Genomic DNA, 115,343 nt, shown 5'->3' with positions numbered 1-115,343 from the left:
AAAACACGGCGTTTACGTCCACCTGAAAGATCTGCCAAATCCGCATTTGGATCGAGTCCCATTTTACTTAACAGGGCATTGACCTTATTTTCGAGTGCCCAGCCGTCGAGTTGGTCGAGCTTATGCTGTAGGTTCCCCATACGGTCACACGCTTCCATATCTCCCAGCATACAAGCATCAGTTGCTTCATGATAAGCTCTGAGTACTTCGGCAGCTTCTCCTGCACCATCAGCCACAATGTCAGCAACTTTGCCAGAATCCATTGGAACGTCTTGGGCTAACATGGAAACTGTTAAACCATTTTGAATGGAAACTTCACCAGAATCTGGTAATAGGCTTCCCTCGATCAGTTTAAGTAAAGTAGACTTACCTTCACCATTACGACCAATTAAACAGACTCGTTCGCCACGTTCTAGATTAAAGTTCGCGCCATCGAGCAGGGCAGGTCCGCCAAAAGCAAGTTGGACATCCCTTAGGGTAATATAGGCCATAATGTTTTCCAGAATCTCAAATGAGGATTTAAATGACTAAACCACCATATCATGATGATCAAGCGTCATTTTCCGCACCCATTGAAGATTTGCAAGTGCGAATTACATTTTTGGATGATTTAGTTGAACAATTAAATCAACAACTCGCTATTCAGACTCAGGAAATAGCTGATTTGAAAAAACAAATGCAATTTCTTTATCAACGTGTGGAATCTTCGGATTTATCAGAAGGTATTGCACCTTTTGATCCATTAACGAATAAACCTCCTCACTATTAATAAAAAGGCAAGTTCTATACTTGCCTTTTTATTTGGGAATATTATCAATTTTGCTTAAAAACCTTGTAAGACAATTTTCCCTTTTGTTGTGCCACTTTCAATTTGTTGATGAACTCGTTTTAAATTTTCAGCATTAATCGGGCTTAAAACCTCCGTCACGGTCGTCTTAATTTTTCCTTCATCAACCAGCTTGCTGACCTCATTTAATAGTTCACTTTGTTTTGCCATATCCTCGGTCTGAAACATTGAACGCGTGAACATAAATTCCCAATGTACTGATACGGACTTTGATTTAAACGGTTTAATATCTAACTGTTCTGGATCATCAATAAGTCCGAAACGGCCTTGTGGTGCAATCAACTCTACTATATCTGTTAAATGTCGGTCTGTTTGAGTAGTCGAGAACACATATAAAGGTGCCGTTAAATCTAATTGCTTGATTTGGGCTGCTAAAGACTGACTATGATCTAATACATAATCTGCTCCAAGTTGCTTAACCCATTCTTGAGTTTCTGCTCGTGAAGCTGTTGCAATAATCGTTAAGTTAGTTAATTGTTTAAGAAGCTGAATAGTGATTGAACCTACACCGCCAGCTCCACCAATCACTAATATTGTTGTGTTTTCTGGCGCATTCTTTGGAACTTGCAGGCGATCAAATAGCATTTCCCACGTTGTGATTGCAGTTAAAGGGAGAGCTGCCGCCTCGGTTGCTTCTAAAGTTTTTGGTTTATGACCCACAATACGTTCATCAACAAGCTGCAGTTCACTATTACTGCCTTGGCGATTAAGAGCACCTGCATACCAAACAACATCGCCAATCTTAAATTGAGTAACTTTGTCTCCAATCGCTTCAACGATACCTACTGCGTCCCAGCCAAGCGTTTTCCACTGATTATTCTCAGGGCTTACATTCTTTCGAATTTTAGTATCTACCGGATTTACTGAAACAGCTTGAACACGAACAAGTAAATCATGGCCTTCTGCAACGGGAGTGTCGAGTTTAATATCCATGAGTGCTTCTGATGATGTAATAGGCCCCGCTTTTTGATATGCCACAGCTTTCATAATGATGATTCCTCTTGTTGAGAGTTTGATCATATCGTAAGCTTAAAATGAGTGACTACAGACAAATAACGCTCATAGTGTCACAAAGGATACTGTAAAATGGCAAAAGCAAGACATTCAAGTTTTGATTGTTCTCCGGGATGTTCCGTTGAGGCGGCGATTAGTTTGATTGATGGAAAATGGAAATGCGTCATTCTTTGGCATTTATTTAATGAAGGCACCTTAAGGTTTAACGAAATTCGAAAACGTGTTCCGAGCATTACCCAAAGAATGCTGACAAATCAGCTACGCGAATTGGAACAAGATGGAATTATTCATAGAGAAGTTTATCCTCAGGTACCGCCTAAAGTGGAATATTGCCTGACTGATTTGGGACAAAGTCTTGAGAAAATTCTGTTTGCTTTAAAACAGTGGGGGGATGCTCACATTGATCAATTTGGAAAACTGACACTTGTTGATAGTCATCCGAATTCTTAATGATATTTGAGTCAGCTCATCGTAATTTGCACTGTGAAATCTCAATATTTTAGGCCTTGCGATCTTATCGGGCATTATTTTTATGATGAAACTTGCGTTTTCTGGTCAGCTTATGCAACTCTAATAAAAGAGATTAATAGGTTTTGCTATGGACAATATGGGAATTTGGGTTACCGTTATCATTGTTCTTTTCGTACTAGGCTCCATTTTTGGTTTAAGAGTGAGCCCACGTGAAAAGGCACTTGGTATTATGCGTGATAAAGCTCGTAAAATGGGTTTACACCCACGTGTAATCGTTGCACCTGAATGGACACATGTCCCAATGGCGACTGAAAAGCGTGCCAGCATGGTTGCTTATTATAGTGTATTGATTCCCGATGCTCGTTTATCTTTAATGCGTGCTCGCGTTGTAGACGGCAAATTAAAAGTGGTTCAGGGCGATGAGAAATTTAATGATTCTCCCATTGCATTAAAAGGGATTTATGCTATTGATATGCAGGCAAACTGTGTAGGGCTTTATTGGGATGAGGAATCAGACCTGAGAGCAACACAATTAGATGAGATGAAGGCTTATCTGTTGAACTTGGCTAAAGCCTGATTTTTAAATTTATTGGTATAGGAATAACATTTTATATGGCGAATACCTCGCGCTCTGCATCTCAAAGCACAGCATCTACTGCACCTGCTGCACATAAACGTGCCTTAGTGATTGTGGAGTCGCCTGCCAAAGCGAAAACCATCAATAAATATCTGGGTTCGCAATACATTGTAAAGTCTTCTGTAGGTCACGTGCGTGATTTGCCAACAGGTGGCAGTAAATCAACTGAGAAAAAGCCGGCTGCCCGGACGAAACTCACTGAAGCAGAAAAAGAACAAAAAGCCAGTCAGGCTTTAGTTAATCGTATGGGGGTTGATCCTGAGCATGGTTGGGAAGCTCATTACGAAGTTCTGCCAGGTAAGGAAAATGTTGTTGCTGAACTAAAAAAACTCGCCAAAGATGCTGATGCAATCTATCTCGCAACGGACTTGGATAGAGAAGGGGAAGCCATTGCTTGGCACCTAAGAGAAGTTATTGGTGGTGATGACAGTCGTTATCATCGCGTGGTATTTAACGAAATTACTAAAAATGCCATTCAAGAAGCATTTAAACAACCTACGCGCCTAGATTTAAATCGAGTTAATGCTCAGCAAGCACGCCGTTTCTTAGACCGTGTTGTTGGTTTTATGGTTTCTCCATTGCTTTGGGAAAAGATTGCCCGTGGTTTATCGGCAGGTCGTGTACAGTCTGTAGCGGTGAAACTGGTTGTAGAGCGTGAAAGAGAAATTCGTGCTTTTATTCCGGAAGAATACTGGCAAGTTTTTGCAGACACGCAAGCTAAGAAAGATGACATTCGTCTTGAAGCAGTTAAGCAAGCTGGTAAAACCCTTAAACTGAAAAATAAAGCTGAAACCGATGCTCTATTAGATGTTTTAAAAGGTGCTGAATATAAAGTTGCACAGCGTGAAGATAAACCGACTAAGGTGAATCCAAGTGCTCCTTATATCACTTCAACGTTGCAACAGGCTGCAAGTACTCGTTTAGGTTTTTCTGTAAAGAAAACCATGATGCTGGCGCAGCGTTTATATGAAGCAGGTTTTATTACCTATATGCGTACTGACTCAACGTTCTTGAGTGATGACGCAGTAAGCATGGTACGTGCTCATATTGAAAGCCAATTTGGTGAGAAGTATTTACCTGCAAAGCCAAATCGCTATGGTAACAAAGCGGGTGCTCAAGAAGCCCATGAAGCCATTCGTCCGTCAAATGTTGCGCTTACAGGTGACCAACTTGCAGGTGTAGAGCGTGATGCTCAACGTTTGTATGATTTGATTTGGCGTCAGTTTGTTGCATGTCAAATGACTCCAGCAGAATATTTATCTTCAACTTTAACGGTTGAAGCTGCAAATGTTGAATTAAAAGCAAAAGGCCGTACGCTTGTATTTGATGGGTTTACACGAGTTCGTGGTGCCAACAAGTCTGATGACGATATTATTTTGCCTGCAATTAAAGTAGGTGAAATCTTAAAATTAGAAAAGTTAGACCCAAGTCAGCACTTTACTAAGCCACCTGCACGTTTTACAGAAGCTTCTTTGGTTAAAGAACTCGAAAAACGTAGTATTGGTCGTCCTTCGACTTATGCAGCGATTATTTCTACGATTCAAGAACGTGGTTACGTTAAATTAGAAAACCGTCGTCTTTTCGCCGAAAAAATGGGTGAAATTGTCACGGATCGTCTTGATGAAAGCTTCAATAACTTGATGAACTATGCATTTACAGCAGACCTAGAAGGGCAGCTCGATAAAGTTGCAACAGGCGAGCGTAACTGGAAAGAGTTACTAGATACCTTCTATGGCGACTTCAAAAAGCGTCTTACCAATGCTCAAGGCGAGCACGGAATGCGCCGTAATCAACCGGTTGAAGTGCCAGCGGTACATTGTCCTGAATGTTCACGTCCAATGCAGATTCGCACAGGTACAACAGGCGTATTCTTAGGGTGTTCTGGCTACAATCTGCCACCTAAAGAACGCTGTAAAGGAACCTTGAACTTAACGCCTGTTGAGTCCTTAGCGGCCCTTTCTGATGATGATGGCGCTGAAACTGCAGACTTGATGTCAAAACATCGTTGTGCGAAATGTGGCACAGCCATGGACAGCTATGTCATTGATGGTGGTCGTAAACTACACGTATGTGGTAACAACCCTGACTGCGACGGTTTTGAGCTTGAAGAAGGTGAGTTCAAGATTAAAGGTTATGATGGACCAACCATTCCGTGTGATAAATGTGATGGTGAGATGCAGCTTAAGACTGGTCGTTTTGGCCCGTATTTCGCTTGTACAAGCTGTGACAACACTCGTAAAGTCTTGAAAAGTGGTCAACCTGCGCCTCCACGTGTAGAACCAATTAAAATGGAACACTTACGTTCAACGAAGCATGATGATTATTTTGTATTGCGTGATGGTGCTGCTGGTCTGTTTTTGGCCGCAAGTAAATTCCCGAAAATTCGTGAAACACGTGCGCCAAAAGTTGCAGAATTACGTAGCGTTGCCGCTCAGCTTGATCCTAAATATCAATTTATTTTACAAGCACCAGATGTAGATCCTGAAGGTAATCCGACAGTTGTGAAATTCAGCCGTAAGAATCAATCACAATATGTAGGCTCGGAAACTCCAGAAGGCAAACAAACCAAATGGAGCTTAGTTTACCAAGATGGTAAATGGGTTGAAGGCTAATTAAGTCCACAATAAAGAATGCTAGCTCAGCTAGCATTTTTTATATCTAAAACAATAAAAGAAAATTTTAGTTTTATGGGGAAAAAGAATGTGGAAAAACATTCGGGTTTTATGTTTGTTAATTATTTTATTGATTGTTGCTGTTCAGGCATGGCGAGATCAAAACCAAGATTGGAATCAACCTATTGTTGTCGTTTTACATCCTATTAATGCCGATGGTTTACAGACAACACAGAGCTATATTTATCAGTTGCAATACTCTGATTTTGAGAAAATAAAAAACTATTTAGAGGAGTGGTCACAACATTATCGTGGTCAATCAGGAAACTTTGTAATTCGTTTAGGGCAACCGTTACAGCAACGACCTCCTGAGGTTCCTCAGAATGCCAATATCTTTCATGTAATGTGGTGGAGTTTAAAGTTTCGTTTTTATGCATGGCGACATCAACAACCTGAAGATAAAGGGGCATCACTCAAACTTTACTTAAACTACTATGATCCCCATTATCAAAAAGTTTTGATCCATTCGACTGCTTTGGAAAAAGGTCGTATCGGTAGTGTGAATTTATTTGCGACCAAAACACAAGCTTCACAAAATCAGGTCGTAATTGTTCATGAGCTATTACATGGCTTTGGGGCACAAGACAAATATGATTTACAAACCGGACAACCACTTTATCCTTTAGGTTATGCGCAACCTGAAAAAGTGCCTTTATATCCACAAACTGACGCTGAAATCATGGGTGGTCGAACACCGTTATCTGAGCAGAGCAGTAAAATGCCGAATGGTTTACATGAAACAATCATAGGTTTACCTACAGCTCAAGAAATTGGCTGGGTGAAATAAAACTGTGGATAAATACTGCTTTATCCACATCAATTGTTAAGAAACGATGCAGATTTTATACAGACAAAAAATGTGAAGTGCATCACTATTATTGGGTAGATGAAATTCTAATACCTGATAATAAGAGTGGCCATGATGAAAACTGTCGGTAATGATTTGGTACGTAATCAGTTACATGCTGATCGTAAGTGGTATTTGATATTAGGCTTTGTACTTATTGGCTTCGGTCTGATTTTGTTTAGTTCATTACCATTTGCGACCTTTTCAGTGGTTTTTTTATTTGGAATACTGATGATGGTCGGAGGTGTTTTACATCTTGTCGCGGCCATTAGTGTCTTTAAAGGTGCAAGCCGTTGGTTATGGGCACTTTTTGGTGTGCTTTATTTAATGGCTGGTTATTACGCTTTTTCTACTCCCGTAACCACAGCAGTGGTTTTGACGAGCTTATTATCAATAGCACTGATTATTGCTGGGGCTATACGTACAGTAAACGCGATTTTACTTAAACCAATTACGGGATGGGGTTGGACTCTATTTTCAGGGTTATTAACCCTCATTACAGGTATTTTAATTTTAGTTTCCAAAGATTCACCTTTTTGGGTATTAGGTATGTTCTTAGCAATTGATATCTTATTTCAAGGAATTAATTTTCTAGGTCTAGCTTCTGCGATTAAGCATCTACCATCTAGTTCAAAAACAGTATCTTAAATAAGAATATTGAATCGAAGAGCATTTTAGGTGCTCTTTTTGTTTTTAGGATGGGCAGACGCATCTGTGGTTGGGTCTGTTAAACTATGTCTTGGTGTTTTAGCGATATGTGTTATGAGTCTTGCAAAATTAATTAATGAACTAAATGCTCAGCAAAAAAAAGCAGCCACGACGTCTGCTCAGAACTGTTTAGTTTTGGCGGGCGCTGGTTGTGGCAAGACTAAGACAATTGTTGCTCGTGCCGCCTATTTAATTGACCAAGGCTTACCAGCAAACCAAATCCAGATTTTAACGTTTACTCGACGTGCTGCGAGTGAAATTGTTGCAAGAGTAGAGCAGCATGTAGGAGTACAGGCAAAGGGTCTAAGAGCTTCAACTTTTCATACTTTTTGTATGTATTTACTGCGCCGTAATCCACAAGCTTTTGGCTTAAATCAATTTAGTATTATTGATCGTGATGATCAATTACTAATGTTTCGTTTATTAAGAGGTAAAGACAAAGATAATGTTTTACCTAAAGCGGCAGAGCTGTGCGATTTATATTCCTATGCAAGAAATACTCAAACCAAACTTTCTGAAGCATTAATCAAACAGCTTCCAGATGCATATGAGCATAAAACTCAAATTGCTGAGTTGATGAAAACTTATGAGCAACGTAAAAGAGATCGTAACTTTTTAGATTACGACGATATCTTGTCAATTGTGGCTGTTCATTTACAAAACTCAGAAGCGTTGACCAACTGGGTGGCAGGCTTCTGTCAGGCATTGCTAGTTGATGAAATGCAAGATACAAACCCTTTGCAATGGGCCTTGTTACAGCCCTTAATTGGTAAAGTGAAGTTGTTTTGCGTGGGTGATGACGCTCAGTCCATTTATGGCTTTCGCGGCGCCGACTTTGAAAATATCCATTCTTTTAAAGAACGAATACCTGATGCAGAAGTACTTACACTAGCTTTAAATTATCGCTCGACCCAAGAAATCTTAGATTTATCGAACTGGCTGTTGGCACATAGTCCAATTGATTATCAAAAACAGCTACAAGCACATCGTGGCCAAGGACAAAAGCCACAGCTACATTTGTTTGGTAATGAATTTGAAGAAGCAAACTGGATTGCACAAGATTTAATAACGCGCCATCAACAAGGAGCAAACTGGCATGATCATATGGTTTTGGTGCGCTCTGGCTATAGTGCCCGATATCTAGAAGGGGCTTTTATTGCGGCTGAAATACCTTATCGTTTTATTGGTGGGGTAAAGCTTCTTGAGTCAGCCCATGTAAAAGATGTACTGAGCCTGCTACGTATTGTGAGTAACCCTCACGATGATTTGGCTTGGATGCGCTTTTTAACGTTGTGGGACGGTATTGGCGATGTTGGAGCGAGTAAGTTAGCCCAAGAGCTAATGGGAATCGCTGATGTTGAAGAACGCTGTCAACGACTTGAACGCCATGGTAAGGTCCCTTTACAAGCGATTTTAATTTTAAAACAGCTAGATGTATTACAGCAGCATGTTGAAGCAAGTATTGGCTTGGCTCTCGATGCTTTAGGTGAACAGCTAGAGCAAAATTATAAAACTAAAGATTGGTCGCGCCGTTTAAAAGACTTTGATTTGGTTAAGCAACTTGCACGCAAACATGCGTCATTAGGTGAATTCCTTGAAGAATATGTGCTTGAACCGATTTCTGTTTCTGAAATTGAAAAAGCTGCTGATCAAGATTTGGTAACTTTAATTACGATTCATTCAGCTAAGGGTGCTGAACAGAAAGTTTGTTATGTGCCTCATGTATCGCCAAATCAATATCCTTATGCAAGAGCACAGGGTGATTTTGATGATGTTGAGGAAGAACGCCGTGTACTGTATGTAGCCTTAACGCGTGCTGAAAATGAATTAATCTTGACGAAGCAAAATCTTAATACGTGGTCACAAGACACTTATGATGAGCAAGGTCGTAAAGTCGAGAGTTATTTCTTAAATGATCTGCCTGCACATTTGGTTCAAGCAAAGATCCATAGGCAAGTACCTCAGCAATTTGCTAAAAAACAATGGAACAGATCTCCTGCAGTAAATTTAGGTTTTGGTATCGATCTGGACTAAACTACTGTATAAGACGCTGTGATTACTTAAATGTATATTGGCCCTCCCTTTTATTGCCAATTAAGGTTAGAAAATGAAGATATTAGTTCGTAATTTAGATCGTGCTGTAAGTGAAGCTGAAGTTTTAGAGTTGTTTAAGGCATATGGTAAAGTTGATACATGTGTTCTTGTCGCTGATAAAGACACAGGTAAATCGAAAGGCTTTGGTTTTGTTGAAATGCCTAATCCACGTGAAGCGATTAAGGCAATTAAAGGCTTAAATACGCTTAAAGTTAAAGGCCACGGAATTCGGGTTAAAGCAGCTGAAGAATAAGTTGTTCTTATGAAAAGACAATTTTTAGCTCTCTCGATTGTAACGCCAAATGGTACTCGTATTGCTGAAGGTGTAAAAATACTTGAAGTGCGTTCATGGATGCCTACACAGTTACCAGTGAAAGATCTATTAATTGTCGAAAACCAGAACTTTCTGGTCAAAGATACTGATGAAGAAGAAGGAGTTGCTGTCGCTTTAGTTGATGTCGACTCTGTTCATGCTTGGCGAAATGATGAAGTCAAATTAGCCTGTGCATCTGCTTGGAGTGAAGGGTACTTTGCTTGGGTCTTAAGTAATGTGCGCCCTATAAAACAGCCAGTAAAAATTTTAGCTAAACGTAAAATTTATCAAGTTGAGCTGGATTTACCATAAATAACGTTGATTTTATCAATGGAGTCGTTAAGCTAAGAATAGCTGTTGCAATGGCGATTTTAAAACAGGAAAGTTTATTTATGTCACGTGTTGCTCGTTATCATGCCGATCGTACCAATCAGAAGCTCTATTTTGCACGTCTAGCGTGTCAACAGGCAGAGCAGACCGATCATGTGCAACAGGTACAAGCTTACCGTGAAGCAGCTGTATTTCATTTACATGGCGCAATGTTAGCCTTCTTACAAGAATTGGTACGTTATTACCGTTTAAATGATTTGCAACCCACTTTAAAATCTATTGAGGAACATATGGCGGCAAAAGGACAGGTTTCTCCTGAAGTGTCCGTTTTGCAGCAATTGGCAAAAGATGGTTTTGTTGCGGAGTTAAAACGAGCTTATCGTATGTGCCAATACGCCCCAGAACCAAAAGAACCGACTCCAGAAGAAGAAACTTCTTCTAATCTCATTATTAAAGTGACACAAGGGCCTCAGTCTTGGCTGCCAGATGTTAAAATCTTGCGTGAATGGCACCGAGAATTAAGTCATTTAATTGATGGTTTTCGTAACGAAATGGTCGAGTTCTAAAATTAAACTGCCTAGATGCTTGAAATTTAGACTAGGTGTGCCTATATAAATAAGACAAGAGATGCAAAGTGCAAGGGTGCTTTGCCACCATGTTGAAACATGGAGGAAGTATATGTCTATACAGCAATTGAAAGAGTTATTTGGAAATCAAGAAGCAGTGTTGGAATTAGTTCAACTCGAAGGTGGTGAACTCGCCTTGCGTAATGCAGGTTCTGAGAATGAACCCTTGGTTAAAATTCAATTTAGCGATGAAGTCAAAGCAATCTTGGGTGAGCAGACTCCAGTTGTTGCTCAGCATATGATTCAGGCTGCATTATTTGGACTGCTGGAAAAGCAGGTAAACGAGTGGCAGGCTGAGGTATTAGACGAACAGCCTAAATTCTTGAGTTAAAAAAAGCGTACTCTTGAGTACGCTTTTTATATGGGTCAATGAATTGTTGACTGATGAGCCAACTCGATCTGATTTAATATGTGGTGGCTCATATTCTTTGCCATTTCTTCTTTTGCATAGAACACTTCACCAATATTTTCGTCACGGATAACAGCAGCTTCTTCTTTGCTTTCCGCGCAAATTAATACCTGAATTTGAGGGTTTAATTGCTTGGCAATCGCCACAATACGGTGAATATCTAAAATATCCATTGGTGAGATCACCAAGAGTCGTGCATGCATAATATGTGCTTGAATTAAAACACTTGGTTCGGTAGCAACACCGCTCACCGCAGCAATATTTGCCTGACGCAGTTTTTCTACGATTTCACGATTCTCTTCTGCAATAACGACCTTAATATTCTCATTAATTAAATTTTCAGTAATACGTCGTCCTACACCGCCATATCCCACAATCACAACCTGATCACGTAAGTAAGCTTGATCAACTTCATCGGGTAACATTGCTAATGGGTCACCACTACGTTCAAGAAGTCGGGCTAAGTGAGAACGCTCACGAATCCAGCGTTGTACAGGCTCAATGGCTGAGAAGATGAATGAGTTAAGCGTAATTGAAAATAAAGCACCTGCTAGAATCAGATTTTGAGCTTCTAAACTTAATAGGCCTAAAGAAACACCAAGGGTTGCCAAAATAAATGAGAACTCGCCAATTTGTGCAAGGCTGGCCCCAACTGTTAAAGCCGTATTGATTGGATAGCGGAAGAATAAAACCAATGCCATTGCTGCAAGAGTCTTACCCACCATAATAATTGCAATAACAGCTAAAATATGTAGTGGGCTCTCCACAAGAATATGTGGATCAAACAGCATACCTACAGAAACGAAAAATAAAATCGAGAAAATTTCACGTAGTGGGAGAGTCTCTTCTTCTGCACGATGGCTAAAGTCTGATTCTTTAACGACCATGCCTGCAAAGAATGCTCCTAAAGCCATTGAAACCCCAAAGATAGCATATGAACCGTAAGCAATCGAAACGGCAGCAGCGACGACAGTCAGCGTAAATAGCTCTCTTGACCCTAAACGAGCAACAAACTGCATGATAATCGGCACAACGCGCTTGCCTACAATGAGCATAAAGGCAATAAAGCCAATCACCTTTAATAAGGTTATCCCAAGTGTTAACCAGATATTACCATCTGCACCTGCTGGTGCTTTGCCACCGAGTAAAACAGCTGTAGCTGGAAGAAGTACTAAAACGAGTACCATCACCAAATCTTCGACTAACAGCCAACCCACAGCAATTTTGCCGTTAACTGAATCTAAAAGACCTCGGTCTCCTAAGGCTTTTAATAATACTACCGTACTCGCACACGACAGACTTAAGCCAAAAACGAGTGCAGAGCCAAAACTCCAGCCCCATAGCATTGAAACGCCAATACCCAGTAAGGTTGCAACAGCGATTTGTAAAATGGCACCTGGTAAGGCAATACGACGAACTAATAATAAGTCTTTTAATGAAAAGTGCATCCCTACACCAAACATCAAGAACATTACCCCGAGTTCTGCAAGCTGGTTGGCAAGGTGAATATCTGCTTCTATACCTGGTGTATTTGGGCTAATAATAATTCCGGCAATTAAGTAGCCGATAAGAGGGGGAAGTCGTAATCGGGCTGCAATATAGCCAAAAATGAGGGCAACGCCGAAACCAACAGCAAGTAAAATAATTAAATCTACGTCATGCGGCACTAAAAACTCCTTTTACGTGAGTTAGGCTAAAGACAAGCATAAAAAATGCCAAGGCGGAATGTAGAGAAAGTTTAACAAAAAGGTAGGTATAAAAAAAATGCAAAAAAAAACGACTTCATAAAGAAGTCGTTTTTTTCGAGGCTAAAATTATTTGATTTTAGCTTCTTTGAAAATCACGTGTTGACGGATTTTTGGATCAAATTTTTTGATTTCCATTTTTTCCGGCATAGTACGTTTGTTTTTAGTCGTGGTATAGAAGTAACCTGTACCAGCTGAAGAAACGAGGCGAATCTTATCACGCATTGCTCAGACTCCTTAGATCTTTTGACCTTGAGCACGAAGGTCTGCAACAACCTTTTCGATACCCAATTTGTCAATAATACGCATACCTTTAGTGGTTAAACGAAGACGTACAAAACGTTTTTCGCTTTCTAACCAGAAACGGTGGTGGTGCAGGTTCGGCTCGAACCGGCGCTTGGTTTTGTTGTTGGCGTGTGAGACGTTGTTACCAACGACTGGACGCTTGCCGGTAACTTGGCAAACCTTAGACATGGTGTAACTCCATTGATTCAGCCAACAGCAAATCTGTGGCCAGTCATACTAAATGTAAACGGATGAATTCATTCAAGGGGCGTTTTATACCAAAAATACGATTAAAAGACAAGCGAAATTGGTAAAAACGAGGCATGATTTAGTATAACAGATCATGCCTTGATCAGTTAGCGCAACAAGGTTTTCGAAATGAAACGATGAATAGGCTTATTGAACGGTGGAAGAATGTATTTAAGGCTATAGAGTTTTGGATTTGACATCACCGAACGCTCATGAGAAAGGCTAAAAAAGCCCTCTGGTCCGTGATATTTACCCATACCTGATGCGCCAATTCCGCCAAATGGTAAATCGTCTTGTGCAACATGGGTAATCACCATGTTAATTCCGAAATGCCCTGAATGGGTGTGCTGTGCAATATAATCAGCTCGCGCTTGATCATAGTCAAAATAATACATCGCTAAAGGACGTGGGCGACTATTAATAAACTCGATCACTTCTTCTATTTGGTCATATTCTAAGATCGGTAGAATAGGCCCGAAGATTTCATTTTGCATAATATCCATTGCAGTTGTCACGCCAGTAACTAAAGTCGGCGCAATTTTACGGACATCATCTAAAATTTCATTTTGCGGGTTAATTTCAACAATACGTGCACCTTGATCACGAGCATTTTCGAGATAGCCTTGAATACGGTTGTACTGTTTATCATTAATAATAGAAGTATAGTCTTGGTTATTGCGGAAATGAGGGTACATTCCAGCCACAATCAATTTAAAGTTTTCAATGAACTCGGCAGTTTTGCCTCTTGGTAAGAAAATATGATCCGGTGCAACACAAGTTTGTCCAGCATTCCATAATTTTCCTACCGCAATACGTTGAGCTACATCTTTCATGTCCATTGACGCATGCACAAGGGCAGGAGATTTTCCACCTAACTCAAGAATCACGGGAACAAGGTTTTGAGCTGCGGCTGCCATTACTGTTTTACCAACAGAGGTTGAGCCTGTGAAAATCATTTTGTCAAAAGGCAAATGACTAAAAGCATCTGAAATAACACCACCACCATTCACTACAGCCACTAATTCTTGTGGGAATGCTTCTGCTAGTGCACTTTCAAGGACTCGTCCAAAGTTTGGAGAAGCGCTAGAAATTTTGATCATGGCATGGTTGCCCGCAGCGAGTGCACAGATCAGAGGACCAACCGAAAGTAATAATGGGTAATTCCATGGTGTAATAATACCAATGACACCCATAGGCTGATATTGTACCCAACCTTTTGCAGGCTGATGTAATACACTAATATGGCGTTTTGATGGTTTCATCCACGCAGTTAGGTGTTTACTGTAGTACTTGATCTGCTCCAAACTGGTGAGTAACTCACCAATTTTTGTTTCCATAACTGCACGATTACCATAATCAAGGTTAATTGCTTCGGCAATCTGATCTTGATATTTTACCAAGACTCTTTTAAGACGAGCTAAACGATCAATACGCTCTTTAGCAGTGGGTACCGGATGGCGTAGGTAAGCCAGCTTTTGTTGTTCAAGCAAATCATGTAAATGCTTAACATCATAAGGAAGCTGAGTCTCTGGATTTGTTTTTGTTTGACTGTTCATCGGTACTTACCAAATATATTGATATACTTATTTTTTAGAGTAAATACTCTAAATAGTCAAGTCAGTTTATGTGTTCAAGTCTTAACCATGTGAATTATTAAAGGTTATTAAAATGTCTCAACCTAAAGCTCTGAAGACAAAAGACCGGATTTTACAAATCAGTTTGCAGCTTTTTAATGAGCGAGGTGAACGGTCAGTTACAACCAATCATATTGCTGCGGAGTTGGGGATTAGCCCTGGAAACTTGTACTACCACTTTCGAAACAAGCATGAAATCATTAAGGAATTAATGTACCAATATCAGGTTGAGACTCTAGATATGCTCTCTTTACCTGAAGACAGACCATTAACGACCAATGACAAAATCAACTATTTTCAGGTATTAAGTGGTCAACTTTGGAGTTACCGTTTTATTCATCGTGATGTCTATCATTTAGTTGAAAGTAACGAAGACTTTAAAAAGATTTATCCACGTTTTGCGGGGCAGGTGATGCAGCAAGGGCAAAAGATTTATCAAGCCTTTGTCGATGCTGGTCTTATGAAAATGACGCCATCTGAAATTGAAGCGCTCATTATTAACTTGTGGATTGTATTAACCAACTGGACAAACTTTTTATATATGTCTGGCCATATCAGTGACAATAACCATTTAGAAGAAAAATGGGTTTGGCAGGCTTTACGTCAAATGGTTTTCCTTGAAGGTCCTTATCTTATGGGGGAAAGCCGAGCAACTTACGAGCAGTTGCTTGATTCACTGGGACCTTCTGATCTATTCGCCAGCTTGTCTTCGTTAAAAGATGAATAGTTGTGCTTGCCTATTTAGAGCGCTAGAATACTCGGCTTATTAAAAATTTGACTCAATTAAGTGATATTAACCAAATGAATATGACCACTGCCAATACAGCCCGTTTACTGATTACTTGTGAAGACAAGCCTGGGATCGTACAGGCTGTATCGAGCTTTTTGTACCATCAAGGTGCAAATATTACCGCGCTTGATCAGTATGCGACGGAAGCTCAGGGCGGACGTTATTTCATGCGCGTTGAATTTGAACTTGATCATTTACAATCGCGTAAAGATGCCTTAATTCAAACATTTGCTGCGAACGTTGCTGAGCGTTATGGTATGCAATGGCGTCTTGCTTTCGTAAATGATATTAAAAAGGTGGGTATTTTAGTTTCTAAAGTCGACCATGCCTTACTTGAATTATTATGGCGTCATGCACGTGGGTCATTGCCTTGTGAAATTACACATGTCATTTCTAACCACGAAGATTTACGTGAATCTGTTGAGAACTTCGGTATTCCATTTACTGTAATTAAAGTAACTAAAGACAATAAAGCTGAAGCTTATGCACAAATTGATGAAATGATGCAGGGCAATGATTTATTGGTTCTTGCACGTTATATGCAAATTCTAAGCGAAGATTTTGTTGCGAAATGGGAAATGAAAATCATCAATATCCACCATTCTTTCTTGCCAGCTTTCGTGGGTGCTAACCCATATAAGCAAGCTTATGAAAAAGGTGTGAAGTTGATTGGTGCGACAGCTCACTATGTGACTGCTGACCTAGACCAAGGCCCAATCATTGAGCAAGACGTTGAGCGTGTAAGCCATGACTATAATGTTGAGCAATTACGTGAACTAGGTGAAGACGTAGAGCGTAATGTATTGGCTCGAGCAGTAAAATGGCATTTAGAAGACCGTATTATTGTTGATGGCAATAAGACCGTTGTTTTTTAAATAACGCTTATCTTAAAAAGCACGCTTCTTGCGTGTTTTTTTATATTAAAAATATTATTGAAATGATATAACATAACAATATTGAATGAATTTATGTTAGGATCCGATCTATTCACAGTGAAATTAGCTTAACTATATAAGTTAAAGTAAATACATTGTGAACAAGAGATACCAATTCATGTAACTATCTGGAAAACAAAAGCAAAGACACTCAACTGATACAAAGGAGTGATTTAGAGCAAATGTTTTTCTCAAAAAATAGTTGCAAATGAAAACACTTCTCATTTATTATTGTGGCACTTTATTGTTCTATCCGATGTTTGAAATCGTTTCTATAAATCGAAATCTGAAATCATCATCCATTAGGTAATTAGATTCTTATGAGTCAATCTTCCGCAGCCTTAAACTCTCCCAATCCGATGAAAAAGAAAGTCATCACTGCACTAATTGCGGTTGCAATTGGTCATATCGGGGTCTTATGGGCGGTCAGCCATATTAAGCCTGCTGAATTAAAGCCAATCGAGAAGAAGCCTTTACAGGTACGTTTCGTAAAAATTCAAGAGCAACCAAAACCACTACCTCCTAAGCCAAAGGAACCGCCTAAAAAGCCGGAACCTAAAAAAGAGGTAAAAGAAGTTAAGGTTGTTGAAAAACCTGTGACGCCACCTAAAAAAGTGGAAAAAATTCAACAGGTGAAAAAAGCTGAAACACCAAAAGAAACAGTAAAGACAGAACCTAAAGTTGAAACTAAAGTGGTAACAACAACGACAACTGTTACTGAAAAAGTCGTTGAAAAACCGAAGCCAGTGGTACAAGAAGCGCCTAAAGCTCAACCTGCTCCAGATCCATCACCGAAAAGAGTTTCAATTGGTGGTTCGGGTGTACAGTGGAGCCGTTCACCACGTTTAACAGTTTCTTCAAAAGATTTACAAGGCGAAGCACGCTCTGTCATGGTACTCATTGAAGCCGATGAGAAAGGCAAGATTATTAATGTACGAGTGACGAGAAGTAGTGGTATTTCAAGTCTAGATGATAAAGTTGTCCGTGCTGTTCGCGGTGCGAAATTTAAACCTTATATGGAAAATGGTGTTGCTTATCCAATTAAAGCAGAGCAACCCTTTGATTTAACCCCTTAAATGAATTTGAGTCCCAACGGCTAACCTTAATCAGGAGTTCAATATGAACTTTTCAATCTATTGGCAACATGCAGATGCAGTGAGTAAAACCCTGTATTTCATCTTATTGGCAATGTCGATTGCTACCTGGACAGTTTTCATCTTACGTTTGATGGGGACTCGCCAACTAAAACAACAAGCTTATGCTCAACTTTCTCAGGCTATCACTTCGCTAAAAGCAAAGTTACAACCTTTGAGTTTTGAACAGCGTAAAGCGGTTGCAGAGCAGGCATTACTTCGTCAGATTTCTGCTGAAAAAGCCAATGCTGATAAAGGTATTTCGGTTTTAGGAACGATTGCTTCAATTGCACCATTCGTAGGTTTGTTTGGTACTGTTTGGGGTATTTTCCATGCGCTGGTTGCGGTAGGTAAAAGCGGACAAGCAGGTTTGGCTCAAGTGGCTACACCAGTAGGTGAAGCACTTATTATGACGGGTCTTGGTCTTGCAGTTGCGATTCCTGCGGTATTGGCTTACAACATCTGTGTACGTGCAAACCGTGGTCTTGCTCATGACTTACAAGATCAAGCGCACAGCTTGTTAATTGACACGATGTTGCAGCAAGACTCAACTGTAAAGTCTGACGTTAAAACTGCACAGCAAAGTTACGTTGGAGGTCAAGCTTAATGGCTTTTCAATTGGGTGAAGACCACGATAGTGGCATGAATGAGATGAATCTCATTCCGCTAATCGACATTATGTTGGTGTTAATGATCATCTTTTTGGTCACAGCAACAGTTGCCAACCCATCGATTCCATTAACGCTTCCTAAAACAACTGCTGAAATTATTGATCCACCACCAAAAGCAATTACGATTAGTATCAATGCAAATGGTGAAGTGGCTTGGGATACTCAAGTAATTAGCCTAGATGAGCTTCAAAAACGTTTCCAAGAAGCAGGTCAAGGTGATGTGAAACCAACAGTCCAACTTCGTGCTGATAAAGAGTCGAAGTACGATACTGTTGCTCAGGTAATGTCTCGCGCCAGTGAAGCCGGACTGAGCGATATTGCCTTTGTAAGTGAAAACTAAAATTTAGTTTACTCAATAAAAAAGCAACCAATTTGGTTGCTTTTTTATTGCTCTGATTTATTGATCTTTCATCAGGTGCTGGAATTTACTATATAGCTTGAGCAGCTTAGGTGGAATCGCAAAGTTGCAATAACCTTGTGAAGGATTCTTTGCATAGTAATTCTGATGATATTCTTCTGCCGGATAGAACGTCGGAACAGGAGACAACTCAGTCACAATATCAAGATCATCATCTTTTAGCGTTTGAATCGTATGTTCTGCTGCTTGCTTTTGCTCTTCATTATAATAATAAATAACAGAGCGATATTGCGTGCCGATATCATTACCTTGGCGATTTAAAGTCGTTGGATCATGAGTCGCGAAGAACACATCGAGTAATTGGGAGTAAGTTACTTGCTGTTCATCAAAGTCGATTAAGATCACCTCAGCGTGCTGGGTGTCTCCTTGACATACTTGCTCGTAGGTAGGATTAGTCGTGTGCCCACCTGCATAACCGCTCGTTACTTTTTCTACACCGCGTATTTGTAAAAATACAGCTTCGACGCACCAAAAACAGCCGCCGCCAAATAATGCCTGTTGCATTGTTTTTCCCTCTATTTCCTGCCTATTACAATAGGGTTTATGTATTTAAAATACAAAGTAAAGCATGTATAAAAAAGTAAAGAAAAGTGCATTACTTATTTCATTTAGCTTTAGGTAAACCTTGTCGAACGATTTGAGAGAAGTGTTCACTACTCTGATCTGATAGCTGTTCAAAATTTTCAGTTCTTGGGTTGATATGCGCAATTTGATACCACTGTTTTAAGCTGATATTTTGATTAAGTGCTTTAAGATCATATAAATAATTAGGTAAGTAACCTGAAGCGATTAGACGATAATCTTTAGGAAGTTCATATGGGTTAATCGCTTGAACCATATCAAAAATTAGAGTTGTACAGTTACTGGTAAGCGTGTTGTACCACTTGGGTTCTTCACGTAACTCATCTGCTTTCTTAAGATATTCTAAAAAAAGCGCTTTTTGCTCAGAACGAGGCATATTGACTGGAAAATTATAAACTTGCTCTTTACGGATGTTGCTACGCGTGTAGACAATATCTTTTTCATCAGAAGCAATGAGGCTAAGTTCATATTTCCTAAAAAAGCCTCCAATTGCTGAAAACTCTTCGCTCTTTTCTTTGCGAATCTCGATCGAGAAAACTAAAGGTTGCTGATTCTTAAATTCGAAGCTGACCAGCGTATGAGCAATTTGTGGTCCCATCCAGTAAGAGGCAATGATGTTTATGCCATTTAATTGGTTAAGATCAAAAGTTCGGGTTTCCCAACGCACATCATAAGTACCATCGGGATGCCAGTTGAAGTTACGAACATTATGCAAAGTGATTACATCGCCGTGCTTTTCATAGCTCAGTATATTGGCAACTTCAGGGTTCCATTCGCGATCTTGACGTGCGGTAATGGAAAAATACCAGACGAGAGAGCATGCAAATGCCAGAATATAAATTACGATATCGGTCCGGCGGCTAATAATATGACCTTCGACATATAAACCAACCATACTTAGTGCAAAAGCAACCCAGATACCGATGAGTATGCGGCTACCTAGCCATCCGAAAGGTTGTTGGACCCAGAGCGCTACGCATACCCAAATGCTAGAGAACACAATAAACAACGTGAATAGACTATGTAACAGCCAAAAAACTAGACCGATAATAAATTCACGTGTTCCGATATTGTGCATAAGTATCCATAGAATTATTTTTTATAAGTGGCAAACTCGAATGAAGTTCCTGATTTTTCATCAACTTGCTGTTCACTCGCAGTTTTATGAAATTCACTCGGTAGAGTTGGATAATGTGCATCACCTTGCACATCTAAGTCAACATGAGTAAGTTCAAGACGGTCTGCAATCGACAAAGTTTGCTTGAATATCTCACCGCCACCAATGATGAACAATGCTTGTTTTTCGGTATTTTTTACATCTTCTAAAGCTGCATTTAAAGCATCTTCAATTGAATACGCAACTTTAACACCGTCAAATTGCCAGTTAATGTCACGGGTAATTACCCAGTTTACACGGTTTGGTAGAGCACGCCCCATCGACTCAAGGGTTTTACGGCCCATCACGACCACACCGCCTTGAGTGATTTCTTTAAAATGTTTTAAGTCGGCAGAAATATGCCATGGCAACGCATTGCCTTTACCAATACAGTGATTCTTGTCCATTGCCACAACGTGGACAACTTCTACATTTTGCCATGCCATAATCTTTATTCTCTAAACCGTAATCTAATGAAATTTAAGCCGTCGTTATACTGCAACTGGTGCTTTAATTGCAGGATGTGATTCATAACCTACAATTTCAATATCTTCAAATTTAAAATCAAACAAGTCAGTTATTTCTGGATTTAGTTTCAATTGGCATAGTGGTAATGGTTCACGTGTCAATTGAAGTTTAGCTTGTTCAAAATGGTTAGCATAAAGATGTGTATCGCCACCAGTCCAGACAAAATCACCTACACCTAAACCACATACTTGAGCAATCATATGGGTGAGTAGAGCATAACTCGCAATATTAAAAGGTACGCCTAAGAACACGTCGGCACTACGTTGATAAAGCTGGCATGACAACTTGTTGTCTTGTACAAAAAATTGGAAGAGCGTATGGCAAGGTGGCAATGCAACTTGTCCAGCTTCATTTGGGTTCCAGCCAGAAATAATTAAACGGCGTGAATTTGGGTTGGTTTTAATTTCATTAATTAACCATTTAATCTGGTCAAAGCCATCTTGATTATAAGTACCATCTGCCTTTTTTGTTGCACCGAAATTACGCCATTGATGACCATAAACAGGCCCAAGCTCATGTTCTGGGCGGCCAAAACGAGCAGTTTGTTCTGCTGTTGCCCATTCATCCCAAATTGAAACTTTATTGTCTTTTAGATATTGGACGTTGGTGTCGCCTTTTAAAAACCAAAGTAACTCAATCACGATAGAACGGAAATGAACTTTTTTTGTGGTGAGTAAAGGAAAACCTTTAGAGAGATCAAAACGCATTTGATGACCAAATACAGAACGGGTTCCTGTGCCTGTACGGTCGCCTTTGTCACCGCCATTATCAAGGATATGTTGTAGTAGGTCTAAATATGCACGCATAACACTCTCGAGTTCGGATTAATTCCATCAAATAGAAGGGGGAGATAGCTCAATGATAAATAATTACGCAATAGTGCTGCTTCATCATGAACCACTGAAGATGATACCTGTTGTAGCTCAAGATGAAAATCTAAAAATGGTTCTATAAGATTTCGATGGACGCAATTACTCAAAACGTTTAGCGCGATTTTGATAAATTGAAACAAGAAAAAATCCAACCAGTACAAAGCCTAGAGCTTGTATCGTTGCGATCCAATTGTGTTGAGGTGGCAGCACCCACATCACAATAGCAACAATAATGAGAGGATAAATTTTAACTAGAAACTGAAAGTTAGATTTATGTGAGCTACGATCTGAAATTTTTGTTTTTAAATATTCTATGAAGTGAAGCCCAAAACCTAACACAAGACTAAGAATAGTGTAGATCGGCGATAAGGGCTGAGCTTGATTGGCTGCATAAATTGCAACACAAACCACAATAATAAAGATAAGTTTGATGTGGCGCGGAGCGTTGTACCAATAAGCCAACATATATCAAGCCTATTTATTAAAAAGTGATTGAGGTGAAAAGATAAAAGCTGCAAGTGCCATAAAAGCGATTCCTTGAACACCCCAGACCAGTAAGTTCGGCATTGTTTTAACAAAGATAAGTGCAAATAACAGTGCGATAGGGATCCAAGTCAGCAGGCGGTAAAGTAAGCCAGTCGGATTTTTTTGAGCAAAATGTAATTTAAAATAACGGCAGATTAAAAAGATAACACCCGTTCCAGTAAACATGAGAATCGTATCTAAAGGCAAAGGCTGGTATTGATATAGTCCAATACAAATAGCCAAGGTAATAATTAAAATCACTAATTTTTTAAATGTCGGGACTTGTGTGTCAAACCAGAATTCCAGCATGGCATATCTTCATTTTGGGGAGAGTAAAACTGTAGCATAAAAAAGAAAAGAGGAGCCGAAACTCCTCTGATTTATCATATTAACTGTTCTTTTGTGGACCCCAGTCATAAATTTTCTTTTGATAGGCATACCACATCATCCAAAGGCCAATCAGCAACATTGGAACGGTGAGGATTTGTCCTTTAGTCATCCAACCAAACAAAATAAAACCTTGGTCTGCATCTGGTTGACGGAAGAATTCCATCACAAAGCGTGCAACGCCATAACCCATTAAGAATAGAGCAGAAACGGCCATGCGTGGACGTGGTTTTGAACTAAACCACCACAAGATAATAAATAGAATTAAGCCTTCACAAATCGCTTGATAAATTTGTGATGGATGGCGTACCAGTTGTAATGGATCAGTTGGGAAGATCATACCGAATGGATAATTTGGGTCAGTTACCGCACGACCATATAACTCTCCACCAATGAAGTTACCAAAACGTCCAAACATTAGGCCAGTTGGTACACATGGCGCAATAAAGTCGAGGGTTTGGAACCATGTTTTTTGGTATTTTTTACACCAAAATAACATCGCAATCATGACGCCTAAAAAGCCGCCGTGGAAACTCATACCACCTGTCCAGACTTGAAATAGCCAAATCGGGTTTTCAAGGAATTTATCAAATTCATAGAAAAGGACATAGCCGACACGACCGCCCAGAACGACACCTAAAGCACCGTAAAACACCAGATCGGAAACCATTTCTGATGTCCAGCCATCACGCTGTTTGGCACGGTAGGAAGCAAGCCCCCAAGCACATAAAAATGCCAATAAATACATGAGTCCATACCAATGGACTTGAAGAGGTCCTAGATGTATTGCGACCGGATCGATATTAGGATAGGTCAGCATTGCTGCTCCTTGATCTTACGTTTTGACAGATTGTAGCGGAATGATGTGAAAAATGTTGTACATTCAATGTGTAAAGATAGGGAATAAGAAAAGATGTGTATTGTTGCTTTAGCATGGCATGTTCTGGATGAGATGCCCTTGTGTCTTATGTCAAATCGGGATGAGTTCTATCATCGACCAACCGCATTATTGCATCAATGGGATCATACGCCGATTATTGCAGGGCAAGACTTACAGTCGGGCGGTACTTGGATGGGAATAACACCTCAAGGTCGATGGGCTGTGTTAACCAATTTTCGTGATGGACGAGATCAAAAATCATATGAAACTTCTCGCGGCCATTTAGTTCAGGCTTTTTTAGAATCTGATTTATTGCCGATTCGATTTGCTCAACAATTAGAGCAGCAGCAACAGAATTTTGCTGGCTTTAACTTGTTTATGGGGAATGCGGATCAAGCGGTTTATATGAGTAACCGTGGTGAAGCGCCACAAGTATTGGCGAATGGTGTTTACGTGGTTTCGAATGGCTTGATGTCTGAACATTGGGAAAAAACTAAACATTTACGAACACGTTTTACACAAGAGTTTTTGCCTATGCTTCAGCATCAAACGGAAGAGTTAACTTTACAGCACACGGCGTGGGATATTCTTGAAGATGAGCGTAAAGTTACGACAGCATTACTACCCAATACAGGCATCCAGCCAGAAATGGAAGAGTTATTGTCATCGACTTTTATTCAAAGTCCTGTGTATGGCACACGTTGTTCAAATTTTTTAAGGATGACCAATAACGAATGGCTTTGGCTGGAAAAGACTCAGCAAGGTGAGCACAGTGGTCAAATTGTACAGCAGCAGGTTCTCTTAAATCGATGATTAAAAATGCCGGTCTTAACCGGCATTTTTAATCATCTAAGAATTAACCCGCGATCACACCGCCATCTTTACGGGTAATCACAACAGTTGCTGAACGTGGACGTGCAGTTTTGTTACTTGGATCTTTCTGGGTTGCTGGCCAGCTACTTTCTGGGGTTGCGTAACTTTTCGAGTCTTCGCCAGGGTGTTGAACATTAATGAAAATTGCTTTGTAGTCAGGTGTCATCGCGATACCTGTAATCTCACATTGCTTAGGCCCCACCAAGAAACGGCGCAAAGTTGAGTCTGTAACTTTAGCACCGACTAAAGTTTGTTGACCATTTGACGTAGTTGCAGGAGCACCATCACCAATCTGGCCCGGTAGCGCTGCAAGCATCATACAGTTAGTAACATCAGTGTATGCACCATCATCTGTTTGAATCCAAAGTACACCACGTGGGTCAAACCACATCCCGTCTGGAGATGACAAATCATTGTTGTCGGTTAGGCCAGATAAGTTGATGTTTGAAGCCATTGATGCTTCTGCACCAAACAGATAAATATCCCACTTGAAGGTTTCGGCAGTGGTTTTGTCATCAGTTTCTTTAAAACGAATGATATGACCGTTAACGTTACCCTTTTGCTCTTTAGTGCCGTTGTAGAGGTCTGTGTAGTTACGCGGGTTTGCAGCATCGGTCGCGTAATCTTTACCACGGTTCGAGTTGTTAGTAAGGGTCACATAGACTTCGCCGTTCACTGGGTTAACCGTACACCATTCTGGGCGGTCCATTTTTGTAGCACCGACTGCATCACCCGCTAAACGTGCAAATGTGACAACGTCCGCTTGAGATTTAAATGGGTAAGTTGTGTTGGTTTCATTTAAGCCATTTTTGCCATAAGCAAGTTCAATCCATTGGCCTGTACCATCATTATTAAACTTGGCGACATACAACTTACCTGCATTCATGTATTTATCACCAGCCGCATAGCCGCCTTTTACATCTTTGGCATCCCACACTGCGGTAGAGACAAATTTATAGATGTACTCACCGCGAGAATCATCGCCCATATAAAATGCTAATGGTTGACCTACTACGGCACGACAAGCACTGTCTTCATGTGCAAAACGTCCTAATGAGGTACGTTTAACTGGATTTTGGCGAACATCAAACGGATCAATTTCAACCATCCAGCCAAATGTATTTGGCCCATTGCGATAGTCTTGGATAGCTTGTGCAGCTTTTACATCTGCATTCCAGCGGTCATATAAGTCTTGTGATTCTATTTGACCAATTGCTGTTTCCCAGCCGTAGCGTGAACTTACGCCTAAATAAATTTGTCGCCCTTGTTCATCAACGTTAGGGATTAACTCACCATTATTATCCTTTAAATAAATGATGTTGCCTTCTTTATCTTTTTTAGGAGCACCTTTTTCATCTTTCTCATAAAGATAAAGTTCATCTTTTTTAACGCCTAAACCGTAACGTTTTAATGCAATTTTTTCTGCATCTGTACGTGCATATTCATCGCTACCTGAACGTTGGAAATAACCAATAAAGTTTTCTTCGGTAGTTAAGTATGTACCCCAAGGCGTATGACCATTACCGCAGTTATTATGGGTACCACGGGTTTGACTACCAGCAGGAGAGAAGCGAGTTGCCAGCAGGCTAGAGCCAGCGGCAGCACCTGCAAATTTCATTACGGTAGAAGCTGTAACACGACGGTTAAAAATTGAGTTTTTATCAATTGCTACTTTTTGAGTTGTTGCATCTTTTTTGATGTGAATTACAGAAACGCCATGCGCATTGGTTTCACGAATGACCTCATCTTCAGGACGGCGTCCATTAACTTTTGTTGGACCTTTTGGATGAAGGAAAGTCTGATTAATATATTCGTGATTCATCACCAATAAACCTTCAGCTGAAACACTTTCATCAAAGTTTTTTGTTGACGCATTTAAACCAAAGAAATGCATACCGTCATGGCAGTCACCAGAACGGAACTGGAAGCTTGGACCAGATGGAATATTATTGTCATCCCATTCGCCAAAATTAGGATTTATTGAATCACCTAAAGCAAAAATGACATTTGCTTCATAGCCTTCAGGTACAGTCACAATATCGTTATGGTTTTTCGCAACTGCGGTAAAAGTTAATTTTTCTGGTTTTTTATTTGGATCTACAGGCGTGGTTCCACCGTTGTTTGAACCTGAGTCATCATCACTATCATTACAGCCTGTTAAGGTAGAGGCTAAAGTGAGCGCTACAGCACCACTTGCTGCTTTAGCAATTAAACTACGGCGACTTACATGTTGTTCTAAAATGTCGCGGAAGTGGATATTGTCAGAAGTATTATTGTCCAGTTCTTGGTCTTCATGATATGGCGTCAGCTCTGTCATGGGGAATTCCTAAGTAAATAAAGAGATTGTTCTAAAATTCTTCATGAGCTTAGTTTGTGAATGTGACGAGGCGTTGACGTTTTGATGATAAGTTAATGAAAAGTTCTGTAATTTTTCATTTAATTTTCATAAAAAGTGAAAGTTGAATGTAAAAACATTAAAGCTGACCTTAGCCAGCTTTAATGTTTGGAGTATATAAAAAATTATTTGGTTGTGACTGAAGGGGCAATTGGGTCGGCAGTGATATAGCCTACGTTAGCACTATAACCATTGTTATAATTTTGGTTAATTAATGCTTTTACATCATCAGGTACACTGCTGCTATCGCCAGGGTGCTGGAAGTTGCTCATGATGTAAGTCCAACCGTTGATTGAATCTACAGCATGTAAACCTGTTGACTCTGCACCTGCTGGTGTAGAAAGTAATCGGGTTAACTCTTTAGTATCTACATTGTATGCCCACAAGAAGTTGTTCACGTGGTTACCTGAGTCTTCACCAATGAATAATGTGCGTAAAGTTTCAGAGAACTTCAGATTGTCTGGGCTAGCAATTTTGTCTGGGTTCGCTGTATTACCTAAGCTATCTTTCTCAGGAAGATCTTCACCCATTAACAACATATATGAGTAAAGAGGAACCCATTCGCTATTGATTGCGCTGCCTTCATTATCTGTAAAGCTTTTACCTAATTTGTGTGCAAGCACGCCACCAGCAGTAATCTTTTTAGAGAATCCTACATTATGTTCCGCAACATAACCTTTACCGCCAACAACCATTGAATCTTGAATATTAGCTAAAGCAGAGTACGCAATTTTATCTTTAATATTTACGTTAGTTCCTTCCATCTTGGTGAATGCCATACTTGCACCTTTTAGTGCTGCATAACGATGTGTTTCCAAGAAAGCGGCCGCTTTTTCCATGCCCGGTTTAAGTTTTACCCAAAGCTGTTTTTTTGCCAAAGTGATTTCAGTATAACTAGCATCATTTGGATTGGTTGTTAAACTTTCCATGATGTCAGTTGATTTAATTCCACCGGCAACTAAATCTTCAATTTCTTTACTTGTTGCGTGACCAAGTTTGATCCATTGAATGCTAGCAGTTGAGGTTTCAGTTAACGTATTGATGTATTTAGCAACATAGAGTGTACCTGCTGATAAATCTTTTTCTTTATCAGCAACGAACATGAAGAAACCACCATTTGTGTAGTCATCGCCCATGAGTGCTGTACGGTTGTCTGGCATTACATGAATAAGTTCGTGAGAAATACGACCTAAACAATAGTGCTTTTTAATGCTGCCTGTACCATCAAGGTTAACTGTTACTTCTGGCAAATGACCGTAGTTATATGGATTTGCTTTAGTTTCATCACCAAAGAAATATTTACCAAGATATTTTGGATCTGTACCACCAATGCCTTGATTGAATGCATCTGGTTCATATTCTTCACTCGATAAGTGAGTGTTCCAAGGCGATAAGCTCGCACCGCAAGTAATCCATAAACCATGCACAGGGGCAGTATCAACGTTGAAGTATTTTTTAAGTTCTAAGTGACCTGTTTTTTGATCTTGGTCTAAAGTCAAAATTGCAATTGGAGAAGGTAGTTGACCGTAAGTGTCGCCGCCTGCTTGGTCTTTAGAGTTATATTCAAATTGAACCACATGGAACACTGGGTTTGCTACACCATCAACTTTGGCACCTTCTAAATGAATTAAAGATGAACCATCAGGACAGTCCGAAAAAAATTGGCGTTCTTTACCAGCAACTGACTTATCCATAATTGGATTACCATTAACGTCAAAATAACCACCCGCGATAATAGTTCCACCACCAAGTTTTGGTACGCTGTCACCTGTTTTAAAGAATGATTTATAAGCAAGTTCATATTCAGTACTGGTTGAGTTTTCCCAATCAATTTTTAATTTAGAATTCACTAAAGTTGTTGCGCGATCTGCTGCGGTTGTTGGCGCCGTCATTGCTGTGAATTTTGCGTTTTTTAATTTGCTTGGCTGTGGTGTTGGAGTGACTACAGAACTATCATCACTATCATTACAACCTGCTAACGTTGCTGCCGTAGCCATCGCACCTAATGGTAGAAAAGGGATCCCCGAAAACCATTTTAAAACTTCGCGACGTGTTGGGTGGTTAGAAGCAGTTGTCATAATAAATCCGTAAATTTTGTGGGTATATTTGTTGAGTTGATTTTATGGACTGTAAATGACACTTTTCTTACATTTTTAAGTCACTTTGAAGACAGTTTATTACTTTGTAGATTAAAAAATGTTCTACATAAAAAAAGCCTGAACTTTGGGAGCCAGGCTTTTTCTTAAAAACTATTCTATTCGGCAGAATGAGTTTTTCGTTTCTCAAGAATTTTACCGAAGAGCAAGCCAAGCTCAAAAAGCAACCACATTGGGATTGCTAACATGACCATTGAAATAGCGTCTGGTGGTGTAATAAACATTGCAACGAAAAAGCATCCAACAATAATAAAACGTCTTTTTTCAGCAAGACTTTTTGTATTTACCACACCAATTAAAATAAGCAAAAGAGTCGCGATAGGAATTTCAAAAGTCAGTCCAAACACTAAAAATAGCTTTAAGCAAAAGCTTAGGTAGCTATTAATATCTGTCATAGGTGCAACAGTTTCAGGCGATACACTAATAAAGAAATGCAAAATTGCCGGAAGGGTAATGTAATATGCAAAAGCAACGCCCGCATAAAACAAAACAATACTACCGATGAGTAATGGGAGCGCTAAATGACGTTCTTTTTGATATAGCGCTGGACGAACAAAAGACCATATTTCATAAAGAATAAATGGCATTGCCAACACAAGCGCAACAAATAAATTGAGTTTAAAAGGCGCCATAAATGTTGCAGTTACATCTGTTGCAATCATTGACGAGGAGGTCGGGAGTTGTAACCTTAAGGGTTCGGATAATAATTGGTAAGTATTATTTCTAAAGGGCAATAAGCAAAAAAATAAAAATAAGGTTACGCCAACAATCCTAAATAAATGACGTCTTAAAACGACCAAATGGCTCATGATCGGCATTTGGTCTAAATTTTCCTGATTATTTACAGTGGTTGAAGGCAGTTGGTTCATACGGCAATCTTCAATTTAACAGCTGATGTCTCTGAAATATCAGTTGATGATGCTAAAGGAATAAATTTTCTAATGTACGGGACTTTATAATGACCTGATATAGGAAGACATATCCGAATAGGTTGGGGCACTGATTTGGTTGCCTCAGCCTTATCTATATTTTCAGAAATATTCTGCTTTTGAATTTCTTCAAGTTGTTGTTGTACTTTACGTTCTAGTGCTTCAATGCGGTTGAGTTCTTCTTGCATTTCTTTTCGAAACTCAGAAAGACGCAACTCTTGATCAATCTCATTTTGCAAATTGGTAATATAGCGTTTTAGGCGAACATACCAGCGACCTGCAAAACGAGCAGCCTCTGGTAGCTTATCTGGACCTAAAACTAAAATTGCAATAATTGCAAAACAGAGTAGCTCTGTCATTCCTACATCAAGCATGGTCGAAAACCTTTAGCTTTTTACTGATGTGCTGTCAGGTGTTTTGACTTGGGCATCAATTGTACGTGGAGTATTAAGAGCTGTAGTCTCATCCTCTTCACGAACTGATTTTTTAAAGTCTTTTACTGCACCGCCTACGTCTTTACCAATATTTTTTAATTTAGACGTACCGAATAATAAAATAACAACAATTGCAAAAATAACGACATGCCAAATAGATAAACCGGCCATGATCTTATACCTCTTTTCAGTTTGCTTTATATCAACAGGTTGCCATGACAGGAATGTGACATTTATATGTCATTTTTAAGACAATAAATGACTTTCAAAACCTAAAAAGTTAATTTTATAAACTGCATATCTTCTTTTTTTATTTATACATAGTTTGAAAAGAGTCACTTAAATTACTTGAAATGGAGAGTACATTTCACTTTGAAAAGGTGTAGCATAGCAAGCGGGTTTTGATGAGCAACTGGAGAAAATGTGGCGTTATTACTGCCAATATTGGCGTTTATCACTGGACTTTTACTTGCTCAGACTTCTATTTCAGAAACCATAAAACCTGTTCTCTCAGCTTGGCTTGCCCGTTTACTGATTCCAGTTGTGATTATTTACAACATGGTATTTTATCAGCCAGGTAGTTTGAGTTTAATGCTCTTTAGCTTCGGTTCAGCATTTCTTATTTTCTTCGCTTATTTAGCTCTATTTAAAGACCGCTTACTGGCACTTTGTGTAAGTTATACCAACATGGGCTGGTTAGGCTTTCCTTTTGCCATGGCCTTATTTGGTCCTGATGCTACGGCTCCAATTGTTGCGCTATATATTGGGATGTCTCTTTTTGGAAATGCATGGGCCGTTACGGCAGTCACCACTGAACCACAAAGTAAACTCAACATATTAAAAAAGGTTTTAACTTCTCCACCGTGTATTTCAATTTTTTGTGCGCTTCTGCTCAGGTTGCTAGGTGCTCAGCATATAGAACATCCTGCCATACATTGGATATATGAAATTGCCAAGTTCGCGATGACCTTTGCAGGCATGTGTGTTTTGGGAATGTGGCTACGCCGTACCCGAGTGCATTTAAAAGACTTAATCTACAGTACCAAAGCTCAAGCTTTTAAGGTGGTGTGTGGGTTTATTCTTTGTGGCTTAACTTATAGATTTTTACCGATTCCAAATATAAGTCAGCAAATTGGAGTGATGTTTTTAATGTTCTGTTTGCCGCCAGCAGCCAATATTGTAGCGCTAGAAACACATTATCAAGGGACGGGTAGATCTGCGGCTTATATCGCTTCTGGGACAATTGTGAGTTGTGTGTGTATTGCGATTTATGCTGTGTTTTTACACTTGTACGTCTAATTAATTATTTAATTCTAAGTTTCCTACAGTTACTTATGCGAAGGCGGCATGGATGCCGCCAGTTAGACTGTAGTACAAGGAAGTACCATCAGTCTAACAAAAGATTTTTGCTTACTTTTCATCTTTGAAAAGTAAGAGTTGCCTATACAAAGCCGAATACTCTTTAGCGTGGTATTCAAAGGCTATATGGAAAGAAAATTTATACTAAGCTCTCTCTGAATAACTGCATCGCTTGCCCACGATGACTAATCTTATTCTTATCTTCTTTAGACAGTTCAGCACTAGAAACTTGTAGCTCAGGCAACCAGAACAGTGGGTCATAGCCAAAGCCATTTTCTCCACGTGCAGCTTCTAAAATTTCGCCGTGCCAAATGCCTTGGAAAATCTGTGGTAATGGGTCTTCTGCATGAGTGACTAAAGCAAGTACACATACAAACATACCTTCAATCACTTCACCATTTTTACGGTGGGGTAAAAGATCATTTAATAATTTTGCATTATTCGCTGCATCGTCACCATGCTCTCCAGCATAACGTGCAGAGTAAATGCCAGGTGCACCGCCTAAGACTGGTACACAAATACCAGAATCGTCAGCCATAGCAGGTTTACCTGAAATTTTAGAAGCATGACGCGCTTTAATAATGGCATTTTCAATAAAGCTTAAGCCGTCTTCGATTGCATCAGGAATATTAAGGCGACCTTGAGGAATAATTTCTACTGGTAATTTCAACTGTTCAAAAAGTTTTTCAAACTCAGCGACTTTACCTTTGTTATTGCTGGCAAGAACTAAACTGCCCTGATCAAACCAATGTGGGGTAGACATAATAAAACCAAACTTTATAGCTAATATCGAACATCAGTTATGTTACGTGTTTTTTTGAAGGGGATATAGAGGAAAAAAAATAGAATATAAATGAGAATATCCTAATAAACTAAAACCACCTTGTAGAGCATACAAGGTGGTTTTAGTCGAGTAAGATTTTTTTACGGATGAACCGTTATTATTGTGCTTGAATCCATTTGTCCGCACGGTCACGTGCTGTACGGATTTGTTCTTGAGTCAAGTTCGCTGCAAGAGCGGTTTTCTTACCTTCAGATAGGCTAATCACTTTATTGTCGAGCATGCCATCGCGAGTTGAAAGCTCATACCATTGGTAAGCACCAACGTAGTTTTTCTTTTGCTCTTCCATCATCGCGAGGTTATAGCTTGCACGGTTATCGCCATTGCTTGCTGCTTTTTCAAAGTATTTACGAGCCATAGACTCATCTTTTTTAACACCAATACCGTCGGCATACATACGGCCCACGTTCAGTTGTGCTGGTGATAAACCTTGGTCAGCTGCTGCTTTAAACCATGCGAAAGCTTGCTTTTCGTCTTTTGCCACATCTTTACCATATTGGTAGTGTGTACCAAGGTAAAATTGTGCGCCTGCTTGACCAGCTTTTGCCGCTTTCTGAAGATCGTTAATCCCCATTGTTGAAAAACGTGCAGCCTGACTCGCAACCGATTGTGGCTGGGCGATATAATCTGCATGAGCCTGCATACTTAGCAGTCCTGCAAATAGTGTGCTAAATAATGTCTTTTTCATAGTGCACTCACTCGATAAATAGCGACTTCACCAAACAAATTCGGAACATGTTTGCTTAACAGGCTTCCCTGCTGATTTCCATTGACGGCGAGTCGATTAATAATTTGTATTTGATTTTCCGCACATAGTGCTTCGAAATCTTTAAATGTACATAAATGAATGTTGGGGGTGTTATACCACATATATGGTAGAGCATCCGATACAGGCATCATTCCTTTTAATGCAAGAAAAGAGCGAGTCTTCCAATGCGCAAAGTTTGGAAAAGTAATAATCGCCTGTTTACCCACACGCACCATGTCTCTTAATAAAACATCGGGTGCATCTACGGCCTGCAAAGCTTGTGCCATAACCACATAGTCAAAGGACTGGTCTGCAAAGCGGCTTAAGCCGAGATTCAAATCTTGTTGAATAATATTTAACCCGCGACTGACGGCAATTGCAATCTTTTCTTGATCAATTTCTAATCCATAAGCACGAATTTGATGCTTTTGGCTCATATGAGCGAGTAATTCACCGTCACCACACCCTAAATCGAGTACGCTTGAGCCGGGTTTAATCCACTTTTCTGCCAGTTGTTGATCAATACGCATTAGCTTGCCTCCAGTGATGTCGATTTTAAGTGTTCTTCACCACCTAAGAAAGCGCGCATGGTTTTGACATACAGTGGAATAGGGAATAAGAACGAGTCATGGCCTTGTTCAGCATCAATATCTAAGTAACTTACAGGCTTATGATTAGTAATAAGCGCATCTACAATTTCTTGCGAACGGCTTGGTGCAAAACGCCAGTCAGTCGTAAACGAGACAATCAAGAACTGGCATTTGGTTTTGCCCATCGCTTCAGTTAAAGAATGACCGTACTCACGTGATGGGTCAAAATAATCTAAAGCTTTGGTCATGATGAGATAGGTATTGGCGTCAAAGTTACGGCTGAACTGTTCACCTTGATAACGCAGATAGCTTTCGACCTGAAATTCGACATCAAAACCATACATAAATTTGCCAGATTTTAAATCACGGCCAAATTTTTGTTTCATGGCTTCTTCTGAAAGATAGGTGATATGACCTACCATGCGAGCCAAAATTAGACCACGTTTCGGGTAGCTATCATTTTCCAAATAACGGCCATGATGGAAATCTGGATCAGACAAGATTGACTGACGAGCAACCTCATTAAATGCAATATTCTGTGCTGAAAGCTTTGGTGCGCTGGCAATAATCACACATTTTTGTAGGCGGTCAGGGTAGTCTACGGACCATTGTAGTGCTTGCATGCCTCCTAATGACCCACCAACCACTGCATACCAGACATCTACACCCAAACGGTCAGAAAGCATGGCCTGAGTTTTAACCCAGTCGCGTACCGTTACTAATGGGAAATCAGGTCCATAAGGGCGATTGTCATTTTCAGGATTTGGTGAGGTCGGACCAGTTGAGCCATTACAGCCACCAATATTATTTAGCGAAACTACAAAAAACTTATTTGTATCGATTGCCTTACCTGGGCCAATACAGCTATCCCACCATCCAGCTTTTTTATCATCTTCGTGGTGATAACCGGCCGCATGATGATGTCCGGAAAGAGCATGACAGATTAAAATGGCATTTGATTGATCTGCATTTAAAGTGCCGTAAGTTTCAACCATTAATTCAAAACGAGGCAAAACACGCCCACATTCAAGATGTAATGGTTCTTCAAATTGGAACTTTTGCGGAGTGACTAACCCCACTGAATCAGCTGGAAAAGACACGGGAACATTTCGCCTTTTAAATCTTTCAGGAATAAAAAGAAAGGATACCAAGCTAGGTATCCTTTCCAAAGTCTTTTTTTTAATTAAACAGCAGCGGCAACAACCTGATCTGTACTTAAAACACCTTGATCAATCAAACGGTTGGTACATGCAATAATTGCTTCAATGGATGAGGTGACTGTATTGTCATGAACACCGGCACCAAATGAACCTTTACCTGTACCTTTTACTTGAAGCTCAATTAAGGTTAATGCTTTGGCATTTGCACCAGAACTAATACTACGTTCTTCATAGTTCAATACGTCAATTGGTAATTGAAGCGCATTTAAGAATGCAGAAATCGGTCCATTACCTTCACCACGAAGCTGTTGTGTTTCACCTTCGACATCAACATCAAGTTCGATAATCTGAGTGCCGTTAATATCAGATAACTTGTAGTGTTTAACTGTGTAATGATGGTTTTTCACATCAACATAAGTGTCTTTAAATAATGTCCAGATTTCTTTGGCATTAATTTCAGTACCGTTCTCATCAGCATATTGTTGAACAACTTGGCTGAATTCGATTTGCAAACGACGCGGCAACACAACGTTGTAATTCGATTCTAATAAGTATGCAATACCACCTTTACCAGACTGACTATTTACACGAATAACTGCATCATAGTCGCGGCCCAAATCTTTCGGGTCGATTGGTAAGTAAGGCATATCCCAGACTTCTTCGTTTTTCTGATACTCGAAGCCTTTTTTGATTGCATCCTGATGTGAACCAGAGAATGCAGTAAATACCAAGTCCCCTGCATATGGATGACGAGGGTGTACCGGTAAGCCAGTACATTCTTCAACCGTTGCAATCACTTCATTAATGTTTGAGAAATCCAACTCTGGCGCTACGCCTTGGGTATACATGTTCAATGCAATAGCTGCAACGTCAACGTTACCTGTACGTTCACCATTACCGAACACACAACCTTCAACACGGTCAGCACCCGCCATAATGGCAAGTTCTGATGCAGCAATACCACAGCCGCGGTCATTGTGGCAGTGAACAGAAATGATTACGCCGTCACGACGTGCCAAATTACGATGCATCCATTCAATTTGGTCTGCATAAACATTTGGTGTAGAAACTTCTACAGTCGCAGGTAAGTTTAAAATCACTTTATGGTCAGGACGTGCATCCCAGATTTCTGTGACGGCATCACAGACATCTTTAGCGACTTCTAATTCAGTTGCAGAGAAACATTCTGGACTGTACTGGAAAATCCAGTCAGTTTGAGGATATTGAGCCGCATACTCTTTAACTTTTTGAGCCGCATTAATTGCTAATTGTTTTGCACCATTAACATCTACATTCAACACCTTTTGACGGAAGGTTGGAGAGTTAGAGTTATAAATATGCACAATCGCGCGTTTAGCACCTGCCAAAGATTCAAAAGTACGTTCAATTAAATGGTCACGTGCTTGAACCAAAACTTCAATGTATACATCATCAGGGATATGATTTTCTTCGATCAACATGCGGGTAAAATCGAAGTCAATTTGAGATGCAGAAGGGAAACCGATTTCAATATGTTTAAAACCGATTTTCACAAGCATTTTGAACATTTTGAATTTTTGTTCCATGTTCATCGGTTCAAAAATTGCTTGGTTACCGTCACGTAAATCGGTACTCATCCAGATTGGCGCTTTTGTAATTTCGTTATTTGGCCATTGGCGATCTGGTAAATCCACACGTTGGTACATACGGCGGTATTTTTTGCTAGGGTCAGCCAACATCATGAGAAAACTCCTTGTCTCGTAGCGCGGTTGCTCTGGATATATTTAAAAGGCAACGTCTCTACTTAATATATGGTATCTAATTCAGAAAAATTAAAGGTAATTTTGAAGTGCTGCTTTAAAAAGCAGACAAAATTTTTATACGCGCGCTTGGCGCAGCATCAGGAGTTGCAGATGATGTCTTGCTTGAGTAGGCTGGGCAAACAAGTAATTCGTTTTCATCTCTAGACCGTAGAATAATAAGTTTGATGGTTTGCGGGTAATCTTGATATTTAGATATATCACATCTAAACAATGATTACACCTTGTGCAAAATTCTTATCATAATTTTAGTTAAGTTGTTTAGAAAATAATTTTCTAATTTTGCGCTGTTTTATTTTTTATGGAAAATTATTTTCATGTTTTTGCCTTTTTAAGGTAAAAAAGATTATTAAGTTTTAAAAAGGCAAAAATAAATAGTGTTACAGTTCTGACCACATACGAATTAAATTATGATAAATGTTGGTGAGCTTCATGACTTCTGGGTAGTTGTCACCGTGTGATTTGCGTAGTTCTCGAATGCTCTCATCAAGATTAAATAAAAGATGGCGTTTACTATCGTCTCGAACCAAACTTTGTACCCAGAAAAAAGAAGCAAAACGAGTACCAGACATAATACTGCTGACTTCATGTAGGCTGGTAGAAGGGTAGAGCACCACATCACCTGCCGGTAATTTGACTTCATGATAACCATAAGTATCTTCGATAACGAGGTCACCACCTTCATATTCATCAGGTTCACTTAAAAATAATGTACAAGATAAATCGGTACGGAGCTGTTCAGAGGTTCCACGGATAAGGCGAATTGAATTGTCCACATGGAAACCAAAGCTTTCATGTTCATCATAACGATTAAAAAGCGGTGGAATAATTTTGTGAGGTAGCGCAGCGGCCTGAAATATTGGATTTTGCCAAATTGCTTTGATGACAAGATCACTTAAATGGTGGGTAAGCGGGTCTTGTTCTGAGAGCTGCTGATTTCTTTTCACAGAAGCAGATAAGGTGCCCGCAGTTACTTTTCCACCAACCCAACTCGCTTCTTCCATGAGTTTACGAAACTCGGCAACTTGCTCTTTGCTTAAAACATTAGGAATATGATGAATCACTGCAAACACCTTTTATATAGATACTTCATTTGTAAAAATAGCCTCGTGACGAGGCTATTTTATATGAACTTCAATTAATTCCATAAATAAATTATGGAATTTAACCTTAGTACTTAAAGTTAATTGCTAAGACAGCATTACGACCATTGCCTTCAAATGCGTAATGAGCTGCATGTGCACTAGTGAAGTAACGCTTATCAGAAATATTATTAATATTAAGCTGTAAGTTTACGTTCTTGTTCACGTCATATTTAGCCATCGCGTTGTAAATAGTGTAGGTTGGCAAATATTTAGGTGCGGTTGTGTTTACAAAGACTTGATCACGATATTCAACACCAGCGCCTAAAGTCAATTGAGGCATTACTCTGTAAGTAGACCATAGGGTAGCACTGTTTTTCGCTACAAATGGTAATGGCTTACCTTCTTGAGCAACCGCATTGTATGCGGCATCTGTGATTTCGCTATCTAAATAGCTGTAGCCTGTAGAAACATCCCATTTGTCGGTAATTTTTCCGTTCAAGCTAATTTCAAATCCGTCAACTTTACTTTTACCTGCATTTGCGGAAGTAGTAGGGTCGATTTGGATACGAGTATTTTGCTTTTCTGTACGAAAAACTGCGGCAGTTAAATTCGCGCGGTTATTAAACAGATCCCATTTCGTTCCTACTTCAAAAGTACGAGCTTCTTCTGGTTTAAGTTCATTAATAATATCTGTAGTACCAAGTGCATTGTCACTACTGTCGCCTTCAGCAAGTACACCGACAGGGTTGGCAGAAGTTGCAAAGCTTGCATAGATACTACCGTTCTCAGTTGGTTTAAAAACTAAACCTGCTTGATACGTAAAGAAATCTGAATCACTTTCATATTTTGTTCCTTTCGGAATGCTAATGGTAGAGTTATAAGCTCCAGCAGTTGTGCCGTAGACATCTTTATTATATTTTTTCTCTGTTTCAAATTTATCCCAACGGACACCTAAATTTAAAATCCATTGAGGATTAAACTCAATACTATCTAAAGCATAAAGAGAAACAGTGTGGCTACGAGTTGTAGACTGTCCTTTAATTGTTCCAAGTGTGTCAGTGAAGGAACCGTTTCCTGGATTATTTAAGCTGGTACACCAACCATTTGAAGTTGCCGCAGCTGAATTACAGTTCTTAATATTATCTTGTAAAATTGTAGACGTCGTTTTTCCTTCCGAGTTAGTAAAAGTATACATACCTTGGTCAGTTTCTTGGAAGCTCCATTCAGTACCGACATTAAAGGAATGCTTTAATGAACTAGTATTAAATTTACCTTTTAAAGAAAGTTGATCGCTGTATGCATCTGTGTCCAATATACGACTTAAAGCACGACGAGCGATTGTGCCTCTGTAAATATTACCCTTAGAGTCATCAGCATTCGTATAAACATAATCAGATTTAGATTTGTTGTAGGTTGCTACATTCGACAAGGTAAGATTTTCATTAAAATCATGTTCCAACTTAAATGTACCAATATGGTTTTCACGTTTGTCAAAATCACGTGCTTTCCAGCCATAGTAGGTTCCAGCTTTGACATCAACAGGTTTACCATCACCAGGTGTTACTGTCACTCCTGGAGGAGGAGTTGTTGGATTTGCATTGTTAAATGGAATACCTGCATCTGGTTCATCATTACTACGTAAATAGTAGTAGCTAAGAGTTCCACGAGTTGCTGTATCTAGGCCAAATGCAAGACTTGATGCAATACCAGCACGCGCATATTCAGCACCGTTACTCTGACCAGCTTTTTCATTTTCATGACCCATAATGACCACACGGCCAGCAATACCGTTACCAAAGTCTTTGTTGGCATCAAGCTGGATATGACGATAATTATCAGTTCCGCCTTGAACACTGCCTTGGTATACGTCGCCTTCATGAGCAACTTTAGGAATTAAGTTAATACTTCCACCAACGCTACCACCGCCACCAAGAGCAGAAGAAGAGCCTTTAATCACTTCAACTTGTTCAATGGCAAACATATCGCGGTTTTGAGACGTTGTATTACGTACACCATCGACATAAATAGAAGACTGGCCGCTATAACCACGAATGTAAGGCATGTCGGTAAACGGTGTACCGCCTTCACCTGCCCCTAATGTAATACCTGGTTCATAGCGTAAAGCTTCGAGGAGGGTATTAGAGTTTGTATCTTTAATTAATTTTTGAGAAAGAATAGAGACAGACTTTGGCGTATCTTTAAGAGGAGCCACGAATTTAGCGTTTGCTGACTGATCTACTTTTAGAGACTCTTCTTGAGTCGCTTTAGTATGAATTGTTGGTAATTGTGAAACTGCTTCTTGTGCCATGGCTGTTGTTGCAATCATAGAGAGAGAAGAAGCAATTGCAGATGATACAATTTTCTTGCGAGTTTTAATTAGAGACATAATTTCAGGGCTTTAAATAGTAAAGGTTATGCGAATAATAATAATTCTTATTTATATGTACAGTTTGTGTTAATTGGATTTGCCAATAGAATTGTGAAGGAAAAATGAATAATTAAATGGTTAATTGTGCTTTTTTGTAGTTAATCTACTGATTATTAGTAATTGTTTGTTAAAACGATTAAGTTGAATTTTTTATTGTAATTTTAGATTTATAAAGAATAACTAAAAAATTAGTTCTTCTTAATGAACTGTGAAAAATTTTTAAGAAATCATAAAATTACTGTGAAATTTCTTGGAAAATTAGCATTCACTTACAGGAAGTGATCGGTTAATTTTGTATATCTTGAAAGTTGTCATATAATACAGCACTTTTTTAAAAACTGTTCCTACTAACTAATTTTTATCGAGGAAGCCATGCAAGTAACGACTGAAGCGGTTTCGGGCGTTGCCCGTCGTTTAAATGTGTCTGTACCGACGAGCCGTATTAACGAGCAATTTGAAGCTCGTTTGAAGCGCACTGCCAAAACTGTGAAGATCAACGGCTTCCGTCCAGGTAAAGTACCTGAAAACGTTGTTCGTCGCGAATACGGTGCAAGCATTTATCAAGAAGTTGTAAATGACATCATTCGTGATAGCGTTTTTGAAGCAATTCAACAAGAAAAAATCAATGCGGTAGGTATGCCGAATATTGAGAAAGTTGAACATAAAGAAGATGCTTTAGTTTTTGAAGCAACTGTAGAAGTTTATCCAGAAGTTGAAGTAAAAGCATTTGACGGCTTAGAAGTTGAACGTAAATCAGCTGAAATTAAAGACGCTGACGTTGACGCTATGATCGAAAACTTGCAAAAACAACGTCAAACTTGGGCTGTAACCAAGGGTATGGCGAAGAAAGACATGCAAGTGACTTTTGACTTCGAAGGCACTATCGATGGTGAGAAGTTCGAAGGCGGTTCTGCTGAAGACTTTAAACTTGTGTTAGGTTCAGGTCGTATGATCCCTGGCTTCGAAGACGGCATCATCGGTATGAAAGCTGGTGAAGAGAAAGTAATTGACGTTACTTTCCCAGAAGATTACCAAGCTGAAAACTTGGCTGGTAAAGCAGCTCAGTTCAAAATCACTGTGAAGCAAGTTGAGAAATCAAAACTTCCAGAAATTGATGCTGAATTCTTAAAAATCTTCGGTGTAACTGAAGAAGAAGGCGTTGAGAAGTTAAAAGCTGACGTTCGTAAAAACATGGAACGTGAAGTTCGCAATGGTTTACGGAACCAAGTTAAACAAGCTGCTTTTGATGCACTTGTTGCTGCGAACGAAGTTGAAGTTCCAACTGCAATGGTTGCCCAAGAAATTGACCGTCAACGTCAACAAATGGTTCAACAGTTCACTCAACAATTTGGTGGTGCAGGCGCGCAATCTTTTGATAAGAGCATGCTTCCTGACGAATTGTTCAAAGAACAAGCAGAGCGTTCTGTTAAGCTTGGCGTATTGGTAAGCAAAGTTTTAGCTGACGCTAAACTTGAAGTTGACCAAGCTCGCGTTGATGCTTACATTGACGACATGGCTTCTTCTTACGAAGATCCAACTGAAGTAATTGAATACTTCAAAAATGATGCTCAACAACGTGCTCAAATCGAAGCAGTTGTATTAGAAGATCAAGTTGTTGATCACATCTTAGCTGGTGCTAAAGTGACTGACAAAGCTGTATCTTATGATGACTTATTGAAAGAACAACAAGCTCGCCGTATGGGCTAATTTTTTAAGAAGTCAGAAAAAGGCGCCTTAGGCGCCTTTTTTGCTTTTCTTTATGTGGTCAATTTGAGTGCGACATTAAGTACTTAGGTATAAATAATATAATATTTCAGTGCGAACCTTTTGCAATTTGAGAAATTATCCCGCATATTGTTGCCATAGGTTAAGTCACAAAAAATTTAGGAATAAATAACGTATGTATGTTCCAACAATTGAAAATGCTTTAGTTCCTGTTGTGGTTGAACAATCTTCTCGCGGCGAACGTTCTTTTGATATTTATTCACGACTTTTACGTGAGCGCGTCATTTTTTTGACAGGTGAAGTTGAAGACAACATGGCAAATCTAATTGTTGCCCAAATGTTGTTTTTAGAAGCTGAAAACCCTGATAAAGATATCCACCTTTATATCAACTCTCCAGGTGGATCTGTGACAGCGGGTATGGCTATTTATGACACAATGCAGTTTATTAAACCTGATGTCGTGACATATTGTATGGGCCAAGCTGCTTCAATGGGTGCATTCTTATTAAATGCGGGCGCTAAAGGCAAACGCTATTGTTTAGAAAATGCCCGTGTCATGATTCATCAACCATTGGGTGGTTTCCGTGGTCAAGCATCGGATATTGAAATCCATGCGCGTGAAATTCTCTTTATTAAAGAGCGCTTGAACCGCTTAATGGCAGAGCACAGTGGTCAAGACTATGAAACCGTTGCTCGTGATACTGACCGTGATAACTTTATGACAGCTCAAGCTGCTAAAGAATATGGTCTGGTTGATCAGGTGTTAAGTAAGCGTCCATAAGGACCTTCTTATATAAATAACTTGAGATGTTGAAAAAGATCTCCATTTAGTTATTTATGCAGTGCATCTTGCCCTAATATTTAAGATTCTATTTGTGGAGTGAATATGTCCGAACATCCTCAAGGACAAAAACATTGTTCATTTTGCGGTAAAACGCAGTCTGAAGTCGGGAAACTGATTGCGGGTGAGGACGCATATATTTGTAATGAATGTGTGGATGTCTGCTTAGACCTTGTACAAACCAGCCAACAGGTTGAAGCAGGGGACTGGGCAAGTAAGGCATTGCCAAAGCCACATGAAATACGTGCTGCGCTTGATCAATATGTAATTGGTCAAGATCTTGCCAAAAAGACATTATCTGTTGCGGTTTATAACCATTATAAACGCCTAAAAGTTGGTCATAATGGACATGTGTCTAAAGAAGTAGAAATTGCTAAAAGTAATATTCTACTGATTGGACCTACAGGTTCGGGTAAAACTTTACTTGCGCAAACATTAGCTCGCCTTTTAGATGTTCCATTTGCGATGGCAGATGCTACAACATTAACCGAAGCAGGTTATGTGGGCGAAGATGTTGAAAATATTGTACAAAAGCTTTTGCAAAAAGCAGATTACGATGTAGAGAAAGCTCAGAAGGGTATTATTTATATCGATGAGATTGATAAGATTACTCGTAAATCTGAAAATCCATCAATTACGCGTGATGTGTCTGGTGAAGGTGTACAACAAGCATTATTAAAAATGATTGAAGGTACAGTGGCTTCGATTCCGCCTCAAGGTGGTCGTAAGCATCCACAGCAAGAGTTTATCCAAATTGACACCTCAAATATCTTATTTATTTGTGGTGGTGCATTTTCTGGTTTGGAAAAAATTGTACAACAGCGTCAAGAGAAAGGCGGTATTGGTTTTACAGCTGATGTTAAAAACAAAGATGAAACCAAAAAGCTTGCTGAATTGTTCCGTCAGGTTGAGCCAACTGATTTGGTGAAATTTGGTTTAATTCCAGAATTCATTGGTCGTTTACCAGTAATTGCGACACTTGAAGAGCTAGACGAAGAAGCTTTAATGCAAATTTTGACTGAGCCAAAAAATGCATTAACACGCCAGTATCAATATCTTTTCACTATGGAAAATGTTGATCTGATCTTTGAAGATTCTGCATTACGTGCTGTTGCTAAAAAAGCGCTTGAACGTAATACGGGTGCGCGGGGTCTACGCTCTATTATGGAGAACGTGCTGCTTGAAACTATGTACGATTTACCAAGTCGTACAGATGTTGGAACAGTCATTATTAATGAAGCAGTCATTAATGGTGAGGCAGAACCTGTTTATCAGGCTGAACGCCAACCTAAAGAAGCTACAACGCATGAGAGTGTTGCTAAGGCAGATTTAAAGGTTATTGACTCGAAGTCTGCATAGATTTCATTCATCTAAAAAGCATGAATCGCGCTCGTGATTCATGCTTTTTTTGTTTTCAATTTATATGGGTAGTGTTAATCTTAAAAATACAAAATACGCATAGTTTTGCGGTGTAAAAAATAAATCAAAAACAAAACGCTTTGAGGGATGCCATGCGTTATTTAATCGTATCTTTGTGTTGTGCCGGACTGTTTGTAGGCTGTCAAAGTTCATCTCATTTAGAAAAAAATCCGAGTGAATTGACCGCGACTCTACCTAAAGTTGATGTTGAAAAAGAACCTGGTTTATTAGATCAATATCATTTAGGCGGTTTTACTGTAGGAGGCTGGGTCAACCAAAAATTAGGCCAGACATTTGCTCCAATCAAACCACAAAATGAACAAGCTGCTGTAGTTTATTTATATCGACCAGACACAAAATGGAATCGTCAGGAAATCGCAGCAATTAATCTCTTTGTGAATGGTAAGCGAATTCCGAGTCTATTACATAATCATTATTATTGGATTGAGTTACCAGCAGGAACCTATCGTCTTTCTGCGAGTCGCCCTTTATTGGGTATTCATTTTCAAGTACCAAAATATATTGATATTACTGTTGAGGCAGGCACGTCTTATTATTTGAAATATGATGAAGAAAATAAAATGGATCGTGCTGAACACACTGGCCCATTTATGTTAATGCAAGACAATATTGGTCGTAGAGAGATAGCATTTACCGAGCTTAAATCCTCTAGCTACAATTTTGTGGCTGAAGATGCTTCAGGAAAAATACGCAATAAACCACAAGAATTAAAGCCAGCCAAATATGACGAAAAATCAGATGTACACCTGATTAAACCATTTAAATTATGGAATCCTTTAACTTGGTAATGAGCTGAAAAAGATAAAGAAAAGTTAAGACTTTTCTTTATCTTTCATCAACGGTGCGAGAATTTTAAGCATCTCTTCTTGCATGTGATCTCGTGCTTTAGGATCATTAAATGTTTGCTGTCCCAACTCCATCATATATTCTGAAATTTGCCCCATAATCTGTACATTTTTGCGCGTAATTGATTGGCCTTCTGGGGTTTTTAAAAATTTCAGGTTAGCCTGAATTTCCTCTTCAGTATAAGTCTTTAGGTAAATATCCTGTAAGGCTTGAGCTGTTTTGGGATTGCTAATGAGCTGATTACTCGAATCTTTTAGGAGCAAACCTAACTTCTTCGCGGCCTCTTTTTCTTTTGGTCCTAAAGTTTTGATACCCGTGATATTACTAACGATCTGTTCTGCCTGTTGATCATAGTAAGGCGTTAATTCATTAATTGATTCTTTAAGCAGGTAATCAATTTGGCTCATTTGCATGAGTTCTTTAACTGAACTTAACTTGGCAGGAGAGGCAAACAAGCTTGTGGTAATACAGCTTAGACAAAGGCTGATTGAGAGATTTTTAAGAATAGGGCGAATAGTCATGAAATGACCTATATTCAATATTTGGCGAGAGGGTGCTTTCATTAATAGCACAGATTGACGAAGTAATTGTTACAATTCTTTTCAGATTTTAAAATAAAAAAGAATGCATAAAAAAAGCACCGAATTCGGTGCTTTTCTTGATTAGCCAGCTGCTGCATCGACTACTGGAATTTTTCCAATTTTCGCTTGCCAGATTTTTGGAGCTACTGCGTGAATTGAAGTACCGTTTACATCAACTGCAACTGAAACAGGCATATCTTCAACTACGAATTTGTAGATGGCTTCCATACCTAAGTCTGCAAATGCAACAACTTCAGCTTCACGAACAGCTTTCGATACGAGGTAAGCCGCACCACCAACTGCCATTAAGTAAGTTGCTTTGTTGTCTTTGATTGCTTCAATTGCTGTAGGGCCACGGTCAGCTTTACCGATCATACCGAATAGGCCAGTATGTTCTAATACTTTACGTGTGAATTTATCCATACGTGTTGCAGTTGTAGGGCCAGCGGGACCAACGACTTCATCACCTACTGGATCAACTGGGCCAACGTAGTAAATAAATTTACCTTTAAGATCAACTGGTAATTCTTCACCATTGTCGATCATTTCAACCATGCGTTTGTGAGCAGCATCACGACCTGTGTACATTGTTCCGCTAAGAAGTAATGTATCACCCGGTTTCCAAGAATCCATTTCTTCTTGAGTAATGGTATCAAGGTTTACGCGTTTAGACTGTGAAGAGTCCCAAGTTACAGATGGGTAGTCTTCAAGTTTTGGTGCTTGAATATGAGCTACACCTGTACCATCAAGCTGGAAGTGAGCATGACGAGTAGCAGCACAGTTAGGGATCATACCTACTGGTTTACCAGCAGCATGACATGGGTAATCTTTAATCTTAATATCAAGAACAGTCGTTAAACCGCCTAGGCCTTGAGCACCAATACCAAGAGCGTTTACTTTTTCAAAGATTTCGATACGAAGTTCTTCGATTTTGTTCTCTGGTCCACGGCGAAGTAATTCGTCCATGTTGATTTCTTCCATGAGCGCTTCTTTAGCAAGCATCATGGCTTTTTCAGCAGTACCACCAATACCAATACCGAGCATACCTGGAGGACACCAGCCTGCACCCATTGTTGGAACAGTTTTAAGAACCCAGTCAACAATCGAGTCAGATGGGTTAAGCATCGCAAGTTTAGATTTGTTTTCTGAACCGCCACCTTTAGCAGCAACAGTAATATCTACTTTATTACCCGGAACGAGTTTGTAGTGGATTACAGCAGGGGTATTATCTTTTGTGTTTTTACGACCAAATGCAGGGTCAGCAAGTACAGATGCACGAAGAACGTTGCTGTTTTCAAGGTAACCTTGGCGAACACCTTCATTTACCGCATCGTCTAAGCTCATTGTTAAATCAAATTTAACATCTAAGCCCACTTCAAGGAAAACGTTAACAATACCAGTATCTTGGCAAATTGGACGATGACCTTCCGCACACATGCGAGAGTTAATTAGAATCTGTGCAATTGCATCCTTTGCGGCTTTGTTTTCTTCGCGATCATAAGCACGGCTCATCGCTTGGATAAAGTCTTGCGGGTGATAGTACGAAATAAACTGTAGGGCGTCCTTGATTGATGTAATCAAGTCATCTTGTTTGATAATCGTTGTCATACCAGAAAATCTCTTGAGCGGGCTGTTAGCTAGCGGGCTAAATTATATGACAAAAAGACAGCGTTGTGGGAGATTGGTTGATCTTTTGACCGAAAGTCGCATAAGAAGATTTGAAGCGATTTAAACGTAAGAAATCAGAAAAACTATTTATTTTTGAGTGATTAAAATAAAAAAAGCCATTTGAGCGGACATCAAATGGCGAGAGGTAGTAAAGGTTAATTATATTAATTATTTGGCAGCGGCTTGCTGTTCTGCCTGAATTGCTGTTAATGCAATGGTAAAGACGATGTCATCTACCAATGCTCCACGAGACAAGTCATTGACTGGTTTGTTGAGGCCTTGCAGCATTGGTCCAACGCTCACAACATTTGCAGCACGCTGTACCGCTTTGTAAGTGGTATTACCCGTATTTAAATCTGGGAAAATAAATACATTGGCACGGCCAGCAACACGTGAGTCTGGTGCCTTTTGACGTCCTACACTTTCAACGGAAGCTGCATCGTATTGAAGTGGGCCATCAATCAGTAAATCAGGACGACGTTGTTGAGCAATTTGAGTTGCTTGCTGTACTTTTTCTACATCAGCACCTGTTCCTGACGTCCCAGTTGAGTAGCTGATCATGGCAATACGCGGGTCAATTCCAAATGCTTTCGCTGAGTCAGCAGACTGAATTGCAATTTCAGCTAGTTGTTCTGCGGTAGGGTCAGGATTAATTGCACAGTCGCCATATACATAAACTTCATCTGGCAAAAGCATAAAGAAGATTGATGAAACCAGTGAATAATCAGGGGCTGTTTTGATGAGCTGGAATGCTGGGCGGACCGTATTTGCTGTGGTGTGTACCGCACCTGAAACTAAACCGTCGACTTGATCTAAAGCTAACATCATGGTGCCAAGCACAACCGTATCTTGAAGCTGTTCTTTTGCTTGCAGCTCGTTGAGTTTGCCTTTACGTAGCTCAACCATTGGTACAACGTATTGATCACGAATACTATCAGGGTCAACAATTGCCAATTCGGCAGGTAATTCAATACCGCGTGCTTTTGCAACATCGTACACAGCATCTGGCTTAGCTAATAAAATACAGTCAGCAATACCACGTGCCTGACAAATTGCCGCAGCTTGAATGGTGCGTGGTTCATCACCTTCGGGTAGAACAATTCGTTTTTTCGCTGCAATCGATTTTTGCACCAGTTCATGACGGAAAGCCGATGGCGACAGGCGAGGGGTAGCAGCATTGTTGCTATGCTGCTTAAGCCATTCAACATCAATATGACTTGAAACAAATCGGGTCACTTGCTCAGCGCGTTCGGTATCGTCAGTCGGAATTTCATTACCAAAATTAGACAGGCGCTGTGCGGTTTCAAGTGTATTTAAACGGGTATGTAAAATTGGCAAACCTTGTTTAATTGCACTTTGGCAAAACTCTAAAAGTTCTGGTGCTGGCGCTTCTCGTTCTGTAAGTACTAAACCTGCCAGAGGAATACCATTGCTGGTTGCCAAACTACTTGCCAGTAATACGTCGGTACGCTCAGATGCACTAATGATCAATTCACCTGCAATGAACTTATTCAGTTCATATTCAATGCTTGAGGCAATTAAACTCGAATGCAAAATACGACGTGTTTTAGCTTCACCTTGATGTACCCATTGCCCATCAATGACATTTGCAATATCAAGTGTTCTTGGTACGCTCAGCGTATTGCTAAAAGGAACAAGTCCAATAATCGGTAAGTCGCTTGAGCCAAAATAACGATTATATTTTTGCAGCTCACTTGTAAATTTTGCGATTTCTTCAGTTGGACGTAACGATGGATCAAACGCAACAGGAATTTGTGCTGTTTCTTCGGTTAATCCACGGGTACGCATAAAGAGTACGCCAGCAGTGCGATTTGACGCTGCGCCGCCAAACTGGCGTAAATGAGCATCTACTTTTTCTGCGGCTTTTTTCGGGTTTTGAATATCTGCTGTGCTGACCAACACGACTTCTGCATCAAGCGCTTGAGCAAGACTGGCGTTGAGTTCACTAGCGAAGTGGTCTTGTCCGTTAGGTAATAAGCCTTCCACAATAATGACATCATGGTCTGCTGCAACGCTACGATGCAGGCTAACAGCTTCTTCAAGTAATTCATCTACTTCCCCAGCGGCAATAAGCTGAGTTAATTTTTCATGCGAAATAGATTGAACAGTTTTACTTTGAAATAAATGACCAAATAATGAAGTGGTTCGGTCAAGATGCTCTTGGTCTTCTTGAGAAAATGGTTTTAAAAAGCCTGCTTTAATCCCGTTACAATCAAGTGCGTAAATCATGCCTAAACAGGCAGAGGTTAAGCCAACCCCTTCGCCTGTAGGAATCAATAAAATTGTATTCATATAAACCTATAAATAAATATCGAGTTTTCGCTAAGCTCTAATTAAGCAAGGCTTGCTACAGATGCTGTATTTTCTGCCGCTTCTACAACTTGACGAGTTTCTTTGGCAATACGACCTTCTTCATCTGTTGGAATGACCCAAATTTGAGGTCCTGTACCGTTGTCGATTCGGCCTTCAGTGCCACGTTTTAGGTTGTTGTTTTGATCTTTATCAAGCTGCAAACCAAAATGAGGTAAATAAGCTAAGGTTTTTTCACGAATATAAGCTGAGTTCTCACCAATACCACCTGTGAAAATTAACCCGTCTAAAGTTGGTAAACCACAGCTTAATGCAGCAAGTGATTTTGCAAGGCGATAACTGAATACTTCGATTGCAAGAGTGGCATCTTCATTGCCATTTTCGGCAGCTTCAATCACTGTGCGCATGTCATTAGACAGTTGTGATAAGCCTAGTAAGCCACTTTCGTTATTTAAAACCTTATCAATTTTTGCTAAGTCCCAACCGAGGTTTTTCGCAAGGAAGCTATGTAAGCTTGGATCAACGTCACCACTACGTGTTCCCATCACTACGCCTTCAAGTGGAGTAAGGCCCATAGAGGTATCAACACTTTGTCCATTCCATACTGCGCAAGTTGAACTACCGTTTCCTAGATGTGCTGTTAACCATCCACCTTTTTTCAGGTTACCTGCCAGCTCACTCGCTTTATCAGACACATAAGCATGGCTTGTACCATGGAAGCCATAACGACGAACGTTGTGGTCAGTATATAAAAACTTAGGAATTGCATAACGGTATGCATGCGGTGGCATGGTTTGATGGAATGCAGTGTCGAATACTGCAACTTGCGGTAATTCAGGGAATAGACGTACGGTTGCGTCAATACCAATTAAATGTGCTGGGTTATGAAGTGGGGCTAAAGGTGTCGCAGCACGAATACGTTCAATAATTTCAGGAGTGAGTAATTCTGCTTTGGTTAAACTACCACCGTGTACGACACGGTGACCGATTGCTTGCGGTTTGTAGTTGGCAAGACGTGCAAGTAAAGTTTCTAAAGCTTTGGCATGGTCAGCATAAGGGATTGAAAGTTCAAGTGGTTCACCACCGACTGTAATTCCCTTAATACGAGCGTCAGCTGCCCCCAAGTTTTCTGCTAAACCGTAAATACGGTCTTCACGGCGCTCTGAAACCAGTGCGTATTTAATAGATGAAGAACCGCAATTGATAACTAATACTGATGTAGCCACGTTGAAATACCCAAGTCCTGATTTAAAATAGTTTTCCTAACTTCCTGCTCAACACGTATTATTTTTTGATACAGATTGAACGGGTTGTCATGTTTTAACATGTGCTGTTTTTGTGTCCAAGATAGACTTTAGCCCATTAGACTTAAGCACTATCGACCATCAAATTATTTCTAACTAATATTCGTCCAGTATAAAGCTTAAGCACTGTATTCATGGTTTTTTTGTAGAAGAATTAAACAGTTTTTTGTATATATTTATAAAAAGTAAATTTCTATTTAATGTAATTTTCAAATATTCTCTCTAAATTTTTTTAGGGAAAATATGTGCTGTTATTTTAATCAGTCTTGAGAGGTATATTACAAATAATATACGTAATTTAAATTAAGATTTAATAGGTATTATGTAGGTTAAAAAGAATAAATTATAAACATTTCAAATATAAGAATGAGTGCAATTAAATAGGTATTTATACATTTGCAAAAGCGTTATTATTACTTTGATATTAAGAGAATTTTCTCATACTTTTTAATGCTTAATTAAGTTGTAAATATAGTCCAAAATAAAATTAGTCTTTTGCTTATAACTTAAACATTATTTGTCTTTAATACCAATGCCTAGGCAATTACCACAGCGCTGACAAGGGCTTGCATGTCGCTTTTCGCCTTAATAATATTGTTAATCTCTTTTCTAAATGATCGTCAAATATATCATTTGGTCTATTTTTATTTTCCGGCTTATCCGGTTGTACAGGAGCGTCCAGCATGGACTTGCCGAATCCTATACTGGCAAAAGTGACCGAGCGTGTAATCGCGCGCAGTCAAAAAACTCGTTCTGCATATTTACAACGTATCGAACATGCACAAGGCAAATTTCCTGCTCGTGGGGCACTTTCATGCGCTAATCTGGCTCATGGTTTTGCCAGTATGGACGATAATGAAAAATTAATTATTAAAGTCGGCCGTGAACCCAATATTGGCATTGTATCGTCATATAACGAAATGCTTTCGGCCCATGCACCTTATAAAACATTTCCAGATTTAATTAAAACAGCTGCTCGTGAGAATGGTGGCGTGGCACAGTTTGCAGGTGGTGTTCCTGCGATGTGTGACGGTATTACCCAAGGTAATGCCGGTATGGAGCTCTCACTGTTCTCTCGTGAAACTATTGCGATGAGCACAGCGATCGCGTTGTCTCATAACATGTTTGACGCAGCTTTATGTCTGGGTGTGTGTGACAAGATTGTACCGGGCTTACTGATCGGTGCTTTGCAGTTTGGTTATTTACCTACTATTTTTGTGCCAGCTGGCCCCATGACCAGTGGGTTATCTAACGACGAGAAAGCCAAAATTCGTCAGCAATTTGCAACAGGTCAGGTTGGCCGAGATGCTTTGCTAGAAGCTGAGTCAGCTGCTTATCACGGACAAGGAACTTGTACTTTTTACGGTACGGCTAACAGTAACCAAATGCTGATGGAAGTAATGGGCTTGCATTTGCCAAGCGCTGCATTTGTTCATCCTCACACGCCATTACGTGATGCACTTACCGCAGAAGCGGCGATTCGTGTACTTGATTTAACAGTTGAGCGCGGAAACTACACGCCGATTGGTCATGTTATTGATGAAAAAGCCATTATCAATGGCATCGTAGCATTGCTCGCGACAGGTGGTTCAACCAACCATACTCTGCATCTAATTGCGATTGCTCGTGCAGCTGGCATCTTGATTGACTGGGACGACTTTGATGAGTTGTCTGCTGTTGTTCCATTGCTCGCAAAAATCTATCCAAATGGTAAGGCCGATGTAAACCATTTCCAAGCTGCGGGTGGGGTTGCTTTCCTCATTCGTAACTTACTTGAAGCTGGCTTATTGCATAACGATGTAACGACAGTGGCTGGTAAGGGTTTACAGCATTACACCAAAGAACCGAAATTGATTGACGGTAAGCTCACTTGGGTTGATGGTGTGGTTCAAAGCCTTGATGACAAAGTACTCCGTAGCATTGACGCGCCGTTTCAACCAGATGGTGGCTTGCGTTTAATGCAAGGTCGCCTTGGTCGTGGTGTTATCAAGATTTCTGCTGTTGCGCCTGAGCATCGCAAAGTTAAAGCGCCAGCTATTGTGTTTGATTCTCAAGAAGCAGTGCAAGCAGCATTTGATCGTGGTGAATTACACCGCGACTTTATTGCAGTTGTTCGTTTCCAAGGTGCGCGTGCGAATGGTATGCCTGAGTTGCATCGTTTAACTCCTGTGTTGGGTGTTTTACAAGATCAAGGTTTCCATGTTGCTTTAGTCACTGATGGTCGTATGTCTGGTGCTTCAGGCAAAGTTCCTGCAGTGATTCATTTATCTCCAGAAGCCTTATTAAATGGGCCGATTGCTAAAGTTCAAACAGGGGATATGTTGATCATTGATGCAGAGGCTGGCGTACTCGATGTCGAAATAGATGAACAGACTTGGCAGTCACGACCTGTTGCACAGCCAGAACATCAGGCAGAAAACGAAGTTGGCTTTGGCCGTGAATTATTTGGTGTATTCCGTGCTGCTGCTGCGCCAGCTGAACATGGAGCATCTGTATTTGGTGCATTAGTTGGTGAAACTTCACCAGAGCAGATTTGAATCAAAGGAACTGAAAAATAATGATTAAAATTGAAGATATCGTCAAATTAGGTCCAGTTATTCCCGTATTGGCATTTGATTCTGCCGGGCAAGGTGAAGATGTATCACGTGCGTTGCATGCAGGTGGTGTAAAAGTCCTTGAAATTACATTGCGTACCGCTGCTGGTCTTGCCGCTATTGAGCGTGCAAGCCAGTTGGCAGATGACATTGTGGTAGGTGTAGGTACGATTACCAAGCCAGAACATTGTGCGCGAGCCAAAAAAGCAGGTGCTCAATTTGGCGTGTCTCCCGGTCTGACTAAAGATCTGCATTTGGCTGCACAAGACGCTGGTTTACCTTTATTGCCGGGTGTGATGACACCAAGTGATCTGATTCAAGCGATTGAGTTGGGTTATGACATTGTGAAGTTCTTTCCAGCTCAACAGGCTGGTGGCGTTGAGATGCTAAAAGCATTTTATGGTCCATTTCCAAACTTGCGTTTTTGCCCTACAGGGGGAATTACGGCAGAGTCAGCACCGGATTTCTTAAAGCAACCAAACGTAGTTTGTGTGGGTGGTTCATGGTTAACACCTAAAGCTACTGTAGTTGCACAAGATTGGGCTGAAATTACTCGCTTAGCGCAAATTGCGAGTCAGTTGAGAGCGTTGTAAATGTAGTCGATATTTATAAGAAATGAAGTGCATTCTATGTGCTTTAAAGGCTGTATTGATGTGACCAGTTTGTGCTGGTCACACCTAAATATAAAAATTTAGTGTCTTAACAGTAGGAATTACTGTGGTTGAAGACCTTTGTTTAGGCAATGTGCCTAAATAATTATTCCAAGGAGAAGTGTCCCATGGAGACGGTTCAGGGTGGCATGTTACTGATCTACACTGTAATCGCGATTATTGCTTTAGTGGTCATGATCGCGAAGTTTAGAATTTATCCATTTCTAGTTCTTATTATTGTTTCACTCGGTTTAGCTTTAGCTGTTGGCATGCCAATGGGCGATATTGTTAAGTCATATGAAGCTGGTACTGGTAAAACCCTAGGCCACCTTGCCATTGTAATCGCGCTAGGAACGATGCTCGGCAAAATGATGGCTGAGTCGGGTGGCGCTGAACGAATAGCAATTACCTTAATTAAATGGTTTGGTGAGAAAAACATTCACTGGGCCATGATGTTTATTGCCCTTATTGTTGGTCTTCCCGTATTTTTTGAAGTCGGTTTCGTCCTACTCATTCCAATTGCATTTAACATTGCTAAACGAACAGGAAAATCCCTGCTGGTTGTGGGCTTGCCGATGGTTGCAGGTTTGTCGGTTGTACATGGCTTAATTCCACCGCATCCAGCGGCATTGTTAGCTGTGCAGGCTTATCATGCTGATATTGGTAAAACAATTGCCTACAGTTTGTTGGTTGGTGTACCAACGGCAATTGTTGCAGGGCCATTGTATGCGCTCTGGATCAATAAATATGTCAAATTGCCTGAAAATAACCCGTTAGCAAAGCAATTTATTGAAGCAGATACGACTAGCACCCGTGAGTTACCAAGCTTTGGTATCACCTTATTTACGATCATGCTGCCGGTAGTGTTGATGTTGATCGGAAGTTGGGCAGATCTTTTCTTTGCACCACAGACTTTTGCAAACGATTTGCTACGTTTCATTGGTACCTCTGATATTGCATTGTTGATTGCTGTATTAGTCAGCTTTATCACTTTCGGTACGATGCAGGGCTTTAACCGTGAACAAATTGAGAAATTTTGTGGCGGGTGTTTAGCTTCAATTGCCGGAATCATGTTGATTGTAGGTGCAGGTGGTGGTTTTGGAGGTATTTTGCGTGATAGCGGTATTTCTAATGAGATCGTCTCTACAGCATTGAAGGCAAACTTATCACCGTTATTGTTAGGTTGGTTGGTAGCCGCACTGATTCGTTTAGCAACAGGTTCGGCAACGGTTGCGATGGCTACAGCTTGTAGTATTGTTGCGCCAATTGCAGCTACGGCTGGTGTTGTCGTTAGACCAGAACTTTTAGTACTTGCTACAGGTTCGGGTTCATTGATTTTCTCCCATGTAAATGACGCAGGATTTTGGTTAATCAAAGAATATTTTGGTATGACAGTCGGGCAGACACTCAAAACTTGGTCGGTATTGGAAACGATTATTTCGGTGTTGGGTTTAACTTTCACGCTACTTCTTAGCACTATTTTATAATTAGAGGTAAGTAATCCATGATCGTGATTGCAATGGGTGTCTGTGGAACAGGCAAAACACTAATTGGCGAGTTGCTATCAGAGCAGCTAGCTTGTGAATTTCTCGATGGCGATACACTGCATTCGGCTGCAAATAAAAGCAAGATGAGTCAAGGTATTCCTTTAACTGATGAGGATCGCATGCCTTGGTTGCAAGCTATTCGTAAGGTCATTGAAGAGAAACAACAAGCAGGTGAAACTGCGGTATTTACTTGCTCTTCCCTAAAGCGAGTCTATCGCGATATTTTACGTGGCTCTGACCAAAATGTGCAGTTTGTCTATTTGAAAGGTTCATATGAGCTGTTACAGCAACGTCTTGCTGAGCGGGCAGGCCATTTTTTCGACCCTTCATTATTACAGACTCAACTTGATACTTTAGAAGAACCTGATGCCCATGAGGCAATAACGATTGATATTGCATTAACACCTGAACAAATAGTTGTGCAGGTTATGCAGAAACTGGGGATAACTGACAGTGTATGTCGTGGTTAACCTTATTTAAAAATATTACAAATATCTTGAAGGCTTGTGGCCTGCGGTTTAAGCAAAGTGAATACCGGTAATAGTACTGGTATTCACAGGAAACAGGACTGATCATAGTGGTCTAGTCTCGAATATATAAATGCATAAATATATAAATAATTGGAGATAAGAAGAATGAGTCATTCAAATAATTTGCAGCAGAAATTTCCTATAGTGGACAGTATTCCTGAGAACGTCCGTCTGCCATTCCAGATTCATCAGCGTGTCTCACTAGTGGACGGTGAGTTGAAGTTATGGGCTGGTCCAACTAAGAAAACATTGTCTCCAATCTGGATTCAGCAGTCTGATGGTAGCTTGCAGCAAGTTGAGCTTGGCAGTTATCCAGTCATGGGTGAGAAAGAAAGCGACGAAGCACTAGATGCGGCGGTACGGGCTTACAATAATGGTCGTGGTGAATGGCCAATGATGAAAGTTGCTGAACGCATTGGCTGTATGCAAAATTTCATTCAGCGTATGGTGGAGCAGCGAGACCTGATTGTTAAACTGATCATGTGGGAAATTGGCAAGAGTTTGGCTGACTCTGAGAAAGAGTTTGATCGCACTGTCACCTATATGCGTCAAACTATTGATGCTCTAAAAGATCTAGATAATGCCAACTCCCGCTTTGTGATTGCTGAAGGTACTATTGGTCAAATCCGTCGTACCCCGTTGGGCGTAGTATTGTGTATGGGGCCATATAACTATCCGCTGAACGAAACCTTTGCAACTCTGATTCCAGCTATGTTGATGGGGAACACGATCATCTTCAAACCACCTCAATTTGGTACCTTATTGTTTGAACCATTGCTTGAAGCATTCCGTGAATCATTTCCAAAAGGTGTGATCAATACTATTTATGCGCCAGGCTCTCTGGTAGTACCGCACCTACTAGCATCTGGGCAAATTAATGTATTGGCACTGATTGGTTCTAGTAAAGTGGCTGATCACTTGAAAAAACAGCATCCTAAATCTCATCGTTTACGTGCGATTTTGGGGCTGGATGCGAAGAATGCAGCCATTATTCTGCCGGATGCCGACTTGGATCTAACAGTGAAAGAGTGTCTACTAGGTGCGTTGTCGTTTAATGGTCAGCGTTGTACTGCGCTCAAAATGCTGATGGTACATCGCTCGATAGCCGATGAATTTGTTAAGCGCTTAACGGCTGAACTGGCCAAACTGAAAGTGGGTATGCCTTGGGAAAAAGGTGTGTTTATTACTCCGTTGCCAGGTATGCACCGTACAGCCTACATGACTGAAGTCATTGAAGATGCTGTGGCTAAAGGCGCAAAAGTGGTTAATCCTGAGGGTGGTGAATTCTGTAAAACGATGTTTTATCCAGCTGTAGTTTATCCAGTGACGGAGGGGATGAGACTATATCGCGAAGAACAGTTTGGTCCAGTGATACCAGTCTGTGTTTATGATGACATTGAAACTGTGCTGGAATATGTCACTACTTCTGATCATGGTCAGCAGGTGAGTATTTTTGGTAGCGACCCTGAGCAAATTGGCCACTTGGTTGATCCGCTAGTTCATCAGGTTTGTCGTGTAAACATCAATTGTCAATGTCAGCGTGGCCCTGATGTATTCCCGTTCGGTGGTCGTAAAGATTCTGCGGAAGGTACATTGTCTGTGCATGATGCGCTTCGTGCATTCTCGATCCGTTCAATGATTGCTGCTAAACAGACAGATGATAGCAAAGGCATGTTGGCTTCTATGGTGTCTGAGCACTATTCTAAATTTGTGAATACCGACTTTATTTTTTAATAAATATACGAATGAAAAGCCAGCCTTCGGGCTGGTTTTTTATAGTGACTCATAACTTGAGTAATAAAAAACGCCTGAAATTAATCAGGCGTTTTTTTTAATATTAAATTGATTACTGGCGAATTTGACCGTCACCTAACACAATCCATTTTTGAGAAGTTAAGCCTTCTAAGCCAACAGGACCACGGGCATGAATTTTATCGGTGGAGATACCAATTTCAGCGCCTAAGCCATATTCAAAACCGTCAGCAAAACGAGTTGATGCATTAATCACGACAGAGCTTGAATCTACGCGAGCTAAGAACTGACGAGCCAAAGTATAGTTCTCAGTCACAATTGCATCGGTATGATGTGAACCATATTTGTTGATATGGTCAATTGCTTCATCAATACCGCTAACCACTTTAACAGCAAGAATTGGCCCTAAATATTCGGTATACCAATCTTCTTCTGTCGCAGGTTTTACAGAGGCACCCAAAATGCGGCGTGTTTCTGGACAACCACGTAACTCAACTTGTTTTTCAGCATACAGTTCAGCAATGTGCGGTAAGAAAACGTCTGCAATTTTTTCATCAACAAGCAGTGTTTCCATCGCATTACAAACACCGTAACGATGTGTTTTGGCATTCAATGTAATTGGTAATGCTTTTTGCAAGTCTGCTTGAGCTTCTACAAACACATGACAGTTACCATCAAGATGTTTAATGACCGGAATACGAGCTTCGTTGGTTACACGCTCAATTAAGCTTTTGCCACCACGTGGAACAATGACATCTACATATTCCGCCATGGTAATAAGGTGACCAACAGCTGCACGGTCAGTGGTTTCGATGACTTGTACTGAGTGTTCAGGTAAGCCTGCTACTTTTAAGCCATGCTTAATTGCTTCTGCAATTGCTTTGTTCGACTCGAGTGCTTCTGAACCACCACGTAAAATAATGGCATTGCCTGATTTAATCGCTAAAGATGCAGCTTCAAGTGTTACGTTTGGACGTGATTCGTAAATCATCCCAACAACACCTAAAGGTACACGCATTTTTCCAATTTGAATGCCTGTGGGGCGATATGCAAGATCAGTAATTTCCCCAATAGGATCGACAAGTGCAATCACGTCTTTTAAGCCTTGCAACATGCCTTTAATGCGTGCAGGTGTAAGTTCAAGACGATCAAGCAAGGCGCTGTCGAGCTGGTTGCTACGACCTTTATCCATGTCGATTTGATTCGCTGCCAAAATAGCTGCCTGATTATTTTCTAAAGCAGTATAAATAGCAGAGAGAGCATGATTTTTTAGTGAGGTAGAAGCACTTGTGAGGACACGAGAAGCCTCGCGTGCTTGTTGCCCAACTTTTTGCATATATTGTTCAATTGAATCTTGCATAGCATTTTTTAATCATTTACCAATGACTACGATAGTAGCAGTCAAATGCGGAACAATGAATGGCTTTTTTTCAAAAATGTGACCACCATAAAAAAACATTTAAATATTTTGCAAACTATTAGCGACTTAAACAAGATGAGCGGTCATTTCAGCGATTGCGTATATTTCAGACAATTGTTTAGAATGTTATTGTGCAATACAAACTAATACAAATTTTAAAGATTTGTGCATAAAAGATTACGTGTTCAAGAAGGAACTCTTGCAGCATAAAAAAATTACAGCAAGGAGGAAGCAAGGATATGAATTCCATTATTCAAATGGATTCGGAGATTAACCAAGCTTATGCCGGTTTTGGCTTTTTCGATATCTACCATAGAGATAGTTTTAAACAACCAGCGCGTACAACATGGATCGACGGCTGGAAAATCGAATATATGGCAATTGCCGACCCAAAAACAATTCACAATACGCCAATTGTGATTGTAGGCGGCGCTTTCCAAAATTTTAATTCTTATAAATATTGTGTTGAACAATTGTTTGAAAGTGGTCCGGTTATTTTAATTGATTTACCTTCGATGGGTGCAAATCAGCAAATTACCAATCGCGACACAGGAGTATCTGCCGGTACTTTAGAACTTCCTGATTTATCTGAAATGTTAGGACGTTGGTTGGATATCGTTGGAATACAAAAAGTTTCTGTAATGGGAATGTCGTTGGGCTCAGTCATTGCCTCTTGTTTTGCTTATCACCGTCCTGACCTGATGGATCGTATGATCTTAATGGGGGTTATGCAAAAGACTCGAAAAAGTTGGCGAATGATTTTGGAAGAGTCACTTAAACTCATGCAAGAAAACCGTATGGAAGAGTTTGGGCAAGCTGTAATTTTGTATTTAGTTAATCATGCAAAATTGGATAAAACCCGTATGTCACCTACGGCCAAAAAATTATTTTTTAGGCAAATGGCTGAGTTTACGGGTACTGAGCGAGAACGTTATGAAATTAACTGTAATCGTCTTTTGCGTTTAACGGATGTACCTATTCCAGAATGCAAAACGTTGGTTGCAGCCGGGCAGTACGATAGTTTTACTCTGCCTCATGAAAATGCCAATTTCGCTTTGCAATGTCCTGATATGGAATTTGCACTTATTGCAAATGCAGATCATGTACCTCAATTACAGCGCCGTAAAGAAACCATGAGTTTGTTCACTTCATTTTTGAAAGGTGAATCTATCCAAAATCTGGATGGTATTATTCCAATGAGACGTGAACAAATGCAAAAGATGGAGCGCCGTGGCGAAGAGCGAGTTCCAGTTTTGCAACCGAACACTCAACTGACTCATCGAGAGTCTGATGTAGAGGTGCCTGTAAAAATTGTTGATGTTACTTTCTTCGGTATGTATTTAAAAATGGATGATGTTTCGCAGCTTGATTTTGTGAATGACCATCCACGCGATTTGGCACTGCATTTAGAAGATGAAGAGGGTAGTTTTGCAATTGAGTGCTTAATTTTTGAAAGTACAGAGCAGGGTATTCGAGCTTTATTTAAACATGGTAGTTTTGAACTTGCTGATCGCCTAAGCCGTTTTATTGCTCGTCAAAAACAAGCAGTTTAATCATGATAGTTATAGATGGAAGCTCGTTTACGTCGAGCTTCCATTTTTTATATTTATTATTTTATTTGTGCGTGAATAGTCCAGACTAAATCACCTAAATGCTCTTCACTCATATCTTGAGACGCTTGCCCAAAAAATATTTGAGGTTGTTCAATAGTAACCTGCTCAAACTCTGTATCTTTAAAAAAGTCTTTAACTTCTTGTGGACTTTTGAAATGAAAACTAAACGAGCTTCGAGACATGAGTTTAAGTAATTTACTACTGTTCCAGATAATACTGGCAAGCTTGTTTTTAACTGGTTCAGGATATAAGTCTGTTAAATAGTGAAACTTCTTAAAAGAGGTGCCATAGTGGGCAATCGATTGGATCAATTGTTTTAATAAATCTTTATCAAAATAGTTAATCAAGCCTTCACTGATTACAACCAGCGGGCGGTTCGGGTCAAATACTTCAAATGCTTGTGCAAAAGCTTCTGTAAATAAATCAACTGATAAAACTTCAGGTGCATTTTTTTCAATTTGCTGTAACGCATTTTGTTTGGTTTGTGCCATATCGGGTAAATCAAGCTCCCGATAGGTAATTGCAGGGTAATGCTGTCTAAACCACCAACCACGTGGCGATAACCCACATGCTATTTCTAAAACTTGTAAATTAGGATTTTCTTGAATGAGTTGTTCTAAATGGTGATCAAGCATGGTGTGGCGTTGTTTGAGCGTAGTGCGCATGCTACCACCGACATATTTCTCAGCCCATGATTCTATCGGGTGAACTAAATATGCCAGTGATTTACCTTTGGTTGTGGCAAGTGCTTCATGAGAAATCCCCATTTGATACCAGATATAACCCGTATAGTGGGCAGTAAAAGAGATGTGGCGGTGTTTTGAAAGTTGTTGTGTCATTCGTCCTGAACTCGGTTTATTGTTTTTCTGTAGTTTGACTGACAATTTTTAATTATCAGTCAAATATAGTCTTACATTAGAATTTAGAGTGAATTCTTAAATTCTTCAATGGCTGTTTTGACAGCTTGCCACTCATTTCCTAGCGATAAGGTTTCACTAATCTGAATTTGTGGAATTTGACCGCGCATGCGTTCTAAACGCTCTTGATTTGGTAGCTCTAAGTTTGCAATACCTTCAAGTGCTGTACAGGCTGCACTACGGTCATTACACACCAGCCCCATATCACACCCAGCTGCCAGAGCAGCTTGAATACGTGCATCTGCACCGCCTGCTACACATGCAGCCTGCATGCTTAAGTCATCAGAGAAAAGTACACCATTAAAATTCAAACGTTTGCGTAGAACCTCTTGAATCCAGAAAGGTGAAAAACCAGCTGGATTTGGATCAACCTGATCATAAATTACATGTGCTGGCATGAGCGCATCAAGCTGAGGCATAAGCTTAATGAAGCTTTGCATGTCATGATTATAAATTTCATCATAGCTACGGCTATCGATTGCAGCTGCAACATGAGAGTCGGCTTTCACTGAACCGTGGCCTGGGAAATGTTTGCCTGTGTTTGCCATGCCAGCTTTTTTCATACCTTGCATAAATGCACCAGCAAGCGGGGCAATATCCTCAATATTTTTAGAGAAGCCCCGGTCACCAATCACATCACTAATTGCATTAAGGTCTAAAACTGGTGCAAAACTGAAATCGATACCGACAGCAAGCACTTCAGTTGCCATGAGCCAGCCGCACTGCTCAGCTAATTCAAGAGCCTTTTGTGGTTGAGTTAAATATAACTCTCCGAAACGGCCCATAGCTGGTAATAAGGTAAAACCCGATCTTAGGCGCTGAACTCGACCACCTTCTTGGTCGACAGCAATTAAAATATCTGGACGAATTTGACGCATATGATCCGTTAATGCACGGACTTGTTGTGGAGATTCAATATTTCGTGCAAATAAAATCATGCCACCGACTTGCGGAGCGCGTAATAGTTCAATATCTTCTTGAGTAAGTTCTGTGCCGGCGATATCCAGCATCAATGCGCCAATCATATTGGTTCCATTTGAATTTTGATTGAAAAACAATAAGCGAATTTTGCAATGTTTTGCTACATTTTGTCAGTACAGAATATGATAAAACTACACGGTATAAACAATTTAGTTGGTTAAGATTTTGAATCTGCTTAGTTCATATCGAAAACAGAGCGTGTAAGATAGGAACACCCAAGGAAGTATTAAAAATTTATGAAACTTCAAACTATAGCTTGTGCAGTAGCGATCGCGACTGGCGGTTTATTCTTCTCTCATACGATGAATGAAGCGAGAGCAGCAACCAATACTGCTGCTGTTTCTCAATCGATCCAGCCAACGCAAGAACAAGCTTTGGTGGCTCGTCAGCTGGCAACTTTAGTTGATCGCCAACATTATTTAAATATGCGTTTGGATGCGACCACATCAAATCGTATTCTCGATATGTATTTAGATAATCTTGATCCAGATCACTCACTATTTTTAGATGCTGAAGTTCAAAATTATAAAAAACTCTATGGTTCAAATTTTGGGGCTTCATTAAAAGCAGGCAACTTAACAGGGCCTTTTACTATTCATCAGCAATATCGTGAACGCCTAAAACAATTTTATGAGTTCATGTTGGCTGAATTAAAAAAACCACAAAATTTAAAACAGCCAAACAGCTATATTGAAGTTGATCGTGAAAAAGCACCGTATTTTAAAACGACGGCTGAGCAACAAAATCATTGGCGCAAAATGTTGGTTTCACAGTTAATCAACTTAACCATTAGCCGTGAAGAAGAGCAGGCGAAACAAAAAGCGCTTAAAGAAAATCCTTCACTTGCTAACGGTCAGGACTTAACTGGCCCAGAAGATTTAACGCCAGCTCAAACGTTAACTAAACGTTATACACGTCAGCTTGAAAGAATTAGTCGTGTGAAAAGCGATGATGTGTTGGACAAAACATTAAATGCAATGTTGGCGACCTATGATCCACATAGTAACTATTATCCGCCAATTGATGCGATCGAACTGAATCGCCAAACTACGTTGCAGCTTGAAGGTATTGGTGTGTCGATTCGTCCAGAGCGTGGCAACGAAGATTACACCAAGATTGAAACCATTGTAGAAGGTGGTCCTGCAAGTAAGTCTGGCCAAGTGAAATCAGGAGATCGAATCATTGGTGTCGCTCAAGAGGGCGAGAAAATGGTTGATGTGATTGGTTGGACAAGTTCTGAAATTGTTGGACTCATTCGTGGTAAACGCGGAACAAAAGTCACGTTAAAGCTTCTTGGTGCTGGCGCATCAATGAGTCAAGCACGTAATGTGACTTTAGTGCGTGATGTCATTCAAGAAGAAGATGCTGGTGTTCGTTCACGCACAGTTGAAGTAACACGTGATGGTAAAAAGCATGTGTTAGGCGTAATTGAAATTCCATCATTCTATTTTGACTATCGTTCACGTCGTGCAGGTCAACAATACCGTTCAGTTTCTGAAGATACTGCAAATGCTTTTGAAGCGCTAAAAGCGAAGAAAGTAGAAGGGATTATTATTGACTTACGTAATGACCCAGGTGGTTCATTAGAAGAAGTTGCACGTATGTTGGGTCAGGTGATTAAGTCTGGTCCGGTTGTACAAATTCGTGATGGCAATGGCAATGTAAGCGTTTTTGAAGATAATGATGGCGGCCAGCAAATTTACACAGGTCCACTCGCGGTATTGGTGAACTTGGCTTCGGCATCAGCAAGTGAAATTTACTCTGCTGCAATTCAAGACTATGAGCGCGGTATTATTATTGGTAGTACAACGACTGGTAAGGGTACAGCTCAGGTACAACTTGATACTCTGGCATATGGTCAAGCGACTTTAACTCAGCGTAAGTTCTATCGTATTACGGGTGGTAGTACACAAAATAAAGGTGTAGTGCCAGATATTAAGCTCGTCGATATTTACAACGAAGAGTTCGGTGAGCGTAAATCGAAGAATGCCTTGAAGTGGGATACGATTCCTACTGCACCATTTAAGCGCGAAGGTTCAGTTCAGCCTTATGTGACAAAGTTGTCTCAATTCTCTGAACAACGTGTTGGTAATGATGCTCAGTTTAAATATCTAAATAAACGTACTGCAATCGCCAAGGTAACAAGTGAGCAAAAACAAGTTGTACTTGATATTGATAAGCGCCGTGCTGAATTACTTGGTTTAGAGAAACAAACTTTAGATGCAGAGAATGAACGCCGTGCCGCAACTGGTCAAAAACCTTTTGCAAACTGGGAAAGCTATCAAGCTTCATTAGATGCTCTAGCTGAATCTCGCGCTAAAATGAAAGCATCGCAACGTCCAGCGTTACCAGAAGAAGAAACTTTTGTGACTGAAGCTGCAAATGTACTTATGGACTATGCGAAGTTGCAAAATCGCTAAGTATGATTAGGTTTTAAGAAAAAGCATGCTGTTAACAGTGTGCTTTTTTTATTTTCTATGTCAGTAAACTGTCATGCATTTATCATCAAAATGTCAAAAAAACTGCTTAATCTTTAAGCATGAAAATAAATACATTGATGGATGGCGCTATGCAAAGTTCATACGCGACAGCACTATTAAAACAACAGCAACTTCCTGAAAGCTTCCAATTCTTTTTTAAACAAAAGCAGCTCTCTAACACGCATTCATTGCATGATTTGGTGCGCCCACGTTTAAAAATTGCGATTGTGACGGAAACTTGGCCCCCTGAAATTAATGGGGTCGCACTTTCATTATTACAGTTATGCCAAGGTTTACAAAAACAGGGGCATAAGATTTTACTAATTCGCCCAGAGCAAAAAGCGAAATGTCATGACTTTACACCAGAGCAAGAATGCTTGGTCATGTCACAAGCTATTCCTAAGTATCCGACCTTACAGTTTGGCTGGCCACAATATTTAAAAGTATCGAAAGCTTTTGAAAAGTTTGTACCAGATGTTGTGCACATTGTGACTGAAGGACCGTTAGGTTTAACTGCAATGCAGGCTGCTAAGGCAAAAGCTATTCCGGTTTCGAGTGGCTTTCATTCACCATTTCAAGACTTTAGTCGATTCTTCGATTTGGCTTTTTTAGTCAAACCGATTCAAAAATACCTTTGTTGGTTTCACAATAACACCCAAGTTACTTGTGTGCCGAGTAAAGATACACAAGAAGCATTACGAGGTTTCGGTATTACGTGCCCGCTGGTGGTAGTTGGACGCGGAGTCGATACCACAAGATTTTCACCAAAGCATCGCTCTGAAAATTTACGAAAACAATGGGATGCCGATGAGAATACCCGCGTTATGCTTTATGTAGGGCGTTTGTCTCCCGAAAAAGAAGTGCAAGTGCTCATTGAAAGTTATGCCAACATACACACCATTCAGCCTCATAAAACTAAATTAGTTATTGTTGGAGATGGCCCAGATTTTGCTCGTTTAAAGTTACTACCTGAAGCGAAGGGTGTTATCTTTACTGGAAGTTTGAGAGGTCAAGATTTGGCGGCTGCCTATGCGAGTGCTGATGTATTCGTATTTGCGAGTCAAGTTGAAACGTTTGGTAACGTAGTTTTAGAGGCAATGGCGAGCGGTTTGCCAGTTATCGCGTATGATTATGCATGTGCACATCAATACTTAACACATGGTGTGAATGGCTGGTTAAGCCCACTTGGACAAAAAAACCACTTTATACAACAAATTTATCAGCTTCCTTCAGTACAACAACTTAGAGAAATGGGCGTACAAGCCTGTCATAAAGTACAGCAAAGCGGTTGGCAACTTCCGGTTCAGCAATTGGAGCAGGCATTTTATCAGGTAGTGAAGGAGCCCTCGTTGGACTTCACTTAAGTATCCTAAGATAGGAGAATGACCATGAAATTTAAGAATGCAAAAATAAAAATACTCGATTTAGATTTGAGAGGCTGTTTATATCTTAACAATTTCTCTCACTCACAGCGTGTTGCCCTTTTTTTCAAAATCATTAGTCGTGTGGGTGATGGTCCATTTTGGTATCTAATGTTGGCAATCGTGTGGGGGATGCAAGGCATCACCTATAGTTTGCAAATCATCTACTTATTATTAGGTGGTTCTGTCGGCACAGCAATCTATAAATTTTTAAAACATAAAACAACGCGACCGCGTCCTTATCAGGTGCATCAGGTGATTGTGCTCGGTGAAAGACCGCTTGATCACTTTAGTTTTCCATCGGGTCATACGCTTCATGCGGTCATGGTGACAATTGTGTTGGGTTATATCCAACCTGTTTTACTTGCAGCCATGTTCCCATTTATGGTGCTTGTCGCTTTGTCTCGGATGGTACTGGGCCTGCATTACCCAAGTGATGTGATTGTAGGTGCCCTAATTGGTGCAGCAGTCGCGGCAATGATTATTTTTGTGGCGCCATTATTGAACATCGCTTTATAGGCATCGGTAATTTTTATCAGCTTAAGCTATCGATTAGGTTTGTGGATTTGCTAAAGTACACAGTTCGTGATTTAGCAGATTAAACAGATAGGAGCCGCTATGGGCTTACGTTGGACAGATACGATTGATATTGCCATTGAATTGTCAGAAGCACATCCAGAAGTTGATCCGCAATGGATCCGTTTTACTGATTTACATGCATGGGTGTGCGCATTACCAGACTTCAGTGATGACCCAAATAAATCGACAGAAGGATTGCTAGAAGGGATTCAAATGGCCTGGATAGACGAAGTTCGCTAAAAACAGTAGAAAAAATCGCAACTTTTACACATTCAAAGCTGATTATTGCCTATGACATCGGTATAATGCGGCAAATTTTTTAAAGTTTAAATCTTAAAATAAAGGAGCCACTCATGGCTATTGAACGTACTTTGTCTATCGTAAAACCTGATGCTGTGTCTAAAAACCACATCGGTGATATTTTTGCTCGTTTTGAAAAAGCGGGTTTAAAAATTGTTGCGACTAAAATGAAACACCTTTCTCAAGCTGATGCTGAAGGTTTCTATGCTGAGCATAAAGAACGTGGTTTCTTTGGTGACTTAGTTGCATTCATGACTTCTGGTCCAGTTGTAGTATCTGTTCTTGAAGGCGAAAATGCAGTTCTTGCGCACCGTGAAATCTTAGGTGCTACAAACCCTAAAGAAGCTGCTCCTGGTACTATTCGTGCTGACTTCGCTGTAAGCATCGACGAAAATGCTGCTCACGGTTCTGACTCAGTTGCTTCTGCAGAGCGTGAAATTGCTTACTTCTTTGCTGACAACGAGATCTGCCCACGCACTCGTTAATCGAAAGCATTCAAACCAGATAAGTGGTATACTACTTATCTGGTTTTTTTATTCTCTCAAGAGAATATTGTTTGATTCTTGAACAATATCTTCAGTTTTTTGACATGGTTTAGGTAAATACACATGAGTTCTGCAGTGGTCGTTTCATCTGAAAATCTTGATGGACAGCAGCAATCTTCGTCCACGCCGGTAATCCCTGCTGCCGAAAATAAAGTGAATTTACTCGGCATGTCTCGTCCTGAGTTGGAAAAATTCTTTGAAGATATTGGTGAGAAGAAGTTTCGTGCCGGACAGGTCATGAAATGGATACATCAATACTTTGTTACTGATTTTGCTGAAATGACCAATATTTCTGGCAAATTACGTGCAAAGCTTGAACAGATTTGTGAAATTAAAGCACCTGAAGTGGTTCACCGTCATTATTCAAAAGATGGTACACGTAAGTGGGTATTTCGCGTAGGTGAGGGTGCAGGTTCTTTAGTTGAAACTGTTTTAATTCCTGCCGAAGATAAAACTGGATTACGTAAAACACTTTGTATTTCCTCTCAAGTGGGCTGCGCATTAGACTGCTCATTTTGTTCAACAGGTAAACAAGGTTTCCAACGTGATTTAACGCCAGATGAAATTATTGGGCAACTCTGGATGGCAAACTATTCTTATATGGAAGAAGTGCCAGTTGCCGAGCGTGAGCGTTCAGTGACCAATGTCGTGATGATGGGCATGGGTGAGCCACTGCTCAACTATGATGCCGTATTAAGCTCAATGCAGATCATGCTTGATGACTTTGCTTATGGCATGTCTAAACGTCGTGTGACTTTATCAACGTCAGGTGTTGTGCCAAAAATTGACCAGCTTGCAAAAGATATTGATGTGGCTTTGGCAATTTCCTTGCATGCGCCAAACGATGAGTTACGTAATGAGCTTGTGCCAATTAATAAAAAATACCCATTGGCTCAGTTAATTGCAGCATGTCAGCGTTATATTGCCAAAGATGGCAATGAAAGTACGCGTAAACATGTGACCATCGAATATGTGATGTTAGAGGGCGTAAATGATCAGCCTGAACATGCACAGCAAATGATTAAATTATTAAAAAATTTACCAAGTAAAATTAACTTGATCCCATTTAACCCGTTCCCGCATGCGCCATATGGTCGCTCAAGCCGAAATCGTATTATCTCGTTCCAAAAAACTTTGTCTGATGCCGGATTTGTGTGTACGATTCGTCAAACACGTGGTGATGATATTGATGCTGCATGTGGACAGTTAGTGGGGCAAGTGGCTGATAGAACCCGCCGTGCCGAACAGTGGCAGAAAAAAGTGACACAGCGTCAAGAGATTTTGCGTACACAAGGATAAATTGAGGGCAGGCTTTGAGTATTCCAAAGTTAAAAACGGTCTTATGTATGGGGATTGCAGTTGCATTTCTGGCAAGTGGTTGCCAGACAACGCATACGCAAAAAAAAGACCCGGAAAAAGCAGTAAAAGTGCGTACACAACTTGCTGCTGAACATATCCGTTCTGGTGACTTGGACTCAGCAAAGCGAGCTCTTGATCAAGCTTTAAGTGTAGATAGCCGCGATGCAACAGCAAACATGATGATGGGGATTTTGCTACAGCAAGAAGGTAGCAAAACCAACTTAGAAAAAGCAGAACATTATTTTAAACGAGCAATTTCATCTGAACCGGATAATGCTCAAGCACATAATAATTATGGTACTTATTTATACCAAATGGGGCGTTATAATGATGCGATCGAGCAATTTCGTATTGCTGGTGCAACATTAGGTTATGACCAACGCTATCAGGCATTAGAAAATCTGGGGCGTATTTATTTAAAATTGGGTGATGTTGTGAATGCTGAAAAAACATTCAAACAAGCACTCCTTGCTAACCGTGACTCTTATATTTCAATGTTAGAGTTAGCGGAAATTTTTTATTTGCAGCAGCAGATTCCGGCTGCTACACAAATGTATGAGCAATATGTTCATACAGTGGGGCAGAAAAATCAGGGTGCAAGAGCACTTTGGATTGGTGTAAGAGTGGCTCGAGCCAATGCGGATAAAATGGGAACGCAAGCATTAGTAAACCAATTACGTGCCTTGTTCCCGGAAAGTCCAGAATATCAACGTTATTTGCAATTACAGTATAGTACTGAGGCCGTATGGAAATAAATCCTAATTCACAGCAGCCAACTGGCTCAAGCTTACCGACTTCTGCTTTAGGAAATATTCAACGTCCTGGTGAGTATTTACGTCAAATTCGAGTTGCTCAGAATAAAGAGTTAGGGCAAGTTTCTTCAGATTTAAATATGCCGGTTAAGACCTTGACCGCTTTAGAGCAAGATGATTATAAATCATTGCCGGAAGCGACTTTTATTAAGGGCTATTACCGTTCATATGCGAAATATTTAAATACAGATGCGACGGCAATTATTCAGCGCTTCGATGAGATTTATGCAAATGATACGGGCCTTTTACCAAATCATGCTTTAAATAACTCGCCAATTAAAATCATGGGCAAACTCCCAGGTTCTAATAGCGATCGTAATAAGAAATGGTTAAAGCGAGCACTTCTTGCGGTTGTAGTTGTTGCTGTTGTGTCATTGCTTGTTATGGGTATCCAAAAATGGACTTCAAAGAAAGACGATGCCGATTTACCTAAAGTAAATCAATCGAATGTTGAAGTCCTACCTATGCAAGGAAGTGCCACCTCAACAACAGTGGGTGACCAATTGGTGTTAAACTTTAACCGACCAACTTCTGTTCATATTGTTGATGCAACAGGTAAAGTTTTGGCGACAGGTCGTCAGTCATCAACTTTAAGCTTAAATGGTGAGTCTCCATTCCAGATTCGTCTTGATGATGCAACGGCTGTGTCATTAAGTCTAAACCAAGAACAGATTTCATTGTCTCCATATACGGTAAACGGTAAAGCAGAATTCCGTTTATCCCGCTAATACCATGAGTTGAGCGATACAATGATAGAGAACCCAATTAAACGTCGACCAACACGTAAAATCCGTGTTGGTTCGGTGTATGTCGGTGGCGATGCACCTATTAGTGTGCAAAGTATGACAAATACCGAAACTTGCGATGTCGATGCAACAGTGGCTCAAATTGAGCGTTGTGTTGAGGCAGGTGCTGATATTATGCGTGTTTCGGTCCCATCTATGGAGGCTGCTGAAGCATTTGGTGCAATTCGCAAGCGCGTTTCAGTACCTTTGGTTGCAGATATTCACTTTGACCATAGAATTGCCTTAGCTGTTGCAGATTATGGTGCAGACTGCTTACGTATTAACCCAGGTAATATCGGATCAGATCAGAAAGTTCGTGAAGTTGTTGCAGCGGCACGTCATCATGGCATTTCTATGCGTATTGGGGTCAATGCGGGTTCTCTAGAAAAAGATTTACAAAAGAAATATGGCGAACCTACAGGTGAAGCGCTGCTTGAATCAGCACTACGTCATATTGATATTTTAGACCGTCTTGATTTCCATGAGTTTAAAGTTAGTGTAAAAGCCTCAAATGTGTTTTTAACCATGGACGCTTATCGCTTGCTTTCTCAGCAAATTGATAACCCATTGCATCTTGGTGTGACTGAAGCTGGTATCTACCGCACAGGTACTGTGAAGTCAGCAATTGCCCTTGGTGGATTGTTGATGGAAGGTATTGGCGATACGATGCGTATTTCGCTTGCTGCTGAACCGGAAGATGAAATCAAGATTGGTTTTGATATCTTAAAATCACTTGGACTTCGTTCTAACGGGATTAACTTTATTGCTTGCCCGAGTTGTTCTCGCCAAGAATTTAATGTTATTCAGGTGATGCAAGCATTGGAAGAACGTTTAGAAGATATTCGTACTCCAATGGATGTGTCGGTGATTGGCTGTAAGGTAAACGGTCCGGGTGAAGCAAAAGAAGCTGATATCGGGGTTGTTGGGGCTGCGCCTCGCTCACTGGTTTATCGTAATGGTGAGAAAAGCCATTTAATCGATACCGATCAATTGGTTGATGAAATCGAAACAATGGTTCGTCAACGTGTCCAAGAGCTTGAAGAAGCTAAATCTAAAGAAATTATTCGTAGTTCATCATGAGTTCAATCGTCGCAATCAAAGGTTTTAATGACATCTTGCCAACGCAAACAGTAGCGTGGAGACGTCTCGAGCAACATTTAGCATCTTTAATGGATGCTTATGGATATCAACAAATTCGTTTGCCGATTGTTGAACAAACGGGCTTGTTTAAACGTGCTATTGGTGATGCTACCGATATTGTTGAAAAAGAAATGTATACCTTTTTTGATAAAGGTAATCCACCAGAGTCATTAACCTTACGTCCGGAAGGTACAGCGGGTTGTGTTCGTGCTTTAGTTGAACATAACTTGTTGCGCGGTGCGACACCACGTGTGTGGTATATGGGACCTATGTTCCGTTATGAAAAACCACAAAAAGGACGTTACCGTCAGTTCCACCAGTTTGGTGTGGAAACCTTCGGTGTTGCGACTCCTGACATTGATGCTGAATTGATTATGTTGACTGCACGCTTATGGAAGCGTATGGGCGTTGCAGATAAGGTTCAGCTTGAATTAAATACTTTGGGCGAAACTGATGAGCGTACAGAGTACCGTAATGCTTTAGTTGCGTTTTTAAACGAACATAAAGATGCGTTGGATGAAGACTCACAGCGTCGTTTAACAACAAATCCATTACGTATTTTGGATTCTAAAATTGAATCAACTCAGAAAATTTTAGAAAATGCGCCAAAATTACATGACTTCTTAAAAGAAGAAAGTTTAGATCATTTTAAGCAGTTACAAGATTATTTGACTGCTGCGGGCATCCAATTTGTCATTAATCAGAAATTGGTACGTGGTCTAGATTACTACAATAAAACCGTTTTTGAATGGACAACTACCGCTTTAGGTTCGCAAGGTACTGTATGTGCTGGCGGTCGCTACGACGGTTTAGTTGGTCAGCTAAAAGGTAAGGCTGATCAATCTGTACCAGCTGTTGGTTTTGCAATGGGTATGGAGCGTTTATTGCTTCTACTTGAGCAAGTTGAACAGGCTCAGGTTATTCGTGATTGTGAAGTCTTCTTGGTTGCAGAACCTGCTTATCAAACTAAAGCTTTGATTTTAGCGGAACAATTACGTGACCAGTTAGAAGCTGCAAATAGCAGCATTCGAATCAAAACAGGTTCACAAGGCAGCATGAAGAGTCAGATGAAAAAAGCTGATCAGGCTGGGGCTGTTTACGCCATGATTTTGGGTGAGCGTGAATGGGAAGCGCAGCAACTTGCTATCAAAGAGTTGGCAACAGCTGAGCAGTCACAAGTTGCACTGGCTGACCTTGTACCATTCTTAATTGAAAAATTTACAAAATAAACCGAAACATCTGGAAAAGGACAATCACATGAGCTTAAGTGATGATGAACAATTCGACAGCTTAAAGTCGTTCGCAAAAAAATATGGTTCTGCCATCATTAGCGGGATTCTCATTGCATTGATTGCCTTTTTTGGGTGGGAATATTGGCAAAAAAGAAATCTTGCAAGCAGCCAAGTAGAAACTGCAAAAGTACAGCAGTTAATGGATGAGGCAAATGCGAGTGCCGATAATCCTAATGCTTTAACTTCAATCACTGCATCGGCAGATAAAATCGTAAAAGATGATATCGATTCTGTTCAGGCCATACAGACTCAGTTCGTATTAGCAAAATTGGCTTATGAAAAACAAGACTATGCAGCTGCTGAAAAAGTATTGAAAAAAGTTGAAAATTCAAAAGTCAAAGATGAAGGCTTGATTCAGGTTGTAAAATTGCGTTTAGCAGATGCACAATTGGCGCAAAACAAATATGATGAAGCACTAAAAACCTTATCTGGTAATGTCGATCCTGCATTTAAAGCAACAGTAGAAGAGTTACGTGGTGATATCTTTGTTGCCAAGAAAGATATTGATTCTGCTAAAAAAGCGTATCAAGCTGCATGGGATTCGTTACTAGAACGTAAACAAGAGCGACAAATTTTACAAATTAAACTCGAAAGTGTTGGCGTTTTAGTTGAAGATCCACAGATTGAGCGCCCAATTTTGGAAACACAGGTGGAAGAGTCTTAATGAATCAGAAATTCAAACTGCCTTTGGCAATTGCAATCGCATCGGCTGTACTGGTGGGATGTTCTAGTAACAAAGTAAAAGAAGCAAAACCAAATCCACTACCGAAATTGACTGAGTCAAAAAAGACTCTAGTACCGGTGTTTTCGCGCAGTGTTTCTTCTACTGATAAGGCAGATCCGTTACGTTTACAGCTTGATGCAAGTGAGGGTGTAGTTTTTACGCTTGATCCAAAAGGTGAAGTTGCTGCATATCGTGGAAAGCAACGCCTTTGGGAGAAAAAAGTTACAAAACTAGGCTTAAGCTCTGGTGTTGAAGCTGCTGAAGGAATTGTTGTTGTTGGTAATAGTAAAGGTCAACTCGTTGCATTAGATCAGGCAACAGGTGAGCAGAAGTGGACTGCACAGTTATCAGGTGCATTGTTAAGTCCGTCACTTGTTCAATCTGGACGTGTGATTACCATTGCTAATGATGGTACTGTATTTGCTCATGATGCTGCTTCAGGCCAACAAGTTTGGGCGTATAAATTACCAAATGTCCAATTTAGTTTACGTGGACAAGCATCACCAGTAAGTCTTGATCCACGTACCGTATTAATTGCATCTGCGAATGCATATATTTATGCAATTGATACGATTAGTGGTATTCCACGTTTCCAACGTCGTGTTGCGGTAAGTGAAGGTCGTTCTGATATTCAACGTCTGATTGATATCGATGGCGATCCTACGGTTGCCGGACAGTTTATGGTAACGACTAGTTTTCAAGGTCAAGTAACTGTAACTGACTTAGCTTCTCAACGTGTTGTTTGGAGTGAAGACTCGAGCAGCACAAAGCGTCCGGAAGTTTATGACAACAAAGTATTTGTTTCTTCTACGGATGGTAAGTTAACTGCCTATGACTTAACGACAGGCGAACAGGTTTGGCAAAATGATAGTTTATTGAACCGCCATTTAAGTAACCCTGTTGTGTTGGGATCAGACCTTATTGTTGGTGATTTAGATGGCGTATTACATCTTGTTGATCCAGCAACAGGTAAGCTAATTGGTCGTTCAAAAACAAGTGGTGAGGTCAATACATTACGTGTTATTGAGAACCAACTTTACGTTTCGACCAGAAAAGGCGATTTAAGTATTTGGCAGAATCGTTAATTTCGTTTGCTTGTGCTAAAATAGCCGCTTAACAAATTACGCTGTTAAAAATATCGGGGTGTTTGAATTAAATCAGTTCAAAGCCCCGTCTTTTATTATGGTCATATCTGACCTTAAAATATATCTCCTGTATTGTTTCTAATGCTCATGCCATGAGATATGGCTGGTCTTGAATTAAGGTTATTGTATGAAACCCGTTATTGCGCTCATTGGTCGTCCGAATGTCGGAAAATCAACGTTATTTAACCAGATTACCAAGAGTCGTGATGCACTTGTAGCCGACTTCGCGGGTCTGACTCGTGACCGTAAATATGGTGATGCGACTTATCAAAATAAGTCTTTCATTGTTGTTGATACTGGTGGTATCGGTGAGAGCGAAGGCGGTATTGATAACTACATGGCCGAGCAGTCAAAAACAGCGATCAACGAAGCAGACATTATTATTTTTGTAGTTGACGCTCGTGCTGGATTGTTAGCTTCTGATGAGCAAATTGCTCGTGAACTACGTACTTTAGGTAAGAAAATTTATCTTGTTGCGAACAAGGTAGATGGTGTTCATGCGGAAGCAGCTTTGGTTGAGTTCTACAAACTTGGTATGGGTGAACCATTGCAAGTTGCCGCTAGCCATGGTCGTGGCGTACAGCAAATGCTGGAAGACGTACTTGCAGAAGTTCCAGAAGATGAAAATCCTGAAGAACATGACAAAGATACTGGCTTACGTTTAGCAATTATTGGTCGTCCTAACGTTGGTAAATCAACGTTGGTCAACCGTTTGCTTGGTGAAGACCGTGTGGTGGCATTTGACCAACCAGGTACAACTCGTGACTCTATTTACATTCCTTTTGAGCGTGAAGGCCGTAAATATACTTTAATTGATACAGCAGGTGTGCGTCGTAAAGGTAAAGTTGATGAAATGATTGAGAAATTCTCAATTGTTAAAACTTTGCAAGCAATGAAAGATGCGCATGTTGTCGTGGTTGTCGTCGATGCACGTGAAGGTATTGTTGAGCAAGACTTGCATTTAATTGGCTATGCGCTTGAAGCTGGTCGTGCCATGGTTATTGCCATCAACAAATGGGATAACATGTCTGAATATGACCGCAAGCAATGTAAGCTTGATGTTGAACGTCGTTTTGACTTTATTCCATGGGCAAAAATCCATTTAATTTCTGCTTTACATGGAACTGGGGTAGGTGATTTATATCCTTCTATCCACCGTGCTTATGAGTCTGCGAACTTAAAAGTATCACCAGCTAAATTGACTCAAATTTTGAGTGATGCGACAGAAGCTCATCAACCACCAATGATTAGCGGTCGTCGTATTAAAATGCGTTATGCGCATATGGGGGGACAAAACCCGCCGACTATCGTGATTCATGGTAATAAGGTTGATAAGACACCTGCTGATTATCGTCGTTACTTAGAAAACGTGTTCCGTAAAGTATATAAACTTGAAGGTACACCAGTTCGTATTGACTTTAAAACTTCTGAAAACCCGTTTGAAGGTCGTAAGAGTCAGGTTGATGAACGTACTGCTGCACGTCGCCGTCGCTATATTCAGAAATTTAAAAAAGCAGAGAAAAAATTTAACCGTTAAGTTTTTACTGTTCAAAAACCCAAAGTCTTCTTTGGGTTTTTTTTGCAAATAAATGAGCTGCTTCGAAGAGTTATGAAAAAGTGTGAGTGATAAACGTAATTTTTTGTAAATTTTATAACGAATGCTATAATCAGCGTCTTTATAAAATAATTTATATTTCGACAGAATAACGCGGCTTAGGGTTCATTTTTTAGCATGGTAACATTACATCTTGCTCAGCTTATATTTACACATGCTCAGCCTTCCTATGCGGCTCTCGACTGCATCCCAGCTATGCAGCGTAGACGTTTATCACCATTGGCCAAACTTGCTTTAAATAGTGCGATCGGTGCATTAGAAGGTAGTAAGGCCGATTATATTGTTTGGGTATCAAAATATGGTGATGAGGCAAAAACGTTAAATATCTTGCAAGACGTTTTAAATGATCAAACTCCATCGCCGACACAATTTTCAACGTCTGTTCATAATGCAATTTCTGGTCTCTATTCAATTTTATGTCAGGATGATACTCCTTCTACAAGCCTAAGCTGTTCATGGACTGAGGGTTTGATTGAGGCTTATGCACTCTTAAAGTCAATGCCTGCGATTAAGCGGGTATTAGTTGTTGCTTATGATGAGCCATTACCTAGTATTTATGCTGAGGCAATTAATTTTCCTGCCTATGCGATGGCTGCTGTCGTTACTTTAGAGCAACCTAATTTACAAATTACTGCGTGGACGCATACAGATGAAGCAGATGCCCCTGCTTTTGCTCATTTTTGGCAGGATGCTGACCAGTTAACATCTGCATTTGGGTGGAACAAATGCTAAATCTTAAAAATCTCAAGCAAAAAAGTAATTATTGCTGGCGTGTGGCTGCCACTGGCTTTAGTTTTGCCAGTTTTGGGCTGGGTGGTATGGCAATTGCCTCAGTCATTGCGCCCGTATTAAATGCAACTACTTCTGATCCACAAAAGCGGCAGCAACGTGCGCAAAATGTGATTAAACATAGTTTTAAAGGCTTTACCGACATGATGGTCAAACTTGGCATCATGACTTATTCGGTAGAGGGTTTAGAGAAGCTACAAAATAGTCGCCAAGAGCTGGTGATTGCCAATCATCCGACTTTGATTGATGTTGTAGTACTAATTGGTATGATGCAGCAGGCTAATTGTGTCGTGAAGCAGTCTCTTTGGTCAAATCCATTTACCAAAGGACCGGTACAAAGCGCAGGTTATATTTTAAATGCAGGTTCTCAGCAGTTTGTGGAAGACTGTGTAAAGCGTCTAAAAGAAAACAATGCGGCTTCTCTTTTAATTTTTCCGGAAGGCACGCGTACTGAAAAAGGGATGACCCTAAACGAGTTTCAGCGAGGTGCAGCCAATATTGCCATTCGTGCAAATGTACCAATTCGCCCAGTAATTATTACTTGTACACCATCTACTTTAACCAAGAATGAAAAATGGTATCACGTACCATCTCAACCATTTCATATTGAGGTCAAAGTATTAGATGCTGTACAGGTATCAGATCTGTTAGATGATTTAACAGTAGGACCTAAACAAGTTCGTCAGTTAAGTCGTAGTTTTTATAAAATTTTTGATGAAGAGTTATCTTGAAATGAGCAATCTTGCTGATGAACTAAAGCAAATGATTATTGATGTTCTAGCACTAGAAGATATTACTATTGCCGATATTGATACAGAAGCTCCATTATTTGGAGAAGGTTTAGGATTAGACTCGATTGATGCACTTGAGTTGGGACTGGCTTTGAAAAAGCGTTACAACATTCATTTAAATGCAGAATCGGATGAAACCAAACAGCATTTTAAGTCAATCCAGAGCTTGGTTACTTTAGTTGAAGCACAACAGAAGTCATAAGGAGCATGATGATGTTATCTCAAGAGCAAGTATTAACTAAACTCCGCGAATGGATGGAAGATTTGTTTGAAATTGAACCCGAGACTGTTCAACTCGATTCGAACCTTTATTCAGACCTTGATGTAGACAGTATTGATGCGGTCGATTTAGTCGTAAAAATCAAAGAGTTAACAGGCAAGCAAGTAAAGCCTGAAGACTTTAAAAATGTGAGAACCGTGCTTGATGTCGTGACGGTTATTCAGAACATGACTGCTGAATGAAGTTTGTTCTTAAAGGGATAATGACGGCACTTTTTGTGCTGTATCCCTTTATTGTGGGCTGGAGTTTGACTCACGGCCAATTTTTCTGGGTGAGTGCTTTACTCATCGGGTTGGGTGTGATCAGACTTTTTAGCAAAGGCAACTCGTTATTATGGCCATTAACGGGTTTTGCTATCGTTTGCGGTAGCCTAAGTTTATTGTCACATGATCATGCTTGGCTAAAGCTATATCCAGTGGGTATGAGTTTAGGTGCATTCATTATTTTTGCGCTGACGCTCATTAAGCCGCCGTCTATGATTGAGCGCTTTGCCCGACTCGTTGAACCTGATTTACCTGCTTCTGGCGTACAGTGGACCAGACAGGTCACCAAAGTTTGGTGTGTTTTCTTTTTTTGTAATGCACTGATTGCTTTAGGCACTGTGCTTTTTACTTCAACTCAGGTTTGGGTCATTTATAATGGCTTTATTTCTTATGTGCTGATGGGCATTTTGTTCCTTGGTGAATTTATTTTGCGTAAGCGACATCAGCGTTTACATTCTTCAAATCATTAATTAAAAACTATGTATTGCCATTTTCAGAAATTCATCGATTCAGCTCAGCCACTTTGTATAGACGGTACTCTAAACTCGACCAGTTTTAATTACTTTTGGCAAGATGTGGCTATACAAGCAGCTGCAATTGCTCAAATGGAAAATTTAACTTGGGCTTTGTGGGAAGCAGATAGTTATGAATTTCTGGTTTTATTCTTTGCTGCTTTGCTAGCGAAAAAACAAATACTTTTGCCACCCAATCGAGTGCGTGAATTAGAACAAGATTTTACAGCGCAGCAGATTTATTTTTTAAAGCGTCAAGAGATTGGAGAAGTTGTTCCTTTATCTTTAACCTTAGACGATACTTTTTTAGAGCAGGCTCAACTCTATTTTTATACGTCAGGTTCAACAGGGGAACCTAAAAAAATTCCAAGAACACTTAGACAATTACTTAACGAAGTCCAAGGGTTGAGTCAGGGCTTTAGTTTCGATGAGCATGCAATTGCGATTGCAACAGTTAGTCATCAACATATTTATGGATTACTGTTTAAATTATTGCTACCACTTGCTACTGGTCGAAGTTTTTATGTGCCTCAAATGGCATTCCCTGAAGATGTAGTACAAGCCCAAAAACAATTAGAAACGTTGGGATTAAGCAATTATTTGATCTCAAGTCCTGCTTTATTAAAACGTTGGACAACCGATGTTGTTTTACAAAAGTGCCAGATGGTCTTTAGTTCAGGTGGCAAGCTAGAAAGAGGTATTCGCCCTTTACTAAATCGTCCGATTATTGAAGTTTTGGGAAGTTCGGAAACGGGTGGCATTGCTCATCGTGCTAAAGATGAAGATGCTTGGACTGCATTTAGTAATGTCACTATTCGTATTGAAGACCAACAGCTCATAGTAAAAAGTAACCATGCCTTTGAGAATGACTGGCTTACCACAGGTGATGGCGCTGCATGGACAGATACAATGTGTCAGACCTTTAAACTGCTTGGGCGTACAGATCGAATTGTAAAACTTGAGGAAAAGCGTTTAAGTCTAGATGCGATCGAGCAAACTATTCAGGCTTTAGATGCAGTAAAGCAATGCCATGTATTGGTATTTGAACATGAGCAACGCCAAATGTTAGGTTGTATTGTCGTTCTAATAGAACAAGCTCGTGAGCAGTTACAACAGCAAGGTAAGTCCGCTTTTGTCAGTCATTTAAAACAGCAATTGAAAGACAGCTTGGAAACGATCGCAATTCCACGTCAGTGGCGTTTCCTCAGTCAGTTACCACAAAATACTCAGTCCAAACTCAATAAAAACTATTTGAAAACTCTATTTAAGCCTATGTTACAACCCGTGGTGCTGTCACAGTCTCAAAATTCAGATGACTATATTTGGGAGTTAGAATTTCCCCCTGAATTAGCTTGTTTTAAAGGACATTTCCCAACACAACCGATTTATCCTGGAGTTGGGCAGATCGGTTTTTTACAACATTTTGCTAAATCAATTTGGTCTGATTTGAGCTGGTGTCAGGGATATGAGCAGTTAAAATTCCAAAACCTGATTCGTCCTTATGCTGTGGTACAACTCAAGCTTTCTCGAAAAGATCACAAAGTGAGTTTTGAATTACGCGATTCAGAACAAATTCTGGCTTCAGGGCGATTATTATTTGCTTTGCAAACAGAAGCAGAGGGTTAAAAATGCAGACCAATTACGGCTTTGTTGTTCCGGTTTATAACCATCCACATTATTTATCAGATTTGATTGCTTATCTGGACAGTTTTCATCTACCGATTGTTTTGGTCAATGATGGCAGTGATGCCGCATGTAGCCAAATTTTAAAAGTGTTGACAGAGCAATATTCCCAAATTCATCTTATTGAACATGAGGTAAATAAGGGTAAGGGGCAAGCCGTAATGACTGGTTTACGTGCAGCCTATGAGCTTGGGTTAAGTCATGCATTACAACTCGATTCGGATGGTCAACACTGCTGGGATGACATTCCAAAATTTATTGAGCAGTCTCGACAACATCCAGATGCGATGGTGATTGGTCAGCCATACTTTGATGCTTCTATTCCCAAAAAGCGCTTATATGGCCGTTATATTACCCATTTTTGGGTGTGGTTAAATAGTTTATCTTTTGAAATTAAAGACAGCATGTGTGGGTTTCGCGTGTATCCGCTTGAGAGCACAATTAAGGTGTTGAATAGTGCTAAATTCCAGCCACGTATGGGTTTTGATAGTGAAATTTTAGTACGTTTAAAATGGGAAAATACCTCTTTTATTAATGTACCAACACCTGTGGTTTATCCAGAGCAGGGAATTTCTCATTTTCATGCTTGGCGAGATAACTTAGGACTAAGCAAAGCGCATGCAACTTTGTTTATGGGCATGTTGATTCGCTTACCAAAGCTATTAAAACAAAAGCTGCAAGGTTGACTATGACAGATTCAGCTTCACCAAAATGGAACGACATTAAAGAGCGAGGCGGTATGTTGCCCCTTATGCTGATGTTGTGGTTTTACCGTTTTGGTGGACGTTGGTTATGCAAGTTGGTGATGTACTTTGTCATTATGTGGTACTGGTTATTTGCTGCCACAGCAAGACAGGCTTCCTTACTTTATTTACAAAAACTTCATCATTTTGCTGGATCGAAATCGCCGTTTAGCCACCAACCAAATTGGACAAATAGCTACGCGCATTTCATGCAATTTGGCGAATGTATTTTAGATAAGATTGAGGGCTGGCTAGGCAATATTCCCGAGCAGGAACTACAAGTTTTTGGCCATGAAAACTTCTCTCAGCATTATCAAAAAGGTGCTCTGATTATTGTCTCTCACTTCGGCAATATTGAATTGCTTCGAGCCATTAAGTCAGAGCATCCGCAGAAAATTAATGTACTGGTTTACCAAAAGCACGCGACAAAATTTAATAAGTTTTTGAAAAAGATAAATGATAAGGCAGATGTGTGTCTTTTATCAGTTGATGAGCTGGGTATTGAAACTGCAATGCTGCTGCAAGACAAAATGCAACAAGGTGAGTGGGTCATTGTGGCAGCAGATCGAGTGCCTGTGCAGTCAGATCGTGTACAGCAAATTGATTTTTTAGGGGAGCCCGCACCCTTCCCTCAAGGTGCATGGGTTTTAGCAAATTTACTTAAAGTACCTGTTATTGCAGTGTTTTGTTATCGAGTACAACAGCAGTTCCAAGTTCATATTCATTCAATTGCCGAGCAGGTAAATTTACCGCGTGCTAACCGTATTGAAAGTATGCAAACCATCACTAAAACATACATTGCTGTTCTAGAACAACATTGTCTGCGTGCCCCTTATCAATGGTTTAATTTTTATAATTTTTGGACGAAATAACATGCGTGTGTTAACCGTAGGTGAACAGCCACTGAGTATTGAAGATGTCGTTTCTGTAGCCAGAGGCGAATGTCAGGTTGCTTTACCAGAAACGTCTGAGTGGCGTGAACTGATTCAAAAAGGCGCTGATTTTCTCGATCAGCTCCTTGAAGAAGAAGGGGTGATCTACGGTGTGACCACGGGTTATGGGGACTCATGTTTGGTTGAAGTGCCATTACATCAGGTTAATGAACTACCGCTACATCTTTCACGCTTTCATGGTTGTGGTTTAGGTGAAAATTTAGATGTAACTACCTCACGTGCAGTAGTCGTGACACGTTTATGTTCATTGGCTCGCGGTTATTCAGGCGTGTCTTTAGCACTACTTGAGCGCTTGGTGTGGCTACTCAACGAAAATGTAATTCCAGTCATTCCCTCTGAAGGTTCAGTCGGGGCAAGTGGTGACTTAACGCCGTTGTCTTACATTGCGGGAACTTTAGTTGGTGAGCGTGATGTCTATGTCGATGGACAAATTGTTCCTGTTGCTCAAGTCTATACTGAAAAGAATATGCTGCCTTTAACGCTCAGACCTAAAGAAGGTTTAGCACTCATGAACGGCACAGCGGTGATGACGGCAATTGCTTGTTTGAATTATAAAAAAGCAGAGCAGATCGCACTCGCAAGTACTTTAATTACTGCCTTAAATGTGTTGGCGTTGGAAGGTAATCCTAGTCATTTTGATGAAGTCCTGTTTGCACAAAAGCCTCATCCGGGACAGCAACAGATTGCCAAGCAATTACGTGACTGGCTGAACAGTGAAGTACAAACGGCACATCAAAGTCCGCGTTTGCAAGATCGCTATTCATTACGCTGTGCGCCGCATATTATTGGTGTGTTTGAAGACTCAAAAGTATGGTTACGTCAGTTTATTGAAAATGAGCTGAATTCAAGTAACGACAATCCATTGATTGATCCTGTAGGGATGCGCGTATTGCATGGCGGTCATTTTTACGGTGGACATATTGCACAAGCAATGGATAGCTTAAAAATTATGATTGCCAATATTGCTGACTTGATGGATAGACAGATTGCACAGCTAGTTGATCATAAAATGAATCATGGTTTGCCACGTAATTTAACAGGGGCGACAGCTGAACGTTTGCCATTAAATCATGGCTTTAAAGCGGTACAAATTGGGGTGTCGGCGTGGACGGCTGAAGCTTTGAAAAATACTTTAGCAGCTTCAATTTTTTCACGTTCAACCGAATGTCATAACCAAGACAAAGTTAGCATGGGAACCATTGCTGCGCGTGATGCGAGCCGCGTAATTACTTTAACACAGCAAGTCATTGCAGCGCTGTGCTGCGCCAGTGTGCAGGCGATTCATCTGAAAGGTTTAACGGCACAGTTAAGTCCAACATTGCAAACGTTTATGCAATGGACCTTACAAAGCTTTGCATTTGTCGAAGAAGACCGACCATTACAAACCGAATTACAACAGATTGTTGATCGTTTAGACCAACTTGAATTGTTTAATCAACCAGAATTTATGGGATAAGGTGAGCCAATGCATGCAGATGTAATCATTGAAATTCCATTTCATGATGTCGATACCATGAATGTGGTTTGGCATGGACATTATTTAAAATATTTTGAGATTGCGCGCTGTAAATTACTCGATCAATTTCATTACAACTATATGCAGATGAAAGAATCAGGCTATGCATGGCCTGTGATTGAAAGCCATGTTCGCTATGCATACGGTATTGAGTTTGAACAAAAGATTCGGGTTCGGGCCATTTTAAAAGAATGGGAAAACCGCTTAAAAATTGATTATTTGATTTTTGATGCTGAATCTGGGAAACGTTTAACCAAAGGTTATACCACACAGGTGGCGGTGAATATTGAAGCGCGTGAAATGTGTTTTCAGTCGCCTCAAGTTTTGTTTGATCGCTTGAATGCATGGTCTGAGTTTCAACCGAAGAGGAATGCGTGATGTCTCAATTCATCAAAACTTTAGGTTTAGGTGCTGCTGTCTGGATGAGCAGTTTAAGTGTGGTCTATGCAGCGCCAACACAGATCACTCAAATTTTTCAGCAACTGTCACAGTCTCCTACGGTTCGTGCTGACTTCGAACAGCAAAAAAAATTGCCATCGTTGAATAAAACTTTTGTATCGAACGGCTCATTGTTGTTCTCAAAATCTTATGGTGTAGCGTGGCAAATCAAACGCCCAGTGCAAGCAGATTTGATCGTAACCCCAACGAAGCTAGTGCAAAAAACGCAGCGTACATTTAGCCAAATACAAGTTGATCAATCGCCATATAGTTCGGTTGCGACTTTATTCTTGCAGCTCATGTCTGGCAATGAGCAGGCCTTGGCAAAGAATTTTAATGTGGTAAGTGCGAATTATAGTCCAGCGGGTTGGAGCATGAGTTTAACTCCGAAAAGTAGCTTGTTTAAAAAGTTATTTGTGCGTGTTGAGGCTCAAGGTCAACAGTACGTCAACCAAATCGTGATTACCGAGAAAGTGAATAATTTAACGACTATTCGCTTTAGTCACCAGACTTCTCAACCGACGACTTTAACGGCTGCTGAGCATGCGCTTTTCCAACTGGCAAAATAAGTTTACCGCGCTTTGGTTAATTGTTCTGCTGCTGATTGCTGTGGGGCTGGGCGTGACGTGGTTGAATAAAGATATTCATATTCAAACCAATATTTTTGCTTTATTGCCTAAGGTTCAGCAAGACCCAGAACTTGCACGTACTCAGCAGTACATGAATGAGCAACTCAACAATAAAGTATTTGTAGTTATCGATGCCAAAGATGAGGCTGCGATACAACAAGCGACTCATTTCTTAACAGCGCAAGCGAAGCAAAGTGCGTTATGGCAACCACTCAAACCACAGCTAGATTTTGACCAGTTTGCAAAACAGTTGTATCAACATCGAGCAGGTTTGTTGAGTGCTCAAGATCAAGCCTTATTGCAAAAAAAGGATTATGCTGCGCTGACTGAACAAAGCTTGATGCAGATGATGAGTCCAGGCATGCCTGTCACTGCTGAGTCACTTAAGCAAGACCCGCTACTGTTGTTCCCTCGTTATGCCATGCAGTTGGCAACGCCGTCACAGCAAGATATTGAAATGGAGCAGGGCTTTGCCACAATTCATCATGAGCAAGGTATCTCTCGGCTTTTCGTATTACAGTTGACGCAAAGCCCATACAATATTGATTACCAAGAACAGACTTCTACTTGGATTGAGCAAACTAAGCAAAAGTTAGCTGTAATCGGATTAAAATCACATTGGACTGGAACTATTTTATTTTCAAATTTTGGTACGCAATCGGCTAAGCAGGAAATATCAACCATTGGTGTTGGCTCGACACTGGGCTTAATTTTTCTGGTTTGGTTCGGCTTTCGCTCACTGCGACCTTTGGCGACCGAGTTTATTGCAGTTTCGACTGGAAGCTTTGTGGCGTTTGCGGTCACACATTGGGTGTTTGGTGAAATTCACCTGATGACATTAGTGTTTGGTGCAAGTCTAATTGGTGTCTGTGTCGACTTTTCATTTTATTTTATGGCGATGCAATCGCAGCATAGAAAGCTTGGTGGTTTTCAAATTTTAAAACCGCTATTACCAAGTTTGTTTATGGGCTTAATGACCACATTGGTTGCTTACATCTTTTTGAGTTTTACTCCGTTTCCTGGGTTCAAGCAGATCGCAGTCTTTTCAATTGTGGGATTAACTGCGGCATGGATCAGTAGTGTACTGCTATTACCAAGATTACCTGCACTTAATGCCCAGCCAGCAATAAAAGCACTGTCGTGGATTGGACAAGCACGCTTATGGTTTCAGCAACGAACCAAAGTTCGTTATGGCTTGATTGCAATCATTTTAGCAGTAGGTACGGTGAGTCTTTTCTATCTTAAAAGTAACGATGATATTCGTAACTTACAAGGTATGGACGCAAGCTTAAAGCAGCAGGACCAAGCGGTTCGTGAACAATTTGGTCAGCAACAAGGTAGTGATTATTTCGTCGTACGCTCAGCATCTGCAAATGAAATGCAGCAACAAGAACAGCATTTGATAGGGCAATTGCAACAGCTGCAAGCGCAAGGAAAAATCAGTGCTTTTCAAGCTTTGGGACAATGGATTCCACCATTGGCAGAGCAACAAAATAATCTACAACTATTAAGAAATATTCCAAAAGCGACTTTGCAGCAATATGCACAAAGTATGGGGTTAAATGTCACTGATGTTTTGCAGTGGCAACAGCAACTGGCGACACAACCACTATTGGATTTTTCCGTGTTTAAAGATCATCCATTGGCTTTTCTACAACCTCAAGCAAATGAGCGTTTAGTCATGGTGACAGGGGCAAAACAGCCAGAAGTGTTAAAGCAGCTTCAAAATGATCACATACATTTCCAGCAACCGATTACTGCAATGTCGCAAATGTTTGCTGAACATCGAGTGCAGGCTCAACATCTTCTGATTTATGCCTTAATTGGTTTGGCAGTTGGTTTGGCGCTTATTTATGGACTAAGTTCGATTGTGCCTTTGGTTCTGCCAGTCAGCTTGGCATTACTGAGCACTTTTGCTGTTCAGGCATGGTTAGGTGTCGAGATTAACCTGTTTAGTATTATGGCGACCTTTCTGATTATCGGGATTGGAGTCGACTATGCAATTTTCTACCGACATGGACATGATCATCCGCAAGTAGTTGGAATGGCATTGTTTTTATGTATGATGTCGACCTTACTTGGTTTTGGATTACTTTCATTTAGCCATACTTACGCAATTCATTGTTTTGGTTTAACGGTTTTATTCGGGGTTATTTTCTCATTTATCTATGCGACTTTGTTAACCCCCGCAGATGAAAAACATATCGTGAATTTACAAGACCATTCATAATTTGAATAAATTAAAAAGGAAGTTGTGCTATGAGCACTATAGAAAAAATTGATGTCGTGATTATTGGGGCTGGGCCATCAGGTAGTTCTGCTGCTGCACTTCTTCGAAAAAAGGGCTATACCGTTACGCTCATTGAAAAACAGTATTTCCCTCGTTTTTCGATTGGTGAGTCATTGTTACCGCAGTCTATGGCGTTTTTAGAAGAGGCTGGTTTATTAGAAACAGTCCGTGAGCATGTTGAGCAATATGCTTTTCAATTTAAAAACGGGGCAGCTTTTCTACGCGGCAAACAGCGTAGCTTTTACGACTTTACTGAAAAATTTACCGATGGGCCGGGGACGACTTGGCAAGTTCGCCGTGCAGATTTTGACAATTTACTAGCAAAACAGGCTCAAGTTTATGGCGCAGATATACGCTTTGGACATGAAGTCTTAGATGTTGATGTTGCATCTGAACAGCCTGTACTTACAGTAATTGATGAAGAACAACAGCGTTATCAGATTCAAACTAAATTCTTGTTAGATGCGAGTGGCTTTGGGCGGATTTTGCCAAAGTTATTAGATTTAGAGAGCCCATCAAATTTTCCGGTACGACGTGCATTGTTCACGCATATTGAAGATGGTATTACAGATGACCCAGAGTTTGACCGTAATAAAATTTTAATTACTGTCCATGAAAAAGATCATCGTGCATGGTATTGGCTGATTCCATTTGCAGATGGACGAGCTTCATTCGGTGTTGTTGCAGAACAAGATTTTTTTGATAAATACACAGTTGAAAATGCTGAAGATAATGAACCTGAGGCAATGTTCAAACGCATTTTAGCCGATGAACCAAGTTTGTCACATGTATTGCGCCGTGCAAAGTTTGATACACCAGTACGTACTTTGGTGGGCTACTCAGCGAATGTGAAACACTTGGCAGACCGCAACTATGCGCTATTAGGTAATGCGGGTGAGTTTCTTGATCCAGTTTTTTCATCAGGTGTGACGATCGCTTTAAAATCTTCCAGCTTGGCTGTACCTTTGGTTGAGCGTGTCTTGCAAGGTGAGCAGGTAGACTGGTTGCAAGAATATGAAAAACCATTACGTCGTGGTATTCAGGTATTTCGTGCCTATGTTGAGTCATGGTATGAAGGCGAGTTTCAAGATGTAGTGTTCTCACAAAATCAGAATGAAGGCATTCGCCGTATGATTTCTTCCTTACTAGCGGGTTATGCGTGGGATGAACAAAACCCGATCCATAAAAATGCCAAACGTAGACTCAGCACCTTGGCAGAATATTGTCGTGAAGGCTTGGCGCAAGAACAGGTACTTGAGGGATAACCATGCAACGCAAATGGTCAATGATATTACTCAGTAGCTTGATATTTTTAAATGGTTGTCAGGTCATGCCACATGCCAAAGGGCTGCAAAGTCCTCTATGGCAGGCTCAGACTTATCAAAGGCAAGATCAAGTTGAAGTTCAGTGGAAGCAGCAAAGTTTTAGCTTCTTGTTATATCAACAGCAAAAGGGTGCTGTACTGGATATGGTCGCTTTAAGCCTGACAGGCCAGCAATTATTTAAGTTACAGTTTGATGGGCATCGGGTTCATGTTGAACAACGTATTGATCAAATGCGTTTATTGCCTTTTGAGTTTGTGGTGCGTGACCTTTTGTTTGCGACATACCCTCAATTTTCACATTTAGGGCAGCAAGCTGTAGAGATGAAACAACGAGCAGACAAGCAGGTTGTTTATATTGAAAAGCAGCCTGTGTTACAGCTTAAACAAGGGCAAGGAAGCATTGAATTGATTAATGAACAAGTCCCTTATACCATGACGCTGAGTTCGATTGAGAATACCTTGCAGACAGAAGAAAGTCCTACGCCATGAAACATCTACCTTCAGAAAATGCAGCTCCAATGGCAGTAGGCATACAATTTAGTATTGGTTTATCTGCATTAGGCTGTGAACTTAATCAAATCAAACAAGCATTACAACAGCCCGAGCAAACCTTGAGTTTGCGAAATGATTTAATCGCTGATCGTAATGTGTGGGTGGGGAAATATACACATCCATTATGTTCGAGCGTACCTGATGCTTTGCAGTCTGTAGATTCACGTAATCTACGTTTTGCATTAACCGCATTATCTAAAATCGAAACAGAGTTAAAAGCTTATACGGCTTCCTTTGAAAATAAACGTTTGGCCATTGTGGTGGGCACATCTACTTCTGGTATTGCAGATAATGAGTTATTACTTAAGCAATATTTTCAAGGGAAAACAGATCTATCGATATCTCATTATCCTCAAGAAATGAGTTGTTTAGCGAAAGCATTACAGCAGTACTTAGGATGGGAAGGACCTGCATATACGATTTCAACAGCTTGTTCTTCAAGTGCTAAAGCATTGGCAGCGGGGCAGAGATTACTTCATGCAGATTTAGCAGATGTGGTGCTGGTGGGTGGCGTCGACACCTTGTGTAAGTTGACCCTAAATGGATTTAATAGCCTAGAAAGTTTATCTGAACATATTTGCCAACCCTGTGGTGTAAATCGTGATGGTATTAATATTGGTGAAGCCGCTGCGTTTTTTGTACTAAGTAAAGAACAAGCACCTGTCATGTTAATGGGGGCGGGTGAATCTATGGATGCATGGCACATTTCAGCCCCGCATCCCGACGGTAAAGGTGCAGCTTTAGCAATGCAACGTGCATTAGATATGGCACATATTTCAGCTCAACAGATTGGTTATATCAATTTGCACGGCACTGCAACTCCACAAAATGACGCAATGGAAATTAAGGCCGTACAACAAGTTTTTGGTGATTACCCAGTGGCTTTAAGTAGTACCAAGCATAAAACTGGACATTGTCTCGGTGCAGCGGGTGCCATAGAAGCTTTCATTTGTGAACAGATTCTAAAAGATCAAAGTTGGTTGCCTTTACATCAGAATGTTGAGGTTGATCCAGATTTGGCCGACCAAAACTATGTGCAAGATGCCGAACTAAAACAACCTATCCGCTATGTCATGAGTAATTCTTTTGCTTTTGGGGGGAGTAATATTAGTCTTGTTTTTGGAGTGAAGCCCTGATGAAACTCGATGCAATTCAATATATTCCTCATGAGCAACCGATGGTATTTATTGACCATTTAACAGAGGTTGCAGAAGGGCGGGCGCAAGCAGAACTTACAATTACCCCAGAGCTCATGTTTTGTGAAGTGGAAGGTTTGCCGACATGGGCAAGTATTGAAATTATGGCACAAACCATTAGTGCTTATTCAGGCTGGCAAGGTGAGCAGTCAAAACAAGCGCCAAAAGTTGGTTTTTTATTGGGAACGCGTAAATTGCATTTACCCATTCCTTATTTCGCTTTGGGTTCAAGGTTGATCATTCAAATAGAGCAACAATATTTTCATGAAGGACTTGGGCAATTTTCCTGTGAAATTCAATATGCTGAGCACCGCATTCAAGCAACGTTAAGTGTATTTGAACCTACAGAAACACCATTTGAATAACCACAAAGAATTAGGAATAAATTGTGACAAGACGAATTTTAGTAACAGGTTCAAGTCGAGGAATTGGGAAAGCGATCGCATTACAACTAGCAAAGGCTGGTTTTGATGTGACCGTACATGCACGTTCGCGTCAGGCAGAGGCTGAGCAAGTCGTACAAGAGATTCAAGCGTTAGGACAAAATAGCCATTATCTAATGTTTGATGTAAATGAACGCCAAACTGTTCAACAGATTTTAGAACAAGATGTAGAGCAGCATGGCGGATTCTATGGCGTTGTATTGAATGCAGGTCTTACTCATGATGGAGCTTTTCCTGCACTCACCGATCAAGATTGGGATGAAGTTATTTCGACTTCCCTAGACGGTTTTTATAACGTATTAAAACCATTAGTTATGCCAATGATTCACTTACGTAAAGGTGGCCGTATTGTCACTTTATCTTCTGTGTCTGGGATTATGGGTAACCGTGGTCAGGTTAACTACAGTGCTGCAAAAGCGGGATTGATTGGTGCGACTAAAGCCTTGGCACTCGAATTGGCGAAGCGAAAAATTACGGTGAACTGTGTAGCACCAGGACTCATTGAGACCGAAATGGTGACAGATGAAGTCAAAGAACATGCGCTAAAAATGATTCCGTTGCAACGCATGGGGCAGGTCGATGAAGTGGCGAGTGTAGTGAAATTCTTATGTTCAGATGAAGCCTCGTATGTAACCCGACAGGTGATCTCTGTAAATGGAGGACTCATCTGATGAAACGTGTAGTTGTGACAGGAATGGCAGGCATTACCTCTTTAGGTGAAACTGCCGATGACATCTTTGCGCGATTTGAAGCGGCTAAAAGCGGTATTCGTTACATGCCCGAGTGGGAGCAATATGTTGACCTTCGGACCAAGCTTGCTGGGCCTGTTGAAACATTTCATGTTCCAAAACATTTTAACCGTAAGGTTACTCGTGGGATGGGGCGTGTAGCGCTCATGTCTGTGGTTTGTGCCGAAACTGCTTTACAAAATGCTGGGTTGCTTGGGCATGAAATTTTATCTAGTGGCGAAGCGGGTGTTGCCTTTGGTTCTTCTGCGGGTAGCGTAGATGCCGTGGGTGAGTTTGCAAGCATGTTGCTTCACCAGAGCATGAGTAAGATTAATGCCACCACTTATATTCGTATGATGGCCCACACCAGTGCGGTGAACATGACCGTATATTTTGGTCTAAAAGGATTAACTTTACCTACCTCAAGCGCATGTACCTCTGGTTCCATGGCAATTGGGCAAGCTTATGAAGCCATTAAATATGGCAAACAACAGGTCATGATTGCGGGTGGTGCAGAGGAACTCAGTGCGGCAGGTGCGGCAGTTTTTGATGTATTGTTCGCAACCAGTGGCATGAATGAGCAACCTGAAAAAACACCACGTCCATTTGATGCTAAACGAGATGGTTTGGTGATTGGTGAAGGCGCAGGTTGTTTAATTCTCGAAGAATATGAACATGCTAAAGCACGAGGTGCCCATATTTATGCAGAGGTGATTGGCTATGGTAGCAATACCGATGGCCAACACGTCACTCGTCCTGAGTCAGAAATGATGGGGCGCTGTATGGAGTTAGCGCTTAAAGATGCATCTGTAGAAACTAAAGACATTGCCTATGTGAATGCGCACGGTACTTCAACTGATCAGGGGGATGTAGCGGAGAGTCAGGCCACTGCAAAGGTTTTAGGCTATAAACCAATCAGCTCTTTAAAGAGTTATTTTGGACATACGCTGGGGGCGTGTGGAGCTATTGAAGCTTGGTTAAGCATCGAAATGATGAATCGTGGCCGTTTTATTCCAACTTTAAATCTAGATGAAATCGACCCGCTATGTGGTGAACTAGATTATATCGTTCAGCAGCCGAGAAATTTGGATGCTGACATTATTATGAGCAATAACTTTGCTTTTGGCGGAATTAATACTTCGCTTATTTTTAAACGTGTTAAACAATAAGGAACACAACAATGTTAAATAAAAAACTTTTATTTGTAGCAATGCTAAGTGCGGGTTTTACTGCCACTGTTCAGGCTGGAGATGAAGTACATCAGTTAAATTTTAAAGAAGCTGTAGACCGTGCTGTTGCAGATGGGACGTTGGATGGTTCGGTAAAGTTTTATTTAAAAGGTACAAAGTCTGGCGGTAAAGTTATTCAAAAAGATGCGGTAACCAATAAAAAGACCAATGGTTTTGGTAAGTCGGCAGCAACGTCTTGTGATTGGGTTTTACGTTCAGCACTGATCCAAATGCAAAACAATGCTAAAGCACAAGGGGCAAACGCCGTGACCAATATTGTGAGCTATTTTAAAGCCAATGAAACCACAAGTACCACAACTTACGATTGCTATAAAGGTGCCATGATGGCGGGTGTTGCGTTAAAAGGCGATGTCGTTAAATTCTAATCATTTAAAGTAAGGTCGAGATAATGTCTAAGCGTAAAATTGAAGTCTACACACAGGCATTATCTCAGCTTCTTTTAAAATCGAAACAAGATTTCCCCGACTTCCGTACATTCAATCATTATAAAAAACAACAAATACAGAGTGTCAGAAATAGACTGATCGCAGAGAAACTACAACTCAATTCAAAGGAATTGGAGTTTGCCAAGCATGAACATGGTAAACCTTATTTGTTAAATCATAATTTGCATTTTAATCATTCACATAGCCAGCAATTCTACGCTTTAGCCATGAGTGAACAGGTTAAAGATATTGGTGTAGATGTTGAAGAATTAGACCGTAAAGTACGTTTAGATGCTTTAGCAAAACATGTATTTCATCCCGATGAATATGAAACATGGCTAAGCTTAGAACAAGATAGAGAATATTGGTTCAAAGTCTGGACCACGAAAGAAGCGGTTCTAAAAGCATCAGGACTAGGCATACGTTTAGATTTAAATACGTTAAATACTCAGGCACATCCTACTGATCATGGTGGAGTTTGTTCTCACCCACTGAATGGGACATTTGCTTATCAGAATTTTATTGTTGGCAATATGATATTAACCGTGGCATGGCGTTCAGAGTTATCTTGCCGGGGGTTCCAGTTTCCATCTATTCAGCTTCACTCACTTGATCGTTAATAAGTTAAATAGCAGGCATAAAAAACCGCGTAATACGCGGTTTTTTATTAAAAGGAAAAGCTAAAAATTAAGCTTGACCTTCAACAGCAGCAGCTTGAGCACGTTGCATGTTAGCTTCAAACTCTGCATCAAAGTTGATTGGAGTAAGAAGTAACTGTGGGAAGCTACCTTTAGTGACTAAATCATTTACAGCTTCACGCAAGAACGGGAACAAAATATTTGGGCAATATGCGCCTAAAATATAAGGTAAACGTTCTTCTTCAATATTATCGATCAAGAAAATACCTGATTGAGTAACATCTACAATGAACGCTGTTTCGTTGTCGTTATCAGCTTGTACCACAACTTTTAAAGAAACTTCAAAGTGAGTCGGGTCAATCTTTTCTGCAGCAGAAGAAAGATTGATATTAAGTTCAGGTTGCCATTGTTTTGTGAAAACCTGCGCCCCAGGAACCTCAAAAGAAATATCTTTTGTATAAATACGCTCTAAAGCTAATTGTGGTTGAACTTGTTGTTCTTCGCTCATTGTTTTTTCCTTAATATGGATGCGATGTTAAGCCAATAATTCGTCGAGTTTACCTTCACGCTCTAAAGCATAAAGTTGGTCAAAACCACCGATAAACTGATCGTTAATGAAAATTTGTGGGACAGTACGATGATTTGTGCGTTGCATTAATTCAACACGTACTTCGGGTGCTTCAACAGAAAGATTTACTTCTTTATAAGCAACACCTTTACGCTCAAGTAACTGTTTAGCACGAACACAATACGGGCATACAGTAGTTGAGTAAACAATGACATTTGCAGCCATGATAATTCTCCTTAAGCTTTTGGTTTGCTTTTAACAAGAGGTAAGCCTTGTGCTTTCCAATTGCTAATACCACCATCAAGACGATAGCTATCGTGGTGAGCAACTTTTTGCAAAGCACTTCCAGCAACTTGCCCCAAGTTGCAAATAAATACCAATGGACGGTCACTTGCTTTTAATTCTTCAGCATGACTTGCGATTTGGCTATAAGGAATATTGCGACTGCCACTAATATGACCTTCGCGGAAATCTTTACTATCGCGTAAGTCAATCAAAAGCGCATTTTTCGCTTTCACTAAAATACCAAGCGACTGTGGAGAAATTTTACGACCATTACGTTGACCTTCAAAAATGAAGAACAACACGATCAAGACTCCGAGCGTACCAAACAAAATGGGGTGATTCCCCATAAACTCTAACCAGCGTTCCACAAGTCACCTAAAAAAATTAAAAAACAAAATTGACCTAGAGTATAGCGTATATAGATGGTGATCAAAATCACCACTTCAAGGGCAAATAGGGCAGAAAATCAGTTTTTTTGCTGTGCTTCTTGAATCTCGTCGATTAAACGCAAGAAGCTATCTAAACGTCGTGGCAAAATTTCACCCGCTTCGACAGCCTGTTTAAGCCCACAATTCTTTTCATGAGTGTGAGTGCAATTACGGAATTGGCACGATCCTAGATGTGCTGCAATGTCTGGAAAGCCCATACGAATTTTTTCTAAATCGAGATGCCAAAGCCCAAACTCACGAATTCCCGGAGAATCAATTAATGCACCATTTTTACCGAAGTTAATTAAGCGTGTAGAGGTTGTCGTGTGTTGTCCAAGTGCAGAGTTTTCAGAAATAACATTAGTTTTTTGCTCTGCATCTGGAATGAGCACATTAATTAAAGAACTTTTTCCTACGCCTGATTGCCCTACAAATGCTACGGTTTCACCATCTAAACGTTCAGATAAAGCTGAGATATCACCCTTTTTAGACTGACAAATCATCACCTCATAACCCAAGGTTTTATATTCTTCCAATAGGGTGAGAATTGGGTCATTTTCAGTAAGTAAATCAGACTTATTGAGGACCAAAAGAGCAGGAATATTAGCGTCTGCACAAGCAACTAAATATCGATCGATTAGCGTTGGAGCTGGTTCAGGCAGTGGTGAAAATACAATCACAATCAAACTGATGTTTGCGGCCACTGGTTTAACTTTGTGATAGCGGTCAGGACGAGTGAGTAAAGAGGTGCGCGGGTGAATGGCTGTAATAATGCCTAAACCCGTATTTGGGTCAGCTTGCCATTTAACACGATCACCAGTGACCAATAACTCAAGATTAGTTCGTGTATGGCAACGCCAAACACTATTGAGTTCGATCGGTTTCCAGAATGGTTCTGGTTCTCCTTCGGCAACTTGTGGTTTTTCTGGGTGATGTTCAGGTACAGAGAGGGCTTGTACTTCAAGTTGACGACCGTAGTGTTGTACAACGAGTCCGTCTAGATCCTGTGAAGTATCGATCTCTTCTTGGCGAGTTTTATGCTGTTTTTCAATACGACGTTGCTGTTGTTCAGTTAAACGACGCTTACGAATTAAAGCCATTCATATCCCAAAAAACCATTGTTTGAAGACCGCAAAAATAGCATGAAGCAGCTATAGAATTACAGCGCGGAAGCAAGAAATTTGCTACTATTGATGTTTTTACGGCATTTTAGAACGTACATTCATGAGCAGTACTTTAAATACACGATTAATTTGGATTGATCTGGAAATGACCGGATTAGATACCGATAATGACCAAATTATTGAAATCGCAACAATTATTACAGATGATCATTTAAATGTACTTGCCGAAGGTCCAGTTTTGGCTATTCATCAACCTGATCGTATTTTAAATGCAATGGATGAATGGAACACTCGTCAACATGGCCAATCTGGTCTGATTGAACGAGTTCGCCGCAGTAAGCTAACAGCACGTGATGCTGAGTTACAAACTTTAGAATTCCTAAAAAAATGGGTGAATCCAAAAGTTTCACCAATGTGCGGTAACTCGATTTGTCAGGATCGCCGCTTCTTACATCGTCTTATGCCTGAGCTTGAGCAATATTTCCACTATCGTAATCTTGATGTATCTACGGTAAAAGAACTTTCAAAACGCTGGCGCCCTGAAATTATGAGCGGTTTGAAAAAGAATGCATCGCATTTGGCAATGGATGATATTCGTGACTCAATTTCGGAGCTGAAATATTACCGCGAATACTTCTTTATTATGAATACTGACGGTAAAGATTAATTACGTTGTAGACGTGAGATGAAAGGGAGGTTATTGCCTCCTTTTTTATTGCTTAAAGAAGCTTGTTACAATAATGCCGATTGCTTAATTTGGCTTTCATATTCATTTTGCTTAAAATGATGTTTTAAATTTTTATTATAAAAAGAGAACATTTATGCAAAGTAATAACCCGATACTGACCCGAGTTGAAACGGTCAGTGATTATAGTCAACCGATGACTGTGCAAGGTGCGATTCAAAAATCTGTTATGTTGACCGTGATTGCAGCAGCGGTGGGTGTCGCTTTATTTTTCTATGCAGCCTTTACTGCAAATGTTGGGATTGCTTACGCGGCTTCAATTGTGGGTGCAATTGGTGGTTTGGTTTTAGCTTTAATTACAACGTTTAAACCAACGACTGCACCAACATTGGCAATTCCGTATGCTTTATTTGAAGGGGCTTTTTTAGGTGGTATTTCTTTTACTTTCCAATTGAAATACCCTGGTGTTCCTCTTCAGGCTTTATTAGCAACCTTCGTTACAACTTTGGTGATGTTTGGTCTATATAAATTCCAAATTATCCGCGCAACTGAAAAGTTCAAGTCAGTCGTTATCTCTGCATCTTTGGCGATCTTTATTGTATTTATCGTACAGATGGTCATGCGTTTAGCATTTGGTTCAAGCGTTCCTTATATTTTTGAAAGTAACTGGTTAGGCATTGGTTTTGCTGCATTTGTTGCGGTCATTGCCTCACTTAACCTGATTTTAGATTTTGATTTAATTGAAACTAGTGCCGCATATCGTGCACCAAAATTCATGGAATGGTTGTGTGGTATTGCGTTACTGGCAACTTTGGTCTGGATGTATATTTCTTTCTTACGTTTACTAGGCTTATTGTCTGACGACTAAGACTGTATGTATCTAAAAATCGCTCCTTAATAAGGAGCGATTTTTTTCGTGCGATTTTTGAAAAAAGATGCATTATGCAATTTCGAAAACCGCCGAATATTGGCATTATGCTTGAAATTGTTTTGAGTGAGATCGGCATGACACAAGGACTTTTAGCAGGTAAGCGCTTTTTGATTGCAGGCGTTGCTAGTAAATTATCAATTGCTTTTGGTATTGCCCAAGCATTACACCGTGAAGGTGCAGAGCTTGCGTTTACTTATCCAAACGAAAAATTAAAAAAACGTGTGGATGAATTTGCTGAGCAATTCGGTTCTAAGCTTGTGTTTCCATGTGATGTTGCTGTTGATGCTGAAATTGATAATGCATTTGCAGAACTTGCAAAACATTGGGATGGTGTAGACGGTGTTGTACACTCAATTGGCTTTGCACCTGCACATACACTTGACGGTGATTTCACTGACGTGACTGACCGTGACGGTTTTAAAGTTGCTCATGACATCAGTGCATACAGCTTTATTGCAATGGCTCGTGCTGCAAAACCTTTATTACAAGCTCGCCAAGGTTGTTTATTGACTTTGACTTACCAAGGTTCTGAGCGCGTTATGCCTAACTATAACGTTATGGGTATGGCAAAAGCGTCTTTAGAAGCTGGTGTTCGCTACTTAGCTTCAAGCTTGGGTGTTGATGGTATCCGTGTAAATGCGATTTCTGCAGGTCCAATCCGTACTTTAGCTGCTTCTGGTATTAAGTCTTTCCGTAAAATGTTAGATGCCAATGAAAAAGTTGCGCCATTAAAACGTAACGTAACGATTGAAGAAGTAGGTAATGCAGCATTATTCCTATGCTCACCTTGGGCTTCAGGTATTACTGGTGAAATTCTATATGTAGATGCTGGTTTCAATACTGTAGGTATGAGCCAATCTATGATGGATGATGAATAAGTTTTAAAATTTATTCAGCCATAAAAAAGCCGTAGTTGAAGGACTACGGCTTTTTTATGTGGTACAAGTTATTGCGGCAGTTCTTTTACAGGCGAACCACCTAGAGCTTGCATGAGGGTGACATAAGCATTGTATTGGCTTTGCTTCGTTTCAACGAGGCTTAGACGTGCAGCACGTGTGGTTTGCTGAGCATCGAGAAGTGTTTTTAATGCGACAGCACCATAACGGTAACGGACTTCAGTTAAACGTTCGGTTTTTTCTGCAAGTTCAACATTACGTTCTTGTAACGCTACTTGTTTGTCGAGTTCGGTACGACTCGATAAAGCATTTTCTACATCAGCAAAAGCCTGATAAAGCGTTTGGCGATATTGAATAATCGCTTTTTCATAATCCAGATTGCTAATCGCGATATCTTTTTTCATATCGTTATATTGCAAAAACGGTAAGCTTAAACTTGCACCTAAAGTTAGGGCAGGGTTACGTAATAACTCTGTTAACGATGTGCTGCTTGAACCTAAACTGCTGGTTAAGCTAATCGAAGGGTAGTAGCTTGCTTTGGTTGCATCTTTAGTTGCTAATGCTTTTCTTAAGCGTAGCTCACTTGCTTGCAAATCAGGACGGCGCGATAAAATGTCGGCAGGTAAGCCAGCGCCAATTGCAGGTAGAGCGGTGCGTGGTAAACGCTTTGGCTCTTGAATGTTTAATTGCTGTAATGGTTCATGCAATAACACAGCGATGGCTGTGCGTGTTTCAACCAGTTGTTGCTCAATTTGGCTTAAGCTTGCTTTTTGGCTTTGCACTGATTGTTCTGCCTGAGTCAGATCTACGCCTGAAACGGCACCAGCTTTATATTGAATCTGAACCAAGTCATAAAGCTTTTGAGAAGTTGCTAGGCTTTGCTGAGCAGTCGCATAACGTTCATTTAAATAACCCAGTTGCCAATAGAGTTTGGCAGTGGTTGCAATTAAGCTTTGTCCAGTAGCTTGTAAATCTTGTTCGGTTGCTAAAGCCTCCCATTTACTTGCTTCGGTTTGGCGCGCAAGCTTGCCAAATAAATCAAGCTCATAGCTTACTCCAGCGTTCATTGAAAGACCTTTAGCGCTGTCATCTCCCGAATTTAAATCGAAAGAATGTCCTGTAGAAACACTAGAGCTGGTTCGTAAGCCTTGTTTGTTTGCAGTTAGATCGGCTTGTAAACGGGCTTGCTTTAAGGCAATACCTGCAACTGCTAAATCACTGTTACGTTCTAATACTTTGCTTACAAGCTGATTGAGCTGTGCGTCATTGAAAAGCATCCACCAACGGTCAGAGTATTGATCGGCAGACATGGTTTTTGATTTTGCTGTGTCATATTGAAAACTACCCGGAACTTGTACCGCAGGTGTTTCATAAGGTGTTTTTACTACAGCCGCACATCCTACAAGAGAGCCTGTGAGAAGAAGTGCTGTGCTGAGTTTAGTCATTGAGAAAGACATGCAATTTTCCTTATTCTCGAGATAGTGCGGCAACAGGGTCAAGTTTCGCGGCATTCTTGGCAGGTAAGAAACCGAATACGACACCAATCAGTGTTGAACAGACAAAGGCTGCAATAATTGAGGTACTTGAATAAGCCACGCTAAAGTTACCGCCAGCAAATTTATTAATAAGTTGTCCAAGGCCAAGCGACAGTAAGACGCCAAGCACACCACCAATTAAACACACCAAAATTGCTTCAATCAGGAATTGCTGCAAAATATCACTTTGACGAGCTCCTACGGCCATACGTACACCAATTTCCTGAGTACGTTCGGTCACCGAAACCAACATAATATTCATCACCCCAATACCACCAACAACCAATGAAATTACGGCAATTGCTGAAACCAGAAGCGTCATTGTGCTGGTTGTTTTCTCAATGGTTTGACGGATACTGTCACTGTTCATAGTGAAAATATCTTGTGCACCATGGCGCTGGGTTAATAGATTCACAATCGCATTTTCTGCGGCAGCAGTTGAATATTTGTCATTAATACGAACCACGATATTACGTACATTCGACTGACCCAACATACGGCTCATTACGGTCGTATAAGGCATATAGACATTTAAAGTGTCATCAGAGCCCATGCCGCTTGTTTGTGGTTCTACAACACCAATAATACGAGCAGGTACACTACCGAGTAACACGACTTGACCGATAGGGTTGGTACCGTCACTAAAGAACTGTTTTTGAGTATTGGTATCAATGACTACATCCTGTGAGCGATCACGAACACTTCGTTGGTCAAAAGTTTGTCCATCTTTAAAGACCAAACCTTTTACATCGAAATAATCGTTACTCACACCATTAATGGTCGCATTTGCTTCATTTTGTTGGTAACGCATGGTTTTGGATGTACTGACAATTGGACTGACTGCACTGACATAAGGTTGAGTCATTAACGCATCAGCATCGGCAGGTACTAAAGTCTTAAAACTTGCAGTTTTAGAGTTGTCACCAAAACCACGGCCTTGGAACACGGTAATCGTATTTGTTCCGAGACTACTAATATTGCTTAAAATTTGTTGTTGAGAGCCTTTGCCTAGAGCGACTACCGTAACAACAGAAGCAATACCAATAATGATCCCAAGCATGGTTAAAAAAGTACGCATGCGATGGGCATTCATAGACAGTAAAGCCATTTGAAAGGCTTCTGATAAACGGTCTAAAGTAGAACGCCATGCAGAAATACTTTTGCCTTTCTTCTGTTTACCTTGCAAAGCAGGAGCTGCATCAGGATCAGATTTGATCGGTTCGGCTGCTTGATCTGGAATATTAGGACGGTCACTAATAATTTCTCCGTCACTAATCTCGATAATACGAGTCGCATTTTTGGCAACTTGCATATCATGGGTCACTAAAATAATCGTGTGACCTGCGGCGTTGAGTTCGCGCAAAATACGCATCACCTCAACACCACTATGAGAATCGAGCGCTCCTGTTGGTTCATCTGCCAGAATAACGTCACCGCCATTCATGAGTGCACGGGCAATAGAAACACGTTGCTGCTGACCACCGGAAAGTTGGCTTGGTCTATTGAGTGTTTTCGTGCCTAAACCCAATTCGGTCAGTAAAGCCGTTGCGCGTTGTTTACGTTCAGAAGGGGTAACACCTGCATAAACAGCTGGAACTTCTACGTTACCTTCAGCAGATAAATCACCCAGTAAATGGTAGCGCTGGAAAATAAAACCAAAATATTCACGGCGTAGTCGAGCGAGTTGATCTGGCTCAAGTTTACCTGTTTCTTGTCCGTTAACCTTGTAACTACCACTCGTAGGTCGGTCCAGACAACCCAGGATATTCATGAGGGTCGATTTACCAGAACCAGACTGGCCGACAATGGCAACCAGTTCACCTTCATAAATGGTCAGGTCAATACCTTTTAAAATTTGTATCGTGCTTTCGCCAGCAGGGAATTCCCGGACCAGATTGCTGACTTCAAGCAAAGCTTGTTTTGTCATGCTTACATTCCCATTGGGCCACTACGGCGACGGTTATTACTACTATTTGCTGATGCAGCAGAAGTATCGGCACTATCTGCAATGACAACTTGGTCACCTTGTTTTAAGCCCGCAAGAACTTGTGCATTTACACGGTTATTAATGCCGACCAAAATTTGAGTCGGTTTGGCTGTACCATCGGCTTGTAAAATACGTACTACGCTTAGCGTTGCTTTACCTTGTTCAACCAGTTGTTTTTGTTCAGCAGTTAAATTTAAGCGTTCTAAACGAGCACCATTACCTTGATTTTTGCGTTCTGTACTTGGGGTAGAACTTGCTTTCTCAGATGACTGACCTGATTTTCTTTGACCAGAAAATTGTTTAGAACTTAATGCTGATGATGGAACAAGTAGAGCATTTTTAGCTGAATTTAATACGATATAAACTTGTGCGGTCATATCAATACGCAATTTACCATCAGTATTTGGCACATCGAATAACGCATTATAGTAAACAGCCGAACTGGTGGTTGAGCTTGTTGTACTAGTCGATTCGCTCGAAATTGAGTCAGGAGCAGGCTCAATCTGACGTAATGTTGCATAACGCTTGGTTTCATCGCCTAGAGTTGTAAAGTAGACCTGTTGTCCTTTTTCAACTTTCATAATGTCAGCTTCACTGACCTGAGCCTTAATCGTCATGTTTTGTAATTTTGCAATTTTGACAATTGTTGGTGCGCTTTGGTTTGCGTTTACGGTTTGGCCTTCTTCGGTCACAATCGCGACTACCGTTCCATCAGTTGGAGCAACAATACGTGTATAACCAATATTGGTTTGAGCCGTAGATTTTGTTACTTTGGCAGATTCGATTTGTGCATCTAATGCTTTAATTTGCGCCTGAGCTGTTTTATAGCTTGCCTCAGCCGATTCTAAATCTGCACGCGGCGTTGCATCTTGCGCATACATTTGTTGCTGACGGCGGTATTCAAGTTGTTTCTCATTTAAAGATGCAACTTGTTGAAGACGCTGCGCTTCTAAATTTTTAATGTTTGCATCAGAGGTTTTTAGGCTGTTTTCTTGTGTTGTTGAGTCAATTTGCGCGATGAGTTGACCTTGCTTAACTTGATCGCCCAACTGTACATACATCTTTTTAACCTGACCAGATACCTGCGCACCAACACTAATGAGCTTGGTTGCATCAAGTGTACCTGTGGCAAGTACATTATTTTCAATATCCCCACGCGTCACCTCAGCAGTAATATATTGAGGCTGCTGCTGTTTAGGTTTCAAAAACTTCCAAGCTAATACAGCAATAATTGCTATACAGACAATGATAATAACGAGTTTGATTGGCTTTATTTTTGGCATGATGAGAGGTCGAAAAGTTTAAAATTTAATTTAGTATAAAAGCGAAATGAGGATAAAACGTGAATTTTTATGATAATTCAAGAATGAAGAAAAATGATTCCGCCGAATTATTGTATAAATAGCGTTTTCCCACATAATTCAGCAATAGCCTGCTGCATTAAATGTTGGGCATTTTCATTCGACATACCTTTAATTGCTGCATCAACTTGCAATAGAAGGGTAGACCAGCCTAAAAATTGTTGAGGATTTAATCTTCTTAATGCTTGTTGATATAAGCTGACTTTTGTTTTCCAGATACCGAGCTGTAAGGCATTATGAGGCTGTTCAAATAATTGCATTAGTAAACGCATTTCTTTACTTAACGTCCATAAAATCAGACTTTCTGGCTCGCCAGCCGCAATTAAATATTGAAATATTTTAATGGATTGAGCGAGATTACCTTCTAATAAGGCATCACTTAAATCGTAAGTGGTATAACGGGACTGATCTTGTAAACAAGCATATAACTGTTCAATTTGAATCAGTTGTTGGTCTGGAAAAGTGTCTCTTACACGCATCAAGCTATTTTTAGCTGCGAGCAAATTATGCTCATGATGCTGCATGAGCCACTGCCATGCGTCATTATCGAGTTGAATCTCAAGTTTCTCTGCTTCGGCAGATAAAATTCTTTGGCGGTCTTGCGGGTAGTTTGCGGTTAAGGCAACGACAACGCCATTTGCTTCAACAACTTGGAAAAAAGCAGACTTTAAACTACTACTATCTTGCTTAGGTAAAACAATTAAAAGTAGGTTAGTTTCATTATGCTGAATATAACTTTTAAGCTGTTTTAGTCCATTTGCATCAGGTTTTATATTGCCATGAACTTCAATGGCGAGCTGCTGAGAAAATAAAGATAAGCTGTTAAGTGCATTAAAAACATTTTTCCAGTCGCTCACGCTACTAATATCATAGCGCTGTCTTTCAACTTCTTGTTGTTGCCAACTTTTACGAAAAGCATCTAATAAATTTTGTTCCAGCAAAGGTTCTTGGCCGTGTAAAATCCACGCACCCCGTGCTTCCGGAATGCGTTTTAAGGCTTGTAAATAATCAATTTTCATTGCTGGTAAAAATAAAGATTAAGGCTGAGCTTTTGGTAAACGGTTTGCTGAAATCTGACGAGTAATTTGCTGTGCAATGTCATCAATCACAATACGCTGCAAATAAGATTCTTGCTGATTTTCGGTGTTAACCGTTGCAAGATCATATTGATAACTACGAGATGCAGTTAATGAACGTGGTTCAGTAATTTTGTTACCCTGACGGTCTTCAATTTGGAAGGTTACAGTTAAACGTAATAATACTTCCGTTAGTTTTCCATTTAAAAGCTGACGACGTGGGGTGTACTCCAAAACACGGAGTACATAGGCATCATTATCATTGCTGAATTGAACACCATTTGCAGCCAAATATACTTTTAACTGCGTTTCCAAATCATCAGTTTTATCCGGTAACTCAAGGCTTAACTTTTTATAAACAAGTGGAGTTGCAGTCGGGTTAGATCCTTTTAAATGAAATCCACACCCGACTAAGCCTGCACTAAGGCCTAAGGTCAAAACAACAGCGGCTAAACGTTTGGCAAAGTGCATGCTTGATCCTCTCATTAATAACTTTAATTAAACCACGAGGTTAACTAATTTATTTGGAACCACAATTTCTTTCTTTGTTGGTCCTGTTAAGAATTGTTGAACTTCTGGAAGGGCTTTAGCTTGAGCTAATAGATCTTCTTTAGAAATATCAACAGAAACTTCAAGTTTACCGCGAAGTTTACCGTTAACCTGTACAACAATCGTTTGCGTGTTACGAGTTAATGCAGAAGCATCGACTTCAGGGAATGTTGCCTCTGTCACATCTGTACCAAACTGAGCCAATAATGTTTGACTTAAATGCGGTGCAAATGGAGCAAGTAACGTTAACAGTGTGGTGATCGCTTCACGTTCTACAGCAACGTCGTTGTCATCTTTTGCTTCAAACTTGTTGCTCGCATTTAACAATTCCATCAAAGCAGCAATCGCGGTATTGAATGCATGGCGACGTTCAATATCATCACTTACTTTTTGAATAGTTTCGTGAGTTTTACGACGTAAATCTTGAGCGTCTTTAGACAAGTTAGCTGTATCAATCGTAGAGGCTTGGTTACCTTTTTCAAGGAAACTTGCTACAAGGCGCCATACACGTTTTAGGAAGCGGTTTGCACCTTCAACACCTGCATCAGACCATTCTAAAGATTGATCTGGTGGAGCAGCAAACATCATGAATACACGTGCTGTATCTGCGCCGTATTGATCAATAATCGCTTGTGGGTCGATACCGTTATTTTTCGACTTAGACATTTTTTCTTGTCCGCCGATAATCACTTCTTGACCGTCACCTGAATATTTCGCAGAAATGATGCGACCTTTTTCGTCACGCTCTAATTCGATGTCAGCAGGGTTGAACCAGGTTTTCTTACCATTTTCTGCTTCACGGTAGAAAGTATCTGCAAGTACCATGCCTTGAGTTAACAAGTTGGTAAATGGTTCATTACCTTGTACCACACCTTCATCACGCATTAATTTGTGGAAGAAACGTGCATAAAGTAAGTGAAGAATCGCGTGTTCAACACCACCAATATATTGGTTTACAGGAAGCCAGTTTTGAGCTGCTTCAGGTTTAACCATACCACCAGTAAAGTCTGGAGATGCATAGCGTGCGTAGTACCAAGATGACTCTACAAATGTATCTAAAGTATCCGTTTCACGGCGTGCATCACCACCACAGCAAGGACATTTAGTTTCATAGAATTCAGGCATTTTATTTAATGGGTTACCTGAACCATCTGGAACAACGTCAGTTGGTAATACAACCGGAAGCTGGTCTTCTGGAACTGTGACTTGACCACAAGTATCACAGTTAATCATTGGAATTGGACAACCCCAGTAACGTTGACGAGAAACACCCCAGTCACGTAAACGGAATTGAACTTTAGAATTTGCTAAACCTTGTGGTTCTAATTTTGCAAGGAATGCATCGAAAGCAGCTTGGAATTCTAAACCGTCAAACTCACCAGAGTTAACAAGTTTACCTTCTTTAGAACCGTACCATTCTTGCCATTCAGTTGAAGAGTAGTCTGCATCGTCAGCACCTTTGGCATCAATCACTTGTTTAATTGGCAAATTGAATTTGTTGGCAAATTCAAAATCACGTTCGTCATGTGCCGGTACAGCCATGACTGCGCCAGAACCATAAGACATTAATACGTAGTTTGCGATCCAGACAGGAAGCTCTTCACCAGTTACAGGGTGCTTTACAAACAAACCTGTTGCCATGCCTTTTTTCTCGGCTGTTGCCAAGTCCGCTTCTGCAACTGAACCCATGCGGCATTCTTCAATAAATGCAGCCAATTCAGGGTTATTTTCAGCAGCTTTAAGCGCAAGAGGGTGTTCTGCCGCAACAGCAACATAAGTCACACCCATAAGCGTGTCAGCACGTGTTGTATAAACAGTTAAGCCATCAGCATAAATTTCGGTATTGGCAGATGGGAAAGTAATTTCCATGCCTGTAGAGCGACCAATCCAGTTACGTTGCATGGTCAACACTTGTTGAGGCCAGCCGTCTTGTAGGGTGTCAAGGTCGTCTAGTAATTCTTGTGCATAGTCCGTAATACGGAAGTAGTACATTGGAATATCGCGTTTTTCGACCAATGCACCAGAACGCCATCCGCGACCATTTTCAACTTGTTCGTTTGCTAAAACAGTTTGGTCAACCGGATCCCAGTTTACTGTTGAAAGTTTACGGTAGATCAGGCCCTTTTTATAAAGCTGAACAAATAACCATTGTTCCCAGTGATAATACTCTGGTGTACAAGTTGCAAATTCACGATCCCAATCTACAGATAGACCTAATTTTTTTAATTGGTCACGCATGTAGGCAATGTTTTCAAATGTCCATTTTGCCGGAGCAACTTTATGGGCAATTGCAGCGTTTTCCGCAGGTAAACCGAATGCATCCCAACCCATCGGTTGTAATACGGTTTCACCTTTTAAACGGTAAAAACGGCTAATCACATCACCAATTGTATAGTTACGCACATGCCCCATATGCAGCTTGCCACTTGGGTAAGGAAACATTGACAGGATGTAGCGATGTTTACCTTCGACAGTGTCGGCAACTTTAAAGACTTTACGATTTTCCCAATCTTGTTGAACTGATGGTTCAATCGTGTTTGCTTGATATTCGGGGTCAATGTGAGAAATAGTCATAGACGTAAGCTATACAACAAAAATTGATATTAAAGATTGTTGCACAGCATAGCGCAAAATCGACAAAAATGCAGTTTTGGGATGGATTTATTTTCCGTTAAAAATTAAACAGGAATAAACCTCAAAAAAAGTGGGGCAGTCATAAAAAATGAAAAGTGGAAAAATCAAATAAGATGAAAAAATAGTCAGTTAAAAAATAATCATAGAAAAGTGTTTCTTTAATCTTGACTTTAGTGAATTAAACAACAAAAATGCTTCCTTTAGTTTTATATGCGATTATTTGATCACCCTTCGAATAACCGTCATGTTTTGTAATAGACATTCTCTCTAGCCGAGAGATTGATTTTACTTAAAGTATGTATATCCAGACATGCTTTATTAATGTTAAAAAAGCTTATACGGCTGAAAAACAGAAATTTTTCTATTGCAACGAAAACTAGACAATATGTGTGCTATAACAGTGCAGACAATTCAATGAATGAAACACTATTTGTGCCTTCCATAAATAGTGATAAAGATTTTAGGGTGAATCACGTTGGAACTTTTATCTGGTGGTGAAATGCTCGTTCGTGCTCTTGCGGACGAAGGCGTTGAACATGTTTTTGGTTATCCAGGCGGCGCTGTATTACATATTTATGATGCGCTATTTCAACAAGACAAAATTAATCATTACCTCGTACGTCATGAACAAGCTGCTGGCCATATGGCAGATGCTTACTCGCGTGCTACAGGTAAGACAGGCGTAGTACTGGTCACTTCTGGACCTGGCGCAACCAATACAGTAACTCCAATTGCAACAGCTTATATGGACTCAATCCCAATGGTGATTTTGTCTGGTCAGGTTGCATCACATCTTATTGGTGAAGACGCTTTCCAAGAAACTGACATGGTAGGTATTTCACGTCCGATCGTGAAACACAGTTTCCAAGTTCGTCACGCAAGTGAAATTCCTGCAATTATCAAAAAAGCATTTTATATCGCATCAAGTGGTCGCCCTGGCCCTGTTGTTGTCGATATTCCTAAAGATGCGACAAATCCTGCAGAAAAATTTGCGTACGAATATCCTGAAAAAGTGAAGATGCGTTCTTATCAGCCACCTTCACGTGGTCATTCTGGTCAAATTCGTAAAGCGATTGATGAGCTTTTAAGTGCAAAACGTCCTGTAATTTATACGGGTGGTGGTGTTGTTCAAGGTAATGCATCAGCATTATTGACTGAACTTGCTCATTTACTCGGTTACCCAGTGACTAACACACTGATGGGCCTTGGTGGCTTCCCTGGCGATGATCCACAGTTCATTGGCATGTTAGGTATGCATGGGACTTATGAAGCAAATATGACTATGCATAATGCTGATGTCATTCTTGCGGTAGGTGCTCGTTTTGATGACCGAGTAACCAATAACCCTGCAAAATTCTGTTTGAATGCCAAAGTTATTCATATTGACATTGATCCGGCGAGCATTTCAAAAACAATTATGGCGCACATTCCAATTGTAGGGGCAGTTGAGCCTGTACTTCAGGAAATGTTGACGCAATTGAAACAATTGAATGTGTCTAAGCCAAACCCAGAAGCAATCGCTGCATGGTGGGATCAAATTAATGAATGGCGTAAAGTTCATGGCTTAAAGTTCGAAACACCGACTGATGGCACAATGAAGCCACAGCAAGTTGTTGAAGCTTTATATAAAGCAACAAATGGTGAAGCCATTATTACTTCGGACGTTGGTCAACACCAAATGTTTGGTGCGTTGTACTACAAGTACAAACGTCCTCGTCAATGGATTAACTCAGGCGGATTGGGCACCATGGGCGTAGGTTTGCCTTACGCAATGGCTGCGAAGCTCGCTTTCCCTGATCAACAAGTGGTTTGTATTACTGGTGAAGCTTCAATACAAATGTGTATTCAAGAGCTTTCAACCTGTAAGCAATACGGTATGAACGTGAAGATCTTATGCTTGAATAACCGTGCTTTAGGTATGGTTAAACAGTGGCAAGATATGAACTACGAAGGCCGTCACTCAAGCTCATATGTTGAATCATTGCCTGATTTTGGCAAATTGATGGAAGCTTATGGTCATGTAGGTATTCAGATTGATCATGCTGATGAACTAGAGTCAAAGCTTGCTGAAGCAATGGCTATTAATGATAAGTGTGTATTCATTAACGTCATGGTTGATCGCACGGAACATGTTTATCCAATGCTGATCGCAGGTCAGTCTATGAAGGATATGTGGTTAGGTAAAGGGGAGCGTACGTAATGAGACATATTATTTCTGTACTCGTTGAAAACGAAGCTGGTGCGCTTTCTCGTTTGGTGGGTTTATTCAGTCAACGTAACTACAACATTGAGACGTTGAATGTAGCTCCAACCGAAGACCCTACGTTATCACGTTTGACGTTAACCACTTATGGTGATGACCATAAGATTGAACAGATTACAAAGCAGCTCAACAAACTTGTTGAAGTTGTAAAAGTAGTAGATTTATCAGAAGGTTCGCACATTGAGCGTGAACTGATGTTGATTAAAGTAAAAGCGTTAGGTGCTTCACGTGCTGAAATTAAGCGTACAGCGGATATTTTCCGTGCGCAAATTGTAGATGTGACACCAACTACCTATACCATTCAAATAGCAGGGACAACTGAAAAATTAGATGGTTTTATCGATGCACTTGCAGAAAACACTATTCTAGAAGTCGTTCGTTCAGGTGTATCTGGTATCGCCCGTGGCGAAAAAGTATTAGCCATTTAATTTTTTAAAAAGTATTTTAGCGGAGAACACAAATGCAAATTTTTTACGATAAAGACTGTGACTTATCAATCATCCAAGGCAAGAAAGTAGCGATTATTGGTTACGGTTCTCAAGGTCATGCTCATGCACTTAACCTTAAAGACTCAGGCGTAGACGTAACTGTAGGTTTACGCGCAGATTCAGCTTCTTGGAAGAAAGCTGAAAATGCTGGTCTTAAAGTTGCAGAAGTTCCTGCTGCAGTTAAGCAAGCTGACCTCGTAATGATTTTGACTCCAGATGAATTCCAATCACAACTTTACCGTGACGTGATTGAGCCAAACATCAAAGAAGGTGCAACTCTTGCATTTGCTCATGGTTTCTCAATTCTTTATAACCAAGTTGTTCCACGTAAAGATTTAGACGTAATCATGGTTGCTCCTAAAGCACCAGGTCACACAGTTCGTTCTGAATACCAACGTGGTTCAGGTGTTCCTGATCTTATCGCAATTCACCAAGATGCTTCTGGTAATGCACGTAACGTTGCTCTTTCTTATGCTTCTGGCGTAGGTGGCGGCCGTACAGGTATTATCGAAACTTCATTCCGTGAAGAAACTGAAACTGACTTATTTGGTGAGCAAGCAGTTCTTTGTGGTGGTGCAGTTGAATTAGTGAAAATGGGCTTCGAAACTCTAGTTGAAGCTGGTTATGCACCTGAAATGGCTTACTTCGAATGTTTACACGAACTTAAATTGATCGTTGACTTAATGTTCGAAGGTGGTATTGCTGATATGAACTACTCAGTATCTAACAATGCTGAGTATGGTGAATATGTAACTGGTACTGAAGTAATTAACGAACAGTCTCGCGAAGCGATGCGTAATGCATTGAAACGTATTCAATCTGGTGAATACGCTAAGATGTTCATTCAAGAAGGTGCGTTAAACTACCCATCTATGACTGCTCGTCGTCGTCAAAATGCTGCACATGGTATTGAAGTAACTGGTAATAAGTTACGCGCGATGATGCCTTGGATTCAAGCAAACAAAATTGTAGACAAAGAAAAGAACTAATTTTCTTTATCTAACGCTTTAAAAGAACCCTGCTCTAAGCAGGGTTCTTTATTTATACTATTTTATTTGAATGTGAAAATTGCGATTAGGTCAACTTGACTAGATTAAATAAATTCTATATTTTTCATATAATTGGCTGCTTAATTTTTATTTACTTTATTGATTTATAAAGTAAAAAATACTTGACCAAAAGATAGATAATGTTATTGTTTATAACTGACTGAATAAGTCAAATTTACTAAAATTTCTTTAACATATTTAATTGTAGTATTTTGGGCAATGAGTTGAACAAAATAAAAAAAAGTATTGAATAATCATGGAAGTCCAATATGGGTCATGTTGATTACGATAGCACATTGATCGTCGGCTCTTTTATTGCAGCTGGCTTCATTTGTTATATTGTAATTTCCATGGAGCAGCTAATATTCAAGCAAGCCTATAAGAAATTTGAGTCCTTAATTTTATTGATTAATGGATTGCTACTCGCATTGGCAATTAGCATTGTCCATATTATTGGTATACAAGCTTATCATCTGTTTGATACAGCTAACTCTAATCTTCCTTTAATCGCTGTTTCTTATGCCGTTAGTGCATTGTTATCTTGCATTGCAATGTGGTTGACTTCGCGTTTTACGCTTCCTTTATTTAGACTCATTTTGAGTTCGATTATTATGGGAATCGGAATTTCAGCTTCATATTACATTAGCATGTTGGGCTGGAATATTAATGTTTATAAAAAAGATTACACTTCGTTCCTACTCTTATTTTCTGTATTAATTGCGATGAGCGGTTCAGGGCTGGCATTTTTATTAGCCTATAAATTAAAAGATACTGAACGATATCGCTCAACTTTAAAAATCGCATTTTCGGTGATGATGACTTTAAGCATTATGGGGATGCACTATACCGCTCTTATTGCGACGAATATTACTGATAAATTTATTAGCCAATATCAGGCTGAACATGACTTATTACTATTTACGATTATCCTAGTCACCTGTTTGGTACTCGTAGCAAGTTTTATTGTTGCAATGTTAGAGCAGCGTCTCACGCAACAAAATTTAGAATTGCGCAAGGCAAATAAAGAATTAGCTAACCTATCTATACAAGACAATTTAACTAAGCTACCCAATCGCCTTTATTTGGTTGATTATGCAGAGGTATTGCTATCAGATCATCGATATAAAGATCAGAAAATTGCTTTTTTATATATTGATTTAGACCGTTTTAAATCGGTAAATGATGCATTTGGGCATCATGTGGGTGATCAACTACTGATTCAAATGGCAAACCGTTTACATTGGCAACTTAATGAGAAATGTAAACTACTTAGAATTGGTGGCGATGAGTTTTTGCTTATTGCGGAAAATACCAATGCAGATGAAGCAGTTGTTTTGGCGGAGAAAGTTTTACAGCTGATTCAGGAGAGTTATCAAATTTCAGGTAAAGAAATTAACATCTCTGCGAGTTTAGGGGTGGCACTATTTCCTGAGCATGGACAAAATGTTCAGGACTTACTCATGAACGCTGATGCCGCGATGCTCATGTCTAAAGAGCAAGGCCGAAATACTTACACCATCTTTAGTTACTCAACCCATCAGCAAGAAACAAGAAGTCAGTCAAAACTGATCAATGACCTTTATAAAGCCGTAGAAGAAAAACAGTTCATCTTATATTACCAACCAAAATTTAATACGAATCTTGAAGTGTGTGGTGTGGAAGCATTAATCCGTTGGAATCATCCAGCTCTAGGCATACTCACACCGCATATGTTCATAGAAGGTGCCGAAAAAACGGGTTTAATCATTCCAATGGGGTATTGGGCTCTTGAGCAAGCCTGCTCGCAAATCCAGGAGTGGGAGCGCAGTAATACGCCATTTTATCCAGTCGCAGTAAACTTATCTGCACTACAATTTGAAAATAAAAAATTATTTAGTACGCTGGAAGCATTGTTGAAAAAATATCAAATTCAACCCCATCATTTAATTGTCGAGATTACTGAATCAACAGCAATGCGACACATTGATTTAAGTATTCGAGCTTGTGAGCGACTACGTGATATGGGCATTCGTGTAGCAATCGACGATTTTGGAACAGGTCATTCGAGTTTCTTGTATTTAAAAGATTTACCTGTAGATGAATTGAAAATCGACCGCGGCTTTATTGTTGATTTAAAGCCAGGCTCTAAAGAAGAAGTCATTTTAGAAAGTATTATACATTTAGCTAAAAAGTTAGGTTTAACCGTAACAGCGGAAGGGGTAGAAACTCAACAACAGGTTGAGATTTTAACGCGTTTAGGTTGTCAGCAGTTTCAGGGTTATCTATTAGGTATGCCTGTTCAAGTCGATCAACTCATTGAGTCTCAAGGCGCTCATTTCGCTTAATCATCCCCATATTGATCTTAAAAATTATATCTACTATTTAAATTTTCTTTAAATAACAATTAATTAAAATCATATTAATTCTCAAAAGATACTCTTATCTTCGTCATAGTTAATATGTAATATTTTGACGTTTGGCTGAAAATTTTATATATAATAATTTATAAATATATACTACAAGTATAAAGTAATACTAATAAATTAATAGTTATAATCTAGAAAATACAA

General features: G+C 40.2%; 111 protein-coding genes (1 of these 111 running past the window's edge). 68 read left to right on the top strand and 43 right to left on the bottom strand.

The window, feature by feature from the left end:
- Positions 1 to 491 carry the beginning of an ATP-binding cassette domain-containing protein gene (locus tag AWW73_RS10180; RefSeq protein ID WP_062849571.1) on the bottom strand. 1,420 nt of this gene lie to the left of the window's left edge, so only the first 491 of its 1,911 coding nucleotides appear in the window; it begins with the start codon at positions 489 to 491; its stop codon lies off the left edge, out of view.
- A gap of 32 nt (positions 492 to 523) precedes the next feature.
- Between AWW73_RS10180 and AWW73_RS10175 the strand changes: the two genes are divergently transcribed.
- Positions 524 to 769 (top strand): SlyX family protein, encoded by a 246-nt coding sequence (locus AWW73_RS10175; protein WP_002115104.1) that lies wholly within the window; start codon positions 524 to 526, stop codon positions 767 to 769.
- Positions 770 to 823: 54 nt separating this feature from the next.
- Here the strand turns inward: AWW73_RS10175 and AWW73_RS10170 are convergent, their stop codons facing one another.
- Complete coding sequence (locus AWW73_RS10170; protein WP_062849570.1) at positions 824 to 1,834, bottom strand: zinc-binding alcohol dehydrogenase family protein; 1,011 nt, start codon at positions 1,832 to 1,834, stop codon at positions 824 to 826.
- Between the two features lie 99 nt (positions 1,835 to 1,933).
- Here AWW73_RS10170 and AWW73_RS10165 point away from each other — a divergent pair, with 99 nt between their 5' ends.
- The 10 genes from AWW73_RS10165 (at position 1,934) to AWW73_RS10120 (ending at position 10,890) form a co-directional block, all read left to right on the top strand.
- Complete coding sequence (locus tag AWW73_RS10165) at positions 1,934 to 2,311, top strand: winged helix-turn-helix transcriptional regulator (RefSeq protein ID WP_057105692.1); 378 nt, start codon at positions 1,934 to 1,936, stop codon at positions 2,309 to 2,311.
- Positions 2,312 to 2,459: 148 nt separating this feature from the next.
- The gene (locus tag AWW73_RS10160) at positions 2,460 to 2,909 is read left to right on the top strand and encodes a hypothetical protein (RefSeq protein ID WP_002114763.1); all 450 of its coding nucleotides are present in this window, start codon (positions 2,460 to 2,462) and stop codon (positions 2,907 to 2,909) included.
- 35 nt (positions 2,910 to 2,944) lie between these two features.
- A complete protein-coding gene (gene topA / locus AWW73_RS10155; RefSeq protein ID WP_016144255.1) occupies positions 2,945 to 5,581 on the top strand; it encodes a type I DNA topoisomerase in 2,637 nt (878 codons plus the stop codon).
- A gap of 88 nt (positions 5,582 to 5,669) precedes the next feature.
- A complete protein-coding gene (locus AWW73_RS10150; RefSeq protein WP_031947282.1) occupies positions 5,670 to 6,428 on the top strand; it encodes a hypothetical protein in 759 nt (252 codons plus the stop codon).
- Positions 6,429 to 6,554: 126 nt separating this feature from the next.
- Positions 6,555 to 7,136 (top strand): HdeD family acid-resistance protein, encoded by a 582-nt coding sequence (locus AWW73_RS10145; RefSeq protein WP_079748234.1) that lies wholly within the window; start codon positions 6,555 to 6,557, stop codon positions 7,134 to 7,136.
- A 114-nt stretch (positions 7,137 to 7,250) separates the two neighbouring features.
- Complete coding sequence (locus AWW73_RS10140; RefSeq protein WP_031947284.1) at positions 7,251 to 9,230, top strand: ATP-dependent helicase; 1,980 nt, start codon at positions 7,251 to 7,253, stop codon at positions 9,228 to 9,230.
- Positions 9,231 to 9,303: 73 nt separating this feature from the next.
- Positions 9,304 to 9,543 carry an RNA recognition motif domain-containing protein gene (locus AWW73_RS10135; RefSeq protein WP_016144259.1) on the top strand — a complete coding sequence of 80 codons (240 nt, stop codon included), beginning with the start codon at positions 9,304 to 9,306 and terminating at the stop codon, positions 9,541 to 9,543.
- Between the two features lie 9 nt (positions 9,544 to 9,552).
- Positions 9,553 to 9,915, top strand: coding sequence for an ASCH domain-containing protein (locus AWW73_RS10130; protein WP_062849569.1), 363 nt, complete (start codon positions 9,553 to 9,555; stop codon positions 9,913 to 9,915).
- A gap of 80 nt (positions 9,916 to 9,995) precedes the next feature.
- Positions 9,996 to 10,499, top strand: a complete 504-nt coding sequence (locus AWW73_RS10125) for a DUF6586 family protein (RefSeq protein ID WP_005066079.1) — start codon at positions 9,996 to 9,998, stop codon at positions 10,497 to 10,499.
- A 112-nt stretch (positions 10,500 to 10,611) separates the two neighbouring features.
- A complete protein-coding gene (locus tag AWW73_RS10120; RefSeq protein WP_002114792.1) occupies positions 10,612 to 10,890 on the top strand; it encodes a hypothetical protein in 279 nt (92 codons plus the stop codon).
- Positions 10,891 to 10,925: 35 nt separating this feature from the next.
- On the opposite strand, the gene AWW73_RS10115 is transcribed toward AWW73_RS10120, so the two are convergent.
- The 4 genes from AWW73_RS10115 to AWW73_RS10100 all read right to left on the bottom strand — a co-directional run bounded on the left by AWW73_RS10115 (position 10,926) and on the right by AWW73_RS10100 (position 14,803).
- Positions 10,926 to 12,635: a cation:proton antiporter gene (locus AWW73_RS10115; protein ID WP_016144261.1), complete on the bottom strand. Its 1,710-nt coding sequence runs from the start codon at positions 12,633 to 12,635 to the stop codon at positions 10,926 to 10,928.
- 147 nt (positions 12,636 to 12,782) lie between these two features.
- Complete coding sequence (gene rpmG, locus AWW73_RS10110; protein WP_001205031.1) at positions 12,783 to 12,938, bottom strand: 50S ribosomal protein L33; 156 nt, start codon at positions 12,936 to 12,938, stop codon at positions 12,783 to 12,785.
- A 12-nt stretch (positions 12,939 to 12,950) separates the two neighbouring features.
- Positions 12,951 to 13,187 (bottom strand): 50S ribosomal protein L28, encoded by a 237-nt coding sequence (gene rpmB / locus AWW73_RS10105; RefSeq protein WP_000048256.1) that lies wholly within the window; start codon positions 13,185 to 13,187, stop codon positions 12,951 to 12,953.
- Between the two features lie 167 nt (positions 13,188 to 13,354).
- On the bottom strand, positions 13,355 to 14,803 hold the full coding sequence (locus AWW73_RS10100) for a coniferyl aldehyde dehydrogenase (protein WP_002115149.1): 1,449 nt from the start codon (positions 14,801 to 14,803) through the stop codon (positions 13,355 to 13,357).
- Between the two features lie 112 nt (positions 14,804 to 14,915).
- On the opposite strand from AWW73_RS10100, the gene AWW73_RS10095 reads away from it, so the two are divergent.
- The 5 genes from AWW73_RS10095 (at position 14,916) to AWW73_RS10075 (ending at position 18,750) form a co-directional block, all read left to right on the top strand.
- Positions 14,916 to 15,608 carry a TetR/AcrR family transcriptional regulator gene (locus AWW73_RS10095; RefSeq protein WP_016144262.1) on the top strand — a complete coding sequence of 231 codons (693 nt, stop codon included), beginning with the start codon at positions 14,916 to 14,918 and terminating at the stop codon, positions 15,606 to 15,608.
- A 74-nt stretch (positions 15,609 to 15,682) separates the two neighbouring features.
- Complete coding sequence (purU, locus tag AWW73_RS10090; RefSeq protein ID WP_016144263.1) at positions 15,683 to 16,546, top strand: formyltetrahydrofolate deformylase; 864 nt, start codon at positions 15,683 to 15,685, stop codon at positions 16,544 to 16,546.
- A gap of 380 nt (positions 16,547 to 16,926) precedes the next feature.
- Entirely contained in the window at positions 16,927 to 17,682 is a 756-nt protein-coding gene (locus AWW73_RS10085) for an energy transducer TonB (protein WP_016144264.1), read from the top strand.
- A gap of 43 nt (positions 17,683 to 17,725) precedes the next feature.
- On the top strand, positions 17,726 to 18,346 hold the full coding sequence (locus AWW73_RS10080; RefSeq protein ID WP_001011664.1) for a MotA/TolQ/ExbB proton channel family protein: 621 nt from the start codon (positions 17,726 to 17,728) through the stop codon (positions 18,344 to 18,346).
- Positions 18,346 to 18,750, top strand: coding sequence for an ExbD/TolR family protein (locus AWW73_RS10075; protein ID WP_000885432.1), 405 nt, complete (start codon positions 18,346 to 18,348; stop codon positions 18,748 to 18,750). Before AWW73_RS10080 ends, AWW73_RS10075 begins: the two co-directional genes overlap by 1 nt.
- Positions 18,751 to 18,807: 57 nt before the next feature.
- On the opposite strand, the gene msrA is transcribed toward AWW73_RS10075, so the two are convergent.
- From msrA to lgt, 7 genes are all read right to left on the bottom strand, one after another.
- Positions 18,808 to 19,332, bottom strand: coding sequence for a peptide-methionine (S)-S-oxide reductase MsrA (msrA, locus tag AWW73_RS10070; protein WP_031947289.1), 525 nt, complete (start codon positions 19,330 to 19,332; stop codon positions 18,808 to 18,810).
- Between the two features lie 100 nt (positions 19,333 to 19,432).
- On the bottom strand, positions 19,433 to 20,488 hold the full coding sequence (locus AWW73_RS10065; RefSeq protein ID WP_031947290.1) for an Lnb N-terminal periplasmic domain-containing protein: 1,056 nt from the start codon (positions 20,486 to 20,488) through the stop codon (positions 19,433 to 19,435).
- A gap of 14 nt (positions 20,489 to 20,502) precedes the next feature.
- Complete coding sequence (locus AWW73_RS10060) at positions 20,503 to 21,012, bottom strand: dihydrofolate reductase (protein ID WP_062849568.1); 510 nt, start codon at positions 21,010 to 21,012, stop codon at positions 20,503 to 20,505.
- Between the two features lie 45 nt (positions 21,013 to 21,057).
- Positions 21,058 to 21,900: a thymidylate synthase gene (gene thyA / locus AWW73_RS10055; protein ID WP_031947292.1), complete on the bottom strand. Its 843-nt coding sequence runs from the start codon at positions 21,898 to 21,900 to the stop codon at positions 21,058 to 21,060.
- A gap of 165 nt (positions 21,901 to 22,065) precedes the next feature.
- Positions 22,066 to 22,431 carry a hypothetical protein gene (locus AWW73_RS10050; RefSeq protein ID WP_062849567.1) on the bottom strand — a complete coding sequence of 122 codons (366 nt, stop codon included), beginning with the start codon at positions 22,429 to 22,431 and terminating at the stop codon, positions 22,066 to 22,068.
- 9 nt (positions 22,432 to 22,440) lie between these two features.
- Complete coding sequence (locus AWW73_RS10045) at positions 22,441 to 22,800, bottom strand: hypothetical protein (protein WP_031947294.1); 360 nt, start codon at positions 22,798 to 22,800, stop codon at positions 22,441 to 22,443.
- A 79-nt stretch (positions 22,801 to 22,879) separates the two neighbouring features.
- Positions 22,880 to 23,698, bottom strand: coding sequence for a prolipoprotein diacylglyceryl transferase (gene lgt / locus AWW73_RS10040; RefSeq protein ID WP_031947295.1), 819 nt, complete (start codon positions 23,696 to 23,698; stop codon positions 22,880 to 22,882).
- A gap of 93 nt (positions 23,699 to 23,791) precedes the next feature.
- Between lgt and AWW73_RS10035 the strand changes: the two genes are divergently transcribed.
- Positions 23,792 to 24,571 carry an NRDE family protein gene (locus tag AWW73_RS10035; RefSeq protein WP_062849566.1) on the top strand — a complete coding sequence of 260 codons (780 nt, stop codon included), beginning with the start codon at positions 23,792 to 23,794 and terminating at the stop codon, positions 24,569 to 24,571.
- A 43-nt stretch (positions 24,572 to 24,614) separates the two neighbouring features.
- Here the strand turns inward: AWW73_RS10035 and AWW73_RS10030 are convergent, their stop codons facing one another.
- The 5 genes from AWW73_RS10030 to AWW73_RS10010 form a co-directional block, all read right to left on the bottom strand.
- Positions 24,615 to 26,948 carry a PhoX family protein gene (locus tag AWW73_RS10030; protein ID WP_062849565.1) on the bottom strand — a complete coding sequence of 778 codons (2,334 nt, stop codon included), beginning with the start codon at positions 26,946 to 26,948 and terminating at the stop codon, positions 24,615 to 24,617.
- A gap of 203 nt (positions 26,949 to 27,151) precedes the next feature.
- Positions 27,152 to 29,104, bottom strand: coding sequence for a PhoX family protein (locus tag AWW73_RS10025; protein WP_062849564.1), 1,953 nt, complete (start codon positions 29,102 to 29,104; stop codon positions 27,152 to 27,154).
- Positions 29,105 to 29,280: 176 nt separating this feature from the next.
- Positions 29,281 to 30,051, bottom strand: coding sequence for a twin-arginine translocase subunit TatC (tatC, locus tag AWW73_RS10020; RefSeq protein ID WP_031947301.1), 771 nt, complete (start codon positions 30,049 to 30,051; stop codon positions 29,281 to 29,283).
- A complete protein-coding gene (gene tatB / locus AWW73_RS10015; protein ID WP_031947302.1) occupies positions 30,048 to 30,485 on the bottom strand; it encodes a Sec-independent protein translocase protein TatB in 438 nt (145 codons plus the stop codon). Before tatB ends, tatC begins: the two co-directional genes overlap by 4 nt.
- A 12-nt stretch (positions 30,486 to 30,497) precedes the next feature.
- Complete coding sequence (locus AWW73_RS10010; protein WP_002114991.1) at positions 30,498 to 30,716, bottom strand: Sec-independent protein translocase subunit TatA; 219 nt, start codon at positions 30,714 to 30,716, stop codon at positions 30,498 to 30,500.
- A 252-nt stretch (positions 30,717 to 30,968) separates the two neighbouring features.
- Here AWW73_RS10010 and AWW73_RS10005 point away from each other — a divergent pair, with 252 nt between their 5' ends.
- Entirely contained in the window at positions 30,969 to 31,844 is an 876-nt protein-coding gene (locus tag AWW73_RS10005; RefSeq protein ID WP_062849563.1) for an AEC family transporter, read from the top strand.
- 199 nt (positions 31,845 to 32,043) lie between these two features.
- Here the strand turns inward: AWW73_RS10005 and rdgB are convergent, their stop codons facing one another.
- The 7 genes from rdgB to AWW73_RS09970 form a co-directional block, all read right to left on the bottom strand.
- Positions 32,044 to 32,667, bottom strand: coding sequence for an RdgB/HAM1 family non-canonical purine NTP pyrophosphatase (gene rdgB / locus AWW73_RS10000; RefSeq protein ID WP_062849562.1), 624 nt, complete (start codon positions 32,665 to 32,667; stop codon positions 32,044 to 32,046).
- 178 nt (positions 32,668 to 32,845) lie between these two features.
- The gene (locus AWW73_RS09995; RefSeq protein ID WP_017385717.1) at positions 32,846 to 33,433 is read right to left on the bottom strand and encodes a tetratricopeptide repeat protein; all 588 of its coding nucleotides are present in this window, start codon (positions 33,431 to 33,433) and stop codon (positions 32,846 to 32,848) included.
- Positions 33,430 to 34,023 (bottom strand): methionine biosynthesis protein MetW, encoded by a 594-nt coding sequence (gene metW / locus AWW73_RS09990; protein ID WP_001217230.1) that lies wholly within the window; start codon positions 34,021 to 34,023, stop codon positions 33,430 to 33,432. The genes AWW73_RS09995 and metW overlap by 4 nt, the downstream gene beginning before the upstream one ends.
- On the bottom strand, positions 34,023 to 35,183 hold the full coding sequence (gene metX / locus AWW73_RS09985; RefSeq protein ID WP_062849561.1) for a homoserine O-succinyltransferase MetX: 1,161 nt from the start codon (positions 35,181 to 35,183) through the stop codon (positions 34,023 to 34,025). Before metX ends, metW begins: the two co-directional genes overlap by 1 nt.
- Positions 35,184 to 35,266: 83 nt before the next feature.
- On the bottom strand, positions 35,267 to 36,964 hold the full coding sequence (gene leuA / locus AWW73_RS09980) for a 2-isopropylmalate synthase (RefSeq protein WP_031947308.1): 1,698 nt from the start codon (positions 36,962 to 36,964) through the stop codon (positions 35,267 to 35,269).
- A 458-nt stretch (positions 36,965 to 37,422) separates the two neighbouring features.
- Complete coding sequence (locus AWW73_RS09975; RefSeq protein WP_061874248.1) at positions 37,423 to 38,106, bottom strand: Fe2+-dependent dioxygenase; 684 nt, start codon at positions 38,104 to 38,106, stop codon at positions 37,423 to 37,425.
- Between the two features lie 106 nt (positions 38,107 to 38,212).
- Complete coding sequence (locus tag AWW73_RS09970; RefSeq protein WP_062849560.1) at positions 38,213 to 40,513, bottom strand: TonB-dependent receptor; 2,301 nt, start codon at positions 40,511 to 40,513, stop codon at positions 38,213 to 38,215.
- Between the two features lie 414 nt (positions 40,514 to 40,927).
- Here AWW73_RS09970 and tig point away from each other — a divergent pair, with 414 nt between their 5' ends.
- The 4 genes from tig to AWW73_RS09950 all read left to right on the top strand — a co-directional run bounded on the left by tig (position 40,928) and on the right by AWW73_RS09950 (position 45,349).
- Positions 40,928 to 42,262, top strand: a complete 1,335-nt coding sequence (gene tig / locus AWW73_RS09965) for a trigger factor (protein WP_002114878.1) — start codon at positions 40,928 to 40,930, stop codon at positions 42,260 to 42,262.
- A 193-nt stretch (positions 42,263 to 42,455) separates the two neighbouring features.
- Complete coding sequence (gene clpP / locus AWW73_RS09960; RefSeq protein ID WP_002114870.1) at positions 42,456 to 43,061, top strand: ATP-dependent Clp endopeptidase proteolytic subunit ClpP; 606 nt, start codon at positions 42,456 to 42,458, stop codon at positions 43,059 to 43,061.
- Between the two features lie 105 nt (positions 43,062 to 43,166).
- Positions 43,167 to 44,480, top strand: coding sequence for an ATP-dependent Clp protease ATP-binding subunit ClpX (gene clpX / locus AWW73_RS09955; protein ID WP_031947311.1), 1,314 nt, complete (start codon positions 43,167 to 43,169; stop codon positions 44,478 to 44,480).
- Positions 44,481 to 44,632: 152 nt separating this feature from the next.
- Entirely contained in the window at positions 44,633 to 45,349 is a 717-nt protein-coding gene (locus AWW73_RS09950; RefSeq protein ID WP_062849559.1) for a DUF2846 domain-containing protein, read from the top strand.
- A 24-nt stretch (positions 45,350 to 45,373) separates the two neighbouring features.
- Here AWW73_RS09950 and AWW73_RS09945 read toward each other — a convergent pair whose 3' ends face one another.
- The 5 genes from AWW73_RS09945 to AWW73_RS18605 form a co-directional block, all read right to left on the bottom strand.
- Positions 45,374 to 45,928, bottom strand: coding sequence for a DUF2059 domain-containing protein (locus AWW73_RS09945; RefSeq protein WP_004794750.1), 555 nt, complete (start codon positions 45,926 to 45,928; stop codon positions 45,374 to 45,376).
- Positions 45,929 to 46,069: 141 nt separating this feature from the next.
- Positions 46,070 to 47,596: a fumarate hydratase gene (locus tag AWW73_RS09940; protein ID WP_002115045.1), complete on the bottom strand. Its 1,527-nt coding sequence runs from the start codon at positions 47,594 to 47,596 to the stop codon at positions 46,070 to 46,072.
- A 228-nt stretch (positions 47,597 to 47,824) separates the two neighbouring features.
- Positions 47,825 to 49,969 (bottom strand): phosphate acetyltransferase, encoded by a 2,145-nt coding sequence (gene pta, locus AWW73_RS09935; protein WP_062849558.1) that lies wholly within the window; start codon positions 49,967 to 49,969, stop codon positions 47,825 to 47,827.
- Positions 49,970 to 50,010: 41 nt separating this feature from the next.
- Complete coding sequence (locus AWW73_RS09930; protein ID WP_057104935.1) at positions 50,011 to 51,213, bottom strand: acetate/propionate family kinase; 1,203 nt, start codon at positions 51,211 to 51,213, stop codon at positions 50,011 to 50,013.
- Positions 51,195 to 51,314 (bottom strand): hypothetical protein, encoded by a 120-nt coding sequence (locus tag AWW73_RS18605; protein WP_079748237.1) that lies wholly within the window; start codon positions 51,312 to 51,314, stop codon positions 51,195 to 51,197. Before AWW73_RS18605 ends, AWW73_RS09930 begins: the two co-directional genes overlap by 19 nt.
- Positions 51,315 to 51,974: 660 nt before the next feature.
- On the opposite strand from AWW73_RS18605, the gene edd reads away from it, so the two are divergent.
- From edd to AWW73_RS09905, 5 genes are all read left to right on the top strand, one after another.
- Positions 51,975 to 53,828 (top strand): phosphogluconate dehydratase, encoded by a 1,854-nt coding sequence (gene edd / locus AWW73_RS09925; RefSeq protein ID WP_016144287.1) that lies wholly within the window; start codon positions 51,975 to 51,977, stop codon positions 53,826 to 53,828.
- 20 nt (positions 53,829 to 53,848) lie between these two features.
- A complete protein-coding gene (gene eda, locus AWW73_RS09920) occupies positions 53,849 to 54,478 on the top strand; it encodes a bifunctional 4-hydroxy-2-oxoglutarate aldolase/2-dehydro-3-deoxy-phosphogluconate aldolase (protein ID WP_062849557.1) in 630 nt (209 codons plus the stop codon).
- Between the two features lie 185 nt (positions 54,479 to 54,663).
- Positions 54,664 to 56,022, top strand: a complete 1,359-nt coding sequence (locus AWW73_RS09915) for a GntT/GntP/DsdX family permease (RefSeq protein ID WP_016144289.1) — start codon at positions 54,664 to 54,666, stop codon at positions 56,020 to 56,022.
- Between the two features lie 17 nt (positions 56,023 to 56,039).
- Positions 56,040 to 56,552, top strand: a complete 513-nt coding sequence (locus AWW73_RS09910) for a gluconokinase (protein ID WP_057105339.1) — start codon at positions 56,040 to 56,042, stop codon at positions 56,550 to 56,552.
- A gap of 165 nt (positions 56,553 to 56,717) precedes the next feature.
- Complete coding sequence (locus tag AWW73_RS09905) at positions 56,718 to 58,346, top strand: NADP-dependent glyceraldehyde-3-phosphate dehydrogenase (protein ID WP_062849556.1); 1,629 nt, start codon at positions 56,718 to 56,720, stop codon at positions 58,344 to 58,346.
- A 112-nt stretch (positions 58,347 to 58,458) separates the two neighbouring features.
- On the opposite strand, the gene AWW73_RS09900 is transcribed toward AWW73_RS09905, so the two are convergent.
- Entirely contained in the window at positions 58,459 to 59,724 is a 1,266-nt protein-coding gene (locus tag AWW73_RS09900) for a glutamate-5-semialdehyde dehydrogenase (RefSeq protein WP_031947319.1), read from the bottom strand.
- A 299-nt stretch (positions 59,725 to 60,023) separates the two neighbouring features.
- Here AWW73_RS09900 and AWW73_RS09895 point away from each other — a divergent pair, with 299 nt between their 5' ends.
- Complete coding sequence (locus AWW73_RS09895) at positions 60,024 to 61,337, top strand: alpha/beta fold hydrolase (RefSeq protein WP_062849555.1); 1,314 nt, start codon at positions 60,024 to 60,026, stop codon at positions 61,335 to 61,337.
- Between the two features lie 56 nt (positions 61,338 to 61,393).
- On the opposite strand, the gene AWW73_RS09890 is transcribed toward AWW73_RS09895, so the two are convergent.
- Entirely contained in the window at positions 61,394 to 62,236 is an 843-nt protein-coding gene (locus AWW73_RS09890) for a class I SAM-dependent methyltransferase (RefSeq protein ID WP_062849554.1), read from the bottom strand.
- Between the two features lie 83 nt (positions 62,237 to 62,319).
- Complete coding sequence (gene nagZ / locus AWW73_RS09885) at positions 62,320 to 63,339, bottom strand: beta-N-acetylhexosaminidase (RefSeq protein ID WP_031947322.1); 1,020 nt, start codon at positions 63,337 to 63,339, stop codon at positions 62,320 to 62,322.
- Positions 63,340 to 63,531: 192 nt separating this feature from the next.
- Between nagZ and AWW73_RS09880 the strand changes: the two genes are divergently transcribed.
- From AWW73_RS09880 to AWW73_RS09720, 33 genes are all read left to right on the top strand, one after another.
- The gene (locus AWW73_RS09880) at positions 63,532 to 65,715 is read left to right on the top strand and encodes a carboxy terminal-processing peptidase (RefSeq protein WP_016144296.1); all 2,184 of its coding nucleotides are present in this window, start codon (positions 63,532 to 63,534) and stop codon (positions 65,713 to 65,715) included.
- 137 nt (positions 65,716 to 65,852) lie between these two features.
- Positions 65,853 to 67,139 (top strand): glycosyltransferase family 4 protein, encoded by a 1,287-nt coding sequence (locus tag AWW73_RS09875; RefSeq protein ID WP_079748238.1) that lies wholly within the window; start codon positions 65,853 to 65,855, stop codon positions 67,137 to 67,139.
- Positions 67,140 to 67,163: 24 nt separating this feature from the next.
- Positions 67,164 to 67,715, top strand: coding sequence for a phosphatase PAP2 family protein (locus AWW73_RS09870; RefSeq protein ID WP_032054389.1), 552 nt, complete (start codon positions 67,164 to 67,166; stop codon positions 67,713 to 67,715).
- Positions 67,716 to 67,814: 99 nt separating this feature from the next.
- Positions 67,815 to 68,015 (top strand): Fe-S cluster assembly protein IscX, encoded by a 201-nt coding sequence (gene iscX / locus AWW73_RS09865; protein WP_004698764.1) that lies wholly within the window; start codon positions 67,815 to 67,817, stop codon positions 68,013 to 68,015.
- Between the two features lie 113 nt (positions 68,016 to 68,128).
- The gene (gene ndk / locus AWW73_RS09860; RefSeq protein WP_003654870.1) at positions 68,129 to 68,560 is read left to right on the top strand and encodes a nucleoside-diphosphate kinase; all 432 of its coding nucleotides are present in this window, start codon (positions 68,129 to 68,131) and stop codon (positions 68,558 to 68,560) included.
- A gap of 123 nt (positions 68,561 to 68,683) precedes the next feature.
- Complete coding sequence (gene rlmN / locus AWW73_RS09855) at positions 68,684 to 69,919, top strand: dual-specificity RNA methyltransferase RlmN (protein ID WP_002115097.1); 1,236 nt, start codon at positions 68,684 to 68,686, stop codon at positions 69,917 to 69,919.
- Between the two features lie 14 nt (positions 69,920 to 69,933).
- A complete protein-coding gene (gene pilW, locus AWW73_RS09850) occupies positions 69,934 to 70,734 on the top strand; it encodes a type IV pilus biogenesis/stability protein PilW (protein WP_200043288.1) in 801 nt (266 codons plus the stop codon).
- Positions 70,725 to 71,519, top strand: coding sequence for a helix-turn-helix domain-containing protein (locus AWW73_RS09845; protein WP_016144300.1), 795 nt, complete (start codon positions 70,725 to 70,727; stop codon positions 71,517 to 71,519). Before pilW ends, AWW73_RS09845 begins: the two co-directional genes overlap by 10 nt.
- 21 nt (positions 71,520 to 71,540) lie before the next feature.
- On the top strand, positions 71,541 to 72,656 hold the full coding sequence (ispG, locus tag AWW73_RS09840; RefSeq protein ID WP_062849552.1) for a flavodoxin-dependent (E)-4-hydroxy-3-methylbut-2-enyl-diphosphate synthase: 1,116 nt from the start codon (positions 71,541 to 71,543) through the stop codon (positions 72,654 to 72,656).
- A complete protein-coding gene (gene hisS, locus AWW73_RS09835) occupies positions 72,653 to 73,945 on the top strand; it encodes a histidine--tRNA ligase (protein ID WP_062849551.1) in 1,293 nt (430 codons plus the stop codon). Before ispG ends, hisS begins: the two co-directional genes overlap by 4 nt.
- Positions 73,946 to 73,973: 28 nt before the next feature.
- Positions 73,974 to 74,672, top strand: coding sequence for a YfgM family protein (locus AWW73_RS09830; RefSeq protein WP_062849550.1), 699 nt, complete (start codon positions 73,974 to 73,976; stop codon positions 74,670 to 74,672).
- The gene (gene bamB, locus AWW73_RS09825; RefSeq protein WP_062849549.1) at positions 74,672 to 75,817 is read left to right on the top strand and encodes an outer membrane protein assembly factor BamB; all 1,146 of its coding nucleotides are present in this window, start codon (positions 74,672 to 74,674) and stop codon (positions 75,815 to 75,817) included. Before AWW73_RS09830 ends, bamB begins: the two co-directional genes overlap by 1 nt.
- Before the next feature lie 187 nt (positions 75,818 to 76,004).
- The gene (gene der / locus AWW73_RS09820; RefSeq protein ID WP_005066184.1) at positions 76,005 to 77,414 is read left to right on the top strand and encodes a ribosome biogenesis GTPase Der; all 1,410 of its coding nucleotides are present in this window, start codon (positions 76,005 to 76,007) and stop codon (positions 77,412 to 77,414) included.
- A gap of 195 nt (positions 77,415 to 77,609) precedes the next feature.
- A complete protein-coding gene (locus AWW73_RS09815; protein ID WP_061874265.1) occupies positions 77,610 to 78,224 on the top strand; it encodes a beta-ketoacyl synthase chain length factor in 615 nt (204 codons plus the stop codon).
- Positions 78,209 to 79,012: a lysophospholipid acyltransferase family protein gene (locus AWW73_RS09810; protein ID WP_014208347.1), complete on the top strand. Its 804-nt coding sequence runs from the start codon at positions 78,209 to 78,211 to the stop codon at positions 79,010 to 79,012. The genes AWW73_RS09815 and AWW73_RS09810 overlap by 16 nt, the downstream gene beginning before the upstream one ends.
- 1 nt (position 79,013) lies before the next feature.
- On the top strand, positions 79,014 to 79,274 hold the full coding sequence (locus tag AWW73_RS09805) for a phosphopantetheine-binding protein (protein ID WP_061874266.1): 261 nt from the start codon (positions 79,014 to 79,016) through the stop codon (positions 79,272 to 79,274).
- 5 nt (positions 79,275 to 79,279) lie between these two features.
- Positions 79,280 to 79,534, top strand: a complete 255-nt coding sequence (locus AWW73_RS09800) for an acyl carrier protein (protein ID WP_001987856.1) — start codon at positions 79,280 to 79,282, stop codon at positions 79,532 to 79,534.
- Complete coding sequence (locus AWW73_RS09795; protein WP_061874267.1) at positions 79,531 to 80,085, top strand: COG4648 family protein; 555 nt, start codon at positions 79,531 to 79,533, stop codon at positions 80,083 to 80,085. The genes AWW73_RS09800 and AWW73_RS09795 overlap by 4 nt, the downstream gene beginning before the upstream one ends.
- A gap of 9 nt (positions 80,086 to 80,094) precedes the next feature.
- Positions 80,095 to 81,753: an ApeI family dehydratase gene (locus AWW73_RS09790; RefSeq protein ID WP_062849548.1), complete on the top strand. Its 1,659-nt coding sequence runs from the start codon at positions 80,095 to 80,097 to the stop codon at positions 81,751 to 81,753.
- 2 nt (positions 81,754 to 81,755) lie between these two features.
- On the top strand, positions 81,756 to 82,496 hold the full coding sequence (locus tag AWW73_RS09785; protein WP_062849547.1) for a glycosyltransferase family 2 protein: 741 nt from the start codon (positions 81,756 to 81,758) through the stop codon (positions 82,494 to 82,496).
- A gap of 2 nt (positions 82,497 to 82,498) precedes the next feature.
- Positions 82,499 to 83,425 (top strand): LpxL/LpxP family acyltransferase, encoded by a 927-nt coding sequence (locus tag AWW73_RS09780; protein WP_062849546.1) that lies wholly within the window; start codon positions 82,499 to 82,501, stop codon positions 83,423 to 83,425.
- Position 83,426: 1 nt separating this feature from the next.
- Positions 83,427 to 84,962 carry an HAL/PAL/TAL family ammonia-lyase gene (locus AWW73_RS09775; RefSeq protein WP_062849545.1) on the top strand — a complete coding sequence of 512 codons (1,536 nt, stop codon included), beginning with the start codon at positions 83,427 to 83,429 and terminating at the stop codon, positions 84,960 to 84,962.
- A gap of 9 nt (positions 84,963 to 84,971) precedes the next feature.
- A complete protein-coding gene (locus AWW73_RS09770; protein WP_000542808.1) occupies positions 84,972 to 85,400 on the top strand; it encodes an acyl-CoA thioesterase in 429 nt (142 codons plus the stop codon).
- On the top strand, positions 85,400 to 86,029 hold the full coding sequence (locus AWW73_RS09765; RefSeq protein ID WP_062849544.1) for a LolA family protein: 630 nt from the start codon (positions 85,400 to 85,402) through the stop codon (positions 86,027 to 86,029). The genes AWW73_RS09770 and AWW73_RS09765 overlap by 1 nt, the downstream gene beginning before the upstream one ends.
- The gene (locus AWW73_RS09760; RefSeq protein ID WP_062849543.1) at positions 86,004 to 88,319 is read left to right on the top strand and encodes an MMPL family transporter; all 2,316 of its coding nucleotides are present in this window, start codon (positions 86,004 to 86,006) and stop codon (positions 88,317 to 88,319) included. Before AWW73_RS09765 ends, AWW73_RS09760 begins: the two co-directional genes overlap by 26 nt.
- 29 nt (positions 88,320 to 88,348) lie before the next feature.
- Positions 88,349 to 89,644, top strand: coding sequence for an NAD(P)/FAD-dependent oxidoreductase (locus tag AWW73_RS09755; RefSeq protein ID WP_062849542.1), 1,296 nt, complete (start codon positions 88,349 to 88,351; stop codon positions 89,642 to 89,644).
- A 2-nt stretch (positions 89,645 to 89,646) separates the two neighbouring features.
- The gene (locus AWW73_RS09750; protein ID WP_016144315.1) at positions 89,647 to 90,192 is read left to right on the top strand and encodes a DUF3261 domain-containing protein; all 546 of its coding nucleotides are present in this window, start codon (positions 89,647 to 89,649) and stop codon (positions 90,190 to 90,192) included.
- Complete coding sequence (locus AWW73_RS09745) at positions 90,189 to 91,391, top strand: beta-ketoacyl-[acyl-carrier-protein] synthase family protein (protein ID WP_062849541.1); 1,203 nt, start codon at positions 90,189 to 90,191, stop codon at positions 91,389 to 91,391. Before AWW73_RS09750 ends, AWW73_RS09745 begins: the two co-directional genes overlap by 4 nt.
- Positions 91,391 to 91,816, top strand: coding sequence for a hotdog family protein (locus AWW73_RS09740; protein ID WP_057105319.1), 426 nt, complete (start codon positions 91,391 to 91,393; stop codon positions 91,814 to 91,816). Before AWW73_RS09745 ends, AWW73_RS09740 begins: the two co-directional genes overlap by 1 nt.
- A gap of 23 nt (positions 91,817 to 91,839) precedes the next feature.
- Positions 91,840 to 92,565, top strand: coding sequence for a 3-ketoacyl-ACP reductase FabG2 (locus tag AWW73_RS09735; RefSeq protein ID WP_004794677.1), 726 nt, complete (start codon positions 91,840 to 91,842; stop codon positions 92,563 to 92,565).
- Positions 92,565 to 93,791 (top strand): beta-ketoacyl-ACP synthase, encoded by a 1,227-nt coding sequence (locus AWW73_RS09730; protein ID WP_062849540.1) that lies wholly within the window; start codon positions 92,565 to 92,567, stop codon positions 93,789 to 93,791. Before AWW73_RS09735 ends, AWW73_RS09730 begins: the two co-directional genes overlap by 1 nt.
- Positions 93,792 to 93,802: 11 nt before the next feature.
- Positions 93,803 to 94,237, top strand: coding sequence for a hypothetical protein (locus AWW73_RS09725; RefSeq protein ID WP_057075728.1), 435 nt, complete (start codon positions 93,803 to 93,805; stop codon positions 94,235 to 94,237).
- Between the two features lie 23 nt (positions 94,238 to 94,260).
- Positions 94,261 to 94,917 (top strand): 4'-phosphopantetheinyl transferase family protein, encoded by a 657-nt coding sequence (locus AWW73_RS09720; RefSeq protein ID WP_062849539.1) that lies wholly within the window; start codon positions 94,261 to 94,263, stop codon positions 94,915 to 94,917.
- Between the two features lie 67 nt (positions 94,918 to 94,984).
- Here the strand turns inward: AWW73_RS09720 and secB are convergent, their stop codons facing one another.
- From secB to rsgA, 4 genes are all read right to left on the bottom strand, one after another.
- Positions 94,985 to 95,443, bottom strand: coding sequence for a protein-export chaperone SecB (secB, locus tag AWW73_RS09715; protein ID WP_002115005.1), 459 nt, complete (start codon positions 95,441 to 95,443; stop codon positions 94,985 to 94,987).
- A gap of 27 nt (positions 95,444 to 95,470) precedes the next feature.
- The gene (gene grxC / locus AWW73_RS09710; protein WP_031947353.1) at positions 95,471 to 95,728 is read right to left on the bottom strand and encodes a glutaredoxin 3; all 258 of its coding nucleotides are present in this window, start codon (positions 95,726 to 95,728) and stop codon (positions 95,471 to 95,473) included.
- 11 nt (positions 95,729 to 95,739) lie between these two features.
- Positions 95,740 to 96,156: a rhodanese-like domain-containing protein gene (locus tag AWW73_RS09705; protein WP_016142222.1), complete on the bottom strand. Its 417-nt coding sequence runs from the start codon at positions 96,154 to 96,156 to the stop codon at positions 95,740 to 95,742.
- A gap of 98 nt (positions 96,157 to 96,254) precedes the next feature.
- Entirely contained in the window at positions 96,255 to 97,316 is a 1,062-nt protein-coding gene (rsgA, locus tag AWW73_RS09700) for a ribosome small subunit-dependent GTPase A (RefSeq protein ID WP_005066188.1), read from the bottom strand.
- Between the two features lie 124 nt (positions 97,317 to 97,440).
- Between rsgA and orn the strand changes: the two genes are divergently transcribed.
- The 3 genes from orn (at position 97,441) to AWW73_RS09685 (ending at position 99,834) form a co-directional block, all read left to right on the top strand.
- A complete protein-coding gene (gene orn / locus AWW73_RS09695) occupies positions 97,441 to 98,007 on the top strand; it encodes an oligoribonuclease (RefSeq protein WP_000099436.1) in 567 nt (188 codons plus the stop codon).
- Between the two features lie 154 nt (positions 98,008 to 98,161).
- Positions 98,162 to 98,893 (top strand): Bax inhibitor-1/YccA family protein, encoded by a 732-nt coding sequence (locus AWW73_RS09690; protein WP_016144322.1) that lies wholly within the window; start codon positions 98,162 to 98,164, stop codon positions 98,891 to 98,893.
- A 137-nt stretch (positions 98,894 to 99,030) separates the two neighbouring features.
- Positions 99,031 to 99,834: an enoyl-ACP reductase FabI gene (locus AWW73_RS09685; protein WP_023274323.1), complete on the top strand. Its 804-nt coding sequence runs from the start codon at positions 99,031 to 99,033 to the stop codon at positions 99,832 to 99,834.
- Positions 99,835 to 99,902: 68 nt separating this feature from the next.
- Here the strand turns inward: AWW73_RS09685 and AWW73_RS09680 are convergent, their stop codons facing one another.
- The 6 genes from AWW73_RS09680 to leuS all read right to left on the bottom strand — a co-directional run bounded on the left by AWW73_RS09680 (position 99,903) and on the right by leuS (position 108,934).
- On the bottom strand, positions 99,903 to 101,297 hold the full coding sequence (locus AWW73_RS09680; RefSeq protein ID WP_081409581.1) for an efflux transporter outer membrane subunit: 1,395 nt from the start codon (positions 101,295 to 101,297) through the stop codon (positions 99,903 to 99,905).
- Between the two features lie 22 nt (positions 101,298 to 101,319).
- Positions 101,320 to 103,314, bottom strand: coding sequence for a MacB family efflux pump subunit (locus AWW73_RS09675; protein ID WP_061874281.1), 1,995 nt, complete (start codon positions 103,312 to 103,314; stop codon positions 101,320 to 101,322).
- A gap of 2 nt (positions 103,315 to 103,316) precedes the next feature.
- On the bottom strand, positions 103,317 to 104,657 hold the full coding sequence (locus AWW73_RS09670; protein ID WP_031947359.1) for a MacA family efflux pump subunit: 1,341 nt from the start codon (positions 104,655 to 104,657) through the stop codon (positions 103,317 to 103,319).
- 107 nt (positions 104,658 to 104,764) lie between these two features.
- A complete protein-coding gene (gene holA, locus AWW73_RS09665; protein WP_002114918.1) occupies positions 104,765 to 105,754 on the bottom strand; it encodes a DNA polymerase III subunit delta in 990 nt (329 codons plus the stop codon).
- 18 nt (positions 105,755 to 105,772) lie between these two features.
- Positions 105,773 to 106,282: an LPS-assembly lipoprotein LptE gene (locus AWW73_RS09660; protein ID WP_062849537.1), complete on the bottom strand. Its 510-nt coding sequence runs from the start codon at positions 106,280 to 106,282 to the stop codon at positions 105,773 to 105,775.
- Between the two features lie 27 nt (positions 106,283 to 106,309).
- The gene (leuS, locus tag AWW73_RS09655) at positions 106,310 to 108,934 is read right to left on the bottom strand and encodes a leucine--tRNA ligase (RefSeq protein ID WP_062849536.1); all 2,625 of its coding nucleotides are present in this window, start codon (positions 108,932 to 108,934) and stop codon (positions 106,310 to 106,312) included.
- Between the two features lie 535 nt (positions 108,935 to 109,469).
- Here leuS and AWW73_RS09650 point away from each other — a divergent pair.
- The 4 genes from AWW73_RS09650 (at position 109,470) to AWW73_RS09635 (ending at position 115,118) form a co-directional block, all read left to right on the top strand.
- A complete protein-coding gene (locus AWW73_RS09650; protein ID WP_062849535.1) occupies positions 109,470 to 111,194 on the top strand; it encodes an acetolactate synthase 3 large subunit in 1,725 nt (574 codons plus the stop codon).
- Entirely contained in the window at positions 111,194 to 111,685 is a 492-nt protein-coding gene (gene ilvN / locus AWW73_RS09645; RefSeq protein ID WP_001215920.1) for an acetolactate synthase small subunit, read from the top strand. The genes AWW73_RS09650 and ilvN overlap by 1 nt, the downstream gene beginning before the upstream one ends.
- Before the next feature lie 32 nt (positions 111,686 to 111,717).
- Positions 111,718 to 112,734, top strand: coding sequence for a ketol-acid reductoisomerase (gene ilvC / locus AWW73_RS09640; protein ID WP_016142212.1), 1,017 nt, complete (start codon positions 111,718 to 111,720; stop codon positions 112,732 to 112,734).
- Positions 112,735 to 113,063: 329 nt separating this feature from the next.
- The gene (locus tag AWW73_RS09635; RefSeq protein ID WP_016144329.1) at positions 113,064 to 115,118 is read left to right on the top strand and encodes a putative bifunctional diguanylate cyclase/phosphodiesterase; all 2,055 of its coding nucleotides are present in this window, start codon (positions 113,064 to 113,066) and stop codon (positions 115,116 to 115,118) included.
- Positions 115,119 to 115,343: the final 225 nt, after the last annotated feature.

The organism is Acinetobacter lactucae (assembly GCF_001605885.1).
Taxonomy (GTDB): domain Bacteria; phylum Pseudomonadota; class Gammaproteobacteria; order Pseudomonadales; family Moraxellaceae; genus Acinetobacter; species Acinetobacter lactucae.
This window is presented reverse-complemented; position numbering and strand designations above follow the sequence as displayed.

Coding starts and splice junctions, on each gene's coding strand:
- AWW73_RS10175 (WP_002115104.1), top strand. CDS start 524: ATGACTAAACCACCATATCATGATGATCAAGCGTCATTTTCCGCACCC.
- AWW73_RS10170 (WP_062849570.1), bottom strand. CDS start 1,834: ATGAAAGCTGTGGCATATCAAAAAGCGGGGCCTATTACATCATCAGAA.
- AWW73_RS10165 (WP_057105692.1), top strand. CDS start 1,934: ATGGCAAAAGCAAGACATTCAAGTTTTGATTGTTCTCCGGGATGTTCC.
- AWW73_RS10160 (WP_002114763.1), top strand. CDS start 2,460: ATGGACAATATGGGAATTTGGGTTACCGTTATCATTGTTCTTTTCGTA.
- topA (WP_016144255.1), top strand. CDS start 2,945: ATGGCGAATACCTCGCGCTCTGCATCTCAAAGCACAGCATCTACTGCA.
- AWW73_RS10150 (WP_031947282.1), top strand. CDS start 5,670: ATGTGGAAAAACATTCGGGTTTTATGTTTGTTAATTATTTTATTGATT.
- AWW73_RS10140 (WP_031947284.1), top strand. CDS start 7,251: ATGAGTCTTGCAAAATTAATTAATGAACTAAATGCTCAGCAAAAAAAA.
- AWW73_RS10135 (WP_016144259.1), top strand. CDS start 9,304: ATGAAGATATTAGTTCGTAATTTAGATCGTGCTGTAAGTGAAGCTGAA.
- AWW73_RS10130 (WP_062849569.1), top strand. CDS start 9,553: ATGAAAAGACAATTTTTAGCTCTCTCGATTGTAACGCCAAATGGTACT.
- AWW73_RS10125 (WP_005066079.1), top strand. CDS start 9,996: ATGTCACGTGTTGCTCGTTATCATGCCGATCGTACCAATCAGAAGCTC.
- AWW73_RS10120 (WP_002114792.1), top strand. CDS start 10,612: ATGTCTATACAGCAATTGAAAGAGTTATTTGGAAATCAAGAAGCAGTG.
- rpmG (WP_001205031.1), bottom strand. CDS start 12,938: ATGCGTGATAAGATTCGCCTCGTTTCTTCAGCTGGTACAGGTTACTTC.
- rpmB (WP_000048256.1), bottom strand. CDS start 13,187: ATGTCTAAGGTTTGCCAAGTTACCGGCAAGCGTCCAGTCGTTGGTAAC.
- AWW73_RS10100 (WP_002115149.1), bottom strand. CDS start 14,803: ATGAACAGTCAAACAAAAACAAATCCAGAGACTCAGCTTCCTTATGAT.
- AWW73_RS10095 (WP_016144262.1), top strand. CDS start 14,916: ATGTCTCAACCTAAAGCTCTGAAGACAAAAGACCGGATTTTACAAATC.
- purU (WP_016144263.1), top strand. CDS start 15,683: ATGAATATGACCACTGCCAATACAGCCCGTTTACTGATTACTTGTGAA.
- AWW73_RS10085 (WP_016144264.1), top strand. CDS start 16,927: ATGAGTCAATCTTCCGCAGCCTTAAACTCTCCCAATCCGATGAAAAAG.
- AWW73_RS10080 (WP_001011664.1), top strand. CDS start 17,726: ATGAACTTTTCAATCTATTGGCAACATGCAGATGCAGTGAGTAAAACC.
- AWW73_RS10075 (WP_000885432.1), top strand. CDS start 18,346: ATGGCTTTTCAATTGGGTGAAGACCACGATAGTGGCATGAATGAGATG.
- msrA (WP_031947289.1), bottom strand. CDS start 19,332: ATGCAACAGGCATTATTTGGCGGCGGCTGTTTTTGGTGCGTCGAAGCT.
- AWW73_RS10065 (WP_031947290.1), bottom strand. CDS start 20,488: ATGCACAATATCGGAACACGTGAATTTATTATCGGTCTAGTTTTTTGG.
- AWW73_RS10060 (WP_062849568.1), bottom strand. CDS start 21,012: ATGGCATGGCAAAATGTAGAAGTTGTCCACGTTGTGGCAATGGACAAG.
- thyA (WP_031947292.1), bottom strand. CDS start 21,900: ATGCGTGCATATTTAGACCTACTACAACATATCCTTGATAATGGCGGT.
- AWW73_RS10050 (WP_062849567.1), bottom strand. CDS start 22,431: ATGTTGGCTTATTGGTACAACGCTCCGCGCCACATCAAACTTATCTTT.
- AWW73_RS10045 (WP_031947294.1), bottom strand. CDS start 22,800: ATGCTGGAATTCTGGTTTGACACACAAGTCCCGACATTTAAAAAATTA.
- lgt (WP_031947295.1), bottom strand. CDS start 23,698: ATGCTGACCTATCCTAATATCGATCCGGTCGCAATACATCTAGGACCT.
- AWW73_RS10035 (WP_062849566.1), top strand. CDS start 23,792: ATGTGTATTGTTGCTTTAGCATGGCATGTTCTGGATGAGATGCCCTTG.
- AWW73_RS10030 (WP_062849565.1), bottom strand. CDS start 26,948: ATGACAGAGCTGACGCCATATCATGAAGACCAAGAACTGGACAATAAT.
- AWW73_RS10025 (WP_062849564.1), bottom strand. CDS start 29,104: ATGACAACTGCTTCTAACCACCCAACACGTCGCGAAGTTTTAAAATGG.
- tatC (WP_031947301.1), bottom strand. CDS start 30,051: ATGAACCAACTGCCTTCAACCACTGTAAATAATCAGGAAAATTTAGAC.
- tatB (WP_031947302.1), bottom strand. CDS start 30,485: ATGCTTGATGTAGGAATGACAGAGCTACTCTGTTTTGCAATTATTGCA.
- AWW73_RS10010 (WP_002114991.1), bottom strand. CDS start 30,716: ATGGCCGGTTTATCTATTTGGCATGTCGTTATTTTTGCAATTGTTGTT.
- rdgB (WP_062849562.1), bottom strand. CDS start 32,667: ATGTCTACCCCACATTGGTTTGATCAGGGCAGTTTAGTTCTTGCCAGC.
- AWW73_RS09995 (WP_017385717.1), bottom strand. CDS start 33,433: ATGAAAAAGACATTATTTAGCACACTATTTGCAGGACTGCTAAGTATG.
- metW (WP_001217230.1), bottom strand. CDS start 34,023: ATGCGTATTGATCAACAACTGGCAGAAAAGTGGATTAAACCCGGCTCA.
- leuA (WP_031947308.1), bottom strand. CDS start 36,964: ATGATGTTGGCTGACCCTAGCAAAAAATACCGCCGTATGTACCAACGT.
- AWW73_RS09970 (WP_062849560.1), bottom strand. CDS start 40,513: ATGTCTCTAATTAAAACTCGCAAGAAAATTGTATCATCTGCAATTGCT.
- tig (WP_002114878.1), top strand. CDS start 40,928: ATGCAAGTAACGACTGAAGCGGTTTCGGGCGTTGCCCGTCGTTTAAAT.
- clpP (WP_002114870.1), top strand. CDS start 42,456: ATGTATGTTCCAACAATTGAAAATGCTTTAGTTCCTGTTGTGGTTGAA.
- clpX (WP_031947311.1), top strand. CDS start 43,167: ATGTCCGAACATCCTCAAGGACAAAAACATTGTTCATTTTGCGGTAAA.
- AWW73_RS09950 (WP_062849559.1), top strand. CDS start 44,633: ATGCGTTATTTAATCGTATCTTTGTGTTGTGCCGGACTGTTTGTAGGC.
- AWW73_RS09945 (WP_004794750.1), bottom strand. CDS start 45,928: ATGACTATTCGCCCTATTCTTAAAAATCTCTCAATCAGCCTTTGTCTA.
- AWW73_RS09940 (WP_002115045.1), bottom strand. CDS start 47,596: ATGACAACGATTATCAAACAAGATGACTTGATTACATCAATCAAGGAC.
- pta (WP_062849558.1), bottom strand. CDS start 49,969: ATGAATACAATTTTATTGATTCCTACAGGCGAAGGGGTTGGCTTAACC.
- AWW73_RS18605 (WP_079748237.1), bottom strand. CDS start 51,314: ATGTTAAAACATGACAACCCGTTCAATCTGTATCAAAAAATAATACGT.
- edd (WP_016144287.1), top strand. CDS start 51,975: ATGGACTTGCCGAATCCTATACTGGCAAAAGTGACCGAGCGTGTAATC.
- eda (WP_062849557.1), top strand. CDS start 53,849: ATGATTAAAATTGAAGATATCGTCAAATTAGGTCCAGTTATTCCCGTA.
- AWW73_RS09915 (WP_016144289.1), top strand. CDS start 54,664: ATGGAGACGGTTCAGGGTGGCATGTTACTGATCTACACTGTAATCGCG.
- AWW73_RS09910 (WP_057105339.1), top strand. CDS start 56,040: ATGATCGTGATTGCAATGGGTGTCTGTGGAACAGGCAAAACACTAATT.
- AWW73_RS09905 (WP_062849556.1), top strand. CDS start 56,718: ATGAGTCATTCAAATAATTTGCAGCAGAAATTTCCTATAGTGGACAGT.
- AWW73_RS09900 (WP_031947319.1), bottom strand. CDS start 59,724: ATGCAAGATTCAATTGAACAATATATGCAAAAAGTTGGGCAACAAGCA.
- AWW73_RS09895 (WP_062849555.1), top strand. CDS start 60,024: ATGAATTCCATTATTCAAATGGATTCGGAGATTAACCAAGCTTATGCC.
- AWW73_RS09890 (WP_062849554.1), bottom strand. CDS start 62,236: ATGACACAACAACTTTCAAAACACCGCCACATCTCTTTTACTGCCCAC.
- nagZ (WP_031947322.1), bottom strand. CDS start 63,339: ATGATTGGCGCATTGATGCTGGATATCGCCGGCACAGAACTTACTCAA.
- AWW73_RS09880 (WP_016144296.1), top strand. CDS start 63,532: ATGAAACTTCAAACTATAGCTTGTGCAGTAGCGATCGCGACTGGCGGT.
- AWW73_RS09875 (WP_079748238.1), top strand. CDS start 65,853: ATGGATGGCGCTATGCAAAGTTCATACGCGACAGCACTATTAAAACAA.
- AWW73_RS09870 (WP_032054389.1), top strand. CDS start 67,164: ATGAAATTTAAGAATGCAAAAATAAAAATACTCGATTTAGATTTGAGA.
- iscX (WP_004698764.1), top strand. CDS start 67,815: ATGGGCTTACGTTGGACAGATACGATTGATATTGCCATTGAATTGTCA.
- ndk (WP_003654870.1), top strand. CDS start 68,129: ATGGCTATTGAACGTACTTTGTCTATCGTAAAACCTGATGCTGTGTCT.
- rlmN (WP_002115097.1), top strand. CDS start 68,684: ATGAGTTCTGCAGTGGTCGTTTCATCTGAAAATCTTGATGGACAGCAG.
- AWW73_RS09845 (WP_016144300.1), top strand. CDS start 70,725: ATGGAAATAAATCCTAATTCACAGCAGCCAACTGGCTCAAGCTTACCG.
- ispG (WP_062849552.1), top strand. CDS start 71,541: ATGATAGAGAACCCAATTAAACGTCGACCAACACGTAAAATCCGTGTT.
- hisS (WP_062849551.1), top strand. CDS start 72,653: ATGAGTTCAATCGTCGCAATCAAAGGTTTTAATGACATCTTGCCAACG.
- AWW73_RS09830 (WP_062849550.1), top strand. CDS start 73,974: ATGAGCTTAAGTGATGATGAACAATTCGACAGCTTAAAGTCGTTCGCA.
- bamB (WP_062849549.1), top strand. CDS start 74,672: ATGAATCAGAAATTCAAACTGCCTTTGGCAATTGCAATCGCATCGGCT.
- der (WP_005066184.1), top strand. CDS start 76,005: ATGAAACCCGTTATTGCGCTCATTGGTCGTCCGAATGTCGGAAAATCA.
- AWW73_RS09815 (WP_061874265.1), top strand. CDS start 77,610: ATGGTAACATTACATCTTGCTCAGCTTATATTTACACATGCTCAGCCT.
- AWW73_RS09805 (WP_061874266.1), top strand. CDS start 79,014: ATGAGCAATCTTGCTGATGAACTAAAGCAAATGATTATTGATGTTCTA.
- AWW73_RS09800 (WP_001987856.1), top strand. CDS start 79,280: ATGATGATGTTATCTCAAGAGCAAGTATTAACTAAACTCCGCGAATGG.
- AWW73_RS09795 (WP_061874267.1), top strand. CDS start 79,531: ATGAAGTTTGTTCTTAAAGGGATAATGACGGCACTTTTTGTGCTGTAT.
- AWW73_RS09790 (WP_062849548.1), top strand. CDS start 80,095: ATGTATTGCCATTTTCAGAAATTCATCGATTCAGCTCAGCCACTTTGT.
- AWW73_RS09785 (WP_062849547.1), top strand. CDS start 81,756: ATGCAGACCAATTACGGCTTTGTTGTTCCGGTTTATAACCATCCACAT.
- AWW73_RS09780 (WP_062849546.1), top strand. CDS start 82,499: ATGACAGATTCAGCTTCACCAAAATGGAACGACATTAAAGAGCGAGGC.
- AWW73_RS09775 (WP_062849545.1), top strand. CDS start 83,427: ATGCGTGTGTTAACCGTAGGTGAACAGCCACTGAGTATTGAAGATGTC.
- AWW73_RS09770 (WP_000542808.1), top strand. CDS start 84,972: ATGCATGCAGATGTAATCATTGAAATTCCATTTCATGATGTCGATACC.
- AWW73_RS09765 (WP_062849544.1), top strand. CDS start 85,400: ATGTCTCAATTCATCAAAACTTTAGGTTTAGGTGCTGCTGTCTGGATG.
- AWW73_RS09760 (WP_062849543.1), top strand. CDS start 86,004: ATGCGCTTTTCCAACTGGCAAAATAAGTTTACCGCGCTTTGGTTAATT.
- AWW73_RS09755 (WP_062849542.1), top strand. CDS start 88,349: ATGAGCACTATAGAAAAAATTGATGTCGTGATTATTGGGGCTGGGCCA.
- AWW73_RS09750 (WP_016144315.1), top strand. CDS start 89,647: ATGCAACGCAAATGGTCAATGATATTACTCAGTAGCTTGATATTTTTA.
- AWW73_RS09745 (WP_062849541.1), top strand. CDS start 90,189: ATGAAACATCTACCTTCAGAAAATGCAGCTCCAATGGCAGTAGGCATA.
- AWW73_RS09740 (WP_057105319.1), top strand. CDS start 91,391: ATGAAACTCGATGCAATTCAATATATTCCTCATGAGCAACCGATGGTA.
- AWW73_RS09730 (WP_062849540.1), top strand. CDS start 92,565: ATGAAACGTGTAGTTGTGACAGGAATGGCAGGCATTACCTCTTTAGGT.
- AWW73_RS09725 (WP_057075728.1), top strand. CDS start 93,803: ATGTTAAATAAAAAACTTTTATTTGTAGCAATGCTAAGTGCGGGTTTT.
- AWW73_RS09720 (WP_062849539.1), top strand. CDS start 94,261: ATGTCTAAGCGTAAAATTGAAGTCTACACACAGGCATTATCTCAGCTT.
- secB (WP_002115005.1), bottom strand. CDS start 95,443: ATGAGCGAAGAACAACAAGTTCAACCACAATTAGCTTTAGAGCGTATT.
- grxC (WP_031947353.1), bottom strand. CDS start 95,728: ATGGCTGCAAATGTCATTGTTTACTCAACTACTGTATGCCCGTATTGT.
- rsgA (WP_005066188.1), bottom strand. CDS start 97,316: ATGGCTTTAATTCGTAAGCGTCGTTTAACTGAACAACAGCAACGTCGT.
- orn (WP_000099436.1), top strand. CDS start 97,441: ATGAGCAGTACTTTAAATACACGATTAATTTGGATTGATCTGGAAATG.
- AWW73_RS09690 (WP_016144322.1), top strand. CDS start 98,162: ATGCAAAGTAATAACCCGATACTGACCCGAGTTGAAACGGTCAGTGAT.
- AWW73_RS09685 (WP_023274323.1), top strand. CDS start 99,031: ATGACACAAGGACTTTTAGCAGGTAAGCGCTTTTTGATTGCAGGCGTT.
- AWW73_RS09680 (WP_081409581.1), bottom strand. CDS start 101,297: ATGACTAAACTCAGCACAGCACTTCTTCTCACAGGCTCTCTTGTAGGA.
- AWW73_RS09675 (WP_061874281.1), bottom strand. CDS start 103,314: ATGACAAAACAAGCTTTGCTTGAAGTCAGCAATCTGGTCCGGGAATTC.
- AWW73_RS09670 (WP_031947359.1), bottom strand. CDS start 104,657: ATGCCAAAAATAAAGCCAATCAAACTCGTTATTATCATTGTCTGTATA.
- holA (WP_002114918.1), bottom strand. CDS start 105,754: ATGAAAATTGATTATTTACAAGCCTTAAAACGCATTCCGGAAGCACGG.
- AWW73_RS09660 (WP_062849537.1), bottom strand. CDS start 106,282: ATGCACTTTGCCAAACGTTTAGCCGCTGTTGTTTTGACCTTAGGCCTT.
- leuS (WP_062849536.1), bottom strand. CDS start 108,934: ATGACTATTTCTCACATTGACCCCGAATATCAAGCAAACACGATTGAA.
- ilvN (WP_001215920.1), top strand. CDS start 111,194: ATGAGACATATTATTTCTGTACTCGTTGAAAACGAAGCTGGTGCGCTT.
- ilvC (WP_016142212.1), top strand. CDS start 111,718: ATGCAAATTTTTTACGATAAAGACTGTGACTTATCAATCATCCAAGGC.
- AWW73_RS09635 (WP_016144329.1), top strand. CDS start 113,064: ATGGGTCATGTTGATTACGATAGCACATTGATCGTCGGCTCTTTTATT.